The 111,522-nt window shown below is 56.8% G+C and carries 114 protein-coding genes and 1 tRNA gene (1 of these 115 only partly in view); 60 read left to right on the top strand and 55 right to left on the bottom strand.

Annotated features, from left to right (window positions below):
- Positions 1-152 precede the first annotated feature (152 nt).
- From L1065_RS11855 to L1065_RS11870, 4 genes are read right to left on the bottom strand one after another with little or no spacing between them, the layout of a single operon-like run.
- The gene (locus tag L1065_RS11855) at positions 153-1,655 is read right to left on the bottom strand and encodes a phosphomannomutase/phosphoglucomutase (protein ID WP_237095712.1); all 1,503 of its coding nucleotides are present in this window, start codon (positions 1,653-1,655) and stop codon (positions 153-155) included.
- A 12-nt stretch (positions 1,656-1,667) separates the two neighbouring features.
- Positions 1,668-2,501 (bottom strand): 3-deoxy-8-phosphooctulonate synthase, encoded by an 834-nt coding sequence (gene kdsA / locus L1065_RS11860; RefSeq protein WP_237095713.1) that lies wholly within the window; start codon positions 2,499-2,501, stop codon positions 1,668-1,670.
- The gene (locus tag L1065_RS11865) at positions 2,501-4,273 is read right to left on the bottom strand and encodes a capsule biosynthesis protein (RefSeq protein ID WP_237095714.1); all 1,773 of its coding nucleotides are present in this window, start codon (positions 4,271-4,273) and stop codon (positions 2,501-2,503) included. The genes kdsA and L1065_RS11865 overlap by 1 nt, the downstream gene beginning before the upstream one ends.
- Positions 4,242-4,910, bottom strand: coding sequence for an ABC transporter ATP-binding protein (locus L1065_RS11870; RefSeq protein WP_237095715.1), 669 nt, complete (start codon positions 4,908-4,910; stop codon positions 4,242-4,244). Before L1065_RS11870 ends, L1065_RS11865 begins: the two co-directional genes overlap by 32 nt.
- A 322-nt stretch (positions 4,911-5,232) precedes the next feature.
- Here L1065_RS11870 and L1065_RS11875 point away from each other — a divergent pair, with 322 nt between their 5' ends.
- Together L1065_RS11875 and L1065_RS11880 are read left to right on the top strand one after the other, a co-directional pair.
- Entirely contained in the window at positions 5,233-5,826 is a 594-nt protein-coding gene (locus tag L1065_RS11875; protein ID WP_237095716.1) for a uracil-DNA glycosylase family protein, read from the top strand.
- Entirely contained in the window at positions 5,816-6,595 is a 780-nt protein-coding gene (locus L1065_RS11880; protein ID WP_237095717.1) for an SseB family protein, read from the top strand. Before L1065_RS11875 ends, L1065_RS11880 begins: the two co-directional genes overlap by 11 nt.
- On the opposite strand, the gene L1065_RS11885 is transcribed toward L1065_RS11880, so the two are convergent.
- The 4 genes from L1065_RS11885 to L1065_RS11900 form a co-directional block, all read right to left on the bottom strand.
- Positions 6,582-7,313: a YafY family protein gene (locus L1065_RS11885; protein ID WP_237095718.1), complete on the bottom strand. Its 732-nt coding sequence runs from the start codon at positions 7,311-7,313 to the stop codon at positions 6,582-6,584. The two genes, L1065_RS11880 and L1065_RS11885, sit on opposite strands and share 14 nt — an antisense overlap.
- A 9-nt stretch (positions 7,314-7,322) precedes the next feature.
- Complete coding sequence (locus tag L1065_RS11890) at positions 7,323-7,697, bottom strand: VOC family protein (protein ID WP_237095719.1); 375 nt, start codon at positions 7,695-7,697, stop codon at positions 7,323-7,325.
- 88 nt (positions 7,698-7,785) lie between these two features.
- Complete coding sequence (locus tag L1065_RS11895) at positions 7,786-8,556, bottom strand: hydroxypyruvate isomerase family protein (protein ID WP_237095720.1); 771 nt, start codon at positions 8,554-8,556, stop codon at positions 7,786-7,788.
- Positions 8,556-9,128 carry a DUF1285 domain-containing protein gene (locus L1065_RS11900; protein WP_237095721.1) on the bottom strand — a complete coding sequence of 191 codons (573 nt, stop codon included), beginning with the start codon at positions 9,126-9,128 and terminating at the stop codon, positions 8,556-8,558. The genes L1065_RS11895 and L1065_RS11900 overlap by 1 nt, the downstream gene beginning before the upstream one ends.
- A gap of 69 nt (positions 9,129-9,197) precedes the next feature.
- On the opposite strand from L1065_RS11900, the gene L1065_RS11905 reads away from it, so the two are divergent.
- Genes L1065_RS11905 through L1065_RS11920 form a run of 4 tightly spaced genes read left to right on the top strand, consistent with a single transcriptional unit; the run spans position 9,198 to position 15,890 of the window.
- On the top strand, positions 9,198-10,202 hold the full coding sequence (locus L1065_RS11905) for a MoxR family ATPase (RefSeq protein WP_237095722.1): 1,005 nt from the start codon (positions 9,198-9,200) through the stop codon (positions 10,200-10,202).
- Positions 10,199-11,074: a DUF58 domain-containing protein gene (locus L1065_RS11910; RefSeq protein WP_237095723.1), complete on the top strand. Its 876-nt coding sequence runs from the start codon at positions 10,199-10,201 to the stop codon at positions 11,072-11,074. The genes L1065_RS11905 and L1065_RS11910 overlap by 4 nt, the downstream gene beginning before the upstream one ends.
- The gene (locus tag L1065_RS11915) at positions 11,071-13,827 is read left to right on the top strand and encodes a DUF4159 domain-containing protein (protein ID WP_237095724.1); all 2,757 of its coding nucleotides are present in this window, start codon (positions 11,071-11,073) and stop codon (positions 13,825-13,827) included. Before L1065_RS11910 ends, L1065_RS11915 begins: the two co-directional genes overlap by 4 nt.
- Before the next feature lie 2 nt (positions 13,828-13,829).
- Positions 13,830-15,890, top strand: a complete 2,061-nt coding sequence (locus L1065_RS11920) for a hypothetical protein (RefSeq protein WP_237095725.1) — start codon at positions 13,830-13,832, stop codon at positions 15,888-15,890.
- Here L1065_RS11920 and L1065_RS11925 read toward each other — a convergent pair.
- Positions 15,887-16,216: a hypothetical protein gene (locus L1065_RS11925; protein ID WP_237095726.1), complete on the bottom strand. Its 330-nt coding sequence runs from the start codon at positions 16,214-16,216 to the stop codon at positions 15,887-15,889. The genes L1065_RS11920 and L1065_RS11925 overlap by 4 nt on opposite strands.
- A gap of 76 nt (positions 16,217-16,292) precedes the next feature.
- Positions 16,293-16,703 (bottom strand): CopD family protein, encoded by a 411-nt coding sequence (locus tag L1065_RS11930; protein ID WP_237095727.1) that lies wholly within the window; start codon positions 16,701-16,703, stop codon positions 16,293-16,295.
- Positions 16,704-16,818: 115 nt separating this feature from the next.
- Here L1065_RS11930 and L1065_RS11935 point away from each other — a divergent pair, with 115 nt between their 5' ends.
- The 5 genes from L1065_RS11935 to L1065_RS11955 all read left to right on the top strand — a co-directional run bounded on the left by L1065_RS11935 (position 16,819) and on the right by L1065_RS11955 (position 22,147).
- Complete coding sequence (locus tag L1065_RS11935; RefSeq protein ID WP_237095728.1) at positions 16,819-18,267, top strand: FAD-linked oxidase C-terminal domain-containing protein; 1,449 nt, start codon at positions 16,819-16,821, stop codon at positions 18,265-18,267.
- Positions 18,268-18,279: 12 nt separating this feature from the next.
- Complete coding sequence (glcE, locus tag L1065_RS11940; protein ID WP_237095729.1) at positions 18,280-19,386, top strand: glycolate oxidase subunit GlcE; 1,107 nt, start codon at positions 18,280-18,282, stop codon at positions 19,384-19,386.
- The gene (gene glcF, locus L1065_RS11945; protein WP_237095730.1) at positions 19,383-20,702 is read left to right on the top strand and encodes a glycolate oxidase subunit GlcF; all 1,320 of its coding nucleotides are present in this window, start codon (positions 19,383-19,385) and stop codon (positions 20,700-20,702) included. Before glcE ends, glcF begins: the two co-directional genes overlap by 4 nt.
- A 40-nt stretch (positions 20,703-20,742) precedes the next feature.
- Positions 20,743-21,552 carry a serine protease gene (locus tag L1065_RS11950; RefSeq protein WP_237095731.1) on the top strand — a complete coding sequence of 270 codons (810 nt, stop codon included), beginning with the start codon at positions 20,743-20,745 and terminating at the stop codon, positions 21,550-21,552.
- A gap of 127 nt (positions 21,553-21,679) precedes the next feature.
- Positions 21,680-22,147, top strand: coding sequence for an Hsp20 family protein (locus L1065_RS11955; protein ID WP_237095907.1), 468 nt, complete (start codon positions 21,680-21,682; stop codon positions 22,145-22,147).
- 50 nt (positions 22,148-22,197) lie between these two features.
- Here L1065_RS11955 and L1065_RS11960 read toward each other — a convergent pair whose 3' ends face one another.
- The 4 genes from L1065_RS11960 to L1065_RS11975 are packed head-to-tail and all read right to left on the bottom strand — an operon-like array spanning position 22,198 to position 26,498.
- Complete coding sequence (locus L1065_RS11960) at positions 22,198-24,030, bottom strand: VWA domain-containing protein (protein ID WP_237095732.1); 1,833 nt, start codon at positions 24,028-24,030, stop codon at positions 22,198-22,200.
- Positions 24,027-24,557 (bottom strand): RNA polymerase sigma factor, encoded by a 531-nt coding sequence (locus L1065_RS11965; RefSeq protein ID WP_370641182.1) that lies wholly within the window; start codon positions 24,555-24,557, stop codon positions 24,027-24,029. Before L1065_RS11965 ends, L1065_RS11960 begins: the two co-directional genes overlap by 4 nt.
- A 51-nt stretch (positions 24,558-24,608) precedes the next feature.
- Positions 24,609-24,965 carry a DUF3140 domain-containing protein gene (locus tag L1065_RS11970; protein WP_237095734.1) on the bottom strand — a complete coding sequence of 119 codons (357 nt, stop codon included), beginning with the start codon at positions 24,963-24,965 and terminating at the stop codon, positions 24,609-24,611.
- 60 nt (positions 24,966-25,025) lie between these two features.
- Complete coding sequence (locus tag L1065_RS11975; protein WP_237095735.1) at positions 25,026-26,498, bottom strand: NAD-dependent succinate-semialdehyde dehydrogenase; 1,473 nt, start codon at positions 26,496-26,498, stop codon at positions 25,026-25,028.
- 67 nt (positions 26,499-26,565) lie between these two features.
- Here L1065_RS11975 and L1065_RS11980 point away from each other — a divergent pair, with 67 nt between their 5' ends.
- Entirely contained in the window at positions 26,566-27,336 is a 771-nt protein-coding gene (locus L1065_RS11980; RefSeq protein ID WP_237095736.1) for an alpha/beta hydrolase, read from the top strand.
- Here the strand turns inward: L1065_RS11980 and L1065_RS11985 are convergent.
- A complete protein-coding gene (locus L1065_RS11985) occupies positions 27,319-28,272 on the bottom strand; it encodes a P1 family peptidase (RefSeq protein WP_370641183.1) in 954 nt (317 codons plus the stop codon). The genes L1065_RS11980 and L1065_RS11985 overlap by 18 nt on opposite strands.
- Before the next feature lie 126 nt (positions 28,273-28,398).
- On the opposite strand from L1065_RS11985, the gene L1065_RS11990 reads away from it, so the two are divergent.
- The 6 genes from L1065_RS11990 to L1065_RS12015 all read left to right on the top strand — a co-directional run bounded on the left by L1065_RS11990 (position 28,399) and on the right by L1065_RS12015 (position 31,457).
- Entirely contained in the window at positions 28,399-29,607 is a 1,209-nt protein-coding gene (locus L1065_RS11990) for an aminopeptidase P family protein (protein WP_237095738.1), read from the top strand.
- 150 nt (positions 29,608-29,757) lie between these two features.
- Positions 29,758-30,060, top strand: coding sequence for a hypothetical protein (locus L1065_RS11995; protein WP_237095739.1), 303 nt, complete (start codon positions 29,758-29,760; stop codon positions 30,058-30,060).
- On the top strand, positions 30,057-30,359 hold the full coding sequence (locus tag L1065_RS12000) for a hypothetical protein (RefSeq protein ID WP_237095740.1): 303 nt from the start codon (positions 30,057-30,059) through the stop codon (positions 30,357-30,359). Before L1065_RS11995 ends, L1065_RS12000 begins: the two co-directional genes overlap by 4 nt.
- Positions 30,356-30,580 (top strand): hypothetical protein, encoded by a 225-nt coding sequence (locus L1065_RS12005; RefSeq protein WP_237095741.1) that lies wholly within the window; start codon positions 30,356-30,358, stop codon positions 30,578-30,580. Before L1065_RS12000 ends, L1065_RS12005 begins: the two co-directional genes overlap by 4 nt.
- Position 30,581: 1 nt before the next feature.
- A complete protein-coding gene (locus tag L1065_RS12010; RefSeq protein WP_237095742.1) occupies positions 30,582-30,839 on the top strand; it encodes a hypothetical protein in 258 nt (85 codons plus the stop codon).
- Positions 30,840-30,854: 15 nt separating this feature from the next.
- On the top strand, positions 30,855-31,457 hold the full coding sequence (locus L1065_RS12015; RefSeq protein ID WP_237095743.1) for a DUF1523 family protein: 603 nt from the start codon (positions 30,855-30,857) through the stop codon (positions 31,455-31,457).
- Between the two features lie 36 nt (positions 31,458-31,493).
- Here the strand turns inward: L1065_RS12015 and L1065_RS12020 are convergent, their stop codons facing one another.
- Both L1065_RS12020 and deoC read right to left on the bottom strand, forming a co-directional pair.
- Positions 31,494-33,818: an aldehyde dehydrogenase family protein gene (locus L1065_RS12020; protein ID WP_237095744.1), complete on the bottom strand. Its 2,325-nt coding sequence runs from the start codon at positions 33,816-33,818 to the stop codon at positions 31,494-31,496.
- A 4-nt stretch (positions 33,819-33,822) separates the two neighbouring features.
- The gene (gene deoC / locus L1065_RS12025) at positions 33,823-34,800 is read right to left on the bottom strand and encodes a deoxyribose-phosphate aldolase (RefSeq protein WP_237095745.1); all 978 of its coding nucleotides are present in this window, start codon (positions 34,798-34,800) and stop codon (positions 33,823-33,825) included.
- 108 nt (positions 34,801-34,908) lie between these two features.
- Between deoC and rpe the strand changes: the two genes are divergently transcribed.
- A complete protein-coding gene (gene rpe, locus L1065_RS12030; protein WP_237095746.1) occupies positions 34,909-35,586 on the top strand; it encodes a ribulose-phosphate 3-epimerase in 678 nt (225 codons plus the stop codon).
- Here the strand turns inward: rpe and L1065_RS12035 are convergent.
- Together L1065_RS12035 and L1065_RS12040 are read right to left on the bottom strand one after the other, a co-directional pair.
- Positions 35,583-37,820, bottom strand: a complete 2,238-nt coding sequence (locus L1065_RS12035; RefSeq protein WP_237095747.1) for a glycosyltransferase family 2 protein — start codon at positions 37,818-37,820, stop codon at positions 35,583-35,585. The two genes, rpe and L1065_RS12035, sit on opposite strands and share 4 nt — an antisense overlap.
- Entirely contained in the window at positions 37,817-38,827 is a 1,011-nt protein-coding gene (locus L1065_RS12040) for a glycosyltransferase family 2 protein (protein WP_237095748.1), read from the bottom strand. The genes L1065_RS12035 and L1065_RS12040 overlap by 4 nt, the downstream gene beginning before the upstream one ends.
- A gap of 204 nt (positions 38,828-39,031) precedes the next feature.
- Between L1065_RS12040 and L1065_RS12045 the strand changes: the two genes are divergently transcribed.
- The 6 genes from L1065_RS12045 (at position 39,032) to L1065_RS12070 (ending at position 44,899) form a co-directional block, all read left to right on the top strand.
- Positions 39,032-40,042 carry a hypothetical protein gene (locus tag L1065_RS12045; protein ID WP_237095749.1) on the top strand — a complete coding sequence of 337 codons (1,011 nt, stop codon included), beginning with the start codon at positions 39,032-39,034 and terminating at the stop codon, positions 40,040-40,042.
- Between the two features lie 3 nt (positions 40,043-40,045).
- A complete protein-coding gene (locus tag L1065_RS12050; RefSeq protein ID WP_237095750.1) occupies positions 40,046-40,816 on the top strand; it encodes a sulfotransferase family 2 domain-containing protein in 771 nt (256 codons plus the stop codon).
- Positions 40,813-41,733, top strand: a complete 921-nt coding sequence (locus L1065_RS12055) for a phosphoadenosine phosphosulfate reductase (protein ID WP_237095751.1) — start codon at positions 40,813-40,815, stop codon at positions 41,731-41,733. The genes L1065_RS12050 and L1065_RS12055 overlap by 4 nt, the downstream gene beginning before the upstream one ends.
- A 69-nt stretch (positions 41,734-41,802) precedes the next feature.
- On the top strand, positions 41,803-42,816 hold the full coding sequence (locus L1065_RS12060) for a C4-dicarboxylate TRAP transporter substrate-binding protein (RefSeq protein WP_237095752.1): 1,014 nt from the start codon (positions 41,803-41,805) through the stop codon (positions 42,814-42,816).
- Between the two features lie 59 nt (positions 42,817-42,875).
- Entirely contained in the window at positions 42,876-43,499 is a 624-nt protein-coding gene (locus tag L1065_RS12065) for a TRAP transporter small permease subunit (protein WP_237095753.1), read from the top strand.
- Complete coding sequence (locus tag L1065_RS12070; RefSeq protein ID WP_237095754.1) at positions 43,499-44,899, top strand: TRAP transporter large permease; 1,401 nt, start codon at positions 43,499-43,501, stop codon at positions 44,897-44,899. Before L1065_RS12065 ends, L1065_RS12070 begins: the two co-directional genes overlap by 1 nt.
- Before the next feature lie 101 nt (positions 44,900-45,000).
- Here the strand turns inward: L1065_RS12070 and L1065_RS12075 are convergent.
- Both L1065_RS12075 and L1065_RS12080 read right to left on the bottom strand, forming a co-directional pair.
- Positions 45,001-45,076: transfer RNA gene (locus tag L1065_RS12075), tRNA-Ala, on the bottom strand.
- 66 nt (positions 45,077-45,142) lie between these two features.
- Entirely contained in the window at positions 45,143-45,475 is a 333-nt protein-coding gene (locus L1065_RS12080) for a TIGR02300 family protein (protein ID WP_237095755.1), read from the bottom strand.
- A gap of 154 nt (positions 45,476-45,629) precedes the next feature.
- Here L1065_RS12080 and L1065_RS12085 point away from each other — a divergent pair, with 154 nt between their 5' ends.
- From L1065_RS12085 to speB (L1065_RS12095), 3 genes are read left to right on the top strand one after another with little or no spacing between them, the layout of a single operon-like run.
- The gene (locus tag L1065_RS12085; protein ID WP_239030060.1) at positions 45,630-46,325 is read left to right on the top strand and encodes a M48 family metallopeptidase; all 696 of its coding nucleotides are present in this window, start codon (positions 45,630-45,632) and stop codon (positions 46,323-46,325) included.
- Between the two features lie 31 nt (positions 46,326-46,356).
- Positions 46,357-47,007, top strand: a complete 651-nt coding sequence (locus tag L1065_RS12090; protein ID WP_237095756.1) for a GntR family transcriptional regulator — start codon at positions 46,357-46,359, stop codon at positions 47,005-47,007.
- Between the two features lie 11 nt (positions 47,008-47,018).
- The gene (speB, locus tag L1065_RS12095; protein WP_237095757.1) at positions 47,019-47,966 is read left to right on the top strand and encodes an agmatinase; all 948 of its coding nucleotides are present in this window, start codon (positions 47,019-47,021) and stop codon (positions 47,964-47,966) included.
- 76 nt (positions 47,967-48,042) lie between these two features.
- Here the strand turns inward: speB (L1065_RS12095) and lpdA are convergent, their stop codons facing one another.
- The 9 genes from lpdA to mdh form a co-directional block, all read right to left on the bottom strand.
- Complete coding sequence (gene lpdA / locus L1065_RS12100; RefSeq protein ID WP_237095758.1) at positions 48,043-49,431, bottom strand: dihydrolipoyl dehydrogenase; 1,389 nt, start codon at positions 49,429-49,431, stop codon at positions 48,043-48,045.
- Between the two features lie 119 nt (positions 49,432-49,550).
- The gene (locus L1065_RS12105; protein ID WP_237095759.1) at positions 49,551-49,940 is read right to left on the bottom strand and encodes an MAPEG family protein; all 390 of its coding nucleotides are present in this window, start codon (positions 49,938-49,940) and stop codon (positions 49,551-49,553) included.
- A 1-nt stretch (position 49,941) separates the two neighbouring features.
- A complete protein-coding gene (locus L1065_RS12110; RefSeq protein ID WP_237095760.1) occupies positions 49,942-50,634 on the bottom strand; it encodes a hypothetical protein in 693 nt (230 codons plus the stop codon).
- 1 nt (position 50,635) lies between these two features.
- Positions 50,636-52,114 carry a 2-oxoglutarate dehydrogenase complex dihydrolipoyllysine-residue succinyltransferase gene (gene odhB, locus L1065_RS12115; protein WP_237095761.1) on the bottom strand — a complete coding sequence of 493 codons (1,479 nt, stop codon included), beginning with the start codon at positions 52,112-52,114 and terminating at the stop codon, positions 50,636-50,638.
- Entirely contained in the window at positions 52,115-55,081 is a 2,967-nt protein-coding gene (locus tag L1065_RS12120) for a 2-oxoglutarate dehydrogenase E1 component (RefSeq protein WP_237095762.1), read from the bottom strand.
- Positions 55,082-55,157: 76 nt separating this feature from the next.
- Positions 55,158-56,039 carry a succinate--CoA ligase subunit alpha gene (gene sucD, locus L1065_RS12125; RefSeq protein WP_237095763.1) on the bottom strand — a complete coding sequence of 294 codons (882 nt, stop codon included), beginning with the start codon at positions 56,037-56,039 and terminating at the stop codon, positions 55,158-55,160.
- 12 nt (positions 56,040-56,051) lie between these two features.
- On the bottom strand, positions 56,052-56,627 hold the full coding sequence (locus tag L1065_RS12130) for a hypothetical protein (RefSeq protein WP_237095764.1): 576 nt from the start codon (positions 56,625-56,627) through the stop codon (positions 56,052-56,054).
- A 4-nt stretch (positions 56,628-56,631) separates the two neighbouring features.
- Positions 56,632-57,825, bottom strand: a complete 1,194-nt coding sequence (gene sucC, locus L1065_RS12135) for an ADP-forming succinate--CoA ligase subunit beta (RefSeq protein ID WP_237095765.1) — start codon at positions 57,823-57,825, stop codon at positions 56,632-56,634.
- Positions 57,826-58,081: 256 nt separating this feature from the next.
- Entirely contained in the window at positions 58,082-59,044 is a 963-nt protein-coding gene (gene mdh, locus L1065_RS12140) for a malate dehydrogenase (RefSeq protein ID WP_237095766.1), read from the bottom strand.
- A 147-nt stretch (positions 59,045-59,191) separates the two neighbouring features.
- Here mdh and L1065_RS12145 point away from each other — a divergent pair, with 147 nt between their 5' ends.
- A complete protein-coding gene (locus L1065_RS12145; RefSeq protein WP_237095767.1) occupies positions 59,192-59,944 on the top strand; it encodes a sulfite exporter TauE/SafE family protein in 753 nt (250 codons plus the stop codon).
- Here L1065_RS12145 and L1065_RS12150 read toward each other — a convergent pair.
- Entirely contained in the window at positions 59,941-60,255 is a 315-nt protein-coding gene (locus L1065_RS12150) for a hypothetical protein (RefSeq protein ID WP_237095768.1), read from the bottom strand. The genes L1065_RS12145 and L1065_RS12150 overlap by 4 nt on opposite strands.
- A gap of 174 nt (positions 60,256-60,429) precedes the next feature.
- On the opposite strand from L1065_RS12150, the gene L1065_RS12155 reads away from it, so the two are divergent.
- The 13 genes from L1065_RS12155 (at position 60,430) to L1065_RS12215 (ending at position 68,221) form a co-directional block, all read left to right on the top strand.
- Positions 60,430-61,263 (top strand): CoA ester lyase, encoded by an 834-nt coding sequence (locus L1065_RS12155; protein WP_237095769.1) that lies wholly within the window; start codon positions 60,430-60,432, stop codon positions 61,261-61,263.
- Positions 61,264-61,827: an NnrU family protein gene (locus L1065_RS12160; RefSeq protein WP_237095770.1), complete on the top strand. Its 564-nt coding sequence runs from the start codon at positions 61,264-61,266 to the stop codon at positions 61,825-61,827.
- A gap of 4 nt (positions 61,828-61,831) precedes the next feature.
- Complete coding sequence (locus L1065_RS12165) at positions 61,832-62,035, top strand: DUF1737 domain-containing protein (RefSeq protein WP_237095771.1); 204 nt, start codon at positions 61,832-61,834, stop codon at positions 62,033-62,035.
- A 1-nt stretch (position 62,036) separates the two neighbouring features.
- Positions 62,037-63,065 (top strand): MaoC family dehydratase, encoded by a 1,029-nt coding sequence (locus L1065_RS12170; protein ID WP_237095772.1) that lies wholly within the window; start codon positions 62,037-62,039, stop codon positions 63,063-63,065.
- A gap of 276 nt (positions 63,066-63,341) precedes the next feature.
- Positions 63,342-63,725: a succinate dehydrogenase, cytochrome b556 subunit gene (sdhC, locus tag L1065_RS12175; protein WP_237095773.1), complete on the top strand. Its 384-nt coding sequence runs from the start codon at positions 63,342-63,344 to the stop codon at positions 63,723-63,725.
- 12 nt (positions 63,726-63,737) lie between these two features.
- Positions 63,738-64,109 (top strand): succinate dehydrogenase, hydrophobic membrane anchor protein, encoded by a 372-nt coding sequence (sdhD, locus tag L1065_RS12180; protein WP_237095774.1) that lies wholly within the window; start codon positions 63,738-63,740, stop codon positions 64,107-64,109.
- Between the two features lie 16 nt (positions 64,110-64,125).
- On the top strand, positions 64,126-65,931 hold the full coding sequence (sdhA, locus tag L1065_RS12185; protein ID WP_237095775.1) for a succinate dehydrogenase flavoprotein subunit: 1,806 nt from the start codon (positions 64,126-64,128) through the stop codon (positions 65,929-65,931).
- Positions 65,931-66,239, top strand: coding sequence for a hypothetical protein (locus L1065_RS12190; protein WP_237095776.1), 309 nt, complete (start codon positions 65,931-65,933; stop codon positions 66,237-66,239). Before sdhA ends, L1065_RS12190 begins: the two co-directional genes overlap by 1 nt.
- Positions 66,236-66,502 (top strand): hypothetical protein, encoded by a 267-nt coding sequence (locus tag L1065_RS12195; protein WP_237095777.1) that lies wholly within the window; start codon positions 66,236-66,238, stop codon positions 66,500-66,502. Before L1065_RS12190 ends, L1065_RS12195 begins: the two co-directional genes overlap by 4 nt.
- The gene (locus L1065_RS12200) at positions 66,499-66,801 is read left to right on the top strand and encodes a hypothetical protein (RefSeq protein WP_237095778.1); all 303 of its coding nucleotides are present in this window, start codon (positions 66,499-66,501) and stop codon (positions 66,799-66,801) included. Before L1065_RS12195 ends, L1065_RS12200 begins: the two co-directional genes overlap by 4 nt.
- Complete coding sequence (locus tag L1065_RS12205) at positions 66,798-67,124, top strand: hypothetical protein (RefSeq protein WP_237095779.1); 327 nt, start codon at positions 66,798-66,800, stop codon at positions 67,122-67,124. Before L1065_RS12200 ends, L1065_RS12205 begins: the two co-directional genes overlap by 4 nt.
- A gap of 15 nt (positions 67,125-67,139) precedes the next feature.
- Positions 67,140-67,919 carry a succinate dehydrogenase iron-sulfur subunit gene (locus L1065_RS12210; protein WP_237095780.1) on the top strand — a complete coding sequence of 260 codons (780 nt, stop codon included), beginning with the start codon at positions 67,140-67,142 and terminating at the stop codon, positions 67,917-67,919.
- Between the two features lie 143 nt (positions 67,920-68,062).
- Positions 68,063-68,221, top strand: a complete 159-nt coding sequence (locus tag L1065_RS12215; protein ID WP_237095781.1) for a hypothetical protein — start codon at positions 68,063-68,065, stop codon at positions 68,219-68,221.
- A gap of 28 nt (positions 68,222-68,249) precedes the next feature.
- On the opposite strand, the gene L1065_RS12220 is transcribed toward L1065_RS12215, so the two are convergent.
- Positions 68,250-68,408, bottom strand: coding sequence for a hypothetical protein (locus tag L1065_RS12220; protein WP_237095782.1), 159 nt, complete (start codon positions 68,406-68,408; stop codon positions 68,250-68,252).
- A 160-nt stretch (positions 68,409-68,568) separates the two neighbouring features.
- Here L1065_RS12220 and L1065_RS12225 point away from each other — a divergent pair, with 160 nt between their 5' ends.
- Both L1065_RS12225 and L1065_RS12230 read left to right on the top strand, forming a co-directional pair.
- Complete coding sequence (locus L1065_RS12225; protein WP_237095783.1) at positions 68,569-68,787, top strand: hypothetical protein; 219 nt, start codon at positions 68,569-68,571, stop codon at positions 68,785-68,787.
- A gap of 94 nt (positions 68,788-68,881) precedes the next feature.
- On the top strand, positions 68,882-69,736 hold the full coding sequence (locus L1065_RS12230; protein ID WP_237095784.1) for a DUF1989 domain-containing protein: 855 nt from the start codon (positions 68,882-68,884) through the stop codon (positions 69,734-69,736).
- Positions 69,737-69,767: 31 nt separating this feature from the next.
- Here the strand turns inward: L1065_RS12230 and deoD are convergent, their stop codons facing one another.
- Positions 69,768-70,472 carry a purine-nucleoside phosphorylase gene (deoD, locus tag L1065_RS12235; RefSeq protein ID WP_237095785.1) on the bottom strand — a complete coding sequence of 235 codons (705 nt, stop codon included), beginning with the start codon at positions 70,470-70,472 and terminating at the stop codon, positions 69,768-69,770.
- A gap of 115 nt (positions 70,473-70,587) precedes the next feature.
- Between deoD and speB (L1065_RS12240) the strand changes: the two genes are divergently transcribed.
- Positions 70,588-71,550: an agmatinase gene (speB, locus tag L1065_RS12240; protein ID WP_237095786.1), complete on the top strand. Its 963-nt coding sequence runs from the start codon at positions 70,588-70,590 to the stop codon at positions 71,548-71,550.
- 3 nt (positions 71,551-71,553) lie between these two features.
- On the opposite strand, the gene L1065_RS12245 is transcribed toward speB (L1065_RS12240), so the two are convergent.
- Positions 71,554-73,518 carry a protein meaA gene (locus tag L1065_RS12245; protein WP_237095787.1) on the bottom strand — a complete coding sequence of 655 codons (1,965 nt, stop codon included), beginning with the start codon at positions 73,516-73,518 and terminating at the stop codon, positions 71,554-71,556.
- A 138-nt stretch (positions 73,519-73,656) separates the two neighbouring features.
- On the opposite strand from L1065_RS12245, the gene L1065_RS12250 reads away from it, so the two are divergent.
- The 6 genes from L1065_RS12250 to L1065_RS12275 all read left to right on the top strand — a co-directional run bounded on the left by L1065_RS12250 (position 73,657) and on the right by L1065_RS12275 (position 80,558).
- A complete protein-coding gene (locus tag L1065_RS12250) occupies positions 73,657-75,039 on the top strand; it encodes a 1-acyl-sn-glycerol-3-phosphate acyltransferase (protein ID WP_237095788.1) in 1,383 nt (460 codons plus the stop codon).
- 122 nt (positions 75,040-75,161) lie between these two features.
- Positions 75,162-76,448 (top strand): crotonyl-CoA carboxylase/reductase, encoded by a 1,287-nt coding sequence (ccrA, locus tag L1065_RS12255; RefSeq protein WP_237095789.1) that lies wholly within the window; start codon positions 75,162-75,164, stop codon positions 76,446-76,448.
- A 358-nt stretch (positions 76,449-76,806) separates the two neighbouring features.
- Positions 76,807-77,517 (top strand): LuxR family transcriptional regulator, encoded by a 711-nt coding sequence (locus L1065_RS12260; protein ID WP_237095790.1) that lies wholly within the window; start codon positions 76,807-76,809, stop codon positions 77,515-77,517.
- 113 nt (positions 77,518-77,630) lie between these two features.
- Complete coding sequence (locus L1065_RS12265; RefSeq protein ID WP_237095791.1) at positions 77,631-78,338, top strand: acyl-homoserine-lactone synthase; 708 nt, start codon at positions 77,631-77,633, stop codon at positions 78,336-78,338.
- Positions 78,310-79,836: an ATP-dependent RecD-like DNA helicase gene (locus tag L1065_RS12270; RefSeq protein WP_237095792.1), complete on the top strand. Its 1,527-nt coding sequence runs from the start codon at positions 78,310-78,312 to the stop codon at positions 79,834-79,836. The genes L1065_RS12265 and L1065_RS12270 overlap by 29 nt, the downstream gene beginning before the upstream one ends.
- On the top strand, positions 79,833-80,558 hold the full coding sequence (locus tag L1065_RS12275) for an SDR family oxidoreductase (protein ID WP_237095793.1): 726 nt from the start codon (positions 79,833-79,835) through the stop codon (positions 80,556-80,558). The genes L1065_RS12270 and L1065_RS12275 overlap by 4 nt, the downstream gene beginning before the upstream one ends.
- A gap of 16 nt (positions 80,559-80,574) precedes the next feature.
- Here L1065_RS12275 and L1065_RS12280 read toward each other — a convergent pair whose 3' ends face one another.
- From L1065_RS12280 to trpS, 12 genes are all read right to left on the bottom strand, one after another.
- On the bottom strand, positions 80,575-81,330 hold the full coding sequence (locus L1065_RS12280; protein WP_237095794.1) for a TIGR02186 family protein: 756 nt from the start codon (positions 81,328-81,330) through the stop codon (positions 80,575-80,577).
- A complete protein-coding gene (locus L1065_RS12285) occupies positions 81,330-82,247 on the bottom strand; it encodes a sulfite exporter TauE/SafE family protein (protein WP_237095795.1) in 918 nt (305 codons plus the stop codon). Before L1065_RS12285 ends, L1065_RS12280 begins: the two co-directional genes overlap by 1 nt.
- Before the next feature lie 91 nt (positions 82,248-82,338).
- Complete coding sequence (locus L1065_RS12290; protein WP_239030061.1) at positions 82,339-83,316, bottom strand: ABC transporter permease; 978 nt, start codon at positions 83,314-83,316, stop codon at positions 82,339-82,341.
- Entirely contained in the window at positions 83,313-84,413 is a 1,101-nt protein-coding gene (locus L1065_RS12295) for an ABC transporter permease (protein WP_237095796.1), read from the bottom strand. The genes L1065_RS12290 and L1065_RS12295 overlap by 4 nt, the downstream gene beginning before the upstream one ends.
- A 3-nt stretch (positions 84,414-84,416) precedes the next feature.
- Positions 84,417-86,015, bottom strand: a complete 1,599-nt coding sequence (locus L1065_RS12300; RefSeq protein WP_237095797.1) for an ABC transporter ATP-binding protein — start codon at positions 86,013-86,015, stop codon at positions 84,417-84,419.
- A gap of 63 nt (positions 86,016-86,078) precedes the next feature.
- Positions 86,079-87,074 carry a BMP family protein gene (locus tag L1065_RS12305; RefSeq protein ID WP_237095798.1) on the bottom strand — a complete coding sequence of 332 codons (996 nt, stop codon included), beginning with the start codon at positions 87,072-87,074 and terminating at the stop codon, positions 86,079-86,081.
- 180 nt (positions 87,075-87,254) lie between these two features.
- Positions 87,255-87,689: a GNAT family N-acetyltransferase gene (locus L1065_RS12310; protein ID WP_237095799.1), complete on the bottom strand. Its 435-nt coding sequence runs from the start codon at positions 87,687-87,689 to the stop codon at positions 87,255-87,257.
- Positions 87,690-87,692: 3 nt separating this feature from the next.
- Complete coding sequence (gene tsaB, locus L1065_RS12315; protein ID WP_237095800.1) at positions 87,693-88,286, bottom strand: tRNA (adenosine(37)-N6)-threonylcarbamoyltransferase complex dimerization subunit type 1 TsaB; 594 nt, start codon at positions 88,284-88,286, stop codon at positions 87,693-87,695.
- Between the two features lie 84 nt (positions 88,287-88,370).
- Entirely contained in the window at positions 88,371-88,931 is a 561-nt protein-coding gene (locus tag L1065_RS12320) for a NifU family protein (protein ID WP_237095801.1), read from the bottom strand.
- A gap of 78 nt (positions 88,932-89,009) precedes the next feature.
- Positions 89,010-89,465 carry a universal stress protein gene (locus tag L1065_RS12325; RefSeq protein ID WP_237095802.1) on the bottom strand — a complete coding sequence of 152 codons (456 nt, stop codon included), beginning with the start codon at positions 89,463-89,465 and terminating at the stop codon, positions 89,010-89,012.
- A gap of 70 nt (positions 89,466-89,535) precedes the next feature.
- Complete coding sequence (locus L1065_RS12330) at positions 89,536-90,399, bottom strand: branched-chain amino acid aminotransferase (protein ID WP_237095803.1); 864 nt, start codon at positions 90,397-90,399, stop codon at positions 89,536-89,538.
- 186 nt (positions 90,400-90,585) lie between these two features.
- On the bottom strand, positions 90,586-91,605 hold the full coding sequence (gene trpS / locus L1065_RS12335; protein WP_237095804.1) for a tryptophan--tRNA ligase: 1,020 nt from the start codon (positions 91,603-91,605) through the stop codon (positions 90,586-90,588).
- Between the two features lie 79 nt (positions 91,606-91,684).
- Between trpS and L1065_RS12340 the strand changes: the two genes are divergently transcribed.
- Positions 91,685-92,362 (top strand): rhomboid family intramembrane serine protease, encoded by a 678-nt coding sequence (locus tag L1065_RS12340; RefSeq protein WP_237095805.1) that lies wholly within the window; start codon positions 91,685-91,687, stop codon positions 92,360-92,362.
- Positions 92,363-92,420: 58 nt separating this feature from the next.
- Here L1065_RS12340 and murJ read toward each other — a convergent pair whose 3' ends face one another.
- Genes murJ through L1065_RS12355 form a run of 3 tightly spaced genes read right to left on the bottom strand, consistent with a single transcriptional unit; the run spans position 92,421 to position 97,946 of the window.
- Positions 92,421-93,989, bottom strand: coding sequence for a murein biosynthesis integral membrane protein MurJ (gene murJ, locus L1065_RS12345; protein ID WP_237095806.1), 1,569 nt, complete (start codon positions 93,987-93,989; stop codon positions 92,421-92,423).
- Positions 93,986-96,799, bottom strand: a complete 2,814-nt coding sequence (locus L1065_RS12350; protein WP_370641186.1) for a [protein-PII] uridylyltransferase — start codon at positions 96,797-96,799, stop codon at positions 93,986-93,988. Before L1065_RS12350 ends, murJ begins: the two co-directional genes overlap by 4 nt.
- A complete protein-coding gene (locus tag L1065_RS12355) occupies positions 96,759-97,946 on the bottom strand; it encodes a penicillin-binding protein activator (protein ID WP_237095911.1) in 1,188 nt (395 codons plus the stop codon). The genes L1065_RS12350 and L1065_RS12355 overlap by 41 nt, the downstream gene beginning before the upstream one ends.
- Before the next feature lie 98 nt (positions 97,947-98,044).
- Here L1065_RS12355 and rsmI point away from each other — a divergent pair, with 98 nt between their 5' ends.
- The 3 genes from rsmI (at position 98,045) to gshB (ending at position 100,294) form a co-directional block, all read left to right on the top strand.
- Positions 98,045-98,923, top strand: a complete 879-nt coding sequence (rsmI, locus tag L1065_RS12360) for a 16S rRNA (cytidine(1402)-2'-O)-methyltransferase (RefSeq protein ID WP_237095912.1) — start codon at positions 98,045-98,047, stop codon at positions 98,921-98,923.
- On the top strand, positions 98,920-99,279 hold the full coding sequence (locus L1065_RS12365) for a YraN family protein (protein ID WP_237095807.1): 360 nt from the start codon (positions 98,920-98,922) through the stop codon (positions 99,277-99,279). The genes rsmI and L1065_RS12365 overlap by 4 nt, the downstream gene beginning before the upstream one ends.
- Positions 99,280-99,352: 73 nt before the next feature.
- Complete coding sequence (gene gshB / locus L1065_RS12370; protein ID WP_237095808.1) at positions 99,353-100,294, top strand: glutathione synthase; 942 nt, start codon at positions 99,353-99,355, stop codon at positions 100,292-100,294.
- On the opposite strand, the gene L1065_RS12375 is transcribed toward gshB, so the two are convergent.
- Genes L1065_RS12375 through cobU form a run of 4 tightly spaced genes read right to left on the bottom strand, consistent with a single transcriptional unit; the run spans position 100,291 to position 103,667 of the window.
- On the bottom strand, positions 100,291-101,802 hold the full coding sequence (locus L1065_RS12375; protein ID WP_237095913.1) for a YifB family Mg chelatase-like AAA ATPase: 1,512 nt from the start codon (positions 101,800-101,802) through the stop codon (positions 100,291-100,293). The genes gshB and L1065_RS12375 overlap by 4 nt on opposite strands.
- A 59-nt stretch (positions 101,803-101,861) precedes the next feature.
- Positions 101,862-102,545, bottom strand: coding sequence for a glutathione S-transferase (locus L1065_RS12380; RefSeq protein WP_237095809.1), 684 nt, complete (start codon positions 102,543-102,545; stop codon positions 101,862-101,864).
- 58 nt (positions 102,546-102,603) lie between these two features.
- Positions 102,604-103,152 (bottom strand): histidine phosphatase family protein, encoded by a 549-nt coding sequence (locus L1065_RS12385; protein ID WP_237095810.1) that lies wholly within the window; start codon positions 103,150-103,152, stop codon positions 102,604-102,606.
- On the bottom strand, positions 103,149-103,667 hold the full coding sequence (cobU, locus tag L1065_RS12390; RefSeq protein ID WP_237095811.1) for a bifunctional adenosylcobinamide kinase/adenosylcobinamide-phosphate guanylyltransferase: 519 nt from the start codon (positions 103,665-103,667) through the stop codon (positions 103,149-103,151). The genes L1065_RS12385 and cobU overlap by 4 nt, the downstream gene beginning before the upstream one ends.
- Positions 103,668-103,768: 101 nt before the next feature.
- On the opposite strand from cobU, the gene L1065_RS12395 reads away from it, so the two are divergent.
- The 5 genes from L1065_RS12395 to L1065_RS12415 all read left to right on the top strand — a co-directional run bounded on the left by L1065_RS12395 (position 103,769) and on the right by L1065_RS12415 (position 109,541).
- Positions 103,769-104,647, top strand: coding sequence for an RNA polymerase factor sigma-32 (locus tag L1065_RS12395; RefSeq protein ID WP_237095812.1), 879 nt, complete (start codon positions 103,769-103,771; stop codon positions 104,645-104,647).
- A gap of 127 nt (positions 104,648-104,774) precedes the next feature.
- The gene (coaBC, locus tag L1065_RS12400; protein WP_237095813.1) at positions 104,775-105,986 is read left to right on the top strand and encodes a bifunctional phosphopantothenoylcysteine decarboxylase/phosphopantothenate--cysteine ligase CoaBC; all 1,212 of its coding nucleotides are present in this window, start codon (positions 104,775-104,777) and stop codon (positions 105,984-105,986) included.
- Positions 105,987-106,029: 43 nt separating this feature from the next.
- Positions 106,030-106,488 (top strand): dUTP diphosphatase, encoded by a 459-nt coding sequence (gene dut / locus L1065_RS12405; RefSeq protein ID WP_237095814.1) that lies wholly within the window; start codon positions 106,030-106,032, stop codon positions 106,486-106,488.
- The gene (locus L1065_RS12410) at positions 106,488-107,525 is read left to right on the top strand and encodes a HesA/MoeB/ThiF family protein (protein WP_237095815.1); all 1,038 of its coding nucleotides are present in this window, start codon (positions 106,488-106,490) and stop codon (positions 107,523-107,525) included. Before dut ends, L1065_RS12410 begins: the two co-directional genes overlap by 1 nt.
- A complete protein-coding gene (locus tag L1065_RS12415) occupies positions 107,526-109,541 on the top strand; it encodes a M3 family metallopeptidase (protein WP_237095816.1) in 2,016 nt (671 codons plus the stop codon).
- Here L1065_RS12415 and L1065_RS12420 read toward each other — a convergent pair.
- On the bottom strand, positions 109,538-110,224 hold the full coding sequence (locus tag L1065_RS12420; protein ID WP_237095817.1) for a hypothetical protein: 687 nt from the start codon (positions 110,222-110,224) through the stop codon (positions 109,538-109,540). The genes L1065_RS12415 and L1065_RS12420 overlap by 4 nt on opposite strands.
- Position 110,225: 1 nt before the next feature.
- On the bottom strand, positions 110,226-111,522 hold the 3' portion of the coding sequence (locus L1065_RS12425) for an MORN repeat-containing protein (RefSeq protein ID WP_237095818.1). Its footprint extends 173 nt past the window's final position; the window shows 1,297 of its 1,470 coding nt (coding positions 174-1,470); the start codon falls outside the window, past its right edge — the gene reads right to left on this strand; the stop codon is at positions 110,226-110,228.

Here is a 111,522-nt window from a genome sequence, read left to right on the forward strand (position 1 = left end):
GGATGGTAGGATTCGAACCTACGGTACACTGTACCAAAAACAGTTGCCTTACCACTTGGCTACATCCCAACGCTGGCGTGTTATCTACTGCGATGACCCCATCGGTTCAAGGGGGGAAATGCATAAAAAATGAAGGCCATATTTTGCCAAGTTTATATGGTTTGATCGTAATCCCCGACAGAAGGTTCCGATCTGATGATTTGATCCAGTTGCGCAAAAATTGCCCGCATTTCCGCCTCGGATTCGGGGCTTTCGCAAACGACGACAAGGTTGGGGGTATTGGATGATGCTCGGATCAAACCCCAAGCGCCATTATCAAGGATCACGCGCGCGCCGTTTACGGTGACGATTTTCGCAATCTTGCGATTTGCAAAAGAGTGCCCTGCATTGTGCATGTCCACCAGCTTGGCCACCAGCCGTTCCAAAACCGCGTATTTCTGGGTATCTGGACAATACGGCGACATCGTTGGTGTCGCCCAGGTTTGTGGTAGCGCGCGGCGCAGATCCGACATTTTCATATCGGGATTGCGGTCCATCAATTTACAGATCTCGACGGCCACCCGCATCCCGCAGTCATAGCCGCGCCCAATAGGCTCGGCCAAAAAGTAGTGGCCTGATTTTTCAAATCCTGCCAAAGCGCCGATTTCTTTGACGCGGCGTTTCATATGGCTGTGACCTGTTTTCCAATAATCAACACGCACCCCGCGTTTGATCAGTTCGGGGTCCGAGGCGAAAAGGCCTGTGGATTTTACATCTGCAACGAAGGTCGCATTGGGATGAAGTTTACTCAGATCGCGGGCCAGGATAACGCCAACCTTGTCTGCAAAAATCTCCTCGCCTTCGTCATCCACAACACCGCATCGGTCGCCGTCGCCGTCAAAACCAAGCGCAAAATCTGCTCCACTTTCCATCACACTGGTTGCCATATCGTGCAGCATTTCCATTGCTTCGGGGTTGGGGTTGTAGTTGGGAAATGAATAATCGAGCCTGTTGTGACGTTCCACAACCTCCACGCCAAGGCGTTTGAACACCTCCGGCGCAAACGCGCTTGCCGTGCCGTTACCGGTTGCACAAACAACCTTGAGCGGGCGGGTCATTTTGTAGTCGCCAACAAGATCGTCAATATAGGCCTCACGCACGCCTTCGACAAACTCATAAGAGCCACCCGTGCGCTGTTCGCCATCGCCGTTCAGCACGATGTCCCGAAGTTCTGCCATCTCGTCTGGCCCATGGGTCAAAGGGCGCTCAAACCCCATTTTGACACCCGTCCAACCATTCGGGTTGTGGCTGGCCGTGACCATTGCAACGGCGGGCGCATCCAGATGAAACTGCGCAAAGTAAGCCATCGGCGAAAGCGCGGGGCCGATATCTTTGACCTGAATACCGGCTTGGATAAGTCCAAGCATCAACGCATTTTTGATTGAAAGCGCGTATTCGCGGTAGTCGTTGCCCACGGCAATCACAGGCGCGATTCCGCGTCGGTGCATTTGGGTGCCGAGGCCCAATCCCAAAGCCGTCATCCCGGGTAGGTTGATCTGTTCGGGATACTGCCAGCGGGCATCGTATTCACGAAAGCCCGTGGGCGCGATCATCGCATCACGCAAAAAGCCCCATGTGTTTTGGGTAACAGTTGCGGCGGGTTTTTGTCGCGTCATTGTTTGCGGCCTTTACAGCTTGATCGGCTTTGATTTTGCGAGGGCATCAAACTGGGCCAATGTTGCAATCAGATCGGGCATGTCTTTTAGGTAAATCATGTTCGGGCCGTCGCATGGTGCGGTATCTGGGTCTTGATGCGTTTCGGCGAAAACGGCGGCAATCCCAAGCGATACGGCGGCCCGCGCAAGCACTGGTGCCAATTCCCGTTGCCCACCAGAGGCAGATCCCAGTCCGCCAGGCTTGGCAACCGCGTGGGTGGCATCCATCACAACAGGGTATCCCGTTTTGGCCATTTCCGGCAGACCTGTCATATCAACAACAAGGTTGTTGTAGCCAAAAGATGCCCCCCGTTCGGTGAGCAACATCTTGTGATTGCCGGTGCTTTCAACCTTTGCGACCACGTTTGCCATGTCCCAAGGGGCCAAAAACTGGCCTTTCTTGATATTGATTGCAGCACCCGTGCGTCCCGCGGCCAAAAGCAAGGCTGTCTGACGACACAAAAACGCAGGTATTTGGATCACGTCAACAACCTCTGCCACCGGGGCGCAATGGTCTTCGGCGTGAACATCAGTAATCACAGGACAGCCGATGGCGTCGCGCACACCTTGCAAAACCGCCAGCCCTTTTTCCATCCCGAGAGGGGGCGGGGCATTCAGCGATGTGCGGTTGGCTTTGTCGTAGCTGCCTTTGAAAATGTATTGCACGCCTGCTTTGGCACAGGCCTCGGCCAAGGTGCCTGCAATCATCTGCGCGTGATCTGCGCTTTCCAATTGGCATGGACCTGCAATCAAGGTCAGAGGCGCGTCATTGCTGATCGCCAGATCACGCACGTTTACGGTTTTCATCAACTTGATACCTGTTCGCGTAGGATTGAGGCCGTCAGGGATACAAGCAAATAGATGCCTGCGAAGATCAAAAAGGCCAACATGGTGTTTTCGAATTTACGTGGATAGGTCGCCTCATCTGGCGGGACAGGGGCAACCGACAGCGACAGATAGCGCACTTGGCGTTCCGCCTCGACGCGGGCCGCTTCCATTGCTTGCAGTGATTGTTGCAGCAACACGGTACGGGTCTGGTAGTCCTCTTCCGCGGCGCGCAGTTCCGCGTTTTTGCGTGCTTGGTTGTTGGCGTCGCTGCCTGACGACGTCATCTGCGTTTGCACTTCGACGATCTTTTCTTCCAGCCTGCGGATTTCAGCACGCGTGCCATCGACACGCGCTTGGTTCGGACGGCGGTTGTCCAGAAGGCTGGCAAGCTGAAGCTCTTTTTCTAAAAGCAAGGTCTGCAAAGATGACATCTCTTGTTGCAACAGCGCATTCGCGGCTGCGGGATCAAGCACGCCAAGCTCTTCTTGCAGCTGTGTCACGCGGGTCAGTGCCTCAACGCGTTTAAGTTCAGCTTCTTCAAAGCTTCCCCGCGCGCCGCGCATGGCATCTTCACGCACGCGAAGGCTGATGTTGTCGACGCGTTCTTCGGCGTAGCCAACAAGGGCGCGCGCAAACTCCGCACTGGTCTGCGGGTCGGCGGCAATGACTTCCATCCGCACGATCCCTTCGGTGGGATCATAGCCAATTTTTACTTTTTGTTGGTAAAGTTTGTAGGCTTCTTCATCGGTGCTGTTTTCATCCAGCCGCTTGAGCGTATCAATATCGTCACCCGAAAAATGAGACTTGAAGCCCACATCTTCTTCCAGCCGCAACATCGCTTCGCGCGATTGCAGATACCCTTGCACCGCAATGCTGTCTTGCGCCGTTGCCATGGGCGAGCCACCAAAAAGGCCAGAGGCTGCGCCGGCAGCCTGACTTTCGGCCTGCTGGATCAAAAACTCTGACTTGGTCGCATACATAGGGGTGGCGATCACAAAGAAATACCAAGCCGCAATGAATGTCGGCAGGAACACAAATGCGGTCAGGCGCGTGGCCAGCAAGAACAGCTTTTTGCGGCGGCGGTTGGCAATGTCCTTCTGAATGCGGCGGATTTCCTTGGCGCGTTCCTCTGCAGGGGCCAGTTCGGTCGAGGGCAGCTGCGCTTTGCCCACGGGAATGGTCTGCGGCAACTGGACTTTTGCCTGATCCGCATTGGGCGCGTTTGCCACTGCAGTGCCCGTGGCGGCCTGTTGGTCGGGTTGCTGGACAACCAGATCCATCATGTTGGAGCGTTGGAACGGGTCAATGCCCTTTTCTCGCAACAGGCGAACAGCGTCGAAATCCGATGTCGGCGCCAAACCGTTTTTCTGTGCAACGCGCCGCGCCATGCGCAGCTGACGGCCGGTCAGGCCCTCTTTGCGGATTTCGTCGATACTGGTTGCCGTATTACCTTCGCGCGCCGATTGCACATTGCCGCTTGGTGCAGGTTTTGCAGCGTGTTGGGGTGCGGGCGTGTGCCCTGCTTGTTCCATGATCAGGCGGCGTGCGGCTTCCTCTGGGTCGGGGATCATATCGGCCGCATTGGGCGCAGGTTTGCGCGGTGCGGGTTTTGGCACGGCCTTTGGCGCAGGCCTTGGGGCCTGTTGCGCTGCAGCTTGCGGCTGTTGCGGGGCGGTAGAGGATCCAGACGCCTCGGGTGTCAGGCCCGGGCGCCGTATCCTAAACTTCTTGGCCTTGGGTTTGGTAGTCATAGAGCTGTTTCGCTTCTTCCAAGGTTTCAAACATGTGCAGATGGCCATCCACAAGAACGGCTGCCTGCTTTGCAAATTTTTCAAGCGTTTCGGCTTGGTGTGAGACGATGATAACAGTTGTCGTCTTGAACCGCTCTCGAAGAATTTCCCCCGCTTTGCGGTTAAATTCAACGTCCGTCGTAGAGGGCATGCCTTCGTCGATCAGATACATATCGAAATCGAGCGCCAGCATCAGCGCAAATGTGAAACGCGCCTTCATGCCTTGGCTATAGGTGCCAACGGGCATGTCGAAATATTCTTCGATCCCGCACAGCCAACGGCAAAACGCCTCAACGTAATCCGGGTCCAGCCCGTAAAGTCGCGCGATATAGCGACTGTTTTCCATCGCAGAGTGTTTGCTGGTGACGCCGCCCATAAACCCGAGCGGAAACGAGATACGGCAAGACCGGCGAATTTCGCCCTCGTCAGGTTTTTCAAGCCCCGCCATCATGTTGATTAGCGTTGTCTTGCCGGTGCCATTTGGGGCCAGAATGCCAAGCGATTTGCCAAGCTCAACACGAAAGCTGACCCGATCAAGGATCACCTTACGTTGTGTGCCCGTCCAAAACGACTTGCTGACATTCTCGAATTCGAGCATGTGCTCCGCTCTCTGCCCCGGTTGGGGCGGTTTCTGCTCTGCCTTCTTTATCGAAGGATTATTAACACCGTCCTTATTTGGACACTTGGACATTATTATGTCTGAATCCAACAACAGTTGCAAAGCCGCAATGCACGCGATTGCCTCTACCTTAGGCGCGAAACTGCCAAAATCGCGGGTTTTTGAATGTGACGTGTTCCACAATGCCCCGAAATTGTTTCCAAAATGAAAACGGTGCGCACGGTGCATTATCTGCAAATTCATGAATTGGGTGTTTTCTTGTGCCTGTTCATCCCCTCGAATTGGCTTAGGTACATTGCACATGGAAAACCTGATCTGTGATCTTTCGCGCTGTTCACTCTGCGCTGACCGCTTCGCACAAACCGCGACACGCCACAGGCCCAACCCAGTGGTTTGGTTTCAAAAAGGCGCCCGCATTTTGATTGCCAGCCAAGCGCCCGGATTGCGCGTGCACGAAGCCAACACGCCGTTCTGGGACAGATCGGGTGATCGTCTACGCCAGTGGATGGGCGTGGATGATCAGACGTTTTATGACCGTTCGCGCATTGCGATTGTGCCCATGGCGTTTTGTTTCCCTGGCTACAATGCAGCAGGTTCAGACCTGCCGCCGCCCCGTATTTGCGCGGATACGTGGCGCGCCCCTGTTTTAAGCGCGCTTGATGGGATCGAACTGACACTGCTGATCGGGGGCTATGCGCAGCGATGGCATCTTGGCGGCAAAATGAATGTAACGCAGACCGTCAAAGCGTGGCGCGACCATGCACCGCGTGTCTTTCCCTTGCCGCACCCGTCGTGGCGCAATACCGCTTGGCTCAGCAAAAACCCTTGGTTTGAAGCCGAGCTGTTGCCTGCCTTGCAAGATCAAATTCAAAAGGTGCTACGACATGAGCATTGAGCAAACACAACTGGATGCAGCGCATGCGGATATGGACGCGTCAGATGCCGCACGCTTGCGCTTTTACGAGTGTCTGGCGGCATCAGAGTTATTTCTTCTGCTGTCAAAAGAAGCAGATGGCGAGGATATCTCGCCCGATGTGTTTGAGGTGGAGGGCAATCAGTTTGTTCTGGTGTTTGACCGAATTGAACGGCTGACGGCTTTTGCTGAAAAATCAGTGCCTTACGTTGCCGTATCGGGCCGTGTCTTGGCGCAAATGCTGGCAGGACAGGGGATTGGCTTGGGGGTGAACCTGTCTGTCGCGCCTTCCGAAGTCCTGATCCCGTCGGACGCTGTCGACTGGTTGCATCAGACCTTGGGCAATCGACCAACCGAAATGACAGCAACGCCTAAGGAAATTCGACCACCCACAGGTTTGCCCGAACATCTTGTATCCGCGCTTGACGCCAAGCTTGCAACCGCATCGGGTCTGGCCAATCACGCCTTGTTGGTCAGCGTTGTGTATGACGACAACAGCCGCGGAAGCCTTTTGGCGTTCATAGATGCAGCGGCCGGAGCCGAGGGCGCTTTGGCCCAAGCGGTGGGCGAGGTTCTGACGTTTTCAGGCCTGGATGCGGGCGTTTTGGATGTGGGATTTTTGCGCTCAGCTGATCCGATTGTCGGGACGTTGCAGGACAAGGGATTGCGGTTCGATTTGCCACAACTGGTCATGCCCGATCCGCCCAAAGCACCCGGAATGGACCCAGATAAGCCGCCTAGATTGATCTGACAGGTGCTTGGCTGCTGCGTTCAAAATACCCATCATCTCTGCCATAAAAGTCCGACAGTGTTTGCCCTGCGATAGGCGTATAGGCCCCAAGATTTTCAAACGACCGTATCCGATCGCAGCGAAATGTCCGAAAGTCCTGTCGCAGTTCACACCAAGTGACCAGCGTCCAGACATTGCCCCAAAACCAAAGGCCAAGGGGGCGAACGATACGCTGTGTTATGACCCCGTGTTGATCACGGTAGTCCAGTTGCAACCTTTGGGTTTGTTGGGTGGCGGCACCCAGATCGTCCAGTTTAACGGCAAGTTGGTTTTGCGCGGGCCCTGCGGCAATCGAATGGATGACTGTGGCATCCGCCTGCGCGCGGGCGTCATCTGGCAGGACCGTGTTGATCTTGTCGAGCGCGTCTTGCGCGGCCCGTGCCATATCTGCACCGCCAAACGCCTGAAGGATGCGGGCCCCTGCGACCAGAGCTGTGATCTCTGAGGTCGTGAACATCAACGGCGGCAGGTCATAACCGTCGCGCATCATGTAGCCAAGCCCTGCTTCCCCATCAATCGGAACGCCTGACCCGACCAGATCAGCGATGTCACGGTATATGGTGCGCGGGCTGACTTCGAGCGTATCTGCAAGGTCTTGTGCCGTGGTAAGCCGACCGCCGCTTTGGGCATTTGTCCGAAGGTGTTGGACAATCTGGAAGAGGCGATCGGCGCGGCGCATGTCAGCAGATTAGGCTGGCGCTTGGAACAGGGCAATCGAATTGCCATCAAGGTCAAGCGCTTTGATAAACCGTCCCTCTGGAATGTCGACGATCGGCATGGGAATAACGGTGCCGCCTGCCTGTGTGACACGTTCCATCGCGGCTTCCACGCTGTCTGCGACGCGGAAATGCAGTGTCGCACCACCCGAATTCGGCGCATCGCTTTGATAAAGATTTGTTGAGGCAGCGCCGTCACTTACTGGAAAAATCGCCACTTCCTGTGGTCCCATCATGGTGATTTCCAGACCATAGTCGAACACCGCGTTGTAAAAGGCGACAGCGTTTTCAAGGTTCGAGACGGGCAGTTCGCTCCACATCAGCATTTGTTGGTTTGATTGTGTCATTGTCAGGGTCCTTATTCTGAGTTGATAAGAACGCTCTAACACCCCCCTGCTGACAGCGTTGTGTCAGTAGTGTGTCGGGAGGCTGAATTTATTTTGCCGGTTTGATCCAATCGAGCCCATCTTGCGTGCGCCCTTTGGCTGTATATTCACCGCTGACCCATCCCCGATAGCCCACCGCATCCAGCATTTCGAAAAACGCAGGGTAGTCGATATCACATCCGTCTTTGGGGCCGGATGGTTCGTGACGGCCCGGAAACCCCGCAACCTGGATATGTTCGGCCCGCGCGCCATGTGCTTCCCAAGTGGCGGTCAAATCGCCGGTAATGCGGTGCGCGTGATAGGCATCAAATTGCAGGTTAACGTTTGGTGCATCCACCGCGTCCAAAACGTCTGCCGCCAGATCAAAATCGTTCAGAAAGTAGTCGGGCATGTCATAAGGGTTGATCGGCTCAATCGTGAGGGACTGGTTGGGCGCAAGGGCGGCGGCCCATTTTAAATTATCGATGAAGGTTGTTTTTGCGGCAGTGCCAGAGGCGACACCAGACATGATGTGGATATGCTGCGCACCCAAAGCCTGCGCAAATCGCAGGCACCGTTTGAAATCGTAGCGAAACCGCTCTGCCGCTTCGGGAACAGCCGCGAACCCACGTGCGCCGCCCGTGTAGTTGGGCGGCGGCGTGTTGATCAGCACCAGCTCAAGATCATTGGCGACAAGGAGTTTCTTGATTTCCGGCGCGGCGTGATCGTAGGGAAACAAAACCTCAACGGCGTTGAAGCCTGCCGCACTTGCCGATGCGAACCGTTCCAAAAACGGTTCATCGGCAAACATCATCGAAAGGTTGGCAGCAAATTTTGGCATTAGAGCAGGTCAGATGCACGGATGATCGGAAAGAATGAATTGCCCGAGGTCACACCGAACCACTCCTCTTCATTGTGCAAACGGGTCTCGCCCAGATCGACGAGGCGATAGAACGACTTGCGATCTATCAATGCTTCCAGATTGCTTCGGATCAAGACGTAAGGAGAGGGCTCGCCGTCTGCGGCGTAACTGACCCGAATGGGGTGCTGTGGTCCTGCAAGTGCGGTGTCACCTACATTTGTTGTGAACAGCAGGCCATCGTTTGTTGCTTCAAAATCAATAGCAACAAAGGGTGCGTCCTCTACCGTTATGCCTACTTTTTCAACGGGGGTGACCAGAAAATAATCATCGCCTTCGCGCTTGAGGATCGTTGAAAACAATCGCACCAGACCCGCACGGCCAATGGGCGTGCCTTGATAAAACCACGTGCCATCGCGTTTGATCTGCATATCAAGGTCGCCACAGAACGGCGGATCCCACAAATGAACGGGCGGAAGGCCTTTTTTTGAGGCGGCTGTCGCGCTGGCTGCGAGGCTTTCCGCCGACGGGGTCACAATGTTTTGTCCACTCAACTCTTTTGCCCTTTGCCGTTGTCGCCTTAGATGTTTCACTAACGATATATCTGTCTAAGGGAGTTTGTCATGGCCGATACCGAACTTGTGGCGCAAATTGATGCGTTGGGCGAGACTTTGGCCGAAGCAAAGGCCAGCATTACGAAACGGTTTATCGGCCAAGAGCGGGTTGTTGATTTGTCGTTGGCCGCCTTGCTGTGCGGCGGGCACGGCTTGCTGATTGGTCTGCCTGGTTTGGGCAAGACCCGTCTGGTGGATACGCTTGGCACCGTCATGGGCCTTCATTCCAACCGCATTCAGTTTACCCCCGACCTGATGCCCGCTGATATTCTGGGCTCCGAAGTCTTGGAGGAAAAAGCAGATGGTTCGCGCGCTTTTCGCTTCATCGAAGGCCCTGTGTTCTGTCAGCTTCTGATGGCCGACGAGATTAACCGCGCCAGCCCGCGCACGCAGTCGGCGCTGTTGCAGGCGATGCAGGAAAAGGAAGTGACCGTGGCAGGCGAGCATCGCACTCTGGGCATGCCATTTCACGTTCTGGCCACGCAAAACCCGATCGAGCAGGAAGGCACCTATCCGTTGCCCGAGGCCCAGTTGGACCGTTTCCTTGTTCAGATCGAGGTGAAAAACCCTGATCGTGCGACCGAACGGGACATCTTGTTGTCAACGACAGGTGTGGAAGAGGCGCAATCAACCGAAGTTTTCTCAACCCAATCCTTGCTGGATGCGCAAACCCTTGTGCGCCGTATGCCTGTCGGGGACGCGGTTGTGGAAATGATCCTTGATCTGGTCCGTGCGTGTCGGCCCGAAGAAGATGGGGCAAGTGATTTGATCCGTGAAAATGTCGCTTGGGGCCCCGGGCCGCGTGCGGCGCAAGCGCTGATGCTGACCGTGCGTGCGCAAGCTTTGCTTGATGGTCGCCTTGCGCCGTCCCCCGAAGATGTCATGGCTATGGCGCGCCCTGTGATGACGCACAGGATGGCATTGTCGTTCAGCGCACGGGCACGCGGCGTCGATCTGGGTGCCTTGATCGATGAAGTCGCGGCCAGCGTGACCAAGTCGGCCGCCGCTGCATGAGCCAACCCACCGCCCCCTTGAGGTTGCGCGCGGAAGTCGAAGCCGCCAGCCTGCCGCCTTTGTTGGCCGCCGCCGATCACCTTGCCGCAACGGTTATGATGGGGATCCACGGACGCCGCCGCGCAGGTGTGGGCGACGAGTTCTGGCAATATCGCCCCGAACGAACGGGGGACGAGTTGCGGATGATTGACTGGCGCCGCTCTGCCAAATCAATGGGGGGGCGCTTTGTACGCGAGCGCGAGTGGCAGAACGCCCAATCGGTGATCATGTGGATCGACAGTGCTGCGTCCATGCGGTTTTCCAGTGGCACTTATGATAGCAAATCCGATCGGGCGCGCCTTCTGGGTATGGCCCTTGCGGTGCTTTTGTTGCGGGGCGGCGAACGCGTTGGGCTGACCGCCTTTGATGCGCCCCCGCGCACGGGCGAGGCGCAGGTCCAGCGGCTTGCGATGCTTCTGAGTGCAGAAGGCGACACGGCCGACTACGGAGAGCCAGAAGCCCGCGGCATGATCCCGCAGAGTCGCGCTGTGTTCGTCAGTGATTTCATGGGGGACATGGCCCCTGTCGAAGCTGCTTTGACCAAAGCGGCGGATCGTGGGGTGAAAGGCGTGTTGCTACAGGTTCTGGACCCGCAGGAAGAAAGTTTCCCGTTCAAAGGCCGTACTGTTTTTGAAAGTGTTGGCGGTAGCCTGCGTCATGAAACGCTCAAGGCGAATGATTTGCAGGCGCGTTATCTTGACCGGCTGGCAGAACGCAAAGATCTGCTGCGTGGAATGGCGCGGGCCAGCGGCTGGCAGTTTTCAACGCATCACACAGGCGATGCCGCGCAATCTGCATTGATGTGGATGTATCAAGCGATGCAACGGGTATGATGACGCTTTTTGGCATAGGTTTTGCAGCCCCTTGGTTGTTGTTGGGCTTGGTTGCCCTGCCGATCTTGTGGCTTCTTTTGCGTGCTGTTCCACCAGCGCCCGTAAAACGGATGTTTCCTGGCGTTGCCCTGTTGTTGGGGTTGAATGATGACGAGCAGCAAACCGACACAACGCCATGGTGGTTGTTGCTGTTGCGGACTTTGGCGGTGGCTGCGCTGATCACGGGATTTGCAGGTCCTGTTTTGAACCCGAACCAAGACACAGGCGGTGACGGACCACTGTTGATTGTAGCGGATGGATCATGGGCGAGTGCGCGTGACTGGACCCGCCGCGAGGACCGCATCCAGACGCTGCTGACTGAAGCCGCCCGCGAGGGTCGCGAAGTGGCTTTGGTGTCTTTGACGGACCCTGATGTAGAACCGCAGTTTCTGAGTGCAGATGTTTGGCTTACACGCCTTGCTGGCCTGAGCCCGCAGCCTTGGGCCCCCGTAGCCGACCAAGGCTGGATCGAGGATTTGCCAGATCGATACGAAACCTATTGGCTGAGTGACGGGATTGCGCGAATGGACCGCGCCGAGGTTCTGGCGCGGTTTCAGTCGGCTGGCACGCTCACTGTTTTCGAAAACCCATCCCCCGTTTTGGCGCTGGCGCCAGCGCGGTTTGAGGATGGTGCCATTGTTGTGCGCGCCGTTCGCAATCGGACGGATGTGGCGCAGGGGATTTCGGTGAATGCGGTGGGTCTGGATCCTGCGGGCATTGAGCGCGTTCTGGCTGCGGTCGATCTTGAATTTGACGGGGATGCATCTGAGGCCGAAACGGCGTTGTCGCTTCCTGCGGAGTTGCGTAACCGCATTACCCGCTTTGAAATTGCAGGCCAGCGTTCGGCAGGCGCCGTCAGCCTGACCGATGATACACTGAAGCGGCGTGAAATCGCTTTGATTGCAGGCGGCACAGACCGTGAAGGGCTCGAGCTTTTGTCTCCGCTTCATTATCTTGAACGGGCATTGATCCCAACCGCTGACATGATTGACGGCACGTTGGAAGACATTTTGCTAGCCAATCCTGACGTAATTGTGCTTGCGGATGTGGCCACCCTATCTGGCCTTGAGGCCGAGCAAATGGAAACCTGGGTTGAGGACGGTGGATTGCTGTTGCGGTTTGCGGGTCCAAGGGTTGCCGCAAGTGACGTCAGCCGCGGCGTTGAAGACCCCTTGATGCCTGTGCGCCTGCGTGCAGGTGGGCGCAGTGTGGGTGGTGCGATGTCATGGGGCGAACCCAAGGGACTTGCGCCCTTTGCTGCTGATACACCCTTTGCGGGCCTGCCTGTTCCAAGTGATGTGACGGTGAGCAGTCAGGTCATGGCCGAACCAGACCCGACCTTGTCAGACCGTGTGATTGCAGAGCTGGCAGACGGCACACCGCTGGTCACACGCAAGCAAGTGGGCGCAGGGCAGGTGGTCTTGTTTCATGTCACCGCCAATGCCGAATGGTCGACATTGCCATTGTCGGGGTTGTTTGTGCAAATGCTTGAACGCCTTGCCGTTAGCACACAATCTGCTCGCCCAGAGGCAGAAGATCTTGCTGGAACCATCTGGGCGCCTGATGTTGTGCTGTCTGCCTTCGGGGTGCCGGAGGATGCGGGCACGCGTGCAGGGGTGGCTGGCGAGATCATTGCGCAAGGGCAGGTCGGCCCCGAATTGCCAGCGGGGCTTTACGCAGGCGAGGACCGCCGCCTTGCTGTAAATGTCGTTGATGATGACACTGTGCTTGAACGGACGGCTTGGCCAGAAGGGGTGGCGGTTGAGGGGCTTGGCGTCACAGCTGAACAGCCCCTAAAGGGACTTTTGCTGAGTGCTGCGATGGGAATGCTTATGATCGATATTCTTGCCTCTATCTGGTTGTCGGGCCGGTTGTTTGGCCCGCGCGCCACAGCGGGTCTTGCGATTGTCGGGTTGGCCTTGGCCCTGACGGGCGAGGTGCAGGCACAAAGCGAAGCAGACATGCGCGCCATCGATGCAACATCCGAAGCCGTCTTGGCGCATGTAGTCACCGGTGACAGCACGGTGGACGAGCTTGCCTATGCGGGCCTGCGCGGGTTGTCCGATACATTATTTCAACGAACATCGATTGAACCGTCAGAGCCGATTTCTGTAAACTTGGAAACCGATGAATTGGCGTTTTATCCGTTCCTCTATTGGCCTGTGACCCCCAACCAGCCGACCCCGTCTGCCGAAGCCTATGCAAAACTAAACCGCTATCTGCGAACGGGCGGCATGATCTTGTTTGATACACGGGATGCAGACACGGCGCGTTTTGGTGCCTCAAGCCCAAACGGGCGCAAGTTGCAATCCTTGGCATCCCCTTTGGATATTCCCGCGATTGAGCCGATCCCGTCAGACCATGTTCTGACGCGTGCGTTTTATCTGTTGCAGGACTTTCCGGGCCGTCATGCAAGCCGTGATGTCTGGGTCGAAGCCGCACCACCCGACGCGGAACAGATCGAAGGTATGCCGTTTCGCAATCTGAACGACGGGGTAACACCCGTGGTTATCGGGGGCAACGATTGGGCTGCCGCTTGGGCCGTTGATCGATTTGGCGCGCCTATGGTGCCCATTGGACGTGGCTTTGCAGGCGAACGGCAACGCGAGATTGCCAAGCGGTTCGGCGTCAATCTGATTATGCATGTGCTGACGGGGAACTATAAATCCGATCAGGTGCATGTGCCTGCGCTTCTGGATCGGTTGGGACAATAGGTATGGGTGATGTTCTTTTTGATCCGCTGATAGCGCTGCCGCTGATATATGTCATCGCTGCATTTGCGTTGGGTCTGACACTTCTGTCGCTCTGGCGCGGTTTGGGGGGATGGTGGCTTCGCGGACTTGCGGCCGTGGTGCTGTTGGCAGCCCTTTTGAACCCGTCTTTGCAAACAGAGGACCGCGAAACCCTGTCTGACATTGTGATCGTGGTGGTGGATGAAACGGCCAGCCAACGCATTGCGGATCGCAGTGATCAAACGGCGGATGCCTTTGAGCAGATCAGCGCCGCGGTTGCTGCACGGCCAAACACGGATTTGCGCGTTGTGCAGGTCACAGATGCAGAAGGGGATGCAGGGACAACTCTGATGACCACGGTTGCGCAGGTGCTGTCCGAAGAACCCCGCGCACGTGTGGCTGGCATTATCACCATCACGGATGGACAGGTGCATGACACCGACCTTGCCCCCGATTTGCCCGCACCCTTGCATGTTTTGTTGACGGGGCGCGAAGGGGATTGGGATCGCAGGCTGCAGGTCAATAATGCTCCCGCCTTTGCAATTTTGGGTGAAGAGGTTCTGCTTGGCTTGCGTCTGGATGATCAAGGCGCGGCCCCTGTTGCTGGCACGGCAGAGCTTTTGATTTCTGTGGATGGCGAAGAGCCACTGCGCTTTGAGGTGCCCGTTGGGGAAGATCTGGAGCTGCCCATTACGCTGCCCCACGGCGGCATGAACGTTATTCAGTTTGAGACACCAAGCATGGACGGCGAATTGACAGACCGCAATAATGTGGCTGTCGTCCAGATCAACGGCGTGCGTGACCGCCTGCGTGTGTTGCTGGTGAGCGGAGAACCGCACGCGGGTGAACGCACGTGGCGCAACCTGTTGAAATCAGACAGTAGTGTTGATCTGGTCCACTTCACAATTCTACGCCCCCCAAACAAGCAAGATGGTGTTCCGGTTGATGAATTGTCCCTTATCGCCTTTCCGACACGCGAGCTGTTTTTGGAAAAAGTCGATGAATTCGATCTGATTATTTTTGATCGTTACAAACGCCGCGGGATTTTGCCATCGATCTACATCGACAGTATCCGTGACTACGTCACCAATGGTGGTGCGGTGCTGATTGCTGCGGGGCCGGATTTTGCAAGCGCGGATAGTCTCTATCGATCCCCGCTTGCTGATATTTTGCCAGCCTCACCAACCGCACGTGTCATCGAAGATGGCTTTCGCCCGACAATCTCTGAACTGGGCGCCAAACATCCCGTCACGAAAGGGTTGGATACTTTTGCGCCTGCCGGTCCAGACGGGCCGGAATGGGGCCGGTGGTTCCGCCAGATCGAGCTTTCGCCGAAAGGTGGCCAGACCGTTATGGAAGGTATTGAGGGCAAACCGCTGTTGGTGCTGGACCGTGTTGGGGAAGGCCGTGTGGCCCTTCTGGCATCGGATCATGCATGGCTCTGGAACCGTGGGTTCGAGGGGGGTGGACCGCAACTAGAGCTACTGCGCCGCCTTGCGCATTGGATGATGAAAGAGCCAGAACTGGAAGAAGAGACCTTGTTTGCTCAAGCGGATGGTCAACAAATCACGATCATCCGTCGCAGCCTTCTGGACGAGATTGGTGAGGTAACCGTCACAGGGCCAGATGGCACCGAAATCACCTTGTCCCTCGAAGAGGTTTCGCCAGGGCGATTTGAGGCTGTCTATGATGCGCCAGAGATTGGATTATACCGTTTGGCAGAGGGTGACCAGGAGGCCGTGATTGCCCTTGGACCGACCGCCCCACGCGAGTTTATCAATACGATCGCAACCCAAGATGTGCTGAGCCCCACAGTTGCTACATGGCGCGGTGGGATTGTGCCGATTGAAGATGGCATTCCAAGCTTGCGGAATGTATCGGCGGGGCGGGTTGCGGCAGGGCGTGGCTGGATCGGTCTTACGCCGCGCGATGCCTATCTGACGGCAGATGTGCGCGTCACGTCGCTTGTGCCTGCATGGTTGCTTTTGCTGATCGCGGCGATGCTGTCCGTTGGGGCGTGGCTGCGCGAAGGGCGCCGCAGCTAGTCCAGATCAACGATTGTTGTTGTTTCGGACCACCCATCAACACTGCATTTTGCACGAACCTGAATTTGGTTATGCCCTTCGGGGATCACGACACCTGTAAGAGAGCGGGTAAAGGGCTGTTCTTCGACATGGGGGTGAAACAACGTCCGCACCCCCAATGATGTGCCATCCATTGTCAGAACTTCAAATCCATCGGCGTAGTGGTCCCATCCGGTGTCGGGATGCTGGATTGTTACAGCCACAACGGTGTTGTCGCGTTGCAGCTCAACATTGGTGATTATGGGTGCATCGGCCAAGCTGACAGTTGGCGTAAGAACAAGGGACATAAGAAATCGCATAACCCTATGATACCGAAGTTTGAGCAGATGTGTTGTCACAAGTGCGAGATACGTGCCACGGCGTTCAAAAAGGCTTGACCACCACAAGCCAAAGAATGCCGATGGCGCCAAAGACGCTGATTTCGTTAAACACGCGCAACCAGCGGTCAGAGTGGGGGAAATGACCTGTTTTGGCCCATGATACCATCCGCCCCGTATAGGTGTAGTGCGCCGCAAGTGCGATGACCGTTGCCAGTTTTATCCAGACCCAAAGTGGGAATTGCCAGTCATAGGCCAACCAGAGCCCAGTGCCGGCAGCAATCACAGCAAGCCCTGCCGAAAAGCGGTAGAGCCGATAGGTCAGATCACCAAGGTCGCCATTTTGCCCAGTCTTTTCAAAGTCACGCTTCCAATAGATCAGAGCGCGGGGCACCGCAAAAATAGAGGTCATCCACCCCATCACGCAAAGAATATGTATAATTTTCACCCATTCCATAGCCTCAGATGCCCTTCAATGCCCAGACGATGCAAGCGGGATTTGACAAAAACTGCTTGCTTTTGAAATTGGTTATATTATTTTACCAATCAAGCGAATAAAGGGAAGCCCCGCCATGGAAATGCCAACGCCTGATCCATTTGTCTTAGCCAAGAAGGCCCGTGTCGTCGCGCGTCTGCGCAGCGTGTTGCCTGCGGATGCCGTTATTTCCGACGATCGCGAGGTGAAAGCCTATGAATGTGACGCGCTGACCGCCTATAAATGCCCGCCCATGGTTGCTGTTTTGCCATCCACCACACAAGAGGTGTCAGATGTGCTGCGCGTTTGTCATGAGGAAGGTGTGCCTGTCGTGCCCCGTGGATCCGGGACATCTTTGGCGGGTGGCGCGCTGCCAACCGCCGACTGTGTGATCCTTGGTGTTGCGCGTATGAATGACGTGCTCGAGACGAACTATCCAGATCGCTACATTCGGGTTCAGACAGGTCGCACAAACCTAAGCGTAACAGGCGCGGTTGAAGAAAATGATTTCTTCTATGCCCCCGACCCGTCAAGCCAACTTGCTTGCGCCATCGCTGGCAATATCGCCATGAATTCGGGGGGCGCCCATTGCCTTAAATATGGCGTGACCACCAACAACCTTATGGGCGTGACCATGGTCATGATGGATGGCGAAATCGTTGAAATCGGCGGGGCGCATCTGGATGCGGGTGGCCTTGATCTGCTTGGGCTTATATGTGGCTCTGAAGGGCAACTTGGCGTTGTCACCGAAGCGACGCTGCGCATTTTGCACAAGCCCGAGGGCGCACGCCCCGTGCTGATGGCGTTCAATGACAACGAGGTCGCGGGCGCCTGTGTGGCCGATATCATCAAGGCGGGTGTTTTGCCCGTGGCGATCGAATTTATGGATCGGCTCTGCATCGAAACGACCGAAGCCTATGCACAAGCAGGCTATCCTGATTGCCACGCGCTGCTGATCGTCGAGGTTGAAGGATCGGATGCCGAGATTGACGAACAGCTTTCAAAAATCACCGCCATCGCCCGCAAACATGATCCGGTAGAGCTGCGTGAAAGCAAAAGCGCGCAAGAAAGTGCCGCCATCTGGCTTGGACGCAAATCGGCCTTTGGCGCCATCGGTCAGATTAGTGATTATATGTGCCTTGATGGCACAATTCCCGTTTCGTCTTTACCGATGGTTCTTAAACGCATTGGCGAACTTTCGGACGAATATGGCCTGAAGGTTGGCAACGTATTTCACGCAGGTGACGGAAATATGCACCCGCTGATTTTGTATGATGCCAACAAGGATGGGGATCTTGAGCTGTGTGAAAAGATGGGCGCTGATATTTTGCGGCTTTGTGTCGAAGCAGGCGGCTGCCTGACAGGCGAGCACGGTGTCGGTATCGAAAAACGCGATCTGATGTTTGATCAGTTTACGCCCCAAGACCTTGAAGCGCAGATGGCCGTGAAAGATGTGTTCGATCCGCAGTGGCTTCTTAACCCCTCCAAGGTGTTTCCACTGTCTGCATCACAAAGCCGACGCGCACCTGCAATCGCTGCCGAATAAGGGCCATTCCTGATGACACCTACCACTGAAACGGATGTGGCTGAGGCCATTGCCTCTGCAACTGGCCCTGTGCGGATTGAAGGTGGCGGAACGCGCCCCATCGGCAAGCAAGTCGCAAGCGATACACTGTCGGTGGCTGCGCTTTCGGGCATTTCGCTGTACGAGCCGGGGGCCCTGACGGTTGTCGCCAAGGCTGGAACACCAGTTGCCGAGATTGAAGAGACCTTGGCAAAGGAAAACCAACGGCTTGCTTTTGAACCGATGGACCACCGCGATCTTTTGGGAACGGCAGGGGTGCCCACCATCGGCGGCGTCGTCGCTGGTAACGTCAGCGGCCCGCGCCGTATTGCCGTTGGGGCCTGCCGTGATTTTATGCTTGGGGTGCGCTTTGTGGACGGCACAGGGACCATCTTGAAAAACGGTGGGCGCGTCATGAAAAACGTAACAGGCTATGACCTTGTCAAACTTCTAACGGGTGCGCATGGCACTTTGGGCGTTTTGACCGAAGTGTCGCTAAAGGTTTTGCCAATGCCCGAAACCTCTGCAACCTTGCATGTCCATGATCTAAGCCCCTTGGATGCTGTCGCGGCAATGTCGGGTGCGCTTGGCTCTCCATTTGAGGTCACTGGCGCGGCTTACAACGGTGACGTGCTTTTGCGCGTTGAGGGTTTTGAAGCCTCGGTCAGTTATCGTTTATCTGAGCTTACCAAAAAGCTCGGGCACTATGGCCAGATCAGCCAGACAAATGATCCCGAAGCGTCTGCTGAAATATGGCAGTCCATCCGCGATGTGCAGTCACTTCAGGCGCACGGAAGCGATGTGTGGAAGCTGTCTGTAAAACCATCGAGCGCGCCCGCGGTTTTGGAAATGATCCAAGCCGAGCAAACGCTTTTGGATTGGGGGGGCGGTTTAATTTGGGCCGCGCTGCCAGCAGGTCGTGACCTTCGGGCACAGATCAAGGACGTCAACGGCCATGCAACTTTGGTGCGTGCAAGCGCCGAAACTCTGGCGGCGATCCCTGCCTTTCACCCTGAAACCCCAGTGGTCGCGAAAATCGGGGCAGAGCTGCGCCGCAAGTTCGACCCCCGCGATATTTTGAACAGAGGCCTGATGGCATGAGGACTGAATTCACCGAAGACCAGTTGCAAGACCCGTCCACTGCGCGTTCCAATAAAATCCTGCGCACCTGTGTCCATTGCGGATTTTGCACCGCAACTTGTCCGACGTATCAGGTGCTTGGCGATGAACTGGATAGCCCCCGCGGGCGTATCTATCTGATCAAGGACATGCTGGAAAACGAGCGCGTGCCAGATGAAAAGACAGTAAAGCATATTGACCGATGCCTGTCGTGTCTGGCTTGCATGACCACCTGTCCAAGTGGGGTGCATTACATGCATCTTGTGGATCACGCACGCGAATACATTGAACAAAACTACAAACGGTCTTGGCATGATCGTGCGTTGCGGTGGGTGTTGTCCAAGATTTTGCCCTATCCTATGCGCTTTCGACTGGCGCTCGCTGGCGCGAAATTGGGCCGTCCTTTCGCGCGGCTGATGCCAGACGCCCGTTTGCGCGCCATGCTTGAGATGGCGCCGAAAACTATTCCGCCCGTCAGCCGCAATGATGATCCACAAACGTTTCAGCCCACCGCCCCCAAGAAGATGCGCGTAGCCTTGATGACAGGATGTGCGCAAAGGGCTTTGAACACCGATATCAATGACGCCACCATTCGCCTTTTGACCCGTTTGGGCTCTGAAGTCGTGGTGGCCGAAGGCGCGGGCTGCTGTGGTGCGCTTACCCACCACATGGGCAAAACATCCCAAAGCCATGCGGCGGCGGCGAAAAACATCCGGGCATGGATGAGCCATGTAAATAGCGACGGGCTTGATGCGGTTGTGATCAACACAAGTGGCTGCGGCACAACGGTCAAAGACTATGGCCATATGTTCGAAGGGACAGAACTGGCTGACGACGCGGCTAAAATTGCAGGTCTTGCCAAAGATGTGTCCGAGGTCTTGATGCAACTGGAATTGCCAGAATTGGGACCACAAGACATCACCGTGGCGTACCATGCGGCGTGTTCGCTGCAACACGGTCAACAGATCAAAACCTATCCCAAGGACCTGTTGCGACGTGCGGGGTTCACCGTGGTTGAACCTGCAGACAGCCATCTGTGTTGCGGATCGGCAGGGACCTATAATCTGATGCAACCTGAAATCTCCAAACAGCTCAAAGACCGCAAGGTGCGCACCTTGGAGGCCAAGAACCCTGATGTGATCGCGGCTGGAAACATCGGCTGTATGATGCAAATCGGATCGGCAAGCAAAGTGCCGATTGTGCACACGGTTGAGCTTCTGGATTGGGCGACGGGTGGGCCACTGCCGCCAGCGTTTGAACGTGATGCGACTGCACCTGCTGTGCCGATCTTACGCTAGTTGCCACATTTTTGCCCCAGTTGGGCCGTAGCAGAATTGCATGAGGATTTTTGCCGCCCTTTTGTTATGCATTGCCCATTCTGCACAGGCAGATGACACGCGTCTCAGTCTTATGCAGACGGGTGACGACAGCCGTGGTTGGGAAGCTGTGGGGCAGTTGGATATCAACGGGTCGGGCTTTTGCACAGGGGCTCTGATCGCGCCGCAGGTCGTGCTGACCGCAGCGCATTGCCTCTATGACAAAATGACGGGACAGCAAATCGACCACCGCACCGTGCGTTTTCTGGCGGGGCTGCGAAATGGCCGTGCGCAAAGTTACCGTGATGTGCGACGTGCGGTGATCCCTTCGGACTATGTGTTTGACAGCGAAGACACCAGTGAACGGATCCGCGCTGATATTGCGCTGCTCGAGTTGGAGCGGCCTATCCGCGACACGCGTATCCAGCCATTTGAGACCGATGTGCGCCCAACGACAGGCGACGAAGTTGGCGTTGTGTCCTATGCTCATGACCGTTCTGCGGCCCCGTCCATTCAAGAGGTTTGCAAGGTTCTTGGCCGACAAAGCGGGGCATTGGTTCTTTCGTGCGATGTTGATTTCGGCAGTTCTGGCGCACCGATTTTCATGATGGATGGGGACCTGCCCAAGATCGTATCGGTCGTTTCGGCCAAGGCTGAAATGGACGGCACACGGGTGTCTCTAGGGACCTCACTTGAAGTGCCGCTTGCTGAGTTGCGCGCACGTTTGCAAGCAGGCGAAGGGTATTGGCAGGGCGCCGCATCAGGCGGCCGCAAGGTTCTTCTCAGCGGTCAACGGTCGGATACAGGTGCCAAGTTCCTCTCGCCCAACTGACCCCTTGAAGCGTAAAATCGAAGTTCCTACATCCTCTATGCGGACGCCAATGATGGGTTCGTAGACTGGAGATCGCCATGCCCATATCGGGATGGCACCGCAGATATCGCTCATAGGAGGATTGATGATGCGAAGCTTTGATATGACACCGCTTTACCGTGCGACAGTTGGGTTTGATCAGATTGCTGATCTTATGGACCGCGTTTTGACCAACGATACCAGCACGCAAAGCTACCCCCCATACAACATCGAAAAAACCAGCGACGATGCTTATCGCATTTCCATCGCGGTGGCCGGGTTTTCCGACAATGACCTAAGCGTTGAAGTCAAGGAAAACACCTTGCACATCACCGCGCGGAAGGCCGAAGAAGATGGGGATCGTACGTACTTGCACCGCGGCATTGCGACCCGTGCGTTTGACCGGCGCTTCCACCTGGCCGATCATGTGCGCGTGACAGGCGCGACCCATGAAAACGGAATGCTGCATATTGATTTGATGCGTGAAGTGCCCGAAGCGCTCAAACCCCGCCGCATCGCGATTGAAAGTGCGAAATCCGTTGAAACCGATGTTGTTGAGGCGAAAGCCGTTAACTAGTTTGGTCTAGGATTGAGAAGGCGCGCCCCAAAAGTGGGCGCGCCGTTTTGTTATTTGCTCAGACTGTCGGCAAGGCGCATCATCTGGATAGCTTGCGCACGGTAGCCGAACGGATCGCCACCTTTGGCATCAGTTGCCATTCGGGAGGCCAGGGCAAAGCTCCACCCACCCAGATCATGCCCGCGCAACATCTGTCCAAACCCGGCAATGGCAACTGCGAATTTGGCTTCGTTTGTCAAATCGTTCGGTTCAGGCAATGGCGTTTCGATCAGCGCACTTTGGGATGCACCAGGGGTTTTGTAGCGCAGCTTCAGATATCCTAATTCGTCAGAACTTGGCGTTTCTGCACTGCTATACCGAAGCGGATCACTTAGTTGAGCAGGACTGCCAACAGGGGTGATTTCATAGATAGCCGTAACAGAATGGCCTGCGCCAATCTCGCCTGCGTCCACACGATCATTGTTGAAATCTTCACGGTTCAATGCGCGCGTCTCATATCCGATCAACCTGTATTCGGCCACGCGGGCAGGGTTGAATTCCACCTGTACTTTGACGTCTTCTGCGATAGTGAAAAGCGCGCCTGACAATTGATCGACCAAGACTTTTTGCGCCTCGGGAAGTGTGTCGATATAGGCAGCCGTCCCATTGCCATTCTGGGCGAGCGACTGCATGGTCGCGTCATTCAAATTACCGCGTCCAAAGCCCAGAACCGATAGATATGTCCCGCTTTGGCGTTTTTCGGCGATGAAATCCTTAAGGCTTAGTGGATCGCTAAGCCCGACATTAAAATCCCCGTCGGTTGCTAAAATGACGCGGCTGACATCTCCGTCCTGCGCCATGTCTTGGGCCAGCGCGTAGGCTTGGGTCAGACCGGCTTGGCCCGCTGTGCTGCCGCCCGCTGAAAGGTTTGCAAGTGCTGCTTCGATCGTCTCGCGTTCGCTTGCTTTGGTGGGGGCCAGAACCTGCCCCGCGCTTCCAGCGTAGGTGACAATCGCCACTTCATCATTCGGCTGCAATTGGCCAAGCATCAAGCGGAAGCTTTGGATCAAAAGTGGCAGCTTATTTGGCTGATTCATGGAGCCAGATGTGTCGATCAGAAACACCAGGTTCAGCGGTGGCCGTTCGGTAATCTGGGCCCCTTGTAAGGCGATATGGACCAGTTGTGTATCGGGGTTCCACGGGGTCTGCCCGACTTGGATGGTCGGCTGAAACGGGGCGTCGCCTGTGGGTGTTGGGTACTCATACGGGAAATAATTGATCATTTCCTCGACCCGAACAGCATTGGCTGGTGGCAGCTGACCGTTCATCAGTGCGTTACGCACAACCGCATAGCTGGCGGTATCCACATCAATCGAAAACGTACTCACAGGATTTTCAGCTGTGATTTGCAAAGGATTGCTTGGGGCATTGGCAAAGCGTTCGGTGTTTGCAGGTGTCGCCAATACAGGTTCGGGCCGTGCGATGGTTTGCACGGAAACACTGCTGCGTTTTTGCGCCATCGGTGCGTTCGTCACCAACTGATCAGCCATAGGGGCAGGAGCGGCAACCTCTGCTTCAATAGCAGGTGTTGCAGAGGTCGCATCCATCACAGCAGGCTCAACAATCGTCGGGGGCTGCCACAGGTTTTGCCCTTGCGGAGAAAGCGTCAGGAAACCGACGGCAACACAGGCGGTTGTCAGCGTCAAAGCGGCGGGGGTTGTCAGTTTGGCAATCATGGTGTGTCCTTTCGTCCAGATAGACTTGGGACGTGTAGGCACTGCCAATCCTTGGAGGGTATCAAAATTTTCCTGGGCCAGCGCCAGGTTCTTGGCACGCTTTTGGGCATCAGGCGCAGGCGTTGCGGCATGGATGGCGGTTTTCAGATCATCGAGATCATCTGTCATTGATCTTGCTCCTTTAAGGCGCGCAGATGCTTTTTTGCCTCGGACACGCGCCAAGAAATTGTGCCTTCCGAAACGCCCAGAACGTCTGCCGCCTCGGTATGGGTCATATCATCAAGGATCAGTGCCAGCGTGTCGCGCAACGTATCGGGCAGGGACGCCATCGCCGAGGTCAGCCACGCCGTGGCATCTTGTGCTTCGCTTATGGTCGCGTGTCGGCTCAATTCCCAATCCCCCCAACCTGTTGCGGCTTGGGCGCGGGTGGTTGCACGACGTCTGCGGTCATGGGCAGCATTTACGGTCACACGGTAAAGCCACGTGGTGAACTTCGCCTCGCCGCCAAAAGACTGAAGTTTGGCAGGCAATGCTGCGCAGATATCCTGCGTTAAGTCTTCGGCGTCGTGTTGTGTGCCCGTCAGCCGAAAACACAGACCAAAGATTTTGTCGTAGTGGCGTTCGATTAACACACCAAAGGCGGCCGCGTCCCCTTGGGTTGCAGCCTTTGCCAGGTGGTTATCTTCAGTCATCATGCGCATCACTAGTCTATGACGCGCGGGCTTGGTCAATCCTTGGAAAAAACTTTATGAATTTGCGCAGCCGTCCTGAGCAAGCGGATCATGCCCCCAATTCATCAATGAATAGCGCCATTTTGACGTTTCTACATCTCTGTCCGGACCACCTTGGGAGCAGTGACGTTTGATGTAGCCCACGACGGTCGCCATGTGATCCCATTGATCATCGCCGAGATCATCTTTGTTCGTGCGGCAAATTTTGACAATACTGCGCCCCGACTTGTGGCCCGTGCTTTCGCCGTCGTCAGTGTCACCCACCGATCTGCTTTCTTCTGTCTCAAGCCAGTCTTCCAGGTCCGAGGGCGCCATATTCACGAGATCACGCCATTCGGACCAGATTTCATCATGAGATTTTGAAGAAGACATAAGGGCCACCCCGCTTTTGTTGCACTTGCCAACACAACGCGCAGCGGGGGCGTGGGGTTCCTAAACCGACATGCAAAGGTATTTCATTTCAAGATACTCTTCGATCCCGTGGTGGCTGCCTTCACGACCAAGCCCTGATTGCTTCACGCCACCGAAAGGGGCCATTGCCGTGCTGATGATGCCAGTGTTGATGCCAACAATTCCGTATTCCAACGCTTCTGCCACTTTGTAAACGCGGCTCAAATCCTTGGCGTAGAAATAGGCAGCCAGACCGAAAATCGTATCATTTGCCATTTCGATCACCTCGTCTGAGCTGTCAAATTTGAACAAGGGCGCCATCGGACCAAAGGTTTCTTCTTGGCTGACCTTCATGTCTTGTGTCACGCCTGTCAGGATTGTCGGCTGATAATACAGCGGACCCAGATCATGTGGCGCGCCGCCGATCATCACTTCCGCCCCTTTGGATGTTGCATCGGCAATATGGTTGGTGACTTTTTCGACGGCATTTTGAGAGATCAGCGGACCAAGGTCAGCCCCCTCCAGTCCGTCACCGACCTTGAGCGCTTTGACGGCGGCCGCAAATTTCTGTGCAAACGCATCGTAAACACCGGCTTGCACATAGATACGGTTGGCACATACGCAGGTCTGTCCATTGTTGCGGAACTTGCAGGCAATTGCCCCTTCCACGGCGGCGTCCAGATCGGCATCATCAAACACGATAAAGGGCGCGTTCCCGCCCAATTCCATCGAGCATTTCATCACTTGGTCAGCCGCCTGTTTCAGCAAAATGCGCCCGACTTGGGTGGAGCCTGTGAAGGTCAATTTGCGCACGGTCGGGTTTTCACAAAATTCCTTGCCCGTGGCCGATGCATCCGACGTGGTGACAACCTGAAACACGCCTGCGGGAATGCCGGCACGGGTTGCCAGCACACCAAGTGCGGTCGCTGACAGCGGTGTCAATTCTGCAGGTCGCGCTATGAAAGCGCACCCTGCAGCCAATGCTGGCGCGGCTTTGCGGGTGATCATGGCGTTGGGGAAATTCCACGGCGTGATGGAAGCCGCAACACCGATGGGCTGTTTGATCACGGTGATACGTTTGTCAGGTTGGTGCCCCGGGATCGTTTCGCCATAAATGCGTTTGGCTTGTTCGGCAAAAAATTCGACAAAGGATGCGCCATAGGCAATCTCGCCCTTGGCTTCGGCCAGTGGCTTGCCCATTTCCGCGGTCAGGATCGTGGCAAGATCGTCTTGATGTTCCATCATCAGATCAAACCATTTACGCAGGATTGTGCTGCGCTCTCCTGCGGTTTTGGCGGCCCAGTCTTTTTGGGCGACGCGGGCGTGTTCAATCGCTTTTGCGATATCACCACGATCAAGGTCCGCCACTTGGGCAATGATATCGCCGCGGGCAGGGTTTGATACATCGAAGGTGCCTGCTGACCCGTCCACCCATGTTCCATTCACATAGCTTTGCGTCGCAAGAAGCTCTGGGTCTTGTAGCAAGGATTTCAAATCGGTGGTCATATCAGGCATCTTATCTCTCCCTCTTTCGCTTTTGGGTGGCATGGGCCAATGTGATTGTCCAGAGAAGGGGTGTGCAATGGACTATGATGAAGCCTATGAGAACGGTCGCTTTATTCCGAATGGCGCTGCCTACTTTGACATTTGGGGCCAAAAGGCCGCCGTGTTCAGGGATCAACATCGTGGCGAATTGAAAGTTCCCTACGGCGATGGAGCGCGTCAATGGTTCGATGTGTTCGTGCCAGACAGGCCAAAGGGCCTGTTGGCTTTTGTTCATGGCGGCTACTGGCACAAAACGGACCCGCATGTTTGGTCTCACCTGGCGGCAGGCGCGGTATCGTGTGGATGGGCCGTTGCGATGATCGGCTATACATTGGCACCACAGGCACGTATCGCGCAGATGACACAGGAGGTTGCAAAAGGCATTGATTTGGCCGCCGTGCGTTTTGACGGCCCCGTGGTGATTGCAGGCCATTCGGCAGGCGGGCATCTGGCGGCGCGCATGGCGTGTGACGATATCGCATTGCAATGCGCGGACAGGCTGCAGCGGGTCATGCCGATCTCGCCGCTCACAGATTTGCGTGAGTTGGCAAAAACGTCAATGCCACTTGGACTGGACGCAGAAGAGGCCGCCGCGGAAAGCCCCATTCTCTGCCGTCCGCGTGATGTGAAGGTCCATGTCTGGGTCGGCGCGTCGGAACGCCCGGTTTTTCTGGATCACGCAGGTTGGCTGCAAGATACGTGGGACTGCACACTTACGGTTGAGCCTGACAAACACCATTTCGATGTCATCGAAGGGCTGGAAGACGCAAGAAGCCCTATGATCCGCGCGCTAATCGGGCAGGTCTGACCAACAGGGCAATTCATCGTTTGGGTCGGGGCTTGCATGGAAAACGCCGCGCGCGATTGCGCGACTTAGCGTTGTGGCGGCTGCATTGCATAGCCGCATCAGCACGGCATCGTCCACCGCGCCCGATGCGGTTGAAAGGCCAAAGACCAGATCCCCGTCAAAGGGCGTGTGAGAGGGGACAATAGCACGCGCAAGACCCGCATGCGCCGCCGTTGCCAGCCTTGTGCATTGGGCTTGGTTCAATGGCGCATCCGTTGCAATCACCGCAAGCGTTGTGTTGAGTGTATCGAGTTTAGTGGGGTGCATTTGCGAATACGTTTGCACGGCCCCAAGTCCCCCGAATTCATGATCACGTTCAAAAGGCGCCGCCCAGAAATGTTGCCCCACGGTCGCTGAGCCCAATGCATTTACAGCCACCAGCGCACCAACGCGGTAGTCGCCAACGATGTCAGAGGCGCTGCCCAATCCGCCCTTCAGCGTTGCAGTGGTGCAGCCTGATCCTGCACCATGTGTTCCAAGCCCGAAATCGACAGAGGCTGCATCAAAGGCCTGCTGACCCAGAGCATTATAAGGGTTTGCGTCCCATGATTTATCGCCGCCGTTGGCCAGGTCAAAAAGGATCGCAGAAGGCACAATCGGAACAGTGTGGCCCGCAACTGCAAACCCGCGTCCTTTGCGTGCGAGCGCACCCGCAACGCCAGATGCGGCCTCCAGCCCGAAGGCCGAGCCACCTGAAAGCACCAGCGCATCAACCTGTTGAACTGTGCGATGGGGCGCAAGTAAGTCTGTCTCGCGGGTGCCGGGGGCACCTCCCATCACGTGCACCCCACAGGTAAATGGCTGATCGGCGGTCACAACCGTACAGCCTGATTTAAGTGCCGTATCAGACGCGTTTCCAACCCGCAAACCTGCAATATCCGTGATAAGGTTTTTCATCCCGTCATCTTGCCAGATAAGCCAGAATAGGCAACATGACACCATTGCGCGGGCGATGGCGTCGTCCGAATTTCAGCGCTTTTTTGTCCTGAACGCCGGGACCTCTTTTTGGTTAAGGAGGTCGCTATGACCAATCGTCCCGAGTTTTACCGCTATCACAATGGCCAACCTGCAAAACTGCCGTTTGCGCCAGAGGAATATGAGGCGCGCCTGAAACGGCTGCGCCAGATCATGGCCGACAGAAATGTCGAGGCGATGGTGCTGACGTCGATGCACTGCATCGCGTATTACAGTGGCTTTCTATACTGCTCTTTCGGTCGGCCCTATGGGTTGGTCGTGACTGAAACTGACAGCGTGACCATCTCGGCGGGGATTGATGCGGGCCAGCCATGGCGGTGGAGCCACGGAGATAGCATCACCTACACCGATTGGCAGCGTGACAATTATTGGCGTGCCATCGTGCATGTCACGGGCAAAGGGCAGGTGATCGGGTATGAGGGGGATCACCTCACGCTGGTGCAGCGCGACAAGCTGGAAGAGTTTATGGAACCGTCGGTTATGGTTGATCTGGCTGTGCCGTGTATGCAGCAACGGATGATGAAATCCGCCGCCGAGATTGAGCTTATTCGCCACGGAGCTGCAGTGGCCGACGTCGGTGGCTATGCGATCCGCGACGCGATCAAGGTCGGCACACGCGAGATTGACGTGGCGATGGCGGGTCGCGACGCCATGGAGCTGGAAATCGCAAAGCGGTTTCCCGAGGCCGAATACCGCGACACATGGGTTTGGTTTCAGTCCGGTGTGAATACTGATGGTGCGCATAATCCTGTCACCGGGCGCAAACTGGAACACGGCGATATCCTGAGCCTGAACACCTTCCCGATGATTTCAGGATATTACACTGCGCTTGAACGGACCTTGTTTGTGGGGGACTGCGATGCGGCATCGCGCAAAATCTGGGAGGCCAATGTGGGAGCGCATGTATTGGGGATGTCTTTGCTCAGACCCGGGGTGAGTTGTGCGCAAGTTACCCATGCTGTGAACCAGTATTTCGAAGAGCTGGACTTGTTGCAGTATCGCACCTTTGGATATGGCCATTCTTTTGGTGTTCTAAGTCACTACTATGGACGCGAAGCAGGGTTGGAGTTGCGCGAAGATATCGACACAGTGCTGGAACCCGGCATGGTGATTTCCATGGAACCTATGTTGACCATTGCCGACGGAGAAGCTGGTGCAGGGGGCTACCGTGAACATGATATTTTGATCATCACGGAAGATGGAAACGAGAATATCACGGGGTTCCCGTATGGTCCGGCACATAACATCATCGGCTAAAACTTCGGTTGGAACCGCCTTGCATTTTTGTAAGCGGGCGGGGGCCAGCCCCCGCACCCCCGAGGTATTTAGACAACAATGAAGGGATCATTGGTGGACAAATCCGGCGTGTCGGGTGACCTTGGGGTCTGATGATGCAGGTGGTGTTTGATGGCAGGTGAGACAGCCTTTTTTTGGACCGTTGCGATGCCCGTGGTCGGGCTTATGGCGGCAGCGTGGCTTGTGCCGCGCGCACTGGCGCTCTTTTTTCCTGAAGGGGCGCGATGGCTGATTTTGTTGGCAGGCGTTGCGGCTGCTTTGCTGTGGCTCGCTTCAGGACTGTATCTGACGGGTGGGGTCGTTGTGCCGACGTTGATCGTGTCCAAAGGGGCGTTGGCCGCGCTGATCTGGGCGCCCGTAATGGTACTCTCGGTTGCGGGTTTGCCCGCCAAATGGAAAGAGGCCGTGTGGTGAGTATTCATACGCTGTATTGGGGGCTTGTCGGTATGCTCGGGATATGGATGGGGTGGCGTCGTCAGGCCGATGATGCGTATTCCGTCGGATCCGTGGCACGCGCCTCGGGGATCGCCTTGGCGTGGTGTGCCGCCGCACAGATTATCTTGGCTTTGGCTTATATGGGGGTGGTGACCAACGGGGGTGTTCTGGATGCACCGCTGTTTGTGCTGCGCTTGGCAATGATTGCCAGCTTCATATGGGCCCCGCTTGTGGTGATTGGTGTGTTGTCGCGCAATGCAAAGGAGCGCATGAGATGAGAGGTGTGATTGCCGCTGTCATTTTGGGGCCGTTTGCTTTGGCTTGGGCCCTCACGGGTAATTTGTGCGGACAGTGGTGGCCGCGTGATTATACCTGCAGCCATGCCTCTGATATGTTCATGGAAGTGTTCTTAGCGTTTTCGATCATGTTTTGTATCGCGATATGGATTGGCGCGTTGATGTGCTATTTATTGATCCGCGCACGTAGGGAGGGGCAATGAGATGTGGCGATTGGTGATTATCCTGTTGGTGGTCCTGACCATTATTTACGTCAGTTTATCGCTCTATTCGCGCGCAGCACGACGTGAAAAGTTGCGTGCCCAGTGGCGCGAGAACCTGATGGTGGGGGACCGCGATGCGTGGGTGCAAGAGGGGCTTGAGGCCTATGACAAGTCGCTGCGCCGCAAGTTGATCCTTGGCGTTTATGTCGTGCCCATTGTGGGCATTGCAGCGATGATTTATGTGCAGAATTTCATGTAACGAAGGACGAATGCGATGGCTGTGGTGAAATGGACGTTTTGGGCCATCTTTTGGGGCAGCATTGCGCTGGTCCTTTATTATGCGCTACCGCAAAAGGATATCGTTCAGGTGAAGGGCACGGAAATCATCCGACAGGATTTTTCGGGCTGGAACAGTTTTTTCTATGCGCAAGGGGATAGTGGCACAGGGGCCAGTACGGTTCGCGATTTGCGCCTGATCAACACGCGCACAGACGCAGGCCGCCCTTATGTTTACCGCAACGAGGATACGGGCTTTGGCTGGCCATTTTATTTCAAGTTGGACAGCTCGAACCTGCAGGCCGAGGCGCAATCGGCTGAGGGGGACGAGTGGTATGCGGTCACACACTATGGCATCCGCAGCGAGTTCCTGACGATCTATCCCAACGCGATTTCGATGAAGCTGGTCGAGGGGCCAGAGGTGCGGCTGATCCCGTGGTTCAACATTATTTTCCTGACGGTTTTCTTTGCCGTCGTCTGGGCGATATGGGTGCGGCTGCGCAGGTTCCGTGAAGCGCGGATTGATCCGCTGCTCGAAGATATTGACGAAAGCCTGGATAGCACGCGCGACCGCGTTGGCGGATGGTTTTCAAAAAAATAGGGTGGATTGAAATCCACCTTACTGCCTACTGCGCGTTTATTCGCCGTAGGGCACCCAGATATTTTTGACTTCGGTGGCGTGCAGCAACACCTGCTTGGTCAGATCCTGTGTCCAGTCTGTTGCCATGCCGTTGTTTACCCATGTGCGTTTGAGATTGCTTGCGCTGGCGCGTTCGACTGTCGTCGCCGTTGCGGCGTCGCGAAACGACCAGACGGCATCGATATCCATATGCCCGCCCATAGGTTTGGCTATATCTGCGGCGTGGCCTGTCAAAAGGTTCACGGTGCCTGCGGGAATGTCAGATGTTTCGAGCACCTGGATCAAGTCTGTCGTGGCCAGCGGAAAGGGTGAAGAGGCCAGCGCAATCACGCGGTTGCCCATCGCAAGCGCAGGCGCGATCAGGCTGATGAGGCTCAAAAGAGGTGCCTCGTCAGGAGCCAGAATGCCGATGGTGCCTATGGGTTCTTTCATCGCCATGGCAACGCCGCGCATTGGGACATTGTGCACTTGGCCATCGTATTTGTCGGCCCATGCAGCGGCAGTGAACAGGCGTTTGAGACTTGCCTCAACCTCGGCTTTGCCCGATTTGCCGCCCTGCATCGCGTCCAGTCGGGCGGCGAATTCGGGCGCGCGGGCTGCGAGGTTTTCTGCAAGGTAATAGAGGATTTGCGCGCGCAGATGCCCCGTGGTTTTGGACCATCCTTTTGCGGCGTTTGCGGCCTCAACCGCGTTGCGCAGGTCTTTGCGGTTGGCAAGGCTGACGTGACCCAGAAGATCGCCATTTTTGGCAAACACAGGCGTGCTGTAGCCGCCATCGGGGCGGGTCTGTTTGCCGCCGATGTAGAGTTTTGCGGTGCGGTCGATTGCATCGGTGGGCGTGCTGTCGCCCTTCATTGCGACGGTTGGTTTCAGCGCCTTGGGGGTGCTGCGCGGTTTGGTGTAGCCGCTTAGCCCTTCCCATCCGCCTTCGCGCCCAAAGCCGCTTTCGCGCACGCCGCCAAAGCCTGCGGCGGCGTCCATCATGTTGGTGCCATTGACCCAGACGATCCCGCTGGCCAGTTGCGGCGCCATATCAAGCGCGAGGTTGATGTTTTCGGTCCACACAGACGCGGCCAATCCGTAGCGCGTGTTGTTGGCGATCTGCACGGCCTCGGATGGGGTACGGAAGGTTGTAGCGACCAGAACAGGGCCAAAGATTTCTTCCTGCATCAGCGTGTCTGCGGGGTGCAATCCGGTGATCAGGGTTGGCGGGAAAAAGCAGCCGTCGGGGGCCGTGGTCTGGAAAAGGTCGCCGTCGGTGTTGGCATCGACCATCGCTTTGATAGCCGCTAATTGTGCAGGGTCCACAATTGCGCCCACGTCGATGCATTTGTCCAGCGGGTCGCCGACGCGCAGGTTTTGCATGCGGGTTTTGAGGCGTGCATAGACGTCTTCGGCCATCGCTTCGTGCACCAAAAGGCGCGAGCCTGCGCAGCACACCTGACCCTGATTGAACCAGATTGCATCGACCAGCCCTTCGACGGCGCTGTCGATGTCGGCGTCGTCAAAGATGATGTAAGGGGATTTGCCGCCCAGTTCGAGCGTCAGGGCCTTGCCACTGCCAGCGGTGGCTTCGCGGATCATACGACCCACGGATGTGGAGCCTGTGAAAGCGATTTTATCAACGTCAGATCCCACAATCATTTCACCCACCGCGCCATCGCCTGTCACGATGTTAACGACCCCCTTGGGCACACCAGCTTCTTGGCAGATCTGCGCAAATAGAAGGGCGGTCAGCGGCGTGTATTCGGCGGGCTTTAACACCACCGTGTTGCCCATCGCCAATGCTGGGGCGATCTTCCATGCAAGCATCAGCAGCGGGAAGTTCCACGGGATGATTTGGCCGCACACACCAAGGGGGGCGGCGTCGGGCAGTTCGCTTTCCATCAGCTGCGCCATGCCCGCATGGTAATAGAAGTGGCGCAGCGCCAAGGGCACATCGATATCACGGGTCTCGCGGATCGGTTTGCCGTTATCGAGCGTTTCGAGGACCGCAAACAGGCGGCTGTGTTTTTGCAAAAGCCGCGCGATTGCATAGAGAACCTTGGCGCGGGCATGCCCGTCTTTGGCCCATTTGGGTTGGGCGGCGCGGGCGGCTTTTACGGCGGCTGTGACCTCGGCTTCGGTCGCTTGCGTGACGGTCGCCAGCACATTGCCGTTTGCAGGGTTCTTGGTTTCGAAATCTGCGCGGCCTTCGGTAAACTGACCATTGATGAAATGGCCAAAAGCTGCGCCCTGATCCACGATCCAAGCCAGTGCCTCTGATGCGTCTTCGGGCGCAGGGCCGTAGTCCATGGTTTCAAAAATCTCTTTGACGGTCATGGGCTTATCCAATCGGGTGGCGGTATTGGGCAGAGTAGTGGCCGGTGAGGTGATGTTCCAGCTGGCGTTCGATATCCCCCAAAAGGGATGACGCGCCAAAGCGGAACAGATCGGGTTGGAGCCAGCGGTCGCCAAGCTCGTCCTTGATCATCGAAAGATAGACCAGCGCGTCTTTGGCTTTGCTGATCCCGCCCGCAGGTTTGTAGCCGACCATCAGCCCCGTGCGCGCGTGATAGGCGCGGATGGCGCGGATCATTGTCAGCGTGACAGGCAGGGTGGCGTTGACGGGTTCTTTGCCTGTTGAGGTTTTGATGAAGTCACTGCCCGCCATCATGCAGACCAGCGACGCGCGGGCGACATTGCGTAGGGTTCCAAGCTCACCCGTTGCAAGAATGGCCTTCATATGGGCGGGGCCACATGCGTCGCGCATGGCGCGCGTTTCGTCATAAAGGGCCTGCCAGTTGCCTGATAGCGCATGACGGCGCGAGATCACGATGTCGATCTCAGTTGCACCCGCTTTGACGCTTTCGCGGATTTCCTCAAGACGCAGGTGTAGCGGTGACAGGCCAGCTGGAAAGCCAGTGGACACGGCCGCGACAGGGATGCCTGTTCCATCAAGTCCATCGACAGCAGTTGCGACCATATCGTGGTAAACGCAAACGGCACCCGTGGTTAATTCGGGCAAGTCGAGCTGGTCCAGAAGGTCGGCCCGCACGGGTTGTTTGGCCTTCGCGCACAGGCGGCGCACGCGCATCGCGGTGTCGTCGCCAGACAAGGTTGTCAGATCAATGCAAGACACAGCTTTGCACAGCCACGCGGCCTGATAGTCCTTTTTGACACTTCGACGCCCTGGCAGTGTTTTGGCACGCCGTTCGATGGCCGAGGTATTGGCCTGGACGCTTGCCACCCAATCCAGATCAAGGGGCATTCCGTCATTGCGGGGCAAGGTCACGGATGGCAGGTGGGTCAAAGTGGTATTCATACGCGTCAGTTTGTCAGAGCGTTGAAAGAGGAGCAAGGCAATCGGGGCTTTGCCTTGGCGTCATGAGCGCGGTAAAGGAAAGCAACTTTGCAAAAGGATTCCCCCTCTATGTCATTTGATCGTTCGCTAAAAATCGCCCCGTCCATTCTTTCGGCGGATTTTGCCAACTTCGGTGCCGAGTGTGAGGCGATTGAGGCGCAAGGGGCTGATTGGGTGCATGTGGATGTGATGGACGGCCATTTTGTGCCCAACATCACCTTTGGTCCGACGACCTGTGCCGCTATTCGCCCGCATATCAAAGGGGTGATGGATGTGCATCTGATGATCGCGCCCGTTGATCCCTATATCGAAGCCTTTGCGCAGGCAGGCGCGGATTTCATCACTGCACATGTCGAAGCGGGCCCGCATATCCACCGCACGTTGCAAGCCATTCGCGGGGCAGGGGCAAAGGCAGGTGTTGCGCTGAACCCCGGCACGCCCGCGTCTGCTGTGGCTGAGCTGATGGATATGGTTGATCTGGTCTGTGTGATGACAGTGAACCCTGGGTTTGGCGGGCAGAAGTTTATCGACATGACAGCCAAGGTGGCCGAGTTGCGCGCAATGATCGGTGACCGTGATGTGCATATCGAGATTGACGGCGGCGTCACGCCAGACACCGCACCCTTGGTCCGCAATGCAGGCGCGGACGTGCTGGTGGCGGGATCGGCCGTGTTCAAAGGCGGCAGCGTTAGCAACCCTGCACCTTATGGCGACAACATCCGCGCGATCCGCAACGCTTGCGCTTAGTGGACGGTTTCCTGTTTCTCGACGGTGAAGAAAAAGTCGTCGTCGTGATCTTCAAAGACGACCTCATCAGGCACAGTTTGCGGGCCACCTAGGAACACATTGGCCCCGAAATGTTTGTGCATGCGGCACAGGCGTTGCATGCGGTCGCCTGTGATTTCGGCGTAAAATTCCTGGAAGTTCTCGGTCTTCAGCAGCGCGTCGATCTTGGCGCGGTGGGCGGCTACGCAGGCCTCGTGCTGCGCTTTGATGTCGGGGTCCGATAGCAGACGGGCCATCTCTTCTTTGAGGCGCGGGACCATGCGGGTGATCGAGGTGTTCTCTTCCTCATTGTTGTTCATGCGGAACCAGTAGGCCAGCCCTTGGTCGCGGTCGACGTGGTTCACGCGGCCACGGTCACGTTTGACAAGGAAACTTTCTGCACTGCGCACCGCATAGTGATTGAGGCTGACAAGACCATAGCCATAGGTATCCGAGGTTGAGCGCCATGCATTGCGGAAGGTGCTTTGCGGCATCGGTTCGCCCGATCCATTGACCCAACGCAGGCTGTCTTTGAGCTGTGGGCGCAGACCTTTGGGGCGGTGCACGCCGAGCTTTTTGAAAATCCCGTTTTGGCGGAAGAGCGTCTTGAACCCCCACGCTTGGTGCGGTTTGTTGGCAAACTCACGGGCGCAGCGCAGATAATTCTCTGTCAGCAGTTCGTCACGGTATTCGTGGATTTCCGAGTTGCCAAAGAGCCGCCATGTCAGGCTGATCATATTGGCATCAGGCACGGCTTTGAACAGCGCATCCAACGTGCCGTCGCCTGTGTGGATGCAGATAAACTCATCGACGTCCATGGAAATGCACCACGCGGCGTCTTTCACCACATCCTCTTTTTCGGCGGCGGCCAATGCGGCGTGCTGCGGCTTGAGTTTGGTGCCTTTGAACGGGTTGTCGCGGTGTTGCAGATAGCCTTTTTCCTGCAACAGATCGAGGAATGTATCGGTCCCGTCGTCGCAATCATTGGTATAAACGATGTAGTTTTCCACCCCGATCATGCGGTGATAAGCCAGCCATTCAAGAATGAACGGCCCTTCGTTTTTCATACAGGTCACGATCACGGCAGAGTTGTCATCGGCCGCTTTTTTCTTGATCTTCTCTTCAGGCACGCGCACGGGATTTCCGCGCCAGATGTCTTGTGACATCGCCAAAAGATACTCGTCTTCGATCAAAGAAGTTTTGGGCACAATGGCGCTCACGTTGTCTTGTCGGTGGCGCAAGTTCATGAACGAATAGAACATCTGTGTGTCTTCAACCTTGGCATCCGCTCCGACCACGCGGATCAACCGCCAAACGGTATCATCGCCCGTAACGGACGGCGCAACGCACCACCGTTTTTTGGCTTTTTTGTTGTCAAACTGCACGCAGATATGATCGCTGAAATGCGCAGTATCTTTTTTGCGCACCCGCCAAGGATAGCATCGCCGCCCTGCCAGCATAATCGCGCCACTTTGCGATGTGACTGCTCGGTCAAAAACATTCGGTCCGAGGTTGGGTGCCATCAGGTCACACACCTCAATATTCGCAACGGCACGTGCGCTGGCCAAAAAGCGTGTTTTTGCAATTTCGAAAACCAGAAGTTCGCCTAATGGGCTGGTCCAAGGTGCAGGCTTGGGCACTTCCATTCTGTCTTTGCCGGGGGCCGCGGGCGCGCAATAGGGGTGGTTTTCGGGCGGCAGGCCCGCATCTCCTAGCGCGATTGGCGCATGTAAAACAATGACACGGACAAGCCCACCTAAGCCCTTTGTTTTTTGGGTCAGCTTGCGGGCGAATTTTTCGCTGTCCTTGGGCGGGCTGCGGTCAATAATCAAAGCCGCTTGAAGGCCATGATGGGTGACGTGATGCTCCAGCCAGTCCGCAACTATTCCCGGGCTTTCACCGTTGCGCACAGCAAGCATTGTGTTCAGACCCTCAAAAAGGTCCGTCTCTATGGGCGACGGGGCATGTTCTTGGGTATTCCCAAATGGAATGTCCGCGCCGCCTTCGGTTTCGACCAACAGCCCCTCACCAACACTGCGGATATACCGTAGCGCAGTGCGGTCACTGGCTTTTATCGCGTTAGGATCCGTCCCCTTGGTAAAATAGCTGCGGGTTACAATTGTGTCGCCCTCCAGCCATGACAGGTGGTCCAATAGATGCGTGTCGCCAAGCGACAAACCAATCAGGCTGCGTGTCTGAATATCTGGTGCGCTCATGATTTGGGTGCCGATCGTAGTCTGGACAGGTGCGCCTTTGTCATCGGTAGGGTCGGCTCATACGAGCCGCCTGCAAGTTGAAGGCGCCAAAAAAACTGTATCATTTCGGGACGTTGCATCAAGGCATCAAACGTGGCGCGATGATGTTTAACGCTCTTGGCATGCCGCGCTAGCATAGCGTCGCTGATCCAAGAGCGATCAGGCGTGTGGCGCGTGATCAAATCATCCTCGACGGTATTCCAGTTTCTGGCGGCCCAGTAGCTGATGTCGATGGGGATATCTGTTTTGTTCGGCAAGCCGCGCTGCGTTTTGAGCACAAATTCCTCGGTCGAGCGGAGGGAGTAGTGATTTAACTGCACCAACGGCTCTTCTGGCAGATGGCCGAAAAGATTGATGCGGTTGGCCTGTGTTGCGAAGCTGTCGGGCAACGGAGCACCGCCCGCGTCAGCCCACCGCGCAATGTGGTCTTTGAGCGGCTTGGGGCGATGAACGCCAGCTTCACGAAAAGCTGTGCGTTTGAAAAGCGTCTTGAAGAAATGCGCCAGTGGCAAGGGAATAGCGCGGCTTGCCGCACAGGTGAAACGCGTCGTCACGGCTGCGTCTGACGCATGATGTTGATCGGCATTTCCAAAAAGGCGCCACGGCAAGGTGATCGCCTCGGCCGCGCCGCAAGCCGCAATCAGATCGGGCAAGGCATTCAGGGGCGGTGCAAGGCATATGTATTCATCAACATCAATGAACATGATCCAATCTGCGCGCTCATATGCGGCCTGTTTGCGCGCCGCTTTAAGGGCTTGAAATTGGATCGTCTTATCGCCCGTTCTGACGTGGCGCACATGGGTCAGCCAGCCGTCTTTGGCGATCTCGTCAAGCAGAATATCGGTGCCATCATCGCAGTCATTTGAAAACACAAGAAATTCGGACACGCCAAGCGCGCGGGCATGGGCCAGCCAATCCAGCAGGTATGGCCCTTCGTTCTTGACGCATGTAATGGCCAGAATGTGCATTGATCGCCTTTTTGTTCGGCCTGCCCGTTTTGCAGTAATGTGCCAAATGCAGCGGGTGCGAACAACCACCAGACCGATCAAATGCCGCGTAATTTCCCCTTTTTGGCAACAAACTGTTCACGATAATGGCCTAATCCGTTGAAAGAGTTTGATGAAACGCGCATAGTCGCGGTCAAGAAAAGGCCAAAGAGGGGCAAGAGCGAAATGGCAAATCTTCCAAAGATTGCAAGCCTTTGGATCGGTGGGCGACTGTCGTGGCTTGAGCAGTTGTGCCTAAAAAGCTTCGCAGATGCGGGCCACCACACAACGCTGTATAGCTACAGTCCGATTGAAAATGTCCCAGATGGCGTGCGCGAGGCGAATGCGGAAGATATTTTCCCTGCGGATCCGATGTACAAACATGCGCGCACAGGCTCGCCTGCGATCCATGCAGATTTGTGGCGTTTGAACATGCTGGCCAAAACGGGTGAAGTTTGGGTGGATGCAGATATGTATTGCTATCGCCCCTTCGCCTTTGACACCCCTCATATCTTTGGGTGGGAAAAGCCCGGATTGGTATGCAATGCTGTGCTTGGACTGCCCAAGGACTCGCCTGCGCTTGCTGCGATGCTCGAATTTTTCAAAGATGAATATGCGATCGGACCGTGGTTGAAGCCTTGGCAACAACGCGAATTACAAGCCGAAAAAGACGCGGGCCGTCCAGTCCACATGACCGAACAGAACTGGGGTTTTACGGGCCCTGCGGCAGTGACATATTTCTTGCAACAATCTGGCGAGATCGAACACGCGCAGCCTGAAACCGGCTTTTACCCGATCAGCTTTCCAGACCGAAACCATATGATCATGTCGAAATTCGATATCGAGGGGGATCGCCTGACAGATGGCACTTACGGCGTGCATTTTTGGGCGCGTCGGATGAAGCCCCGGCTTGAGGAAAAAGAAGGTGGCGTGCCGCGCCGTGGGTCTTTCATGGAAGGTCTGATTGAAAAGCACGGCATCAAACCCGAAGACGCACCGATTCCAGCGAAAATCGTCAAGCCACCAAAAGCAGCCCAAGACCCTGATACCTGCGCGGAAATTGCGATAGCAGCACTGCGCAAAGACGCGTCGATTGATATGATCAGCCGTAAATACAAAGTGGAAAAATCGTTCATTAAGGAATGTGCGGCCAAGCTGGAAAAAGCGGCGCCTGATATCTTTCGGGGGAGGGCCTAAGCCATGGCATTTAAAGACGACTTGCTTAGTAACTATTTGCACCCACGGCATTTTCTACAGACCGTTTACATGCCTGCGTTCAAGCCGAAGGGCAGTGATTTTGTGTACATGAAAAATCACAAGGCGGCCTGTACGACTGTGATCGCAACACTCATGGCCCATCTGCTGCACGAGATGAAAGACGACCGCGATATCAGCATGGAAAACGTCCACCAACCACCGCGCGATGTGATCCATGCGGGCAAACGGGCACTTGGCATGCCTCGCGTTCTGGACGCGCTGCAGTCCAAAGATGTGTTCCGTTTTACCGCTGTGCGCGACCCTATCGCGCGCACAGTGTCGGCCTATGCAGACAAGATCGCACGGGGCGACAAGCAAAAGCGCAAGCTGATGAACCACTTGGGCCGCGACAAGGAGGACGATCTGAGCCTGTCTCAATTTCTGGATGTGATGGCCCAAGATGAAGGGGCACAAGACGTTGATCGCCATTGGCGCCCGCAAGTTAAGGAAATCAGCTACGGTTTGATCAAATACGACGTAATTGGCACGACCGATGATCTGACCCCCGCTTTGAAGGAAATCGTTTACGCCTGCTTCAAACTCAAGCGCCCCAAGATGCAAGACACGCGGTCATCCATGGGCCATCAAACCGCCAGCAAAGATCTGATCGCCTCTATGACAAAAGAGGACATGCGCAATCTGGAACGCGCGTTTGAAGCGGATCTGCAGATGTATGAAGAGGTCAAAGCAGCACAGGCCAAGGCCGCCGCATGAGCGATCTTTCGCAGCAGGATTGGGCCACAGAGCTTGAAAAGGTCGGGGCCGAGCGCGGTTTTTTCGAACGTGTCGGCGCGGATCATTCGGCGCTTTTCGTAAGGGGCGATCAAACGGGCGGCGGCACATTGATCGTGACCTTCGAAAACCTTGATCACGTCTATGAAAACGCAGGCGACCGTATGCCATGGGGGTATGACTTTGTCACCTCGCGCGGCTGGTCCATGCTTGGGATGATGGCCCATGACTGGACATGGTATCGCGACGAGGCGGTCTTTGATTTTTTTGACCGGCTTCGGGATGACGGCTTTTTTGATCAATTTGATCAGGTGGTGTTCTATGGGGCGTCCATGGGGGGCTACGCTGCTTCGGTTTTTTGCAGTGCCGCACCGGGCGCAACTGTTATTTTGCTGAGTCCACAAGCAACGCTTTCGCGTGACATTGCACCTTGGGAAACCCGCTATCGCAAGGTTTGGCACCGTGATTTCACAGGACGCTATGGCTATGGACCCGAAGAAGTTGAGGTCGCAGGCCCTGTTTATCTCTTTTACGATCCACGCGAGCCGTTGGATGCCATGCACGCCACCTTGTTTCAGGCCGACAATGTTACCAAGCTACGGTGCCGTTTCATGGGGCACCGGATCGCGTCGCTTTGGCTGAAAATGGGTGTGCTCAAGAAAGTCGTCATGGGCTGTGTCGACGATACGCTGACGCCGGAAGTTTTTTATAAACTGATGCGCACGCGGTTGCATGTGCCGCGGTATCAAAAGGAAATGTTGGACCGTCTTTTGCAAATGGATCGTCCACGGCTTGTGATCCGCTACACCAAAGCGGTGCTGAACACGCGCGGCGGCCCGGCTTTCCGCAAAGCGATGCGCGCCGCCGAACAGCGGATTGCCAAATTCGAGCAGCGCTAGATTATTCCCCCTGTGGCGCTTTGCGCATTTGTCTGCTTCACTACTGCGACAAAATGGGAGGAATCACTTATGAAAAAACTACTGAGTGGAACGGTGCTTGCAACAATGTCGCTGGCGTTTGCGTCTGAAGCACTGGCAACGGAATGGAATGTCTCGCTTTGGGGCAAGCGTCGTGCATTTACCGAACACGTTGAGAAGTTGGCTGAGCTGGTCGCGGAAAAAACGGGCGGCGAATTCACAATGAACATCAGCTATGGTGGCCTGTCGAAAAACCGCGAAAACCTTGACGGTATCAGCATTGGCGCATTCGAAATGGCGCAGTTTTGTGCTGGCTATCACGCCGACAAAAACCCGTCGATCACAGTGCTGGAACTGCCTTTCCTTGGCGTGTCGTCGCTGGAAGAAGAGCGCAAGATCAGCCAAGCGCTCTATGAACATCCCGCTGTTGCGGCGGATTTGGCGCGCTGGAATGCCACGCTTTTGATGCCCTCGCCGCTGCCGCAATACAACATCGTTGGCGTGGGCGACGGCCCCAAGACGCTTGATGATTTTGCGGGTCTAAGCGTGCGTGCAACGGGCGGTATTGGTAAAGCCATGGAAGCGGTTGATGCCGTGCCAACCTCGATGTCGGCCACCGAAGTGCGCCAAGCGATGGACAGTGGCGTTGTAAAAGCGGTTAGTTTTGCCCCACATGCGCACATGTCCTTCGGCACAGTTGAATCGGCCACATGGTGGACGACAAACCTGAACCCGGGGACCGTGAACTGCCCTGTTGTCGCCAATACCGATGCTTTGGAGGCGCTATCCGATGATCACCGCGAAGCCCTTTTGGGATCGATTGATGAGGCGTTGGATCACTACATCTCGTTTTATAACAACAACACGATGACAGCTTGGGGCCCATTGCTGGAGGAAAAAGGGATCGAACAGATCAGCTATTCCGATGATGAGCTTGCCGCCTTCCGCGCGAAGGTCGCGGGTCCTGCTGCTGCATCGTGGGTCGAGGAAAACAGTGCCAAAGGCTTGCCGGCACAAGAGCTGCTGGACTTTGTGACTGGCATGATCGGACAAGACGCGAGCTAAAAAGCATTGCCGCTGCGGGGGTCTGCCCCGCAGCGGTGTTGCGCGGGAGAGGGGCTGCAATGGCAGGGGCTGCACAAATTCACGAAGACGACTCTGTCCTAAGCAGGGCTGACCGCGCGCTTTATCGGCTTGAAAAGCTATTGGGTTTGGTCAGTGGCTTGGCCGTGTTCGGCTTGATGGTGCTGGCGGTCTTTTCGGTGACAGGGCGCAACTTCTTTGCCGCGCCTCTGCCTGGCTATGTGGATTACATCGAGCAGGCGATGCCACTTATTGCCTTTATGGGTGTGTCATACACCCAACGCGACGGTGGGCATATCCGTATGGATATGCTGGTTGGCACCTTGAAAGGGCGAATGCTCTATCTGGTCGAATTGATCACGACCCTTCTTGTTCTGGCACTTATGGTGCTTTTGGTGTGGGGTACTTGGGCCCATTTCCAACGTAGTTTCGATTTTGCCGCCCCGATGTGGAGCCGTGATAGCAGCATGGATATTGGACTGCCAATTTGGCCTGCCAAATTGCTCGCCCCTGTTGCGTTCAGCGTTTTGACGGTGCGATTGGCCCTGCAAACATGGGGGTTTGCCCGCGCGGTGGTGACGGGTGTGGCAATCGCTGTTCCATTGCCCATTGATGCGGCGACCGCAGCACAGCTTGAAGCGCGTGCGTTGGAAGGGGACCGCTGATGGAACCCATCGAAATCGGCCTTTGGGTCACAGGCGGATTGCTGATTGTTGTTTTGCTTGGCATGCGTGTTGCCTTTGCAGCAGCCATGGCTGGAATGATTGGACTGATCTGGATTTTCTGGGCCAAACGCGGGATGGACCCCGAGCAGTTTGGTTGGGCCCTCACAGTCGCCGTGAAAACCGCAGGGCAGGTGCCGCATTCCAAAGTCTCGTCCCAAGCGCTGTCACTGATCCCCACATTTATCATGATTGGATATCTGGCCTACTACGCTGGCCTGACGCGTGCATTGTTTGAGGCCGCTAAAAAGTGGATCGCATGGGTGCCGGGTGGGTTGGCGGTGTCCACCGTTTTTGCCACCGCAGGATTTGCAGCTGTTTCAGGGGCTTCGGTGGCCACTGCCGCCGTGTTTGCGCGTATTGCGATCCCGGAGATGCTCAAGATCGGATATGACAAGCGCTTTGCCGCAGGTGTGGTGGCCGCAGGGGGTACGCTTGCCTCTCTCATTCCGCCATCTGCCATCCTTGTGATCTATGCGATTATTGTCGAACAGGATGTCGGAAAGCTGTTGTTGGCGGGCTTTATTCCGGGCGTGTTCAGCGCCTTTGTTTATGCCGCGCTTATCATTGGGATGGCCCTGACGATCAAAGGATTTGGCCCCCCTGTCAGCGGCTTTACGTGGAAAGAACGCTTCACCGCCCTGCCGCCCGCACTGCCCATCGTCGCGGTCGTCGTGATCATCATCATGTTTGTCTACAACCCCTTTGGCGGTGACGCTTGGGGCACCCCAACCGAAGGCGGCGCAATCGGGGCGTTCATCGTCTTTTTGATGGCCGTTTACCGCGGAATGCGTTGGCCCGAATTGAAATCAGCCTTGCTGGAAACGGCTAAACTTAGCGTGATGATCTTTACCATCATTTGGGGGGTGCTGATCTATGTGCGCTTTCTGGGATTTGCGGATTTGCCAGGCGCTTTTGCCGATTGGATCACGTCTTTGCCCTATGAGCCGATGATGATCCTTGTGTGTATTCTGTTGGCCTATGCGGTCCTTGGCATGTTCATGGATGCGATCGGGATGCTGTTGCTGACCCTACCCGTCGTCTACCCCGCGGTGATGGCGCTGAATGGCGGCGAGGCGGTCTCGGCCACAGATAGCGCCTTTGGCATGTCAGGTCCGATGTGTGCGATCTGGTTCGGCATCCTTGTGGTGAAAATGGCGGAATTCTGTTTGATCACACCGCCCATCGGTTTGAACTGTTTTGTGGTGGCAGGGGTGCGTGATGACATCAGCGTGCAGGATGTTTTCAAAGGGGTGACACCGTTTTTCATCGCTGACGGGATCACAATCGCGCTGTTGGTCAGCTTCCCATCGATTGTTTTGTGGCTTCCGTCACTGGTCTGATGGGGGAATAGGAAAAGGTAAAAGGTAGGTGGGTGGTGCCGCACGCGATCCTGAGGATCGCTTTCGCGCACTCATTCTAAAATTTTCAATTTTAAGAATGTTGGTGGACCCTAGCGGGATCGAACCGCTGACCTCCTGCATGCCATGCAGGCGCTCTCCCAGCTGAGCTAAGGGCCCTTGAAGCGGCTGATTAGCCGCGTGCGCAGGGGAGTTCAAGTGCAAAAACACCCCCGCGTTTAATTCTTAGGTGTCGTCGTCGCCTTCGGCTGCAACATCCGCAATTTCGTCAAGCGACACGTTATCGTCGTCGTCATCGTCTTCCAGAACGTCGTCGCCCAGATCCACATCGACATCATCATCGTCCAAAACGATGTCTTCATCTGTTTCAACCTGATCGCCATCTGCCTTTGCAGTCGCTGGATCGGCCTTATCAGCCACCATTGTGCTATTTTTGTTGGCGTCAACAGTTACTTCTTCGCCCGTGTAGGGGCTGACGATTGGTGTGCGGCCCAAATCGTAAAAACGCTTGCCAGTTGTGGGGCACAGGCGTTTGACGCCCCATTCTTCTTTCGACATGTCGGGTCCTCTGGGTTGAGGGTGAAATACAAGTACATAAGAGCGCGATAGGCGCAGCCCTTTGGCTATCGAAGGCAGGTGCCATAACTGGCAAGGTCTGTCAAAGTGATTCCGCGGGTTTGCGAAAACTAAGAGCGTTTTGGGGCATGACAAGATGAGTGTGACAGAAATTGTGCTGCAAGGTGAGCCGACTGTGACGGTGCAGATGCGTCGCTCTGCGGCGGCGCGGCGGATGTCGCTTCGGGTTTCCAGTTTGGACGGGCGGGTCAGCCTGACCGTGCCCAAACGCGGATCGGAACGCGAAGCGCTTGCCTTCCTGCACAGCAAAGAGATGTGGCTGCGCAAACATCTGGCCCGACAAGCCCCCATGATCAATGTAGATCATGGCGTTGAAGTCCCGATTGGCGGCCAGATGTACGAAGTGGTCCAAGCCACCAAGCGCGGCGTTCATATCGAAGATAGGCAGCTTCGTGTCGGGGGCGCTGCAAACGCAGGAGCCAAGGTGCAGGCCTATCTCAAGGCGCAAGCGCGGCTGATCCTGCACCGGGAGGCTGATCAGTTTTCGCAGAAACTGGGAAAACCCTATGGCAAGTTAACACTGCGCGACACGCGATCTCGTTGGGGGTCATGTTCCAGCAGCGGCAATCTGAATTTTTCGTGGCGATTGATCATGGCCCCGCCCAAGGTGCTGTCCTATGTCGCGGCCCACGAAGTGGCGCATCTGGCCCAGATGAACCATTCGGATCGGTTTTGGGGCGTCTGCCGCGATCTGTTTGGCGCCTATGAAGAGGAACGGACATGGCTCCGCGTGCATGGGGCCTCGCTTCATCAGTATCGTTTCAAGGATTGACCCGAATTGCGGTTGTGATCACACTTGGCCCATGTTGATCCAATCTCGAAACGATCCGTCCCCGTCTGCCGCGCATGAACGTGTTTACCGCACCCTGCGGTTGCGCATCATGCATGGTGATCTGTTGCCAGGCCAATCCTTGACGCTTCGGGGCATCGGGAAAGAATACGATGTGTCGATGACACCTGTGCGCGAAGCAATGCGCAGGTTGGTGGCAGAAGGGGCTTTGTCGCTTTCATCGTCCGGGCGGGTCAGCACGCCCGAATTGTCCAACGAACGGATCGAAGAACTGGCCGCCATCCGTGCTTTGCTGGAACCCGAGTTGAGCAGCCGTGCGCTGCCGCGGGCCCATATCGCGCTGATTGAACGGCTGGAAAGCATCAATGAACAGATAGATCAGGTCATCGCGCGGTCTGATGCGGTGGGCTATATTCGGACCAATCTGGAATTCCACCGCACGCTTTACCTCAGGGCTCAGGCGCCTGCGATGTTGGCCTTGGCGGAAACCGTCTGGCTACAATTAGGCCCGACCATGCGCAAACTTTATGGACGGTTGCGCCGCACTGAAAGCCCCCGAAATCATCGCCTGATTTTATCAGCGCTCAAGGCAGGGGATGAGCCGGGCTTGCGTCTCGCTGTCCGCTCTGATGTGACAAGCGGTTTGCGGATGCTCAAACAGTAGGAGAGCAAGATATGGGGGAGTATGAAACGGGTCGATTGAATTTGCCGTTCGTGGGCATATCCACCTTCGGGAAATATCCCTATGTGCAAGACTGGGATGCCATCGACGCGGATGTCGCTGTGATGGGTGCGCCTTTTGATTTTGGCACGCAATGGCGTGCCGGTGCACGCTTTGGCCCGCGCGGTGTGCGCGAGGCGTCCACGCTCTTTTCCTTTGGCCACGCGGGGGCCTATGACCATGAAGATGACGTGACCTATCTGGATCCCGCTAAGGTGCGCATTGTTGATATCGGTGATGCAGACATCGTCCATACAGATACTGTGACCAGCCATGCCAACATCCGATATGGCGTTGAAAAGATGCTGGCGGCAGGGGCATTGCCGGTCGTGATCGGTGGCGATCACTCGGTCAATATTCCTTGTATCGAAGCCTTTGAAGGGCAAGAGCCCTTCCATCTGGTGCAGATTGATGCCCATCTTGATTTCGTAGATGAACGCCACGGGGTGACACGTGGGCATGGCAATCCGATGCGGCGGGCAGCGGACAAGCCCTTTGTCACTGGCTTAACGCAAATCGGCATTCGAAATGTATCCAGCACTGCCAAAGAGGGCTATGCGACGGCCCGTGCAATGGGGTCTGATATCTTGAGCGTCAGGCAGGCCCGTGCTTTGGGGGCGCAGGCGCTGGCTGATCGAATACCCAAAGGGCGGGTGTATCTGACAATCGATATTGACGGGTTCGATCCCAGTATCGCGCCTGGTACTGGCACACCAAGCCACGGTGGTTTTGGATATTATGATGTGCTGGAGTTTATCAACGCGCTGGTGCAACGCTGCGATATTGTGGGGATTGATTTGGTTGAGGTCTCGCCCGACCATGATCAGACTGGCATCACCAGTGTTTTGGCCGCACAGGTGCTGCTGAACACCATCGGTCGTATCTTGCATCACCGTTCGTAAGCTGAGCACATGCTCAGCTTACGGTGGGGGCGCTGCCCCCACACCCCCGAGGTATTTTGCCAACAATGAAGGGGGATCAGCTATGGATTGGGCCGTCCCCGCAGGCAAGTGCGGCCTCGCGCACGGCTTCTGAGTAAGTCGGGTGTGCGTGGCATGTGCGCGCGAGGTCTTCGGCGGCAGCGCCGAACTCCATTGCAACGCAGATTTCATGCAGCAAATCACCCGCCATGGGGCCGATGATATGTGCGCCAAGGATACGGTCGGTGTCTTTGTCGGCGAGGATTTTGACAAAACCGTCTGCTGCAAAATTGGCCTTTGCGCGGCCGTTGCCCATAAAGCTGAACTTGCCTGCTTTGTAGGCACGGCCCTGTTTTTTCAAAGTTTCTTCGGTTTCGCCAACGCTTGCGACTTCGGGATGCGTATAGATGACGCCCGGGATCACGTTGTAATTTACGTGGGGGTGCTGTCCTGCGATCAGCTCGGCCAAGGCCATGCCTTCGTCTTCGGCTTTGTGGGCCAGCATCGGACCGTCGATGGCGTCACCGATGGCATAGATGCCCTCTACGCTGGTTTTGTAGCCTGCGTCGGTTTTGATCTGACCGCGGTCCGACATGGCGACACCAAGCGCTTCGAGACCAAGCCCGTCGGTGAAGGGTTTGCGGCCCGTGGCGACCAGAACAGTGTCGGCATCGATGGTATGTTCGCTGTCGTCCTTGCGCAGTTTATAGGTGACTTTCGCCTTTGTTTTAGAAGCGTCGACGGATTGGACGGCGGCGCCTAGGGTGAAGTTAATGCCCTGTTTTGTCAGGAGCTTTTGGAAGGTGCGCTGGACTTCTGCGTCCATGCCCGGGGTGATCGCATCAAGAAATTCGATCACATGCACCTCTGATCCCAGACGCGCGTAGACGCTGCCAAGCTCAAGCCCGATGACGCCTGCGCCGATCACGACCAGTTTCTTGGGGATTTTGGGCAGTTCCAGGGCGCCTGTGCTGTCGACCACTACTTTTTGGTCAACCTCGATGCCCGGCAGTGCCGTGGGCACAGAGCCTGATGCGACGATGATACTTTTGGCTTCATGCACGTCATCGCCCACTTTGACCTGACCTGCAGAGGGGATGCTGCCCCATCCTTTGAGCCAGTCTATCTTGTTCTTTTTAAACAGAAATTCGATGCCTTTGGTGTTGGCATCAATGGTGTCCTGTTTGTAGGTTTGCATCTGTTTCCAGTCGACGGACGGTGACTTGCCCTTCAGGCCCATGGCAGCGAAATTATGTTCGGCTTCGTGCAGCATATGGCTGGCGTGCAGCAGGGCTTTGGACGGGATGCAGCCCACGTTCAGACAGGTGCCACCGAGGGTGTCGCGGCCTTCGACAACAGCGGTTTTCAGGCCCAATTGGGCGCAGCGGATGGCGCAGACATAGCCGCCTGGGCCGCTGCCGATTACGATGACGTCATAGCTGGACATGGGTTTCTCCTTGGTTCGAACGCGGGTCGATTTTGGCGCTTTTCGGGCTGTCATTCGATGTATGGCCTAGCGTCTGCTGGGCGTCTGCTACGCGTATGACAACAAAAAGAGTCAGGTATTCAAAAAAGCGCTGCGATAAGCATGGTTAATGTGGCAAGAAATCCCACCATCCAGATGACGCTGCGCCACGGGGCGAGGCCTTGGACATAGGCGGGGATGTAGAGGATGCGCGCGATCAGATAGGTGTGCGCGGCGGCTTGGGTGATGGTGTTGGATTTGTCGCTCAGCGTGACGACCAGCACGGCGATCGTGAAGAGGATCAACCCTTCAAAATGGTTGTTCATGGCCCGTTGCAAACGGCCTGCGGTACCCGTCAGCTCGACCTTTTTGTCGCGTGGTCCCATTGCGGCCTTGGAGCCGACTTGCAGATTGGCCGCGACCGAGTAGAGCACGAATTGCACGACTTGGAGAAGGGCGGCGAGGGTGAGGACGTGGAGTTCGGGGGTCACTTCATGTCTCCGTAGGGGCTACGAGCAGCTTGGGAGGTGCTGGAAGTTGAGGCACTGGTGGGTTGTTAAAGCCTTCAATTAAAGATTGGTGCTTTTCGCTCGCTTCCTGTTGTAAACCGATAACTTGCATAATTGTGGCGATGGCGTCTGGTGCATCAGCAAGAAATGCTGTTGTTCCTCCAAGTCCCATTGCCACAAACGCAAGAGTCTTCATGAGATCGGAATACGCAATGGATTTTTTGGCAAGATCGGCTATCAGTTCGTCGAGCTTGTTGAGTGCCATTTCTTTTTTTTCGGCTTCGAGATCAGAGTCTCGAATTGCCTTTTTCAACCGTTCGATTTCAACTTCGATACGTTCTTTGACGGGCTCCGAAACTACCAAAATACCGTTATATGGGGCATTTCGGGCTCTAATATTCCAACGAGCAGCCGTAGCCGCTACTTGCGCTTTTATGGACGGAAAATCTTCATCTATATTCCCGTAGGAACTGTCAATGATGACCCCTAAGCCAAGCTCTGTAGAAAGTGCATTTAGCGTTTCTGTGTATTCAACTTTTGCGTCAAATACAAAGTCTGCAGTCTGTTGGTCGTAGTAATTAGCAAGCCTCTTCTCTATGGTATCTCTTAACTGAAGCCATTTTTCAATCGGTTCGGTCGGGAGGTTGTCATAGTCTTTGGCTTCGAGCAGTGCCATCTCACAAATCCATCAGCAGGCGGCGCGGATCTTCCAGTGCTTCTTTCACGCGCACGAGGAAGGTCACGGCGCCTTTGCCGTCGACGATGCGGTGGTCATAGCTCAGCGCCAGATACATCATCGGGCGGATTACAACCTGACCGTTGATCGCCATCGGGCGGTCTTGGATTTTGTGCATGCCGAGGATGCCCGACTGCGGTGGGTTCAGGATGGGCGAGGACATGAGCGAGCCGTAGACGCCACCGTTCGAGATGGTGAAGGTGCCGCCTTGCATTTCGGCCATGCTCAGCTTGCCGTCGCGGGCACGGGCGCCTTTTTCGGCAATCGCTTGTTCAATGGCGTGAAAGCTCATCGCGTCGGCGTCGCGGATCACCGGCACCACAAGGCCCGTGGGCGTGCCAGCGGCGATGCCCATGTGGACGAAGTTCTTGTAGACGATGTCTGTGCCGTCGATCTCTGCGTTGACCTCTGGCACCTCTTTGAGCGCATGACAGCAGGCTTTGGTGAAGAAGGACATAAAGCCCAGTTTCACGCCGTGCTTTTTCAGGAACAGGTCTTTGTATTCGTTGCGCAGGGCCATCACCTCGGTCATGTCGACCTCGTTGTAGGTGGTCAGCATTGCGGCGGTGTTCTGGCTGTCTTTCAGACGCTTGGCGATGGTCTGGCGCAGGCGGGTCATTTTCACGCGTTCTTCGCGCGAGGCGTCATCGCTGCTGACAGGGGCGCGCGGGGCTGCGGCGGCGGCAGGGGCTGCGGGAACCACGGCTTTCATCACGTCTTCTTTCATGATGCGGCCATCGCGGCCTGTGCCTGTGACCTGATCGGGCGAAAGCCCCTTTTCGGCCATCAGTTTCTTGGCTGATGGCGCGTCTTCGACGTCTCTGCCGCCTGTGGGGGCCGCTGCGGGCGCGGGGGCCGCGGCCGGGGCGGATGCGGCAGCGCTGGCCGAGCCGCCGATGACAGCCAGCTTGGCGGTGGCGTCAACGGTTGTGCCTTCTGGGGCTGTGATTTCCGACAGCACGCCTGCGGCGGGTGCGGGCACTTCGACGCTGACTTTGTCGGTCTCAAGCTCGCACAGCATTTCGTCTTGGGCCACGGTGTCGCCCACGGCTTTGAACCATGTGGAAACGGTGGCCTCTGTCACGCTTTCGCCCAAGGTGGGGACCATGACGTCGACCGACGCGCCGCTGTCGTCTGACTTTGCCGGGGCGGCTTCTTTTTTGGCGGGCGCGGCTGTGGCTTCGCCGCCTTCGCTGATTTGCGCCAGAAGCGCATCAACGCCAACGGTGTCTCCTTCGGCGGCGACGATTTCCGACAGGGTGCCTGCGACGGGCGAGGGGACTTCGACGGTGACTTTGTCGGTTTCCAGCTCGCACAGCATTTCATCGACAGCGACCGCATCGCCGGGCTTTTTGAACCATGTGGCGACAGTGGCTTCGGTGACGGATTCACCAAGGGTGGGGACGCGAACTTCGGTCATTTACTTGTTTCCTTCGATGGTCAGGGCTTCGTCCACAAGGGCGGCCTGTTGGGCTTTGTGGGCGCTTGCAAGGCCCGTTGCAGGAGAGGCGGAGGTGGCGCGACCCACATATTTGGGGCGCGTGTGCTTGGCTTTGATGCGGCCAAGCACCCATTCGATATTGGGTTCGATGAAGGTCCACGCGCCTTGGTTCTTGGGCTCTTCCTGACACCAGACCATTTCGGCGTTGGGGAAGCGTTCCAATTCGCGCACAAGCGCCATGGCGGGGAAGGGGTAGAACTGTTCGACGCGCAGAAGATAGACATCATCGATGCCACGGGCGTCGCGTTCTTCCAGCAGGTCGAAATAGACTTTGCCCGAACACATGACCACGCGTTTGATGTCCTTGTCGGCTGCCAGTTTGGTGTCCGAGTTGCCTTTTTGGGCGTCATCCCAGAGCACGCGGTGGAAGCTGGAGCCTGTGGTGAAATCTTCGGTCGCAGAGATAGCCAGTTTGTGGCGCAGCAGCGATTTGGGCGTCATCATCACCAGCGGTTTGCGGAAATCGCGGTGCAGCTGGCGGCGCAGGATGTGGAAGTAGTTGGCAGGCGTGGTGCAGTTTGCCACGATCCAGTTGTCCTGACCGCACATTTGCAAAAAGCGTTCAAGGCGGGCCGAGGAGTGTTCAGGCCCTTGGCCTTCAAACCCGTGGGGCAGCAGCATCACAAGGCCCGACATGCGCAACCACTTGCTTTCGCCCGAGCTGATGAACTGATCGAACATGATCTGTGCGCCGTTTGCGAAATCGCCAAATTGCGCTTCCCAAAGGACCAGCGCGTTTGGTTCGGCAAGGCTGTAGCCATATTCAAAGCCAAGCACCGCATATTCCGACAGCATCGAGTCGATCACTTCGTAGTGCGATTGACCTTTGCGGATATTGTTGAGCGGGTAGTGGCGTTCTTCGGTATCCTGATTGACCAGCCCCGAGTGGCGATGGCTGAAGGTGCCGCGTGTGGAATCCTGCCCGGCAAGGCGCACAGGGTAGCCTTCGGTCAGAAGCGAGCCAAAAGCCAAAGCCTCGCCCGTGGCCCAATCAATGTTGTTGCCCGATTCAAGGTTGTTTTTCTTGGTTTCCAGCATCCGTGCGACTGTTTTGTGCAAAGGGAAGCCCTCTGGCACGGTGGTCAGCGCGGTTGCCACTTCTTTGAACGTCTCTGGTTTGATGGCGGTCTTGCCACGCTCGTATTTGTCGGATTTGCCGCGTTCGACGTGCTTCCAACGCCCATCTAGCCAATCGGCTTTGTTGGGTTTGAAGTCTTTGCCGGCCTCGAACTCTTCGTTCAGCTGCGCTTGGAACGCGGCTTTCATATCCTCGATCTCGCCTTCGGGGATCAAGCCGTCTTTGACAAGCCGTTCGGTGTAAAGCGTCAGCGTGGTTTTCTGCTTTTTGATCTTTTTATACATGACGGGGTTTGTGAACATCGGTTCATCCCCTTCATTGTGGCCAAAGCGGCGATAGCAGATGATGTCCAGCACGACGTCTTTGTGGAATTTCTGGCGGAATTCGGTGGCAACCTTGGCGGCATGCACCACGGCTTCGGGATCATCGCCGTTCACGTGGAAAATCGGCGCCTCAACCATCAGCGCGATGTCTGTGGGATAGGGCGACGAGCGGCTGAAGTGCGGTGCGGTCGTAAAGCCGATCTGGTTGTTGACAACGATGTGCATGGTGCCGCCCGTGCGGTGGCCACGCAGGCCCGACAGGCCAAAGCCTTCGGCGACAACGCCTTGCCCTGCAAAGGCCGCATCACCATGCAGCAAGATACCCATGACCTTGGTGCGGTCGGCATCGCCCTTTTGGTCCTGCTTGGCGCGCACCTTGCCCAGAACCACGGGGTTCACCGCCTCAAGGTGGCTAGGGTTGGCTGTCAGCGACAGGTGGACCGAGTTGCCATCAAATTCGCGGTCGCTGGACGCGCCGAGGTGGTATTTCACATCGCCCGAGCCATCGACATCTTCGGGCTTGAAGCTGCCGCCCTGAAATTCGTTGAAAATGGCGCGGTAGGGTTTGCCCATCACATTGGCCAGCACCGAAAGGCGCCCACGGTGGGGCATGCCGACGACGATTTCTTCCAGACCAAGCTGTCCGCCGCGTTTGATGATCTGTTCCATCGCAGGGATCAGGCTTTCGCCGCCATCAAGGCCAAACCGTTTGGTGCCCATGTATTTGACGTGCAGGAATTTTTCAAAGCCTTCGGCTTCGACCAGCTTGTTTAGGATGGCCTTGCGCCCTTCACGGGTGAAAGCGATCTCTTTGCCGTAACCTTCGATCCGCTCTTTCAGCCAGCTGGCTTCTTCGGGGTTTGAAATATGCATGTATTGCAGCGCAAAGGTGCCGCAGTAGGTGCGTTTCACGATCTCGACGATCTGGCGCATGGAGGCAATTTGCAGCCCCAATACGTTATCAATGAAGATCGGGCGGTCCATGTCGGCTTCGGTGAAGCCGTAGGATTTTGGGTCAAGTTCGGGATGCGGTGTGTGTTCTGTCAGGCCAAGCGGATCAAGGTCTGCATCAAGGTGCCCACGGATGCGGTAGGCGCGGATCAGCATGAGCGCGCGGATACTGTCCAGCACAGCGCGTTTGATGGCGTCATCGCTGACTTCGGCGCCGGTTTCTTTGGCTTTGGCGGCAATTTTCTTGCCTGCGTCTTTTGCTTCGGCGGGGGCGGGATATTCGCCCGTAAGCGCATGGGTCAGATCATCGTTTGGCACAGGCGGCCAATCGGTGCGTGCCCACGAGGGGCCTTCGGCTTCGCGTTTGACCGACACTTCATCGTCGCCAAGGGCGTTGAAGAAGTTTTGCCACGCCTGATCAACCGCATTGGGATCATTGGCGTATTGGGCATAAAGCTGTTCGAGGTATTCCGCGTTATGCCCTTGCATGAATGAGGACGCATGGAATTGGTCGTTCTTGGGATGGTCAGTCATGGGAGCACCTGCAGCGAAAGAAATGCGGGGAAAGCCAAGCCGCGTGCTGTTGCGGCTTGGCGGTGTGTTTGCGGGGTTAACCGATCGCTTCTTTGACGGCTTCGCCCAAGGTGGCGGGGCTGTCTGCGACGATGATGCCAGCGGATTTCATCGCTTCGATCTTGCTTTCGGCGTCGCCTTTGCCGCCTGCAACAATCGCGCCCGCGTGGCCCATACGGCGGCCGGGAGGGGCCGTGCGCCCTGCGATAAAGCCAGCGGTGGGTTTCCAGCGGCCTTTTTTGCGTTGCTCGGCCAGAAACTCGGCGGCTTCTTCTTCGGCGGTGCCGCCGATTTCGCCGATCATGATCATCGAATGGGTTTCATCATCGTCCAGGAACATGTCCAAAACGTCGATATGTTCGGTGCCTTTGATGGGGTCGCCGCCGATACCAACGGCTGTCGACTGGCCAAGACCCATGTCGGTCGTCTGCTTGACGGCTTCATATGTCAAAGTGCCCGAACGCGAGACAACGCCCACGCTGCCGCGGCGGTGGATGTGGCCCGGCATGATGCCGATCTTGCACGCATCAGGCGTGATGACGCCCGGACAGTTCGGGCCGATCAAACGGCTGGCGGACCCTTCCAAAGCGCGTTGCACTTTCATCATGTCCAGCACAGGGATGCCTTCGGTGATGCACACGATCAGTTCCATCTCGGCGTCAATCGCTTCGAGGATCGAATCCGCGGCAAAGGGGGGCGGCACATAGATCACCGATGCGTTGGCTTCGGTCACATGCTTGGCTTCGTGCACGCTGTTGAACACGGGCAGATCAAGGTGGGTGGTTCCGCCCTTGCCCGGTGTCACGCCGCCGACCATCTTGGTGCCGTAAGCAATCGCTTGTTCGGAGTGAAAGGTGCCTTGCGAGCCTGTCAGACCCTGACAGATCACCTTGGTGTTTTCGTCAATCAATACAGCCATGGTTCAGGCTCCTTATTCTTTGCCAACGGCGAAGCCATACAGCTCGCCCAGTGTTGCGTCTTGCTCACGAATTGTGAGGTAAATGAGAGGGGGGTTGTCCGCGGTCACCCAGATGTTTTCCGCGGTTTCCGTGCCCAGATTGATATCTTGCAAGCGTTGCACGCTGTTGCCGTGGCGGCTTTTGACATAGCGGTCAAGCGCGGTGCCGTAATCGCCACCCGCTTGGGTGATGGTCATGCACAGAGCAGGGCCACCCGCTTCGCGGCCAACGCCGATCATCGGACGGCTGTCTTTGGTGACAAACATCTTGATACCGTCACCCGACATTGTGCCAAGCAGGATAAACCCGTTTGCCCGCAAGGCCCGTTCGGTCGCTGCAGGGTTGCCAATGTTCTTGCCGCAATACTGCTGGAACGCACTGGTCAGTTGCGACGCCGAAAGACGTGGCACCATTTGGGCGGGGGTGGCATCGCGAAGCTCTTCCATCGCCGACGCAGGAATGACGAAATCGCCATTTCCATTTACCGGCTCACAGGCTGCAAGCGCACCAACGGCGGCCAGCACCGAGAGAGATTTGAGAATGTTCATTCCCTTACCCTTTAACCGCTTTTACGATTTTCTGGGCGCCGTCCTTGAGATCGTCAGCCGCAATCACATCAACGTCCGAGTTGTTGATGATCGCTTTGCCTTGCTCGACGTTTGTGCCTTCAAGGCGCACAACCAGCGGCACTTTCAGGCCAACCTGTTTAACAGCCGCAACCACACCTTCAGCGATGACGTCACAGCGCATGATGCCGCCAAAGATGTTCACAAGGATGCCTTTGACGTTTGGATCCGATGTGATGATCTTGAAGGCTTCGGTCACTTTTTCTTCGGTGGCACCGCCACCAACGTCCAAGAAGTTGGCAGGCTCTGCGCCGTAAAGTTTGATGATGTCCATGGTGGCCATCGCCAGACCTGCGCCGTTGACCATACACCCAATCTCGCCGTCCAGCGCGATGTAGTTCAGATCGAATTTTGAGGCGGCCAGCTCTTTTGGGTCTTCTTCGGTTTCGTCGCGCAGGGCGGCGATATCGGCGTGGCGGTAGATCGCGTTGCCATCAAACGCCACTTTGGCGTCCAGCACTTTCAGATCACCACTGTCGGTGACGATCAGCGGGTTGATTTCCAGCATCTCCATGTCTTTTTCCATGAAGGCTTTGTAAAGGTTTGCCATCAGTGCAACACATTGCTTGACCTGCGGACCTTTCAGTCCGAGCGAGAACGCAATGCGGCGACCGTGAAAGCCCTGATAGCCCGTGGCAGGATCAACGCTGAACGACAGGATTTTTTCAGGGGTCGCGGCGGCAACCTCTTCGATGTCCATGCCGCCTTCTGTTGAGCAGACAAACGAGACGCGGCTTGTGGCGCGGTCGACCAGAAGGGCCAGGTACAGCTCGGTCTCGATGCCCGATCCGTCTTCGATATAGATGCGGTTGACTTGCTTGCCTGCCGGACCTGTCTGGTGCGTGACCAATGTGCGGCCCAACATCTTTTTGGCTTCTTGTGCGGCTTCTTCGACCGATTTGGTCAGGCGCACGCCCCCTTTGTCACCTGCGTCAGCTTCTTTGAAGCTACCTTTGCCGCGGCCACCTGCGTGGATCTGGGCCTTGACCACCCAAAGGGGGCCGTCCAACTCACCCGCGGCTGTTTTGGCGTCTTCGGCCTTGAGAACGGCGCGGCCGTCGCTAACTGGAGCGCCATAGCTGCGCAAAAGGGCCTTGGCCTGATATTCGTGGATGTTCATTGGAAAACTGTCCCCATGTGACTTCGTTGGCTTCGATTTAGGTCAGCTAAAACACGGGTTATTGTGAACATTAAACGTCTTTTCGTCGCAGGGGGCGAAAAAGCGACATTTGTGATCACAGTTTGAAAAAGTGTGATCACAAAATAAACGGATATGCTGTTTGTTGTCGGTTTTTGCGGGCCTGAACGAATCTGGACAACAAAAAAGGCGCCCTGCAATTGTGCAAAGCGCCTTTGATAATATTGAGGAAACGGGCTTATGCCAGTGTTTCGTCGATCTCTTTACAGGCTTTTACGAGGCCTTTGACCGCGTTCACCGAATTGTCGAACATCGCTTGTTCGTCTTTGTTCATCTTGATTTCGATGACTTTTTCGATGCCGCCCGCGCCGATCACTGTGGGCACACCCACGTAAAAGCCGTCCAGACCGTAGCCGTTGTCGACGTAGGCCGCACAGGGCAGAACGCGCTTTTGGTCTTTCAGATAGGCTTCGGCCATTTCGATTGCAGATGTCGCAGGCGCATAGAAGGCCGACCCGTTGCCAAGCAGGCCAACGATTTCGGCGCCGCCATCACGGGTGCGTTGAACGATTGCGTCCATTTTTTCCTGCGTCGTCCAGCCCATGTCCACCAGATCTGGCAGCGGGATGCCTGCAACGGTCGAATAGCGCACAAGCGGCACCATCGTATCGCCGTGACCGCCCAGAACGAAGGCGGTGACGTCTTTCATCGACACGTTGAATTCATCTGCGAGGAAGTGACGGAAGCGTGCGGAATCCAGAACGCCAGCCATGCCGCAGACTTTTTCATGCGGCAGGCCGGAAAATTCGCGCAAGGCCCAAACCATCGCATCCAGCGGGTTGGTGATGCAGATCACAAACGCATCAGGCGCGTTGGCCGCGATTCCTTCGCCAACGGATTTCATGACTTTCAGGTTGATGCCCAACAGATCATCACGCGACATGCCGGGCTTGCGTGGCACACCCGCGGTGACGATGCACACATCGGCGCCTGCGATATCGGCGTAATCGGTGGTGCCTTTCATGGTGGCGTCAAAGCCTTCCGAGGGGCCAGCCTCGGCAATATCGAGGGCCTTACCTTGCGGTGTGCCGTCTGCGATGTCGAACAAAACAACGTCGCCAAGCTCTTTGAGCGCTGCGAGGTGGGCAAGGGTGCCACCGATTTGTCCCGCGCCGATCAGGGCGATTTTGGGTCTGGCCATGGGAAGTCTCCACTGATGTAATTTCGCGCGGTGCCTAGACCGTCTGAGGCCATCACGCAAGGTTTGACGCGCCTTGTATTGCGCGGCAAATGCGCCACTTGGGCGCTAACCCTTTGCAGGTGCAGCATTATTCACTAGGAAAGGTTTATGGAGTTCGACCTTACATTCTTTGCGCTGGCGATCCCTGCTGTCATGTTTGCGGGCATCTCCAAAGCGGGGTTCGGCTCTGGCGCGGCCTTTGCCGCCGCATCGATTCTGGCCTTGGTCGTAGAACCTGCCTTGGCCTTGGGCATCATGTTGCCCTTGCTCATGCTGATCGATGTCTCGTCGCTCAAACCCTATTGGGGCAAATGGTCGGGGCGGGACGCAAAACGCCTGATCCTTGGCAGCATCCCCGGCGTTGGGCTTGCGATCTGGCTCTACCAGATTGCCGACGCAGATGTGTTCCGGCTTTTGATCGGGGGGATATCGCTGGCGTTTGTCGCCTATGAGATTGCACGCAAACGCGGGCTTTTGCCCAAACGTGAGGCCCCGTTTTCGTCGCCTGTTGGGCTGTTCGCAGGGGTCACGGCGGGATTTACCAGTTTTGTCAGCCACGCAGGTGGGCCGCCCGTTGCGGTGTATTTGCTCAGCCAAGGGCTGCAAAAGACCACCTATCAGGCCACAACAGTGCTGGTGTTCTGGGCGATCAACGGCTTCAAGGCCCTGCCTTACGCCATCTTGGGTGTTTTCACATGGCAAACGTTGCTCATCGATCTGCTTTTGGCGCCCTTTGCAATTTTGGGCGCATGGTTGGGCGTGCGCGCGCATTTTTGGATACCCGAGAAGGCGTTTTTCACTGTCACCTATATTTTGCTGACGATCACAGGCACCAAATTGATCTGGGACGCCCTGAGCTAGGCATCTTCTTCGCTTGGGTCCGGCAATTTTGCGGCGATGGTTTCAAAGGCCTGACCACTGGCCACAAGGCAGGTGGGCCCGCCCGGGGTGGTCACGGTGATGGTCCATGATCCTGTGGTGTCAGAGGCAAAGACCTCCACCATCGCGTTATTGGCACCCAGTCCCACAGATTTGCGGGTTTCGCCGAAACGATCCTGCAATCGGTCCACAATGGCGGCGCGTTGCCCGCAGTTGCGTGGATCGGCGTGCAGCAAAGTCGGGATGATAAACGCGACAAGGCTGGTGATCAGAACGGTCTTGAAAAGCTTCATGGCATTATCCTTTCGAACTGTGCTGATAGAATGGCCGCGAAATTCTGGAGATTTGGTTAACGCACCGTGCGCAGCCCGTTGCGCAGCTTTTTTGCTGCGATGCGGCAGAGAGTGCTTGTAATCATCGGTAAAAAATTGTGTTTTCCACGCAAGAATATTGCGGAGACTAGAATCATGCGCCCAACACGGTCCGTCCTTTACATCCCCGGCTCAAAAGAACGTGCCTTGGAAAAAGCCAAAACACTGCCCTGCGATGCGATCATCTTTGATCTCGAAGATGCGGTTGCGGTCAGCGAAAAAGAAACGGCCCGCGACCTGCTGGCCCAAACCCTTCCCACCGCCGATTATGGCGGGCGGATGCGCATTGTTCGGATCAACGCGCTCGATACGGAGTGGGGCAAGGCCGATGCCGCGTCGGTCAAAGACGCCGACGCCGTGCTGTTGCCCAAAGTAGACAGCGCCGCCCATGTCGAGGCGCTGGCCCAACTGACCGACCTGCCGATCTGGGCGATGATGGAAAGCCCTTTGGGGATGCTGAACGCGGCCGAAATTGCGGCCCACCCGCGCCTGAGCGGTATGGTGATGGGCACCAACGATCTGGCCAAAGACCTGAACACGCGGTTTGTGGCCGATCGCACGCCGCTGCTGACCTCGCTTGGGCTCTGCCTGCTGGCGGCCAAGGCGCATGGCGTCACAATCGTGGATGGCGTCTATAACGCCTTCAAGGATGACGACGGCCTGCGCGTGGAATGCGAGCAAGGCCGCGACATGGGCTTTGACGGCAAAACCCTGATCCACCCTGCACAGCTTGAGATTGCCAACGCCAGTTTTGCGCCGACGGAAGCCGAGATCGACCTGTCGCGCCGCCAGATTGCCGCCTTTGAAGAGGCCGAAGCCGCAGGGCAGGGCGTGGCCGTTGTAGATGGCAAGATCGTTGAGAACTTGCATATCGTCACCGCCCGCGCGACCCTTGCCAAGGCAGGCGCCATTGCAAAGCTGGAGGGTTAAATGGGCTACATCGTTCTGATCATCGGGGTCCTTTTGTGGATTGCCGCGCATTATTTCAAACGCCTGATGCCAGACGTGCGGGCCAATATGGGCGACAAAGGCAAAGGGGTGGTGACCGCTCTTATCGTCGTCAGCCTGCTGGCCATGATCTTTGGCTACCGTTGGGCCCCGTTCGATCCTGTTTGGGAGCCACAGCCGTGGCTGCGCACCATCAACAACGCGCTTATGGTCGTGGCGTTTTATGTCTACGGCGCCTCTGCCGCGAAAGGCGCAAAGGTGTGGTTGGGCACAAAGCTGCGCCACCCGCAGCTGACGGGCTTTGGCATCTGGGCCGTGGCGCATTTGCTGGTCAACGGGGATCTGGCCTCACTCATCCTGTTCGGCGGCTTGCTGGCATGGGCCATCGGATCGGCCCGTTTGATCAATGCGGCCGAAGGTGCATGGGTTGTGCCTGATCAAGCGCCGTTCAAAAAAGAGATCGTCCTGCTGGTCATCACAGTTGTTCTTTTCACCATCGTCTCGCTGCTCCACACTTGGGCAGGCGTCTACCCGTTCGGAGGATAAGTCCATGAAATTGTATCGTTTTCTGTCCGAAGATGACACGTCCGATTTTTGCCACAAGGTGACTGACGCGCTGAACAAAGGTTGGGAGCTTTATGGCGGGCCGACCCAGGCCTGGGACGCCGCCAACGGCGTGATGCGCTGCGGCCAAGCTGTCATCAAAGAAGTTGAAGGCACCTATACACGCGACACAAAACTGGGCGAACACTGAGATGAGCAAGACAAACACAGGCCGCTTTTTTGAAGATTACCACGTTGGCGACACGCTGACCCACGCGGTGCCGCGCACCGTATCGGGGGGCGAACGCGCGCTCTATCATGCGATGTATCCCGCACGGCACGCCCTCTATTCGTCGGATGAATTTGCGCGCGCCTGCGGTTTGCCCGCGTCCCCACTCGAAGACCTTGCGGCCTTCCACGTGGTTTTCGGCAAAACGGTTCCCGATGTTTCGCTGAACGCGGTCGCCAATTTGGGCTATGCCGAAGGGCGGTTTTTGCGCCCTGTCTATGCAGGTGACACGCTGCGGTCGGTCTCCGAGGTGATCGGCGTCAAACAGAACTCCAACGGCAAATCGGGCGTCGTCTATGTGCGCACGCGCGGGCTGAACCAGCGCGACGAAACGGTGATGGAGTATGTGCGATGGGTGATGGTGCGCAAAGGCGATCTGGACGCGCCCGCGCCCCAGACGGTGATCCCCGAGCTGAAAAAGGCATTGAGCGTCGAAGACCTCGCCCTTCCTGATGGTCTTGATTTCACGAGCTATAATTTCGATCTGGCGGGCGAGCCGCACCGGTGGGGCGATTACGCCGTGGGCGAGGTGATCGACCACGTCGATGGCGTCACCATTGAGGAAGCCGAACATATGATGGCCACGCGCCTGTGGCAAAATACAGCCAAGGTGCATTTTGATGCCACCAACCGCCCCGACGGAAAGCGGCTGATCTATGGTGGTCACGTGATTTCGATGGCGCGCGCGCTGTCGTTCAACGGTTTGGCCAATGCACAGATGATCGCGGGGATCAACGCGGGGGCGCATGCGAACCCCTGTTTTGCGGGCGATACGGTGCGTGCGTGGACCGAAGTGTTGGACAAGGCCGAAACCAGCGCCCCCGGTGTGGGCGCATTGCGTTTGCGTCTGGTTGCTACTAAAGGGGCGGCGGGGGATCTGAGGGGCGAGGACGGCAAATACCTGCCCGATGTCTTGCTGGATCTGGATTACTGGGTGTTGATACCCACCTGAGGGCCGAATTGTGCGGCCCGAGGCCGCCCATCCTTTGGACAATTGGGGCGCTGCCCCAAACCCCGAGGTATTTGGACAACAATGAATGGAAAAATGTGATCACGCTTTTGATGGCTGTGATCACAAAGTGGGAAAAATATACAAACCGCGCCAATTCACCGCGCATTTTAGCGCTCACGGCCCGTGACTCACATTCAGAAATCGCTAGAACATATACAAAGCCAACCCGCGGCGCAGTTTGCCTTGCGCCTTTGGCAGCCAACGAAGGGAACCACTATGGCCGACGTGAACAGGGGCAATCGCCCGCTTTCTCCGCATCTGGAGATTTATCGCCCGCAGATGACCTCCATTTCCTCGATCCTTGTGCGGATCACGGGCAATGCGCTTTTGGTCGGCAGTTTGATGATCGTCTGGTGGTTTCTGGCCGCAGCCACATCGCCCGAATATTTTGCTGTTGCGAACGGCGTGCTGACATCATGGTTTGGTGACATCGTTCTGGGCCTGTCTGTTCTTGGGCTGTGGTATCACACCCTTGGCGGCTTGCGTCACCTGATCTGGGATATGGGGTATGGCCTTGATCTGGACTCGGCGGAAAAAATGGGATGGGGCTGCATCATCGGCTCGGTTTTGTTGACCGTTTTCACCATCGCAGTGATTTAAGGAGCGTTCCGCATGGCATATTTAACCGACCGCAAACGCGCCCAAGGGCTTGGCAGTGCCAAATCAGGCACAGAACATCATTGGTCGATGATGGTTTCGTCCGCAGCCCTGTTGCTGCTTGTTCCGCTGTTTGTCTTTACTTTTGGCGCCACCCTGGGGGGCAGCTACGAAGAGGTGGTGGCCACCTTCAGCCGTCCGTTCCCTGCGATCATTGCGGCGTTGACGCTGGTTGTGGGCTTTATGCATTTCAAAAACGGCGTGCAGACCCTGATCGAAGATTACGTCCATGGCCCCACCAAAAAACTGCTGATCATTGCGATGATCTGCCTGAGCTACGGTGCCGCTGGCACCGCCCTTTTCGCAATCGCGCGCATCGCGCTGTAAGATCGGAGCAAGTAAAATGGCTGCATACGATTATGAAACACATGAATATGACGTTGTCGTCGTTGGCGCAGGCGGCGCTGGTCTGCGTGCAACGCTTGGTATGGCCGAACAGGGGCTGCGCACCGCTTGTGTAACCAAGGTCTTTCCAACGCGGTCGCACACAGTTGCGGCCCAAGGTGGCATCGCCGCGTCGCTGTCCAATATGGGCCCCGACAGCTGGCAATGGCACATGTATGACACGGTCAAAGGCTCTGATTGGTTGGGTGATACGGATGCGATGGAATATCTTGCCCGTGAAGCGCCCAAGGCGGTTTACGAGTTGGAGCACTACGGCGTGCCGTTTTCGCGCACCGAAGAGGGCAAGATTTACCAACGTCCCTTTGGTGGCCACACCACCGAATACGGCGAAGGCCCCCCCGTGCAGCGCACATGTGCCGCCGCCGACCGCACAGGCCACGCCATTTTGCACACGCTCTATGGCCAAAGCCTCAAGAACAATGCGGAATTCTACATCGAATATTTCGCCATTGATCTGATCATGTCCGACGATGGCGTATGTCAGGGCGTTTTGTGCTGGAAACTGGATGACGGCACGCTGCACCTGTTCAGCGCCAAGATGGTCGTGCTGGCAACAGGCGGCTATGGCCGCGCTTATTTCAGCGCGACATCAGCCCACACTTGCACAGGCGACGGCGGCGGCATGGTCGCGCGCGCAGGTCTGCCCCTGCAGGATATGGAGTTTGTGCAATTCCACCCAACTGGGATTTACGGCGCAGGCTGTCTAATCACCGAAGGCGCACGCGGCGAAGGTGGCTATCTGACCAACTCCGAAGGCGAGCGTTTCATGGAACGCTACGCGCCCACCTACAAAGATCTTGCATCGCGTGACGTGGTCAGCCGCTGCATGACGATGGAAATCCGCGAAGGGCGCGGCGTGGGCGAGCAGGGGGATCATATCCATCTGCACCTCAACCACCTGCCCAAGGAAACGCTTGACCTGCGCTTGCCCGGTATTTCGGAAAGTGCGCGTGTCTTTGCAGGCGTCGATCTGACGAAAGAGCCGATCCCCGTTTTGCCAACCGTGCACTACAACATGGGCGGTATCCCGACGAACTATTGGGGCGAAGTGCTGGCACCCACCAAAGACAACCCCGACAATGTCTCGCCCGGTTTGATGGCTGTGGGCGAAGCGGGCTGTGCATCGGTGCATGGGGCCAACCGTCTGGGCTCGAACTCGCTGATTGATCTGGTGGTCTTTGGCCGTGCAGCCGCAATCCGCGCCGCCGAGGTCGTTGATCCCAAAACAGCCGTGCCAACCCCGAACCGCCGTTCGGTTGAGGCCGCGATCAGCCGCTTTGACGGTCTGCGCTATGCCAAGGGCCACGTCCCAACGGCCGAACTGCGCCTTGAGATGCAAAAAACCATGCAGGCCGATGCAGCGGTGTTCCGCACCGACAAGACGCTGGCCGAAGGCGTTGAGAAAATGGACAGCGTTGCTGGCAAAATGTCGGATGTTCAGGTCACGGACACATCGCTGGTGTGGAACTCTGACCTCATGGAAACGCTGGAACTGGGCAATCTGTTGCCAAACGCTGTTGCCACCGTTGTTGCCGCAGAGGCGCGCAAGGAAAGCCGCGGGGCCCACGCCCACGAGGATTATCCCGACCGCGACGACGAAAACTGGCGCAAGCACAGCCTTGTGTGGTTCAAGGGCATGAAAGCGGGCCTTGGCTACCGCGGCGTGCATCTGCAACCGTTGACCAGCCACAACGATGGCGGCATTGATCTTAAGAAGATCGCGCCAAAGGCCCGGGTCTACTAATGCGGGCATGGCTCCCCATTCTGGCCCTTGGGCTATCAGGCTGTATGACGCAGGCCCCAGTTGTATCAGACAACGAAAGGCTGGCCGCCGAGGCGCTGACGCGCGCTTTCTTTGGGCGCAGCAACAGCTACAGCGATGCTGCGTTAGATGCGCTGACGGGCTGCGTGATCACCAATGCCAGCCCTGATGAAATCCGCAATATCGTTGCGGCGAAAACGCCAGGCACAGTGGCCATTGCCGTCAACGGCGCGGCCAACAAACCCGAAACACGGCGCTGTATCGGCGACATCAAGGTGCCCTTGTCATGAGACGTGTTCTTCTGTGCTGCATTGGCGTTTTCGGGCTGGCCGCGTGTCAGGTTTCGACGGTGTCAAATCAGGCACCTGCGCAACCTGTCCCGCAGCCCGAAACCATCACCTCAGGGCCGTCCGATGCACGCCGCGCGCAGATCAATCGTTGTCTCGCCGAGGCTGGAAAACCGCCCGTTCCAGACACGATCGACGGATTGCGCAGCCCTATGAACGCGCAGGAAACCGAAATCTTCACCGCCTGTATGCGGCGCACCGCATGACCCGCGTTGGCCTTTATATGTTGGCAGGTTGTGCCCTGACCGCCTGTGCGCCCAAGCCTATGTCGCCCCAAGCCGCGCGTGATCTGTGTCTGGTCGATATCGCGGATGATGGTGTCTCGGGCACCGTCGGCATCGGCGTCGGCTCATCTGGCACCCGTGCAGGCGCAGCCATCACGGTTACTGACAAAGCCCTGCGCAAACGCAACCTTGAAGCCGAATTGGCCGATTGCATCGCACGTCGTGTCGAAGGCCGCGGCCCAAAACCCACCTTCGGCATCACCATCGGAGCCACCACATGATCCGCATCCTTCCTCTTGTTGCGCTTCTGGCGCTGGCCGCATGCGATGAAGCGTCAGAGGCGGCAGACAAAGCCGCACGCACCACCGCCAAAGCGGCGATTGACGAAATCCTAGTGACCAAATTCCCCTTTGTCCCCAAGGACCAGATCACACCCTATTCCGATTGCGTCATCGACGCGGCATCCAGCAAAGAGATCTTTGAACTCAGCAAAGCCGCCGTCGTTGGTGTCACCGAATCCACAACGATCCTCGTTGGAAACATCCTCAAACGTCCCGAAGCGATCCAATGTATCGCGCAGGCGGGCCTCAAAACGGCCCTCTAAGAAAGGAAAACCCCCATGGTTCAACTTCGCCTTCCCAAAAACAGCCGCATGACCGCTGGCAAAACATGGCCCAAACCCGAAGGGGCCACCAACCTGCGTAAGGTTCAGGTCTATCGCTGGACACCAGACGATGACAAAAACCCCGCCCTTGATACCTATTGGGTTGATATGGACACCTGCGGTCCGATGGTTCTGGATGTGCTGATCAAGATCAAGAACGAGATTGATCCCACGCTGGCCTTCCGCCGCTCGTGCCGCGAAGGCATCTGTGGCTCCTGCGCGATGAACATTGATGGCATCAACACGCTGGCCTGTATCTATGGCGCCGATGAAGTCAAAGGCGACATCAAGATTTATCCGCTGCCGCATATGCCCGTCATCCGTGACCTGATCCCCGATCTGACGCATTTCTATGCGCAGCACGCCTCCATCATGCCGTGGCTGGAAACCAAAACAAATCGCCCCGCCAAGGAATGGAAACAAAGCATCGAGGACCGCAAAAAACTCGATGGCCTTTATGAATGTGTGATGTGCGCGTCCTGCTCGACATCCTGCCCAAGCTACTGGTGGAACGGCGACAAATACCTCGGGCCAGCAGCCTTGCTGCACGCTTACCGCTGGATCATCGACAGCCGCGATGAAGCCACGGGGGAGCGTCTGGATGATCTGGAAGATCCGTTCAAACTCTACCGCTGCCACACCATCATGAACTGCGCCAAAACCTGCCCCAAGGGTCTGAACCCCGCCAAGGCAATCGCGTCGATCAAGAAGATGATGGTCGAACGGACCGTCTAAAACTTGCTATATTTTGTGGCAAAACATCAAAACCCCGCTGTGTCATGTGGCACAGCGGGTTTTTTATGGTCCAAAGGGATGATCTGTTAGCGATATCTGCTAGCTCTTGGGTTGGGAGGGGAACCAAACAACAGGTGACCCAAATGACCGGAACGATTCTACCCTTTTGTCGCAAAACCAAGGCGCAAACCGCGCGTGCGGCCCTCGACCAATTGTATGAATACTACACGCCCGCCGCGGCCAAGGCCGATCAAATGGCCAATCTGGGCAAGATCAGCGCGGACAGAAAAAAGCCCCGCTGATATGCGGGGCTTTTGAAATAATTGGGTCCTAGCGTTCGCCTGTCGCGGTATCGACAAGGCCGTCGCCATCAAGGTCTTGGTCCAGGGTCGCCTCGGCGCCGTCAACCGATGTGACGGTGTTTTGCCCGTTGCCCATACAGGCGGCCAGCAGCAGAACAAGTGGCAGTGTCAAAGCAATCTTTTTCATTTTCATATCCCTTTCGTGTTGTGCCTGCCCAACGACACGCGCCGCCCAAAGGTTCCGAAAAAAACGCAAGCATGTGAACGCGCTGTGGCGGTCTGGTGTTCTATATGGCTGCGGGTGGCCCTATCATCGCAGCAGATGTGACAAACGGGCGGACGGGATCATGATGGCGTTTCTGGCGTATCTTGCGGTGGTGTATGTGCCATTTGCGCTCTTCTCGGGCTTGGGCATCTTTGTGATCGTTCTGGCGTTGCGGCGATTTTCAGGACAGCGGTGGTCCGAAGCCCTGCGCAGCGCGGCACAGCAGGCGGGCATCTTTGCGGTCATTGTGCTTTTTGCGCTCTTTGCGTTGGGCGGGGCTGGCATGATGTCAGGGGTGTAATGCGCGGTCTGCGTGCTATTCGTTAACAACTTATGAATTGACCGAACGTCTGACGCATTGCCATACCTATAGCAGACGCTAGGCCATACATCGGATGACACCCATGCAACACCCCACGCAACACCCGCCAGATGCCGAAGATCGCCGCGCCGTCTCGCCCGTCATTTGCTATCCGACACAGTCCTTGCCCACCCCCGATATGGCCCTCAGATCCGCGCGCCGTGCCGCCGCGCAGAAGGTCTCTCAAGTCACCGTGCCGCCCCGTCAGGGCCGCACGTTTGAGGTGCCGGCAGGCGGCTTTTTCCGCATCACATCCATCGACGGCCCGCAGGTGGGCGATTTGAACCTGTGGAACCTGCACGACCATTCCGAGCGGTTTTATTCAGGAAAAACAAGGGCTTTGCATGGCACCCATATTACGACAGGCCAACAGATGTGGTCCAGCTTTCCGACCTTGCGGCCCATGGCGACGGTGCTTGAGGACACGTTGAACTGGTATGGCATCGACCCCTTTGGCGGCTCTGTCCATGACGTAATCGGCACGCGTTGCGACCCCTACACCCACGCGCTTTTATCGGGGGGTGATCAGTATCACCACTGCTGTCATTCCAACCTCAGCCGCGCCTATGCCGATCATGCAGGTGTTGCGCCCCAAGACGCCGAAAAATATGTCCACGACGTCCTAAACGTCTTCATGTGCACCGGCTTCACCCGCGACACGGGCCAGTATTTTATGAAGCAATCGCCCGTGCGACCGGGCGACTACATTGAATTTGTTGCAGAAATCCCGTTGCTCGGTGCGCTGTCCGCATGCCCTGGCGGGGACTGTGGATCAGAACATTCATCGGATAAAACACCGTGTTTTCCACTTCTGGTCGAGGTGTTTTCAAGCGACGATCCATGGCAAGAACCCGCTAAAAACGGATATAATCGCAGCCACGGCCGCTGATTAACGCGATGTTAGGAGTTCGGTGTTAGTTTTAGGGAAACGCCGCCTCTAACGCAACTTCAACCATATCCGCAAAACTCGTCTGACGCTCCTCAGCAGGCAACGCATCTTTGGTTAACAAATGATCGGAGACTGTCATAACCGCCAAGGCACGGCACCCGTGTCGCGCCGCCAGATTGTAAAGCTCTGCCGCTTCCATCTCCACGGCCAAAACACCGTGGCGGGTCATCATTTCGGTCAAATCGGGGCGCTCGTCATAAAAGACATCGGATGAATAGATGTTGCCCACATGGACGTCAGACCCTTTTGACCGCGCCGATGTTACCGCGGCTTCCAGCAGGTCGTAATCGGCACAGGGTGCAAAGTTCACTTCCTTGAAAATCCCGCGCGACGGCGTGCTAATGGATGTCGCGGTCATCGCAATCACCACATCGCGCACCTTCACATGATGCTGCATCGACCCTGTTGATCCGATGCGGATCAGTGTTCTGGCGCCATATGTGGTGATCAGTTCATTGGCGTAAATCGACAGCGACGGCATCCCCATGCCTGACCCATGAATGGTCACGCGGTTGCCCTTCCACATCCCCGTAAACCCAAGCATCCCTCTGATTTCATTGATACATTTTACATCCGTCAGAAATGTCTCGGCCGCCCATTTCGCGCGCAACGGGTCACCTGGCATCAAAACGGTTTCAGCAATGTCACCTTTTGCGGCTCCAATATGGGGGGTCATGGCGGGTTCCTTACTCTTGTGCTCTTCACTACCCTAGAACACCGCGTTCGGGCCGAAAACCTTGAAAGCGTCCCGCAATCCCCGCAAGCTGACCCCAATCCAACGGAGGTTGCCCATGTCTGATCCCTTTTTCACGCCTGTCTCTGGTTTTGATCTGCCACGTTTTGCAGGTGTGCCGACCTTCATGCGCCTGCCGCATGTGCCCCTTGATGACCCAAAACTAAGCGAGGTGCAGATCGGCTTGATCGGCACCCCGTGGGACGGAGGCACCACCAACAGGCCTGGTCCACGCCACGGGCCGCGTCAGCTGCGCGATATGTCGACGATGATCCGCGCCCAAAACGGGGCCACAGGTGTGCGCCCGTTCGAGATGGTCAACTGCGCCGATCTGGGGGATGTGGCCCCGAACCCTGCGGACCTTCAGGACAGTATGGATCGGATTACAGCCTTTTATTCAAAGGTTTACACAGCAGGTATCGTGCCTTTGACGGCAGGGGGCGATCACCTGTGCAGCCTGCCCATCTTGCGTGCATTGGCCAAGGACGGCCCGCTTGGGATGATCCATTTTGACAGCCACACAGATCTCTTTCACAGCTACTTTGACGGTACGATGTATACCCACGGCACCCCGTTTCGCCGCGCGATCGAAGAGGGGCTTTTGGACCCGAAGCGCGTTATCCAGATCGGCATTCGCGGCACCGCATATGATTTCGAGGACCGTGATTTTGCCAAATCCGTGGGCATCACGATCATCCCGATAGAAGAGTTTCACGCCCGTGGTGCCGATGACGTCATGGCGCAGGCTAAGGATATTGTGGGCACGCACCCCACCTATGTGTCCTATGATATCGACTTTGTGGACCCTGCCTTTGCCCCCGGGACAGGCACACCCGAAGTGGGCGGCCCGAATTCCTTCACGGCGCTACAGGTCGCACGATTGCTGGAAGGTGTGAACATCGCAGGCGCTGATCTGGTCGAGGTGTCACCGCCTTTTGATGCAAGCGGAAACACCGCCTATCTTGGGGCGTCTCTCATGTTCGAAATGCTCTGCAATATGGCGCAAAGCATTGTGAGGTAACGCTTATTCAGCCGCCACGTCAGCGGGATCCACCAGCGCAACAAGGTCGGTCATGATGCGGTTCAGCTCAAAATCCTTAGGCGTATAGACCTTGGCCACACCCATCGCAGTTAGCCGCGCGGCGTCATCGTCGGGGATAATGCCGCCGACCACCACGGGGATATGTCCCAAACCCGCAGCCCGCAGCTTGTCCATCAGATCGCCCATCAAGGGGATGTGGGAGCCCGACAGAATGGACAGGCCGATCACATGCGCCTCATCATTCTTTGCGGCGTCTACAATTTCGTCAGGGGTCAGGCGGATGCCCTCATAGCTGATGTCCATGCCACAATCACGGGCACGCGCTGCGATTTGTTCGGCCCCGTTCGAGTGCCCGTCCAGCCCGGGTTTGCCCACCAAAAACTTGAGACGGCGGCCCAGTTTATCGCTGACTGCGTCGACCTGTGCGCGGATGTCATCCAGCCCTTCGGTGCGGTTTGACGGGTTCTTCGACACCCCTGTGGGACCGCGGTATTGGCCAAAGGCGCTGCGCACCACATTGCCCCATTCGCCTGTTGTGGCGCCGGCTTTGGCCGCTTTGATGGAGGCGGGCATGATGTTCACACCACTTCGGGCCGCTGCGCGTAGCTCTTCCAACGCGGCTTCAACCGCGCTGTCATCGCGGCTGTCTTTCCACGCGTTCAACCGTTCGATCTGGTCGCGTTCCGCATCGGCGTCAGCGACCATGATCGCCTCATCACCCGCTGTCAGCGGGCTATCCTCGCCCGTCGTGTATTTGTTGACACCTACAACTGTTGTGTCACCAACTTCGATGCCGCCGATCCGTTCGGCGTTGGCCTCAACCAATCGGGACTTCATATATTCGATGGCCTCGACGGCGCCGCCCATACCGTCGATATTGGCAAGCTCTGCACGCGCACCATCCTTGAGCGCTTCAACCTTACGATCCACGGCAGGGTTGCCATCAAACAGATCGTCGTATTCCAAAAGGTCTGTTTCAAAGGCCATGATCTGTTGCATCCGCAGGGACCACTGCTGATCCCACGGGCGGGGCAGGCCAAGGGCTTCGTTCCATGCGGGCAGTTGCACCGCGCGGGCACGCGCTTTCTTGGACAGTGTGACGGCCAGCATCTCGATCAAAATACGGTAGACGTTATTTTCAGGCTGTTGTTCGGTCAGCCCAAGCGAGTTGACCTGAACACCGTAACGGAAGCGGCGGAATTTTTCGTCCTCAACGCCATACCGTTCGCGGCAGATTTCGTCCCATAGATCGACGAAGGCACGCATCTTGCACATCTCGGTCACGAAACGAATGCCCGCGTTAACGAAGAATGAAATACGACCCACCATCGCGGGGAAGTGTTCGGCGGGAACTTTGCCTTTCAGATCATCCAGCACGGCGGTGGCTGTGGCCAGCGCAAAGGCAAGCTCTTGTTCGGGCGTCGCACCGGCCTCTTGCAGGTGGTACGAACAGATGTTCATCGGGTTCCATTTGGGCAGGTGTTCGCGGGTGTAGGCCGCCACATCCGTGATCATGCGCATCGAAGGTTTGGGCGGGCAGACATAAGTGCCGCGCGACAGGTATTCCTTGATAATATCGTTTTGCACGGTGCCTTGCAGCTTGCTGACGTCCGCGCCTTGTTCTTCGGCCACCGCGATATAAAGCGCCAGTAGCCAAGGGGCCGTCGCGTTGATCGTCATGGAGGTGTTCATCTGATCGAGCGGGATGTCGTTGAACAGTGTGCGCATATCACCAAGGTGCGCCACGGGCACGCCGACCTTGCCAACCTCGCCGCGTGACAGCTCGTGATCGCTGTCATAACCCGTTTGCGTGGGCAGATCGAAGGCAACGGACAGCCCTGTTTGGCCCTTTGCAAGGTTGCCACGATAAAGCGCGTTTGAGGCTTTGGCCGTGGAATGGCCCGCATATGTCCGAAACAACCATGGGCGGTCTTTTTGCTGTGTCATGGCGAGAACTCCGAATCCAAAATGCGCAACAATGTTGCTTTGAGATTGTTGTATCGGAAATAAAATGGCGCTGTCAATCCGCTGCGCTGCGGCATGAGGGCATTTACCAATCTGCGGAACCCTGCCACGGTGCGCGTCATGTTTGAAACCGTCGCTATTCCTTATTGGGGTCTCCTGCTCATCGGCCTTTTCGCGGCGATTTCCATTGGGGAGCGGTTGCTGTTCCCGTCGGTGCGTTGGTTTTTTCGCAAACGGGCAGAGCGGGTGGTGGCGCGGGTGAACCAGCGCCTCAGCCGCCCGATCGAGCCGTTCAAGCTGGCCCGGCGCTATGATATGATCCAGCGGCTGACCTATGACAGTGAGGTGCTGCGCGCCGTTGCAGAACACGCAGCCGCACACGGTGAACCTGATGAGGTCGCGCTGGAACGCGCACGCCGCTACGCGCGAGAGATCGTGCCATCCTTCAGCGCCACGGCCTATTTCGGGATCGGAACGCGCGCGGCCCGCTGGCTTGGCAATGCGCTGTATCGCGTGCGACTTGGGCATGTAGAGCAAGCCTCTATCGATGGGGATGCCACGGTTGTGTTTGTGATGAACCATCGCAGCAATATGGACTATGTTTTGGTTACCTATCTGGCGGCGCGCGCGTCTGCCCTGTCTTATGCCGTGGGAGAGTGGGCGCGGGTCTGGCCCTTGTCGCGGCTGATCAAGGCGATGGGTGCTTACTTCATTCGGCGCAAATCGCGGGGCGAGCTTTATCGCACGGTGTTGCGCCGTTACGTCCATATGGCGACGACAGGGGGCGTGACCCAAGCGGTGTTTCCCGAAGGTGGCCTGAGCCTGGATGGCAAGATTGCGCCGCCAAAACTGGGGCTTTTGACGTATATGGTGGAAGCCTGGGCGCCCGATGCACGCGATATCGTGTTCGTTCCCGTTGCGATTAACTATGACCGTGTGCTGGAAGACCGCATTTTGATCGCGGCCAACGAGGCAGGGTCACGCAGGTTCAAGGCGCGGATGGGTGTCGTTACGCGATTTGCGCTCAAGCATCTTTGGCTGCGTCTGACGGGCCGATTTTACAAATTCGGCTATGCCAGTGTCAGCTTCGGCGCGCCTGTCTCGCTCAAAGACTGGCACGCACGTGGCGCTGAGGATCTTACTAAATCACTTGCCGCCGAGGTCGTGCGACGCATCGAGGCTGTCATGCCCGTTCTGCCTGTTCCTGCCGTTGCACGTGTGATGCTGGCGGCCAAAGACGGGCTGACCGAAGAAGAACTGGCCGCGCGGGTCAGCGCCCTGCTTGAGGGGGTAGAGGATGGCCACCTGCATCTGCCGCGCGGTGATCTGGCCTATGCATCCACCTTCGGGCTGCGCAATATGATGTCGCGCGGGATGCTCGAAAAACGGGACGGGCGCATCTATGTGGCCGAAGGTCAGCGCAGCGCAGTGGCCTACTACGCCAACTCTATTGCGCATGTGCAGCGTAATTCTGATGATGAAACGGCACTCGCAGAGTTATAAAATTACCCAAAATGCTCTTTTTGGGTTGATATGTTACCCAAACCTTCATATCCAAGGGTTCAAGCGTCGCGATTCTGCATTGCGGCACGGCACGATGATAACTCGGGATTTAGGAGGCCCTAATGGCTTTGGATACGAACGGTGATGTGATCGCATATGATGCGCCTCAAAAGGACCTCTATGAAATGGGTGAAATGCCCCCGATGGGGCATGTCCCAAAGCAGATGTATGCTTGGGCGATCCGGCGCGAACGCCATGGCGATCCCGATACCGCCATGCAGCAAGAAGTTGTTGATGTGCCAACGCTTGATAGCAACGAGGTTCTGATCCTCGTCATGGCCGCTGGCGTGAATTATAACGGGGTCTGGGCTGCGCTTGGCCAACCGATTTCGCCGTTTGACGGGCACAAACAGCCCTACCACATCGCTGGTTCTGATGCAGCGGGCATCGTCTGGGCCGTTGGTGACAAGGTAAAGCGCTGGAAGGTCGGCGACGAGGTTGTTGTGCACTGCAACCAAGATGACGGGGACGACGAACACTGCAACGGTGGTGACCCGATGTATTCGCCAACACAACGCATCTGGGGTTATGAAACGCCAGACGGATCGTTCGGCCAGTTTACACGCGTCCAGTCGCAGCAACTGATGCCGCGGCCCAAACACCTGACATGGGAAGAAAGTGCGTGCTACACGCTGACGCTGGCCACCGCATACAGGATGCTTTTTGGGCACGAACCCCATGATCTTAAGCCCGGTCAAAACGTTCTGGTCTGGGGGGCGTCGGGTGGTCTGGGCAGCTATGCGATCCAGCTGATCAATACCGCGGGTGCCAATGCGATCGCGGTGATCTCGGATGAGGACAAACGCGACTTTGTGATGGGTCTTGGCGCCAAAGGCGCGATCAATCGCAAAGACTTCAACTGTTGGGGGCAGCTGCCCACCGTCAACACGCCCGAATACAAAGACTGGTTCACTGAAGCCCGTAAGTTTGGCAAGGCGATCTGGGACATCACCGGCAAAGGCAACAATGTTGATATGGTGTTTGAACACCCCGGCGAAAGCACATTCCCTGTCTCGACGCTGGTATGCAAAAAAGGTGGTATGGTCGTGATTTGTGCGGGCACCACGGGCTTCAATTGTACCTTTGACGTGCGTTACATGTGGATGCACCAAAAGCGTTTGCAGGGCTCACACTTTGCACATCTGGCCCAAGCCTCTGCTGCGAACAACCTGATGCTTGAGCGCCGTTTGGACCCATGCATGTCCGAGGTTTTCACTTGGGACGATCTGCCAGAGGCCCACATGAAGATGCTGCGCAACGAACACAAACCCGGCAACATGTCGGTTCTGGTTCAAGCGCCAAAGACAGGTTTGCGGACCTTCGAGGACACGCTGGAAGCCAGTAAATAAAGATCGAATCATCTCGGTGGAAACGGGCGTTGCACATCGCAGCGCCCGTTTTTGCATGCAATGCACCCCACAATCCCCCTTTGTTTCGAATAAATGACTTAGATTTTGCGGCCTCGCTATTTTTGGGGAGTAAAAAAGAGGGAATTTGGGCAGAAATACTATCGTGCTAGGGTTGTATTCACTTTTCGTTAACCCTTTCTACAGGAAGCTGTCATGAAGAATGAATGGATTTTGGACGTATTGACTGACCTGCGTGCCTTTGCCCAATCTAATGAGCTTCCCAATCTGGCGGATCATTTAGAGCGGACACAGGCCCTCGCGTTGAGTGAATTGTCCCAAGGTGGAGACGTCGCGCGAAATGGCATCGGGGTTAGAAAAGCAGCTGCATCTGCTCGAGCAGGCAACAACGCTTGAGCATCTGCAGCAGGCCACCCTGCATTTGCGGGACCATTTCGGTCTCGCGCATTTTATCTATCATTGGGTTAACAGTGTAGGTGAACGCTTCGGCGCGGGCACCTACAGCAGTGATTGGGTCGACCGCTACCTTGAAAAAGACTACCTGCGGATGGATCCCGTTATTCTGGGCTGCATCACGCGGTTTCACCCCACCAACTGGAAGGATCTTGACTGGTCCAGCAAGGCCGCAAAAGCCTTTCTGCGCGAGGCGATCGACTATGGTGTGGGCAACCAGGGCCTAACCATCCCTGTGCGTGGTCCCAGTGGTCAGTTTGCCCTTTTGACGTGCAATCAAACCTGCGACGATCCAGCTTGGGAACACTTCATCGCCAACCACCAGCAGGACCTGATCTTGATAGCCCATCAGTTCAACCGCAAAGCGTTGGAATTTGATACGGGTTTTGAGGCGCAAGCCCCAAGCCTGTCGCCGCGCGAGCTGTCCGCGATTGCATTGCTGGCCAAAGGGTTCAGCCGCGCCCAAGCAGCGCAAGACCTGTCAATTTCCGAACATACTTTGCGGGTCTATGTTGAAGGGGCGCGCCATAAACTGGGCGCGATCAACACCACCCATGCGGTTGCCCGCGCGCTCAGCAATGGGTTGATTGTCGTCTGACGCAACACCCTGCGTGCGGTCGTGTTCCAGATTGTTAACCTAAACCCCCTAAAACCTGTCCTGACGTTTTTTGGCGCGGTTTCCATCGCGCTTTTCAATCTCAGGAGCCCTTCATGCTGCGCTATATTTATGCCGATCACCTTTCCGATTTTCCCGCCTTGTCGCACTCCATGTTTCGCGACCGCGCCACGCAATTTGTAGATCGTTTGGGGTGGGACATCGGCGTTGATGCGAACGGCGAAGAGCGCGATGAATATGATGCGCTCAACCCGCTCTATGTGATCTGGGAATTGCCCGACGGCCGCCATGGCGGATCTATGCGGTTTTTGCCAAGCACTGGGCCCATTATGGTGAATGATCATTTCGGGCATATTCTGGATGGCACGACCATCCAGTCGCCCCTGATTTGGGAATGCACCCGTTTTTGCCTGTCGCCGAACGCGGACCGGCGTGCGGCGGCCGCCCTTGTTCTGGGCGCGGGCGAGGTGATGAAACGGTTTTCCCTGAACCATTATGTCGGCGTGTTTGATCCGCGCATGGAACGGATATACCGCCTTTATGGTGTGACGCCCGATGTGATCGGCTGCCAAGGCGAAGGGGCAGACCGGATTGCCGTGGGCCTGTGGGAAATGCAGCAAGATGCCTGGCCCAAAACCTTTGCGCGTCTGGGGATCACGGCTGCGCAATCGGATGCGTGGTTCAAAGCCAGCCGCGATACTTTACGTGCAAAAATCCCGCCACAACCTGACGCGCCATCTGGCCCCTCGTGCCGCGCACCTGTAGGGTCGCGCCATGACACTGCCAGCCATCCAATTTTCTGACGATCAAGCCGAAGCCTTCGACGCCATTGCCGAGATGTTGCGCGGCGCTGGCGTCGATATTGAGAATGAAACACTGCTGCCACCACAGGATGCCAAATCCACGGTGATGGCGGTTGTCGGCAAGGCGGGATCGGGCAAAACACTTCTTTTGGCGGCGATGTATCAGGCGCTGGAAGGCGCAGGTGTGGAAGTTGTCAGCGGTGACTATGAAAGTCGTAAATCGCGCGACAAACGCACCTTGGCCATCCTTGCGCCCACCAACAAAGCGGCAAGTGTCCTGCGCAATCGCGGTGTGCCTGCCACCACGATCCACCGCATTCTGTATACCCCGATGTATGATCCCGAATACGAAAAGATCGCGGAATGGCTGGCTGGCAACGGCCCACGCCCCGAAGACGTAGAAGGGCTTACCGAAGTCGCACTTGATCGGGCTTATGCCTATTATCAAACCAATAAATCCATTCCCGGCGCGTTGGCCGCGGCCGGTCTGCGTGGATCGGATTTTATCACTGGTTGGAAGCGCCGTGAAAGCCCGCTGGACATCGGCTTTATCGATGAATCGTCGATGCTGGACGCCAAGCAATATGAAGACCTGCAAGAGATTTTTCCGACGCTTGTCCTGTTTGGCGACCCTGCGCAGCTGGCTCCTGTGAACCAATCTGGCGGGATGGTGTTTGACGGGCTGAAGGGCAAGCGTAAGCTCGAGCTGAGCCGTGTGCACCGTCAAACCCAAGACAACCCGATCCTTGATTTGGCCCATGCGCTTGCGGACCCGCACCTGCAATTTCAGGATTTCGAGGACATGATCCGCGACAAGGCGCGTAGCGATGATCGCGTTCAATGGGCCGAACGTGTAAATTGTGATTTGATGGCACGCAGCCCCTGTCTGGTGTGGCGCAACGCGACACGCATCCGCCTGATCAATGCGTTTCGCAGTGTTTATGGCGCGCCAGAGGACGAGTTGCTGGAGGGCGAGCCGCTGATTTGTGACGGGATTGAACTGCCGCTGAAGCACCGCAAGAAACGCCTTGATCTGGAAGCGCGTGGCCTGATCAAGGGGGCGCAGGTGATCTATCTGGGACTTGGTCGCAAACCTGGGTTTTCGCGCTTGCATGTGATGGGGGCCGAAGATCCGCAGGTCAGTGCAGCGTCCATCATGAAGTTGGAAAAACCAGACGAAGAAGAGCCGATCATCCCTTTTGCGGCGCGCATGGGGGCCACGTTTTTACACGGGGCGGCGGTGACAATCCACAAGGCGCAGGGATCGCAGTGGGAAGAGGTGCAGGTCTTTGCACCTGATATTTTTGTAGCGGCAAAGGTTGGCAGGTCAGAGGCGGGCCAACCCCTTTGGAAGCGTCTGGCATATGTTGCCATCACGCGGGCAGAGACGCGTTTGCATTGGGTGGTCCGATCCGCCTTGGCCAAGCCAAGCCATCCGTTGCAAGTAGATGATCTGCCTGCCAAACCCGCTGCGCTAAGCCTGGAGGCCGAGACATGAAATCCATCATCATCACGGGTGCAAGCAACGGCATTGGCGCAGTCACGGCGCAACATTTTTTGGCGCAAGGCTGGCGCGTCGGGTTGATTGCACGCAGCGCGGACAAGTTGCATCAGGTGGCAGATCGCAATCTGGCGGCTGTTGTCTTGCCCTGCGATGTCACCGATGAGGCGCAGGTGCAAAAGGCGTTTGCCGCCTTTGCCGAAAACCACCGCCTAGACGTTCTGTTCAACAATGCAGGCATGTTCGGTCCCCAAGCCAGTATCGATGAAATCCCTTTGTCGGGGTGGCAAGAGACGGTGAACGTCAATCTGACGGGCATGTTTCTATGCGCGCGCGAAGCCTTCCGCATCATGCGCCACCAGACCCCGATGGGTGGGCGCATCATCAACAATGGCTCGATCAGCGCGCATTCTCCGCGTGAAGGATCAACCTGCTACACGACCACAAAACACGGGGTCAGCGGTCTGACCAAAACCATCACGCTGGATGGCCGCCCGTTTGATATTGCCTGCGGTCAGATCGACATTGGCAATGCGCGCACCGATTTGGTGAAAGGGCTGGAAGAAACGCGCGCGGCCCAAGGCCTTGCGCCTTTGCCCACCATGGCCGTTGAGGATGTGGCGCGTGCGGTGATGCATATGGCCGACTTGCCGGCCGAGGCGAATGTGCAAAGCATGATGATCATGGCAAGCAAGATGCCCCATATCGGGCGCGGCTAACGACGATCTGGCGCCCCTAAGACTGGAACAATCTGAACACGGCAGATGCGCCCCAACCCGCGGCGATTGCAATCGCCAAGGCAACGATCCCGTAAAGGTAGGGTTGATCGTGGGCAAGGTTGTAAAGCAGACGTTCCAGCCCCGCTTTGCGCACATCGATGCTGGAACTGAACGAGGAAATCACGGCCTTGTCCTGGGTCAGATAGACGCTGACTTTGTAGGCCCCCTCAACAAGGTTCGCGGGCAGGGAGACCTCGGTGTTGAACAATGTGTTGTCGATCAATGTCGCGTTGCCTTCGCGCAATTGATACAGTCCTTCGTTCTGGCGAATGCGCATCAATGCTGCGGTGAAAGCTGCGGGGTCTTGCACGGTTTCGGGCGCCCCGACCGATCTGATGGCACGGGACAGCGTGATCTGGTTGCGCTGGTCGTCCGTGGCGCTGAGGATATCCCAGATGGGACGCGTGGTTGAAATCGCATAGAAGGACGGCGCTTCGTCCACCTCAACCTCAGCTGCGTTCACCCAGATGCCCAATCGGCGGGCTTTTTGATAAACGGTAACGGGTTGTTTGGGCCCTTCGACCGTCACGATGATATCCAGATCGGCCTGCGCCCCTTCGATACTTTCGTGTTTGATAGCACCAAATACCAGAATATCTGACCCATCGAAGGTGGTTGTAATGGCCACTTCGCTTTCCGACAGGCCAAGCACAAGATCCTGCGCTTTGGCAGGCAAAGCGAGCGCGAGGCACAAGATCATCAATCGCCACATCAGTGCCCGCCTCCCGTGCCGATGCTATAAAGCTCGGAGGGCATGATCAGCAGATCAAGCGCCAGTTTGCCGCAAACCGCCAGCACCATAATGGCCAGCAGAATGCGCAGCTGCTCGGCCTTCATCTTGGCGCCGATGCGCGTTCCAATCTGGGCACCGATCACACCGCCCACCAAAAGCAGAACCGCCAAAACCATATCAACCGTTTGGTTCGTCACCGCATGTAGCATGGTGGTAAACGCGGTCACAAAAATGATCTGGAACAGCGATGTGCCAACAACCACTTTGGTGGGCATCCCAAGCAAATAGATCATCGCAGGCACCATGATAAACCCGCCACCGACCCCCATGATCGCCGCCAGAACCCCCACGGTAACCCCGACAATCAGTGGGGGGATCACACTTATATAAAGCCCCGATACACGGAACTTCATTTTGAAAGGCAGGGCATGTATCCATGTGTGGTTTTTGCGCTTGGGCGGGGCGCCCGCGCGTTTGGTTCGGCGGATTGCGTTCAGGCTTTCGACAAACATCAAACTGCCGATGACGCCTAGGAAAACAACGTAGCACAGCTTGACCAGCAGATCGACTTGGCCAAGCGATTTGAGGTAGTTGAACAAAACAACACCCATGCCCGCACCCACAAGGCCGCCGATCAGCAAAACGGTGCCCATCCTCAAATCAACCGATTTGCGCCGAAGATGCGCCAGCACGCCCGAGAAGCTGGATGCAACGATTTGATTGGCTTCGGTTGCGACAGCAACAGCAGGGGGAATGCCGATGAAAAACAGCAGTGGCGTCATCAGAAAACCGCCACCCACGCCGAACATACCCGACAGGATCCCGACGATACCGCCAAGACCCAGAAGCAAAAAGGCGTTCACAGACACCTCGGCTATGGGCAGGTAAATTTGCATGACCTTATCTGACGCGGAATGGGCCGATCTTCAACGGCCAATTCTGCACTGCAGATAAGTCCAGTCCGCGACAAATCGGAGCGAATTGGCCCTAGCGTTCTTTCACATAGGGCTCGCCGCCTGCGCGTGGCGGAATGGCCTTCCCCACAAAGCCTGCCAGAATGACAACGGTCAGAACATAGGGCAGGGCATCCAGCAGTTGGACCTGCACCTTGAACCCGAACGCAGCCTCAAGCAGATCAGGGCGCAGGGCAATTGCCTGCAGATACCCAAAGAGCAGACACGCCCCAAGCGCATACCACGGCCGCCATTTGGCAAAGATCAGCGCAGCCAGTGCGATATAGCCCCGTCCTGCGGTCATATCCTTAACGAACCCTGCCTGCAGCGCGGTGGCCAGATAGGTGCCAGCGATCCCGCACAACACACCGCAGATCAGCACCGCCATGTAGCGCAGGAACACAACATTGATGCCAGCGGTATCAACGGCGGCAGGGTTTTCCCCCACGGCGCGAAGGCGCAGGCCGAAGCGGGTTGAAAAGAGGATCCACCATGTCAGCGGCACGGCTGCAAAGGCCACATAGACCAACAGGTCATGGCCAAGGATCAGGTTTGCCAAGACCGGCCCGACGACAGGCATCGCGGCGATTGTATCCAGTCCGGGAAATTCCAATGCGTTGAAGCGGGCCTCTTCGGGCAGCGACGGGGTGCGCCCGCCTTGTTTGAACCATGTCTGCGCAATAAGAACGGTCAGGCCAGCGGCAAGGAAGTTGATAGCCACACCGCTGATTAACTGGTTGCCGCGAAATGTGATGGATGCCAGCCCGTGAATGACTGCCAAAACCATCGAGGCGCCAATCCCCGCCAATAGGCCAAGCCAGACCGACTCGGTGCTATAGGCGATCGCCGCCGAGAAAAACGCGGCGACAAGCATCTTGCCCTCAAGCCCGATATCAAAAATGCCGGCGCGTTCGCTAAAAAGCCCGGCAAGACAGGCCAGCAACAAAGGCGTGCCAAGCCGCAGAGAGCTTTCCAGCACGGGCAGCGAAAAAAGGTTCAGAAACTCAATCATGCCGTGGCCCCTTTCTTGCGCAGGGCAAGGAATAGTTTTTCCAGCGGCATGCGGATCATATTATCCAGCGCGCCTGTGAAGAGGATCACAAGCGCTTGGATCACCGTGACCAGCTCACGCGGGATCGAGGTCCAAAGCCCAAGCTCGGCCCCGCCTTGATACAAAAACCCGAACAGAAGGGCGGCCACGAAAATGCCAAACGGATGATTGCGGCCCATCAGGGCAACAGCAATCCCGATGAACCCTGCGCCTTCTACACTATTCAGCACCAGTCGCTCGGCCTCGCCCATGACGTTATTGATGGCCATGCAGCCTGCCAGTGCGCCGCTGATGATCATCGCGATCATGATGATTTTCGTGGGGCTGATGCCTGCGTATTTGGCGGCGCTTTCGCTTTCGCCATATGCGCGGATTTCATAGCCCAGACGCGTGCGCCAGATCAGAAACCACACAGCAAAGCAGGCAGCCACGGCGACAAAGAAGGTCACATTTGCAGGTGCGCCGCGGAACAGCGGATTATCGGCTGTGCTGAACATATCCTGAAACGTGGGCAAATGGACGGCTTCGGGGAAGCGGGCGGTTGCAGGGTCCATCGCGCCTGCGGGTTTCAGCGCACCGACCAGCAAGTAGTTCAGCAAGGCCGCCGCGATAAAGTTGAACATGATGGTGGTGATGACGATATGACTGCCGCGCTTGGCCTGCAAATAGGCAGGGATCGCGGCCCAGATTGCACCAAACAAACCCGCGCCGATGATCGCAACGACCAACGCAATCGTCCAGTGCGGCAAGGGCAGGTAGAGACAGCATAGCGCCACCCCAAGACCGCCAAGCATGGCCTGACCTTCACCGCCGATGTTGAACATCCGCGCATGGAACGCCACAGCGACAGCCAGCCCCGTGAACATGAAATTGGTGGCGTAATACAGCGTGTAGCCCCATCCGTTCGTGCTGCCCAATGCGCCTTGGACCATCAGCTTGATGGCTTCGCCAGCGTCTTGGCCGCTGGCGATAATCATCAATGCAGACAGCACCGCCGCAAGGATCAGCCCGATCAGGGGGATCAGCACAATATCGGCCCAACGTGGTAGAACGTCCATCGCTTACACCTCCTTGCTGGCGTCGCCTGAGGCGTAGGCCAGTTGGTCCTGGATCGCTTGCACGGTTGATCCTTCGGGCTCGCGGGTCATGCCTGCCATCATCAATCCCAATTCTTTTTCGTCTGTTTGTGCGGGGTCGCGCTCGCCCATCATCTGGCCGTCGAACATCACTGCGATGCGGTCGGACAGCGCGAGGATTTCTTCCAGTTCGACAGAGACCAGCAAGATCGCTTTGCCCTGATCGCGCAAGGCGACGATCTGTTGGTGAATGAATTCAATCGCGCCAATGTCCACGCCGCGTGTGGGTTGACCGATGAGCAGCAGGTCAGGGTTGCGTTCGATCTCGCGGGCCAGAACGATCTTTTGCTGGTTTCCGCCGCTGAACGATTTGGCCTCTAGTTTGGGATTGGGGGGGCGCACGTCAAAGCGCCCCATTTTTTCTTCGGTGTCACTGCGCAGGGCGGCGTTGTCCATCATCAGGCGACTGCGGTTGTAGCGCGCATCATGGTGGTATCCGAAGCCGGTATTTTCCCACGCCGCGAAATTCATGATCAGACCTTCGCGTTGGCGGTCTTCGGGGACATGCGCGATGCCGCGCGCGCGGCGCGATTGCCCGTCACTGTATTTTCCGGTCAGGTCAATCTCTTGCCCGTTCAGTGTGACGCGTCCCGTGGCGCGTTCGATGCCGCCCAGAACCTCCAGTAACTCCGACTGCCCATTGCCTGCCACACCCGCAATCCCAAGGATTTCGCCAGCGCGGACCTGAAGGTTAACCCCCTTAAGACGGTGAACACCCTTGTCGTCGGTCACATTCAGGTCTTGCACATCCAGCACCACTGCGCCCGGTTGGGCGGGCGCTTTGTCAACGCGCAGCAGGACTTTGCGGCCCACCATCAACTCGGCCAGATGCTCGGGGTTTGTTTCGGATGTTTTGACCGTGGCTGTCATCTCGCCGCGGCGCATGACGCTGACGGTGTCGGTGGCTTCCATGATCTCGCGCAACTTGTGGGTGATCAGGATGATCGTTTTGCCCTCGTCCTTGAGGCGGTGAAGGATGCGGAAAAGCTGATCAGCCTCGGCAGGGGTCAGCACGCCCGTCGGCTCGTCCAAAATCAGGATATCGGCCTGACGGTAGAGCGCCTTGAGGATTTCAACGCGTTGCTGCATGCCCACGCCGATGTCTTCGATCTTGGCATCGGGGTCCACGTTCAACTCATATTCACTGGCCAACTCGGTCAGCAGTTTGCGGGCTTTGCGCAGCGACGGGCGCAACAGGCCACCGTCCTCGGCGCCCAGAACAACGTTTTCAAGCACAGTGAAGTTTTCGACCAGTTTGAAGTGCTGGAACACCATACCGATGCCTGCCGAAATGGCGGCCTGGCTATCGGGAATTTTCGTTTCGCGCCCGTTGATAAAAATCTCGCCTTTGTCGGCTTTGTAGAACCCGTAAAGAATGCTCATCAGGGTCGATTTGCCCGCGCCGTTTTCACCGATGATCCCGTGGATCGTGCCCGGCATCACGCGGATCGAAATGTCTTTGTTGGCTTGAACGGGACCAAAGGCTTTGGAAATGCCTTTCAGCTCAATCGCGGGATGTGTCATGGGGCGGCCTTTGAAAAGAGAAGGGCCGCGCAACCCGTGTCGCGCGGCCCTTTGTATCAGATCTTAGAAGTCCAGTGCAGGGCAGGATTCGTCTGACATGTAGTCATGGACAGTGATCTCGCCCGAGACGATTTGATCAGCCGCCCCGAAGGTTTTCGACAGCATAGCATAGCTGACGATGCCTTCGTTGTTGGCGTCCAGCGCCACGCCGACACCGCGGTTTGCAAGGCCCATCACGTTAAAGCCTGTTTCAAGGTCTTCGCCCTGTGACAGCGCATCATAAACCGCGTTGTCCACACGCTTGAGCATGGAGGTCAGAACCTGGCCCGGGTGCAGATAGTTCTGGTTGGCGTCCACACCGATCGACAGGATGCCTTCGTCAGCGGCAGTTTGCAGAACACCAACGCCTGTGCCACCAGCCGCAGCATAGACCACGTCAGAGCCCTGGCTGATCTGCGCTTTTGTCAGCTCCGATCCTTTCACGGGATCGTTCCAAGCGGCGGGCGTTGTGCCTGTCATATTGGCGATCACTGTGACATCTGGGTTTGCGGCTTTGGCCCCTTGGGCGTAGCCGCAGGCGAACTTGCGGATCAGCGGGATGTCCATGCCACCGATGAACGATACTGTGCCAGTCTCAGAGGCTTCAGCAGCCATGATACCCGCCAGATACGAGCCTTCGTGTTCGTTAAACACAACCGAACGGACGTTTGGCGCATCCACGACCATATCGATGATGGCGAATTTTGTGTCAGGATAGTCGGCCGCCACTTCCTCAAGGGCAGAGCCAAAGGCAAAGCCGGCCATCACAATCGGGTTTGCGCCTGCTTCAGCAAAACGGCGCAGGGCCTGTTCGCGCTGCGCATCGGATTGCAATTCGATCTCGCGGAAGGTGCCGCCTGTTTCCTCGGCCCAACGTGTCGCGCCGTTGAACGCGCTTTCGTTGAAGGATTTGTCGAACTTGCCACCAAGGTCAAAGATGATTGCAGGCTCGGCCCACGCAGCACCTGCGGTCAGGGCAAGGCCCGTAGCAGCACTCATCAGTTTGGTCATCACGGTCATGGATGTCTCCCGAAGGTTTGTTGTTATGTCGTTCAAAGGGGTTTCGCAGCAGATGCTTGGCCCCCCAGTCAAGCAGGCGATCCTGCTTGGATCACGCGTCCGAGTAGGCCGCAGCCACGCGGGAGGGTCAATAGGATTCTGCCAAATTGACGCAGCGCCAAACGGGAATCGCATGGTTTTTCATCGGCTTTTGACGGGCAAAGCCCGCGTCATTACGATAGCGTCGATCCATTGGCGCTCGGGCGTTTGATAATACCGTGGCCGCATCCCCACCGTCGAGAATCCTATGGCGTGATAAAGCCCGATAGCAGGCGCGTTAGTAGAGGCGACTTCCAAAAAGATTTGTCTGCTTCCTGAACGATGCGCCAGTTCAAAAAGCCTGTGCAGCACGCGGCGCGCGTGGCCTTGTTTTTGGTGGTCAGGGTGGGTTGCGATGGTCAGCAACTCGGTCTCATCCACCACGGTGCGCGCAATGGCAAAACACGTGGCGTCGCCCACAAGATGCATCCCCGACTGCGCCAACAGGTCATCTATTTCCTTGGCCGTCCATGGGCGAGGGACGTCAAATGCGGCTGAATGGGTTGCGGCAAGCTGAGTGGAAATCGGCGTCCGCATGGGTCAATCAAGAATGACGGGCGGGGCATCCCGTGGCGGCGCAGCGTCTGCCGCACGCACGTAAAGCGGCTTGGGGGGCGCGGTGTCACTGCGGGTCGCTGCGATGCGGGCGATGCTTTCGGCAAATCCGTATGGGGCGATCTCGTTTCCCATGGCCCCGATGCGGGGGAAATCATCTGGCACATTGTCTTGTGGCCCGAAATGGATGCCGGTGTCGGGTGTGCCAAACCCTTGCCAGTAGACATGCGATAGGTTCGCCGACACGGTGCTATAGACGGGCGCGGTCTGGCCAAAGGCCGCAGCCTCAAGCGCGCTGACGCCGATTGCTGGAACGCCAAGCGATAGCGCCAGACCGCGGGCAGAGGCCACAGAGATGCGGATACCCGTGAAATTGCCAGGGCCCACGCCAACCCCAATGCGGGTCAGGTCCGCCCATGTTGCGCCGCCTTTGGCCAGGGTATCCTCAAGGATCGGGAACAGCCGTTCGACATGGCCTTTGACCATGGGCTGATAGATTGCCGACAAGGCAGCAACGCCATCAGGGTCCATCAGGCAAGTGGCGCAGGCCGCACCAGAGGTATCAAAAGCAAGGATCATGGCAGGTCTTTTGACGGGAATGGTCCCAAAAGAAAAGGGTGCAGCCGACGCCGCACCCTGATCAAGGGTCGTTTGGTGATGCGATCAGGCGGCGACGGGGCGCACTTCGATCACTTCGGGGATGTAATGGCGCAGCAGGTTTTCGATGCCCATCTTTAGCGTCAAAGTCGACGACGGGCAGCCCGCACAGGCGCCTTGCATATGCAGATAAACGATGCCGCGATCAAAGCCGTGAAAGGTGATATCGCCACCGTCTTGCGCCACGGCAGGGCGCACGCGCGTGTCCAGCAGCTCTTTGATCTGGCCCACGATCTCGCCGTCCTCGCCCGTGTGTTCGGCATGGCCCGAATTGCTATTTTCGCCTTCCATAACAGGCTGGCCCGACTGGTAGTGCTCCATGATGCCGCCCAAAAGGGCAGGTTTCAGGTGGTCCCACTCCTGATCGTCGGCTTTGGTCACAGTGATGAAATCCAGCCCAAAGAATACACCCGTTACACCCTCAACAGCGAACAGGCGCTTGGCCAAGGGCGATTTATCGGCGGTATCTGGCGATGGGAAATCGGCGGTGCCCATATCAAGGACGGCCTGACCCGGCAAAAACTTGAGCGTGGCAGGGTTTGGCGTGGATTCTGTCTGGATGAACATGTGCAATTCTCCTTTGACTAAGGATATGCGTGTCAGGCTCTTGATAGTCAAGGTTTAGAACGGTTCTAAGGTTGCGATTTATGTGATCGCCATCAACTGCTCTTTGCTCAGATCACCCGGCACAATGGTGATCGGCACAGGTAAGCCGCCTGCGTTTTTGGTCAGTTGGGTGACAAGCGGACCTGGCCCCTTTTTGTCGGTGCCCGCCCCCAGAACCAGCACGCCAATCTCGGGGTCGGCTTTGATCTGGGCGATGATCTCGGGCACAGGCTCGCCTTCGCGGATCACCAACTCGGGGTCGACGCCTTGCTTGTCGCGCATCCATTTGGCGAAAACTTCGAAATGCACCTCGATACGTTCACGCGCCTCGGCACGCATCACCTCACCCACGCCGATCCAGTGGTTGAACTCGTCGGGGGGAATGACAGACAGCACCTCAACGCCGCCACCCGTATTGGCCGCGCGCATGGCGGCAAAGCGCATGGCGTTCAGGCATTCGCGGCTGTCATCCAGCACCACTAGGAACTTGCGCATGTGTTGGCCTTTCGTCTCTTTGGCGCGATCATGCCTGCGGGGCATATCCTTTGGCAATGAAATTCGCGGCTTAGGCCTGTGATGCGGCCCAATCCCAATACAGATCACGGGTGCGGCGGGTGATGGGACCGATTTGATACTGTGTGTCGTCAAAGGCGGTCACGGGCGTGACCTTCATCATATTGCCAGACAGGAACACTTCGTCGGCGTCGTGAAAATCGGCAAAACTCAGCACCTCTTCGCGCACCTCAACACCGTCCGCACGCAGGTTCGCCATATGCCGCGCGCGGGTGATACCCGCCAAAAACGTGCCGTTGGGAATGGGGGTTTTGACCACGCCGTCTTTGACCATAAAGACATTTGCCGTGGCGGTTTCAGCCACATTGCCCATCGCATCGCACACAAGCGCATTCCCGAACCCTTTGGCGCGGGCTTCGGCCAGCATGCGGGCGTTGTTGGGATACAGGCACCCTGCTTTGGCGTTCACCACATTGTCCTCCATCACGGGGCGGCGAAAGCGGGTGGTGGTCAGGGTGGTCGATGTTTCGGGCGCCGCCATTGGGATTTCTTCGAGGCTGATGGCAAAGCCTGTTGCCCCTTCCTTGGGCACGATCCCCAGATCGCCACCATCCAGCGCCCAATACATCGGACGAATGTAGACAGCCGTATCTGAGCCGTAGGGCTTCAGACCGTCATGGATGATCGCGACCATGTCACTGGCGCTGACGGTGGGGGTAATCATCAAGGCTTCGGCGCTGTGGTTCACCCGCGTGCAATGGGCGGCCAGATCGGGGACGACCCCATCGAAATACCGTGCGCCATCGAACACTGTTGTGCCAAGCCAACTGCCATGATCGGCAGCACGCATCACCGCCAGATCTTCGTCGTGCCATGTGCCGTTGTAATAAGTGCGGATGTTTTTGCCTGTTGCCATTCGGTTTGCCCTCCCCCGTTTTGCTGTGCTGCGGTGGAATGTGGGTCAGACGGGCAGGGGCGTCCAGTCTAAAAAGCGAGGTCTGGTCTGGCAGCAGCAGCAAAGCCGATTGCGCCGCCTATTGTGACCAATAGCTTTTCGCCAGCACGCGGGGACAGTTCGGGCTGAAAGACACGGTTTTGCTGTTTAGCGGACCATTCCGACGATGTCGTAGGTCTTGGCAAGGATCGGCTCGGTGATCTCGCGGGCGCGTTCTGCGCCGCGTGCCAAGATGCGGTCGATCTCGGGTTGATCGGCCATCAGACGCGACATCTCGCTGCCAATCGGGGCCAGCTTTTCCACGGCCAGTTCTGCCAGAATTGGCTTGAAGGTGCCAAACTGCTGGCCCGCGTGATCATCCAACACGGCTTGGGGCGACACCTCGGCCAGTGCGGCATAGATGTTGACCAGATTACGCGCGTCGGGGCGGTCATCGAGGCCTTTTAGTTCGGACGGCAATGGCTCTGGGTCGGTCTTGGCCTTGCGGATCTTCTTGGCGATGGCGTCGGCGTCATCGGTCATGTTGATGCGGCTCAGATCGGATGGATCGGACTTGGACATCTTCTTGGTTCCGTCCCGCAGGCTCATGACGCGGGTGGCGGCCCCTTCGATCACGGGTTCGGTGATCGGGAAGAAATCAACGCCGAAGTCATGGTTGAACTTGGCCGCAATATCGCGCGTCAATTCAAGGTGCTGTTTTTGGTCTTCGCCCACAGGCACATGCGTGGCGTGGTAGATCAGGATGTCGGCGGCCATCAGCGCGGGATAGGCGAACAGACCAAGAGAGGCCTGTTCGGCATTCTTGCCCGCCTTGTCTTTCCACTGGGTCATCCGGCCCATCCAGCCCATACGGGCTACGCAGTTAAACACCCAAGCCAGTTGTGCATGTTCCGGCACACGCGATTGGTTGAACAGGATCGACTTTTCAGGATCGATCCCGCTGGCGATAAACCCCGCTGCCAGTTCGCGCGTATTTTTCTGCAAATCGGCGGGGTCCTGCCAGACGGTGATCGCATGCAAATCGACCATGCAATAAACCGTTTCATGGGCGCCTGCGTCTTGCATATCGACAAAGCGTTTCATGGCACCAAGGTAGTTGCCAAGGGTCAGGCCGCCCGAAGGTTGGATGCCTGAAAATACGCGCGGCGTGAAAGATGCTTCGGTCATTGGAACTACCATCTGGTCTAAGGGTCGCGCAGGGCTTACCTAGGGGGGACGGTCTGGTCAAGGCAAGGGAAGCTGCGCGATGAATACACCTGTTGTGAACCCACTGCCCAAGGCGGTCATCGGTCTGGTTTTGTTGATGGTTCTGGCGGAGGCCTATTTCGCGTTCGGTGCCTCTGGCTTTTCCAGTGATCCGCGTGGTGCCGCATGGCGCGCGACTGCGGTGCAAGACTATGGTTTTTACGGGCAAGTGGTGGATGATGCCCTGCGACTGGGGCGATTTGATTTTGACCGAATGGTCCGTTTTGTCAGCTATCCGTTCATTCACTATACTTTCACCTCGATGCTATTTGCTGCCGTCTTTGTGCTGGCGATGGGCAAATTTGTGGGTGAACAGATGCGCGGAGCGGCTGTTTTGGTGATTTTCTTTGGCGGCTCGATCATGGGGGCGCTGGCGTATGGGCTGATACTGGATGATACCGCGCCGTTGATCGGAGGATTTCCCGGCGCCTATGCGTTGATCGGCGGGTTTACATACCTTCTGGCCGCCCGACTGACCGCTGAGGGGGAAAACAGCGCGCGGGCCTTTACACTGATCGGGTTCTTGATGGGCATTCAGCTGCTTTTTGCGCTGATGTTTGGAACCGACAACACATGGGTTGCGGATCTGACAGGGTTTGTCGCGGGTTTCTTGCTGAGTTCGATCGTTCGCCCCGGTGGGTGGAGCCAGATCGTGCGCCGACTGCGTCGCCGCGCATGATGTAAACGGGTGGGGGCCAGCCCCCACACCCCCGAGGTATTTGGGACAACAATGAAGATCAGCGGCGCAGTGCCGCTTTGAAGTCTTGCAGGCGAAATGCGCCGATGCTTTGGCCGATACCGCCATAGCTGAGGATGCCAAAGACACACAGCCCTGCGAGGGCAAGAATACGCCACGCACTATCGTAAAGGGCTGCATTGAGCAAAACGGACCCGCCGTAAAGTGCGGCGCCCATCAACAGCGCTGCGGTGATGATACGTGGCAGGCGCGTTCTGGTTTGTGCGTTGAACTGGGTTGCCATGCCCATGTTGCGCGTGCCCCACCACAAAAGCGCGGCCATGCCCCACCCTGCAAGTGTGGTTCCCCAAGCCGCGGCGGTGAAACCGATGAGCGGGGCCAGACCAATGGCGATGACTGTGTTGATCGCCAGAGAGGCCAGCGCGAAATAAAACGGTGTTTTGGTATCGCCGCGCGCGAAATAGAGCGGTTGGAGTGTTTTTTGGAGCACAAAGGCTGGTAGACCTGCGCCATAGATTGCCACAGCCCAAGCGGTGGCCTGGGCATCGGTGAAGGTGAACGCGCCGCGTTGGAACAGCACACTGATCAAGGGCAGTGGAATGGCGATGAGGGCGACGGATGCGGGGATTGTGAGTGCAAGGCTAAGCTCGGTTGCGCGGTTGAAGGCGTCCTGGCCGCCTGCGGTGTCGCCTGCTTGCAGTTTGCGGCTGAGGTCAGGCAAGAGCACAACGCCGATTGCAATCGCAACGACGCCGAGAGGCAATTGATAGAGGCGATCGGCATAGTTGAGCCAGGCAACAGCACCATCGAAATAGCTGGCGACCTGCCGGCCGATGAGCAGGTTGATCTGCACCACACCACCAGCAAGGGCGGCTGGTCCTGCGATGATCAGTAATTTCTTGAGATCGGGTGTCATGCGCGGGCGGCGAAGGGCCATTGAAAAGCCCGCGCGCCGTGCAGCGATCCACACCAGTGCGAGCTGTGCCAGCCCTGCGATGGGCACCGCCCAAGCCAGTGTTAGGCCGATCACGTTTTCCTGACTTGTCTGAGCAAAAAATCTGGGCGCCAACGCTGCGGTGCTCAGCATTGCGGCGACAAAAATGATATTGAGCAAAACGGGTGCAGCCGCGGCAGCCACAAAGCGGCCCGTGGCGTTCAGCACGCCTGATAGCAGGGCCGCAAGTGAGATGAAGAGGATATAGGGGAACGCCAGATTGCCATAGGTCACGGCCAGATCGAAACGCGCGTCGCCGCGAAATCCCGAGGCCATGGCCGTCACAAGAAGCGGCATTGCGATAATGCCCAGAACGGTGAACCCAGTGAGCAGGAAGGCCATGCCGGCAAAAGCATCCTGCGCGAAGGTTTCGGGATCATCGCCGCCTTCCAGCTTTTTGGAAAACATCGGCACGAAGGCCATGTTGAACGCCCCTTCGGCGAAAAAGCGGCGGAACATATTGGGCAGGGAAAAGGCGATCAGAAACGCCTGCGCCACAGGACCTGCCCCAAGATACCCGGCGATCAGGATGTCGCGAACAAAGCCCATAACGCGGCTGAGCAGCGTCCAGACCCCGACTGTGAGCATACCTGAAATCAGTTTGATCGGTTTCACGCGTCTTCCGCCCGTTCGACGCCTTTTTCGATGGCGTCGCGTAGTTTGGCTTCGAGTGCCTTTTGTTTGGGGTCTGAGTGGAATTTTAGGCCGAACATGTCCTTGACGTAGAAGCTGTCGACCACCTGTTCGCCGTAAGTTGCGATAATGGCCGAGCCGATGTTGATGTTTGCATTGGCCAGCGCGCGGGTCAGATCATGCAAAAGACCCGGACGGTCACGGGTATCGACTTCGATGATGGTGTAGATTTCAGAGCCATCGTTGTCGAAAGTGATCGTGGTGGGCACGCGGAAGGCTTTTTCACGCTTCTTGATCTTGTCTTTGGGGGCCAGTGCGTCTCGAGTGATCACCTCTCCGTGCAGGGTTTTGCGGATCATCTGTTCAAGGCGGGGCAGACGGCTGGCCTCGAACGGGCTTTCGTCGTTATCCTGACACCAGAAGGCAGCTGTGACATAGCCATCTTTGCTGGTATAGGTGCGCGCATCCACGATATTGGCGCCCACAAGGGCCAATGCGCCGGCGATACGGCTGAAGATGCCCGGGTGATCGGCCATCACAAAGGTACAGCGCGTGGCGTCGCGGTCCTCGTCCATGGTCAGTTTGATACGGATTTCATCATCGGCAATCCCGCGCAAAAGACTCGCAAATTCGACATGCGCAGTGACATGAAGTCCTTGCCAATAAGGGTCGTAGTGGCGTGCGGTTTCGCGGCGCAGGTCCTTGGCATCCCAATCTGACAGGGCAGCGCGGAGTGTTTTCTTGGCTTCTGTGCCGCGCACTTCGCGGCTGAGTGCCTCCCAACCGTCCTCAAGACCGCGTTTGGTCTGTCGGTAGAGCGCGCGCAAAAGCGACGCTTTCCAGTTGTTCCAAGTATCAGGCCCAACGCCGCGGATGTCACAGACCGTGACCAGCAACAACAGATCCAGCCGTTCAACCGATTTCACGGCCTTGGCAAAATCGCGCACAGTGCGCGGATCGGCGATATCGCGTTTTTGGGCGGTGTCGGACATCAGCAGATGATAGCGCACCAGCCATTCGACCGTTTCGCATTCTGCTTTGGAAAGGCCCAAACGGGGGCATACCTTGCGCGCGATCTTTGCGCCAAGGATCGAGTGATCTTCGGGGCGGCCTTTGCCGATGTCGTGCAAGAGCAAGGCAATATAGAGGACGCGGCGGTTTACACCCTTTTCGACAATCTCGGACGCGACTGGCAGGTCTTCGATCAACGCGCCTTTTTCGATGCGGTGCAGGTGGCTGATGGTTTGGATCGTATGCTCGTCGACGGTGTAGCTGTGATACATATTGAACTGCATCATTGCGACGATCGGTTCAAATTCCGGGATGAAGGCGGCCAGGATGCCAAGCTCGTTCATGCGGCGCAGGGCGCGTTCGGGGTTGTCGTGTTTGAGCAGCAGATCAAGGAAGATGCGCCGTGCTTCGGGTGTGTTGCGCACATCGTCGTTGATCAGGGTGAGGCTGGCGGCCAACATGCGCATCGCGTCGGGGTGCAACAAGGTGCCAGTGCGCAACCCTTCTTCAAAAATACGCAAGATGTTGAGCGGGTCGGACGCAAAAACCGCGCCGTCATCTGCCGTGATGCGGTTTTGTTTGATGCTGAAGGGGGCGCGCACCTTTGGTTTGCGTTTGAACATCCGCATCAGCATGGGTTCGGACTTGATGTGGGTTTCTTCCAGGGCTGTCAGGAAGATGCGTGTCAGCTCGCCCACCGATGTGGCGTGCCGAAAATAGTCTTGCATGAAGTGTTCAACACCGCGGCGTCCGCCCGTATCGTGGTAGCCCATGGCCGCGGCCACTTCGACTTGCATATCAAAGGTCAGCTGTTCGATGGCGCGTCCTGCCAGCAGGTGAAGATGCGTGCGCACGGCCCAGAGAAAATCCTCGGCGGCGATCAGTGTTTGCCATTCGTCTTCCGTAAAGACGCCGATTTCCACCAGATTGCGGGCGTCATCAATGCCGTGGATATATTTGTTGATCCAAAAGAGCGATTGCAGGTCGCGCAGACCACCCTTGCCCTCCTTCACATTGGGCTCAACCATATAGCGTTGCCCGCCTTGTTTGCGGTGACGCTCGGCGCGTTCTTCCAGTTTGGCATCAATGAAGTCGGCAGCCGTGGATTTGAACAGATCGGTCCACAAGGTGTTGCGCAATTCTTCGGCCAGATCGTAAGCGCCGCCGATGTAGCGTTGTTCCACCAATGAGGTGCGGATGGTGTAGTCTTCACGTCCAAGGCGCACACAGTCGGCGATGGTGCGGCTGGCGTGACCTACCTTTAGTTTGAGATCCCAAAGCATGTAGAGCATGGATTCGATCACGCTTTCAGCCCAAGGCGTGATCTTTGTCGGGGTCAAAAACAGCAGGTCGACATCTGAAAACGGGGCCATCTCGCCGCGCCCGTAGCCGCCCACGGCGATGATGGTAAGCTGTTCGCCCTTGGTGGGGTTTGTGTTGCGGTGCAGATGCCGTTCGGCCACCCATTGCACCGTGCGCACCAGACTGTCTGTCACAAATGTGTAAGCCGATGTTGCCGCGCGGGCCTCAAGCGGATCCGCCAGAAACGCGTCGCGGATTTCTGCGCGCGCTTCGATATTGAGCTTTTTGAGATACTGAACCGTTGCTGCGCGAATGGCTTTTGCATCCGCGCAGGTCTCAAATTCGGCGGTCAGATCCGCCTGAACCGTGTTGGCGTCAAACAAAACGGGGGCAGGTGCTGCAAGCGGGTCTGGACCTTCGTGTTGGTCGGTGTCGGCTTCAGAAACCAGCGCCGCTGAAGTTTTTGGGGGCAGGGTCAATGATGCTCACCTGATTGTTGCGAATTTGGGCCACGGCCAGTCCCCGTTCATTAGTGCCATTGGACAGCAAACGAAAGATGCCTTGGGTTCCGACAAACCCAGAACCGCGCGTCAGGCCACGGCTGGTGAGTGCATTTGCGTTACCTTGGGCAATCAGGGCACTAATTGCGGCGATGCCGTCATATGACAGACCTGCAAGTGGGTGTGGACGATCTGTGTAGGCCGCTTGGTAGCGTGCCGAGAAATTACGTTCGAGGTTTTGATCGGGCAGGGTAAAGACGCCGCCTTGCAATCCGGGTAGTGCCAAGGCTTGGGGCACAGCGCTCCAACGTGTCAAACCGACAAGCTGTGTGGCGGATGTATTCAGGCCGTTTTCTGGCAGTGCGGTCGCAAGAAATGGCAAATCCGCTTCAGGTCCCGCCGTCAAAAAGAGGCTGTCTGCACCGTTGGCTTTAGCCTGTGAGGCAATGCGGCTTGAGGCATCAACGATCCCTTGTTGGCTGAACGGGTAGCTTTCCACGCCTGCGATCGTGATACCGTGGCGGTTGGCGGCAGAAAGGATGGCATCGCGACCGACTTCACCGGCAAGCCCTTGGGCGTGGGCAACCATGATGCTGGATTTTCCTGTTTTCTTTGAATGAAGGACCAACCGGTTGGCCGTGTTCTCGAATGTAGCGCCCAAGATGAAGACGTTGCCACCTGCGATCGATGCATTGTTCGAGAAGGCCAGCACGTTAACGCCTGCGTCCCTGACGGCCACGCCGACTGCGTTGGCGGCTTCAGCGTAGAGCGGTCCCAAAATGATCTTGGCACCGTCTTCGACAGCGGCGCGGGCAACGGCGGCGGCTGTCGTTGGATTGCCGGCCGTGTTGTAGACTTTTAGGTTGATCTGGGCGCCCGTTTGATCGGCAATCGCCATACGCGCGGCGTTCTCGAAATTCTTGGCCAACAGATTGTCAGTTGCTTGCCCCGATCCGCCTGGCACCAACAACGCAACTGTTACCGGGGCTTTGGGATCAATGCGCTGACCGGTGTTGTCACCAGACGTTGGCACAGGCAGCGCATCACAAGCGGCTAGAACCAATATTGAAAGGAATGCGACGATACGGCCAATACGGCCCTGACTGGCCTTTGCAAGAACACCCATGATAAGAACAAACTCCCTGTTACGCGTCATTAGGGGGTCATTCATCTGTGGCCCCTCGGTATTGCGCATCATAGATATATCAAAAGGCGGGTCTAGGTCTGAATCAGTCCACGAACTTTCGAATTGAGCGGCTGGCCGCTGGTCTCTATTTCGTTGCAACGCCGATTGGCAGCGCGCGCGACATCACGCTGCGTGCGTTGGACGTTTTGGCCAGCGCCGATGTGATCGCCTCCGAAGACACGCGAAACACCCGCAAGCTGATGGATATTCACGGCATTCCCCTTGGGGACCGCCCGCTGATTGCCTATCACGATCACAACGGCGATCGCGTGCGTCCACGTCTGCTTGGGTTCATGGCTGCAGGACAGTCTGTGGCCTATGCATCGGATGCGGGCACACCTTTGGTGGCCGATCCCGGCTACGGGTTGATGCGCGGCGCGATTGACGCGGGCCATGTCGTGACATCGGCGCCTGGCCCCTCGGCGGCACTGGCGGCTCTGACGGTGGCGGGATTGCCCAACGATCGCTTCACATTTGCAGGATTTGCCCCACAGGCAAAAGGCGCACGGCGCACATTTCTGGAAAGCCTGAAAGACTACAAATCGACGGTTATTTTGTTCGAAAGCCCCAAACGCATTAAGGGATTGTTAGGTGATTTATGCGACACCTTCGGACAGGCGCGGCAAATCGCCGTGTGCCGGGAATTAACGAAAAAATTCGAAGAGGTTTTGCGCGGATCGGTTTCTGAAATACAGTCCCAACTGGAAGACAGGACGTTGAAAGGCGAAATTGTGGTTGTGATTGATCGTCCTGCGCCAAAGGTGGCTCGGACCGAAGATATTGACGCTGCCTTGCAAGATGCGCTGATCGAAATGCGTGTGAAAGATGCGGCCAATCACGTGGCCGACCAGTTCGGATTGCCCAAGCGCGACACCTATCAGCGTGCGCTTAAACTGAAGGAGGAACGCCAGATATGACGGCCCTGACAAATTATTTCAGCGGCGTTGCAGCCGAAAGCGCCGTTGCCAAGACTTATCTGGAGGCGGGATACGTATTTGAAGAAGCCCGTTGGCGTGGCCGATCCGGAGAGATCGACCTGATACTGCGACAAGGCGATACGTTTATCTTTGTTGAGGTCAAAAAAAGCGCAAACCATGAACAGGCAGCTGCGAGAATAACGCCGCGCCAGACACGCCGTATTATGCAAGCCGCTCTTGAGTTCGTCGCCGATCATCCGAAAGGGCAAGACACATCTATGCGATTTGATGCGGCTCTGGTCGATCAATTTGGGCAGGTGAGCATTCTGGAAAGCGCTTTGTGCGGCTTGGTATAGCATTCCGTTTTTGAGCCATTGAATAAAGTCCACCGCTGTTCCATGTATCAGGTCACCCCAGAAGGAGACCGATATGCCCTTGAACGTTGCTATTCAGATGGACCCGATCGGCCCTATTGATATTGAGGCCGACAGCAGCTTTCGCATCGCAGAAGAAGCGCAACTGCGCGGGCATAAGCTGTTTTACTACACGCCAGACAAACTCAGCTACCAAGAAGGAAAGGTGACCGCCAAAGGGTGGCCTTTGACTGTGCGGCGCGTCCAGGGTGATCATTTCACCTTGGGTGAAGAAAAAGAGGTGGATTTGGCCGATTTCGATGTGGTCTGGCTGCGTCAGGATCCGCCGTTCGATATGGGGTATATCACCACAACGCATATCCTCGATCGTATCCATCCCGATACGATGGTGGTGAACGATCCGTTTTGGGTGCGAAACTACCCTGAAAAACTGCTTGTCCTTGACTTCCCTGATCTGACACCGCCCACAACGATCGCGCGTGATCTGGAAACGCTTAAGGCGTTTAAGGACAAGCACGGCACCGTCATTCTTAAGCCGCTTTACGGCAATGGTGGCGCTGGCGTGTTCCGTCTGGGCCCCGATGATCGCAACATCACGTCGCTGCATGAATTGTTTTCCGGCATCAATCGCGAGCCGCTGATCGTGCAAAAATTCCTGCCCGATGTCAGCAATGGGGACAAACGCATTATCTTGGTTGACGGTGTGCCCGTGGGTGCGATCAATCGTGTTCCTGCCGCTGGCGAGACGCGCAGCAACATGCATGTGGGCGGACGTCCCGAAAAAGTCGGCATGACCACGCGAGACCTGGAAATTTGTGAACGCATTGGCCCGCTTTTGCGAGAAAAGGGCCAGATATTTGTCGGGATCGACGTGATCGGCGATTATCTGACCGAGATCAATGTCACGTCGCCCACGGGTATTCAGGAGCTTGAGCGGTTTGACGGCACCAATATTGCCGAAAAAATCTGGGAAGCGATTGAGGCAAAACGCGCCTAGGTGTCAAGCGGGCCAAGCCGGAAGCTCAACGCTTCGGCGACATGGGGCTTTTCGACGGTCGGACTTGCGGCCAGATCGGCAATGGTGCGCGAGACCCGCAAAACGCGGTGATAGCCGCGGGCCGACAGCCCAAACCGATCTGCCGCCTTCACCAGAAGGTCTTTGCCTTCAGCGGATGGCGCGGCGATGTCTTCAAGTATTTGCCCTTCGGCGTCGGCATTGACGGTCATGTTCTCTGTGTCCTCGAAGCGTGCGGCTTGCACGGCGCGTGCGCCTGCCACCCGCTCGGCCACTTGCGCAGAGGTGTCTCCAGATGCGGGCAGGTCGAGGTCCAGAAAACTGACAGGTGGCAGGTCAACCCGCAGATCAAAGCGATCCATAAGGGGCCCCGAAATCCGTCCCAAATAGTCCTCGCCGCACAGGGGCACGCGGGCGCAGGCGCGGGATGCGTCAGTTAAATAGCCGCATTTGCAGGGGTTGGCGGCTGCAACCAGCATGAATTTGCAAGGATAGCGCACATGTGCATTGGCACGCGCGACCACAACCTCGCCTGTTTCAAGTGGTTGGCGAAGGGTTTCCAGCACGGTGCGGGGGTATTCGGGGAACTCATCCATGAAAAGCACACCGTTGTGGGCCAGGCTAATTTCGCCCGGTTTGGCCCCGCGACCGCCCCCCACAATGGCCGCCACAGATGCGGTGTGGTGAGGCTCGCGGAAAGGGCGATCGCGCGAGATGCCGCCTTCGTCGATCAAGCCCGATAATGAATGGATCATAGAGGTTTCCAGCGCTTCCATCGGGGAAAGTGGCGGCAAGATCGAAGCAAGCCGCGCCGCGAGCATGGATTTGCCCGAACCGGGGGTGCCCACCATCAAAAGGTGATGGCGTCCTGCGGCAGCGATTTCCAAGGCGCGTTTCGCGGTTTCCTGGCCTTTGACATCGCGCAGATCGCGGCTGCCTGCCGTTTGGTGCACCTCGCCGGGGCGGGCCGGTTCGATGATGCTGCGGCCAGAGATATGTCCGATTGCGGCGTTCAGATTTGCAGGCGCAATCACGCGGGTGGCGTCGACCCATGCAGCCTCGGCCCCGCACAGAGAGGGGCAGATCAGGTCACGTTCTTCTTGCGCGGCTGTCATGGCGGCGGGCAGTGCGCCGATGACGGGCACCAGATTTCCGTCAAGCGACAGTTCTCCCAAGGAAACGGTGCTTTCGACGCTGTCTTCGGGCAGAATGTCTATGGCTGCCAGCAAGGCCAGCGCGATAGGCAAATCGAAATGAGAGCCCTCTTTGGGCAGATCGGCGGGCGACAGATTGACCGTGATCCGCTTGGATGGCAGCGCAATCGAGAGCGATGACAGCGCCGAGCGCACACGGTCCTTGGCCTCTGACACAGCTTTGTCGGGCAATCCAACGATGGAGAAAGACGGCAAGCCAGGCGAAACTGCGCATTGCACTTCGACCAATCGTGCATCGACCCCTTCGAAAGCCACCGTGTAGGCGCGTGCCACCATCCCATCAAACCCTTCATCCGCGTCTGACAAAGGTTAACTGTGTAATGGTTTACAGGCCGTTAACTTTTGGCGGCGATTGGAAGGTCCAATACAAAGCGCGGCATCGCCGGGTCTTTTTGCGCCAAATCATGCCATTTGCGGTAGGCAGGATCGCTCAGGTGCGCCGCGACATAAGCGCGGCTGGTGGGGCGGGTGTGAAAGCCGTAGGTCGCCAGACGGCTGGCCATTGGCGCGAAAATCGCATCGACCAAGGAATACGCGCCACACAGCCAGGGACCGTCCGCAGAAGTTGTCTGACGCGCGTGGGACCAAAGCTGTTCAAGGCGATCCAGTTCCAAGGCGATTTCTTTTGGTGGTGTGACAGGCTGGTAGGTGGTGTGAAGATTGACAGGCCAATGTCCGCGCAAACCACCAAAACTTGAGTGCATTTCGTTGGCCAATGCGCGCGCTGTGCCACGGGCAAGCGGATCGCGCGGCCAAAACGGAATGTCGGGGTGGCGGCTGGCCAGTTCTTCGGCGATGGCCATGCTGTCGTTGAGCACTGCGCCTTCGGGTGTAATCACTGTGGGCAAGGTACGGGCGGGGGCAACGTCTGATAAATGACGCCGCACATCTGCTTCGGTGTTGGGGTAGATCACAGTTGTTTCAACCTGATCCGACAGACCAAAGCGTTCAAACATGAGATAGGCCGCGATGGACCAGCTAAAATAGGCGCGATTGCCGATGTATAGAGTATAAGTCATTTTTGTAGGCTAGGACGCCTGAGCTTGCGGGTCCAATCGCAAATTGTGGGGCGGGTCGTCACGGTTTGTAATTGATGAAGGACGCGCCGTGTTCGTCGATTTTTGTGACCGAAAGGTTATCGATTTTATGGGCGAAAGCGTCATAGGCGGGAATGGAAAGCGCCCGTTGCACCTGCGTCAGGATCACACCGAAGTGACACACGATGATCAGTTCCGAATGCTCGGCCCGAAGCGCATCGATGGTGTCGCTGACGCGCCTGTAAACCGCATTCCAGCTTTCGCCATTGGGTGGAGCGATGTTGCCGGGCTCCTCCCAGTATTTGCGGATGTGGGCTTGGTCTTGAATTTCGTCAAAGCGTTTGAGATCCCAGTCGCCAAAGTCGATTTCCCGCAAATCGGAATGATGGGGCAGGCGGGTGCGGTGGGCTTGGATGGCGTCGGCGGTTGCAGTGGCGCGGATCAGATCGGACGAGACAACGGGCGCATCTGGCAAGAAAGCCGACAGGCGCCCAAGCGCATTTGTATCTGACAGGTCGGCGGGGATATCGGCGTGGCCAACCATCGTTTTGGCATGGGTCGGGCCGTGACGGACCATCCAAAGCGTCATGGCAACTGTCCCTTCAAAATCTGCGGCAGCCCCGCGATGACATTGACCACCAGATCAGATTGCGCCGCAACACGTTGGTTCAGCTTTCCCTGCGCATCCCGAAATTGCCGTGCCAATGCGTTGTCTGGCACAATCCCCTGGCCAACGTCATTGCTGACCATGACAAGGCGGGCAGGGCACGCGGCGATATGATCGGCGTCGCTGTCCCACGCGGCCCAGATATCGCGGTCGGCCATCATTTGATTGTTCAACCACATCGTCAGACAATCCAACAACACCACGCAATCGGGATCCATATCGCGCAGAATTTCAAGGCTGCTGTGGGCTTCAAATGTTGTCCAATCATTGCCGCGCATGTCTTTGTGGCGATCAACTTTGGTTTTCATTTCATCGTCCCAGATTTGCGCAGTTGCGATGTAGGCGCGCGTCAAGCCGCTCGAAACACACAGATTTTCGGCATAGGCCGATTTGCCAGAGCTTGCCCCGCCTAAAACTAATACACGCTTTGGCAACATTTTTTCACCGATCCTGTGATCCAAACCCCAAGCCCCCGCGTAACACCTTCATAGAACGTGAACCAACCCAATACTTAAACGGTCATATCGGGGGGTAAGACATGGCATTTGACGGATACGCAGATCAATCTTTTTCTCGGCGCGCTATGAAGGCCGAGTTGCTGGACGCAGAAACCGAACTTCGTCTGGCCTACGCTTGGCGCGATGAACGGTGCGAAAAATCACTGCACCGCCTGATCACGGCTTACATGCGGTTGGCCATTTCAATGGCATCCAAGTTCAAACGCTACGGCGCACCGATGAATGACCTGATCCAGGAAGCATCGCTTGGCCTGATGAAGGCCGCTGATAAATTTGACCCAGATCGTGGTGTGCGGTTTTCGACATACGCGGTCTGGTGGATCAAAGCGTCGATCCAAGATCACGTGATGCGCAACTGGTCGATGGTCCGGACGGGGTCGACCAGCAGTCAAAAATCCCTGTTTTTCAACATGCGCCGCGTGCAAGCCCGTCTGGAGCGCGAAGCGGCCAAAGTGGGCGAAACGCTTGAGCGGCACAAATTGCGCGAAATGATTGCGCTGGAAGTTGGTGTGCCGTTGCACGACGTGGAAATGATGGAAGGACGCCTGTCGGGGTCTGACTATTCGCTCAACGCGACGCAATCGACCGAGGATGAAGGACGCGAGTGGATTGACGCGCTTGAGGACGACAGCCCGCAAGCTGCGGAACGTGTTGAGTACGAGCATGACATGGACCAACTGAAAACTTGGCTCATGGACGCAATGTCTCAGCTAAACGACCGAGAACAGTTTATCGTTCGCGAACGCAAACTACGTGAAGACCCCCGCACGCTGGAAAGCTTGGGGAATGAGTTAAGCCTGTCCAAAGAGCGGGTGCGCCAACTGGAGGCTGCGGCCTTTGGCAAGATGCGTAAAGCGCTTGAAGCACAGTCTTCGGAGGTCGCGGCCTTTCTCGTGTGATGTCAGGGTCCCACTGAGAAACGACGCCGTGTATGGCGCTCGGATGCTAACGCATTCGGGCGCCTTTCATTTTCTGGTTTGAGGATCTGTGCCTAAAGTCCTACACCTTGGGGCACAGGTTTTAAAAATGGTGGTCGCTTTGGCGCAACTGGCTGGAAAACATATCCTTTTGATCATCGGTGGTGGCATTGCGGCCTATAAATCGCTTGAGCTGATCAGACGGATGCAGGATGCAGGCGCAGCGGTGACACCTGTTTTGACAAAAGCAGGCGCCCAGTTTGTAACCCCTTTGTCGGTCTCTGCACTGGCGGGCACGGGCGTGCATCAAGATTTGTTTGATCTGACAGCAGAAGCCGAGATGGGGCATATAGAGCTGTCGCGTGCTGCGGAATTGGTTGTTGTTGCCCCCGCGACCGCTGATTTAATGGCGAAAATGGCGCATGGTCACGCCAATGATCTGGCCTCAACCCTTCTGATGGCAACGGACAAGCAGGTGTTGATCGCGCCTGCCATGAACGTGCGCATGTGGGAGCATCCTGCCACCCAACGCAATCTGGCAACATTGCAAGAGGATGGCATCTTGGTGGTAGGGCCAGAGGACGGCGGTATGGCCTGCGGTGAATTCGGCGCAGGACGCATGTCAGAGGTGCCCCAGATCATTGATGCGGCAGCGGCCGCCTTTGGCGGGTGTCCGCTGCGCGGTAAACATATCCTTGTGACATCTGGCCCAACGCATGAACCGATTGATCCCGTGCGCTACATCGCCAATCGCTCGAGCGGGGCGCAAGGCCTTGCGATCGCGCAGGCGCTGCTGTCACTGGGGGCATCCGTGACCTTCGTGACCGGGCCAACGGATAAACCTGCACCCAAGGGTGCGCAGGTTGTCCATGTGCAGACTGCGCGCGACATGCAAGACGCTGTGCGCGCTGCATTGCCGGCAGATGCAGCCGTTTTTGCCGCGGCTGTTGCGGATTGGCGCGTCGTGGGCGAAAGCCAAAGCAAGATCAAAAAAACCAAAGACGGGATGCCCGCGCTGGAATTTGCCGAAAACCCCGACATTCTGGCGGAGGTCAGTCAGTTGGAAAAAGGCCGTCCGAATTTGGTTGTAGGGTTTGCCGCTGAAACCGATGACGTGATTGCCAACGCCACGGCAAAACGCAAACGAAAGGGCTGTGATTGGATTGTTGCCAACGATGTATCGCCTGCCACGGGTATTATGGGGGGCGCTGAAAATGACGTTACCTTGATCGATCAGAACGGGTCCGAAGACTGGCCACGGATGAGCAAAGACGCCGTTGCAGCCAAACTGGCCAAACGAATTGCCGAGGCACTGCTTTGAGCCTTCGGGATTTGGATATTTATAAACAAAAGAAGGTGGGCTGATGCGCCCTGTCATTCAGGTCGCCTGGACAGAGCAGGCAGACACAAGCCTTGGATTTCCGCGGTATGAGACAGATCAGGCCGCTGGCGCAGATTTGCGGGCCAATCTGGCCGACCGCGGCACGATGGTTTTACGCAGTGGCGCGATTGTTTTGGTCCCAACGGGCCTGCGCATGGCTGTTCCGGACGGGTATGAAGTGCAGATCAGGCCGCGATCGGGCCTTGCGTTAAAACACGCAATAACCTTGCCCAATAGCCCCGGCACAATAGATGCAGACTATCGCGGCGAGGTTGGGGTGATCATGCAGAATTTGGGACCGGATGAATTTGTGATCCGCCACGGCGACCGCATCGCGCAGATGGTGGTGGCGCCTGTGCTGCAGGCCGCATTTTCGCATGTCGAAGAGCTTGATCAGACAGCGCGCGGCGCGGGCGGCTATGGCTCAACAGGGCGCCGCTGATGTTGGTTGTGTTTTCGATGGCAGCTTTTTTATGGGGGTTTGGTATGTTGACCAAAACACCCCATCAGGCGCGCTGGATCATGATTGGGCTGTTGTTCGTCGGGGTACTGGCGATCCATATTGTACTGCCCGATGGTCATCCGCTGCGCGAAGGCACTGGCGGGGATGAACGGTTTTGGTTGCTGCTGGCAGCCCTTGCGGGGCTTGTTCTGCTGTATCGGCGGGGATTGATGTGGATCCGCGCGCGCACCAACCCGGTCAGTTTTGATCCACCGCCGTCAGACAAACTATTTGCCGATGTGGAATTAGAACGCGCCGCCCGCCAGATCGTTCTGCGTGAAATCGGGGGCGTGGGGCAAAAGACGCTGAAAGAAGCCAAAGTGCTGGTCATCGGGGCGGGTGGGCTTGGAGCGCCTGCCTTGATGTATCTGGGTGCGGCGGGTGTTGGAACGATTGGCATTATCGATGGTGATGTGGTCGAAAACTCCAACCTTCAGCGGCAGATTATCCATGATGATGCAGCGATCGGAACGCCGAAGGTTTTTTCGGCCGAGACACGGCTAAAGGCGCAGAACCCGTTTGTGAGCGTGCGCCCCTATCATCGGGAATTGAGCGACGAGATCGCCCATGATCTGTTTGCAGAATATGACCTAATCCTTGATGGCACAGACAACTACGCGACCCGTGCATTGGTTAATCGCACCTGTGTGGCGCTTGGCAAACCCCTGATCGCCGCTGCGTTGACCCAATGGGAAGGGCAGATCAGCACTTATCACCCGCCTGACGCCCCCTGTTATGCATGTGTTTTCCCTAAGCCGGCTGACCCGTCACTGGTGCCAAGCTGCGCAGAGGCCGGTGTTGTCGGCCCCTTGCCCGGTGTTTTGGGCGCCATGATGGCGGTGGAAGCGATCAAGGAATTAACCCAAGCAGGGGTTGGGCTGCGCGGTCAGATGCTTATCTATGATGGGCTCTACGGTGAAAGCCGCAAAATCGCCTTGAAACGCGACCCCGACTGCCCTGTCTGTAAGGAGGCCTGAATGAACGCCCTGATCCACTGGAATAATGCCTACGACACGCCTGCCTTTTCGCAGATTACCGATGATATGTTTGAGGCGGCATTCACCGATGCTATGGAACGGGCGCTTAAGGAAGTCGATGACATTGCCACGCAGACCGCGGCGCCGACCTTCGAGAACACAGTCGAAGCCTTGGAAAAAGCGGGGCACGACCTTGGGCAGATCCTTTCGGTGTTTTACACGTTGAACGGCTCTGTCAGCAATGATGCGCGCGAAGAACTGAGCCGCGCGTTTTCCCCTAAACTTGCCGAGTATTCCAGCAAGATCAGCCTGAATGCGGATCTGTTTTCCCGGATCGATGATCTGTGGACACGGCGCGATGCGCTTGGGCTGACGGCCGAGCAGTTGCGCGTGCTGACGCTGAAACATCGCAATTTCATCCGTGCAGGCGCTGCGTTGGAAGGCGCTTCGCGTGAACGCTTTGCGCAGATCAACCAGCGGCTTGCAACGCTTGGCACACAGTTTGGGCAAAACCTTTTGGCGGATGAACGGGAATGGTTCATGGCGCTGTCGGAGGCCGATTTGGATGGATTGCCGCAGTTTGTGATTGATGCAATGCGTTCGGCTGGTGAGGAAAAAGGGGCGGGTGGCCCTGTGGTGACCCTGTCGCGTTCGATCATCACGCCGTTTTTGCAATTCAGCCCGCGCCGTGATTTGCGCGAAAAGGCCTATGGCGCTTGGGTGTCGCGTGGGGCGTTGGGCGGAAAGACGGACAACCGCGCGATGACCACCGAAATGCTGACGCTTCGTCACGAAATGGCGCAGCTTTTGGGCTATGCCGATTTCGCGGCCTACAAGCTGGAAGTTGAAATGGCAGGGAATGCCGATGCGGTCCGTGGTCTTTTGATGGATGTCTGGCAACCTGCGAAACAAGCGGCCGACGCGGATGCCCAAGTGTTGCAAACCATGCTGCACGCAGATGGGATTCAGGATGATTTGCGCGCGTGGGATTGGCACTATTACGCTGAGAAACGCCGCAAGGCCGAACATGATCTGGATGAGGCAGAGTTGAAGCCCTATCTGCAGCTTGACCGAATGATCGAGGCGTCCTTTGCCTGTGCCAGCCGCCTGTTCAAGCTGGAGTTTGCACCCATCGAACTGGATCTTTACCACCCTGATTGTCGGGCGTGGTTGGTCACGCGCGACGGGCAAGAGATTGCCGTCTTTATCGGTGACTATTTTGCGCGTGGATCAAAGCGGTCAGGTGCGTGGTGTTCTGCCATGCGTTCGCAGCAAAAGCTGGAAGGCGATATTAAACCGATCGTGCTGAATGTGTGTAATTTTGCCAAACCGTCGGCAGGGCAGCCTGCGCTATTGTCTTATGATGATGCGCGGACGCTGTTTCACGAGTTTGGTCATGCCTTGCACCAGATGCTGTCGGATGTGACCTATGAATCAATCAGCGGGACATCTGTGCCACGTGATTTTGTAGAGCTGCCAAGCCAGCTTTATGAACACTGGCTGGACGTGCCTGAGGTGCTTGGAGAGTTTGCCACCCATGCTGAAACGGGCAAGCCGATGCCACGTGATATGCTGGACCGTTTGATCGGGGCCAACACCTTCAACATGGGGTTTCAAACCGTTGAATATGTGGCCAGTGCGCTTGTAGATCTGGATTTTCACGACGGGCCGCCACCCGCAGATACGATGCAGGCGCAGGCCGAAACGCTTGATCGCATCGGGATGCCTGCTGCGATTTCTATGCGTCATGCCACGCCGCATTTCGCGCATGTGTTTTCGGGCGGGTATTACGCGTCGAGCTACTACAGCTATATGTGGTCTGAAGTTATGGATGCCGATGCGTTTGAAGCATTTGAAGATGCAGGCGATGCCTTTGATGCAGACACCGCTGCCAAGCTAGAGCAGCATATCCTGTCCAAAGGCGGCAGCGTTGATCCCAAAGAGCTGTATGAGGCGTTCCGCGGTCGACTGCCGGGTGTGGATGCTTTGCTGAAAGGACGTGGGCTGGCGGCTTAGGGTTTGTAGATTTTCAGGCAGTTTTGCGGGCGATAGACGGTCATGAAGAACATACAGCCAAGCCAGACCTCGTTCAGCTCTCCCCGTTTGGAGGATGCGACTGACGTGATAATCAAGCCCGCGGCCAGAGTTGTCAGGCCGTGGTGGACCTTGGGCACAGGCACGTAGAGCCGGTCAAAAAACGCGGCAAAGCGGGGCTTGCGCATATAAAGCTGCGGTAGAACAAGGTAATACAGGATCAGAAACAGCGTCAGGCCTTGGCCAAAGATCACTTTGTTGATGTTCACGCCATTGATTTCAAGGTTATGCAGATTGGTTTCACCTTGGCGGTTCATCTGCTGAAATGTCTCTCCAGTTTCCCACCCAAAGACGCGCTGGCCCCACGAAATCTCTTCGCCCGCGCCAAAAAACATCAGGAATGCAATCAGCCCCGTCGTCGCCAGAAACCACCCGCTGCGGCTTGCACGCAGTTTGACCATGCGCGTGACACACAGCGCAAAGGTCACAAACAACATGAACGACGTGAAGCTTTCAAGAACGCCGTCTTCTGTGGTGATGTAGGTTTGGAACACCTCCACATCGGCAACGATGGCCATCCACAGGCCCAACAGGATTGTCACGGCCAGTCCGCCGTAAAAGAACGCCTCTAGGCGGGTGATTTGGTTCGTCGTTTCGGGTGTCATATCAGTTTGCCTGTGTTTCGGTGGCCGCGTCTTCTGCCGGCTCTGCATTTGCTTCGGCCTGTAGCGCACCGTTTTCCCAATCACCAGAGGCCGTTTCGCCTGTGGCATAGGTCATGGTGCCTGCGCCTTGGCGTTTGCCTTGCACAAACAAGCCCTCGTAGACGTCACCGTTGGCGTATGTTGCACGCCCTTGGCCACTGATTTCGCCGCGCGTCCATTCGCCTTCATAGACGAAACCATCAGCCATTGTGATCTGTCCTGTGCCGTGGCGCTGTCCGTTTTCGAACAGGCCCACATAGACCGTGCCATCGGCATAGGTCGCGGTGCCTTGGCCGTGGCGCTGGCCATTCAGCCATTGTCCTTCGTAGCGGTAGCCGTCGGCATAGGTCATAACGCCAAAGCCGTGGTTGCGGGCACTTTTGAACTCACCTTCATAGACCAGGCCGTTTGTGTAGGTGGCGATGCCTTTGCCTTCGATCACGCCCGCTTCCCATTGGCCTTCATAGGTGCTGCCATCAGCATAGACGATTTTGCCAGTGCCTTCGGCCAAGCCGCTTGCAAACGCGCCTGTATAGACGCTGCCATCCGGGTAGGTCACCTGACCTTGGCCATCAATTTCGCCGCGGGTCCAGTTGCCGACATAGGTGTAGCCATCTGCGCCCTTGAATGTGCCGGTGCCGTGGCGCGTGTCGTTGTCGAACGCGCCTTCATAGATGTCTCCGTTGGCGTAGGTCACTGTTCCAGTGCCTTGGCGTTTGCCTGCAACAAAGCTTCCCTCATAGATATCGCCATTGACCTGGGTCAGCGTGCCTTGGCCTTCCATTTGGTTGTCGGACCACGTGCCTTTGAAGATCAACCCGTCTGCTGTGGTCAGCGTTCCATCACCGACGCGCTGGCCTGCGACCATGCCACCTTCAAACACCGATCCGTCGGGATAGGTAATTTTTGCGGCCCCCTGTTTTTGTCCGTCCACCCACTCCCCTTGATAAACATAGCCCGAAGGGTCCTGCATCGTGCCGATCCCGTGGTGCTGGCCGTTCAGCACACCGCCTTCGTAAACCACACCACCGTTATAGAGGATCAGGCCGTTGCCTGTCATTGCGCCTTCCGACCAGTCCCCTTCATACGTCCCGCCATCTGCAAATGTGATTTTGCCGAAGCCATGGGGCTGTCCGCGTTCAAATGCGCCAGTGTAAAGCGATCCGTTGGGAAAACGCGCGGTGCCTTGGCCTTGGATTTGCCCGTCTACCCATTCGCCGTCGTATTCGTAGCCATTGGGCAGTGTATAGCGGCCCGCG

The organism is Nereida sp. MMG025 (genome assembly GCF_021654165.1).
Lineage (GTDB): Bacteria > Pseudomonadota > Alphaproteobacteria > Rhodobacterales > Rhodobacteraceae > Nereida.

What these genes read in the sequence shown, in the direction of transcription:
- L1065_RS12120 (WP_237095762.1), bottom strand. Translation starts at nt 55,081, where the DNA reads ATGACTGACCATCCCAAGAACGACCAATTCCATGCGTCCTCATTCATG.
- ccrA (WP_237095789.1), top strand. Translation starts at nt 75,162, where the DNA reads ATGGCTTTGGATACGAACGGTGATGTGATCGCATATGATGCGCCTCAA.
- L1065_RS11915 (WP_237095724.1), top strand. Translation starts at nt 11,071, where the DNA reads ATGATGACGCTTTTTGGCATAGGTTTTGCAGCCCCTTGGTTGTTGTTG.
- deoD (WP_237095785.1), bottom strand. Translation starts at nt 70,472, where the DNA reads ATGACCCCCCATATTGGAGCCGCAAAAGGTGACATTGCTGAAACCGTT.
- L1065_RS12280 (WP_237095794.1), bottom strand. Translation starts at nt 81,330, where the DNA reads ATGTGGCGATTGATGATCTTGTGCCTCGCGCTCGCTTTGCCTGCCAAA.
- L1065_RS12020 (WP_237095744.1), bottom strand. Translation starts at nt 33,818, where the DNA reads ATGACCGTCAAAGAGATTTTTGAAACCATGGACTACGGCCCTGCGCCC.
- L1065_RS12410 (WP_237095815.1), top strand. Translation starts at nt 106,488, where the DNA reads ATGTTGGTTGTGTTTTCGATGGCAGCTTTTTTATGGGGGTTTGGTATG.
- L1065_RS12215 (WP_237095781.1), top strand. Translation starts at nt 68,063, where the DNA reads ATGACCGGAACGATTCTACCCTTTTGTCGCAAAACCAAGGCGCAAACC.
- L1065_RS12080 (WP_237095755.1), bottom strand. Translation starts at nt 45,475, where the DNA reads ATGTCGAAAGAAGAATGGGGCGTCAAACGCCTGTGCCCCACAACTGGC.
- L1065_RS12365 (WP_237095807.1), top strand. Translation starts at nt 98,920, where the DNA reads ATGACGGCCCTGACAAATTATTTCAGCGGCGTTGCAGCCGAAAGCGCC.
- L1065_RS12110 (WP_237095760.1), bottom strand. Translation starts at nt 50,634, where the DNA reads ATGGCACTGCTCGAAGCCAAAGACTATGACAACCTCCCGACCGAACCG.
- L1065_RS12275 (WP_237095793.1), top strand. Translation starts at nt 79,833, where the DNA reads ATGAAATCCATCATCATCACGGGTGCAAGCAACGGCATTGGCGCAGTC.
- L1065_RS11950 (WP_237095731.1), top strand. Translation starts at nt 20,743, where the DNA reads ATGAGGATTTTTGCCGCCCTTTTGTTATGCATTGCCCATTCTGCACAG.
- L1065_RS12070 (WP_237095754.1), top strand. Translation starts at nt 43,499, where the DNA reads ATGGAACCCATCGAAATCGGCCTTTGGGTCACAGGCGGATTGCTGATT.
- L1065_RS11980 (WP_237095736.1), top strand. Translation starts at nt 26,566, where the DNA reads ATGGACTATGATGAAGCCTATGAGAACGGTCGCTTTATTCCGAATGGC.
- sucD (WP_237095763.1), bottom strand. Translation starts at nt 56,039, where the DNA reads ATGGCTGTATTGATTGACGAAAACACCAAGGTGATCTGTCAGGGTCTG.
- L1065_RS12045 (WP_237095749.1), top strand. Translation starts at nt 39,032, where the DNA reads ATGGCAAATCTTCCAAAGATTGCAAGCCTTTGGATCGGTGGGCGACTG.
- gshB (WP_237095808.1), top strand. Translation starts at nt 99,353, where the DNA reads ATGCCCTTGAACGTTGCTATTCAGATGGACCCGATCGGCCCTATTGAT.
- L1065_RS12340 (WP_237095805.1), top strand. Translation starts at nt 91,685, where the DNA reads ATGAATACACCTGTTGTGAACCCACTGCCCAAGGCGGTCATCGGTCTG.
- L1065_RS12250 (WP_237095788.1), top strand. Translation starts at nt 73,657, where the DNA reads ATGTTTGAAACCGTCGCTATTCCTTATTGGGGTCTCCTGCTCATCGGC.
- L1065_RS12300 (WP_237095797.1), bottom strand. Translation starts at nt 86,015, where the DNA reads ATGACACATCCCGCGATTGAGCTGAAAGGCATTTCCAAAGCCTTTGGT.
- L1065_RS12090 (WP_237095756.1), top strand. Translation starts at nt 46,357, where the DNA reads ATGTTGATCCAATCTCGAAACGATCCGTCCCCGTCTGCCGCGCATGAA.
- L1065_RS12415 (WP_237095816.1), top strand. Translation starts at nt 107,526, where the DNA reads ATGAACGCCCTGATCCACTGGAATAATGCCTACGACACGCCTGCCTTT.
- L1065_RS12035 (WP_237095747.1), bottom strand. Translation starts at nt 37,820, where the DNA reads ATGAGCGCACCAGATATTCAGACACGCAGCCTGATTGGTTTGTCGCTT.
- L1065_RS12355 (WP_237095911.1), bottom strand. Translation starts at nt 97,946, where the DNA reads ATGGGTGTTCTTGCAAAGGCCAGTCAGGGCCGTATTGGCCGTATCGTC.
- L1065_RS12325 (WP_237095802.1), bottom strand. Translation starts at nt 89,465, where the DNA reads ATGCGCAAGTTCCTAGTGGTGCTGGATGACAGCCGCGAATGCCTGAAC.
- L1065_RS12285 (WP_237095795.1), bottom strand. Translation starts at nt 82,247, where the DNA reads ATGCAAATTTACCTGCCCATAGCCGAGGTGTCTGTGAACGCCTTTTTG.
- L1065_RS11925 (WP_237095726.1), bottom strand. Translation starts at nt 16,216, where the DNA reads ATGTCCCTTGTTCTTACGCCAACTGTCAGCTTGGCCGATGCACCCATA.
- L1065_RS11955 (WP_237095907.1), top strand. Translation starts at nt 21,680, where the DNA reads ATGCGAAGCTTTGATATGACACCGCTTTACCGTGCGACAGTTGGGTTT.
- L1065_RS12190 (WP_237095776.1), top strand. Translation starts at nt 65,931, where the DNA reads ATGCGGGCATGGCTCCCCATTCTGGCCCTTGGGCTATCAGGCTGTATG.
- deoC (WP_237095745.1), bottom strand. Translation starts at nt 34,800, where the DNA reads ATGAATACCACTTTGACCCACCTGCCATCCGTGACCTTGCCCCGCAAT.
- L1065_RS12055 (WP_237095751.1), top strand. Translation starts at nt 40,813, where the DNA reads ATGAGCGATCTTTCGCAGCAGGATTGGGCCACAGAGCTTGAAAAGGTC.
- L1065_RS12230 (WP_237095784.1), top strand. Translation starts at nt 68,882, where the DNA reads ATGACACCCATGCAACACCCCACGCAACACCCGCCAGATGCCGAAGAT.
- L1065_RS11990 (WP_237095738.1), top strand. Translation starts at nt 28,399, where the DNA reads ATGACCAATCGTCCCGAGTTTTACCGCTATCACAATGGCCAACCTGCA.
- L1065_RS12165 (WP_237095771.1), top strand. Translation starts at nt 61,832, where the DNA reads ATGAAATTGTATCGTTTTCTGTCCGAAGATGACACGTCCGATTTTTGC.
- L1065_RS12380 (WP_237095809.1), bottom strand. Translation starts at nt 102,545, where the DNA reads ATGACTTATACTCTATACATCGGCAATCGCGCCTATTTTAGCTGGTCC.
- L1065_RS11975 (WP_237095735.1), bottom strand. Translation starts at nt 26,498, where the DNA reads ATGCCTGATATGACCACCGATTTGAAATCCTTGCTACAAGACCCAGAG.
- L1065_RS11920 (WP_237095725.1), top strand. Translation starts at nt 13,830, where the DNA reads ATGGGTGATGTTCTTTTTGATCCGCTGATAGCGCTGCCGCTGATATAT.
- speB (WP_237095786.1), top strand. Translation starts at nt 70,588, where the DNA reads ATGTCTGATCCCTTTTTCACGCCTGTCTCTGGTTTTGATCTGCCACGT.
- L1065_RS12330 (WP_237095803.1), bottom strand. Translation starts at nt 90,399, where the DNA reads ATGGCAACAGGCAAAAACATCCGCACTTATTACAACGGCACATGGCAC.
- L1065_RS11960 (WP_237095732.1), bottom strand. Translation starts at nt 24,030, where the DNA reads ATGACAGATGATCTCGATGATCTGAAAACCGCCATCCATGCCGCAACG.
- sdhA (WP_237095775.1), top strand. Translation starts at nt 64,126, where the DNA reads ATGGCTGCATACGATTATGAAACACATGAATATGACGTTGTCGTCGTT.
- L1065_RS12170 (WP_237095772.1), top strand. Translation starts at nt 62,037, where the DNA reads ATGAGCAAGACAAACACAGGCCGCTTTTTTGAAGATTACCACGTTGGC.
- glcE (WP_237095729.1), top strand. Translation starts at nt 18,280, where the DNA reads ATGACACCTACCACTGAAACGGATGTGGCTGAGGCCATTGCCTCTGCA.
- L1065_RS11965 (WP_370641182.1), bottom strand. Translation starts at nt 24,557, where the DNA reads ATGATGACTGAAGATAACCACCTGGCAAAGGCTGCAACCCAAGGGGAC.
- sdhD (WP_237095774.1), top strand. Translation starts at nt 63,738, where the DNA reads ATGGCATATTTAACCGACCGCAAACGCGCCCAAGGGCTTGGCAGTGCC.
- L1065_RS12050 (WP_237095750.1), top strand. Translation starts at nt 40,046, where the DNA reads ATGGCATTTAAAGACGACTTGCTTAGTAACTATTTGCACCCACGGCAT.
- L1065_RS11910 (WP_237095723.1), top strand. Translation starts at nt 10,199, where the DNA reads ATGAGCCAACCCACCGCCCCCTTGAGGTTGCGCGCGGAAGTCGAAGCC.
- L1065_RS12320 (WP_237095801.1), bottom strand. Translation starts at nt 88,931, where the DNA reads ATGTTCATCCAGACAGAATCCACGCCAAACCCTGCCACGCTCAAGTTT.
- L1065_RS12385 (WP_237095810.1), bottom strand. Translation starts at nt 103,152, where the DNA reads ATGACGCTTTGGATGGTCCGTCACGGCCCGACCCATGCCAAAACGATG.
- L1065_RS11970 (WP_237095734.1), bottom strand. Translation starts at nt 24,965, where the DNA reads ATGTCTTCTTCAAAATCTCATGATGAAATCTGGTCCGAATGGCGTGAT.
- L1065_RS12005 (WP_237095741.1), top strand. Translation starts at nt 30,356, where the DNA reads ATGAGAGGTGTGATTGCCGCTGTCATTTTGGGGCCGTTTGCTTTGGCT.
- L1065_RS12310 (WP_237095799.1), bottom strand. Translation starts at nt 87,689, where the DNA reads ATGCGGACGCCGATTTCCACTCAGCTTGCCGCAACCCATTCAGCCGCA.
- L1065_RS12290 (WP_239030061.1), bottom strand. Translation starts at nt 83,316, where the DNA reads ATGATTGAGTTTCTGAACCTTTTTTCGCTGCCCGTGCTGGAAAGCTCT.
- L1065_RS12305 (WP_237095798.1), bottom strand. Translation starts at nt 87,074, where the DNA reads ATGACCGTGATGACCAAACTGATGAGTGCTGCTACGGGCCTTGCCCTG.
- L1065_RS12155 (WP_237095769.1), top strand. Translation starts at nt 60,430, where the DNA reads ATGCGCCCAACACGGTCCGTCCTTTACATCCCCGGCTCAAAAGAACGT.
- glcF (WP_237095730.1), top strand. Translation starts at nt 19,383, where the DNA reads ATGAGGACTGAATTCACCGAAGACCAGTTGCAAGACCCGTCCACTGCG.
- kdsA (WP_237095713.1), bottom strand. Translation starts at nt 2,501, where the DNA reads ATGAAAACCGTAAACGTGCGTGATCTGGCGATCAGCAATGACGCGCCT.
- L1065_RS11905 (WP_237095722.1), top strand. Translation starts at nt 9,198, where the DNA reads ATGGCCGATACCGAACTTGTGGCGCAAATTGATGCGTTGGGCGAGACT.
- L1065_RS12375 (WP_237095913.1), bottom strand. Translation starts at nt 101,802, where the DNA reads ATGGTGGCACGCGCCTACACGGTGGCTTTCGAAGGGGTCGATGCACGA.
- L1065_RS12150 (WP_237095768.1), bottom strand. Translation starts at nt 60,255, where the DNA reads ATGAAGCTTTTCAAGACCGTTCTGATCACCAGCCTTGTCGCGTTTATC.
- L1065_RS12065 (WP_237095753.1), top strand. Translation starts at nt 42,876, where the DNA reads ATGGCAGGGGCTGCACAAATTCACGAAGACGACTCTGTCCTAAGCAGG.
- trpS (WP_237095804.1), bottom strand. Translation starts at nt 91,605, where the DNA reads ATGACCGAAGCATCTTTCACGCCGCGCGTATTTTCAGGCATCCAACCT.
- L1065_RS11870 (WP_237095715.1), bottom strand. Translation starts at nt 4,910, where the DNA reads ATGCTCGAATTCGAGAATGTCAGCAAGTCGTTTTGGACGGGCACACAA.
- L1065_RS11935 (WP_237095728.1), top strand. Translation starts at nt 16,819, where the DNA reads ATGGAAATGCCAACGCCTGATCCATTTGTCTTAGCCAAGAAGGCCCGT.
- L1065_RS12060 (WP_237095752.1), top strand. Translation starts at nt 41,803, where the DNA reads ATGAAAAAACTACTGAGTGGAACGGTGCTTGCAACAATGTCGCTGGCG.
- L1065_RS12260 (WP_237095790.1), top strand. Translation starts at nt 76,807, where the DNA reads ATGGCATCGGGGTTAGAAAAGCAGCTGCATCTGCTCGAGCAGGCAACA.
- L1065_RS11995 (WP_237095739.1), top strand. Translation starts at nt 29,758, where the DNA reads ATGGCAGGTGAGACAGCCTTTTTTTGGACCGTTGCGATGCCCGTGGTC.
- L1065_RS12420 (WP_237095817.1), bottom strand. Translation starts at nt 110,224, where the DNA reads ATGACACCCGAAACGACGAACCAAATCACCCGCCTAGAGGCGTTCTTT.
- L1065_RS11875 (WP_237095716.1), top strand. Translation starts at nt 5,233, where the DNA reads ATGGAAAACCTGATCTGTGATCTTTCGCGCTGTTCACTCTGCGCTGAC.
- L1065_RS12195 (WP_237095777.1), top strand. Translation starts at nt 66,236, where the DNA reads ATGAGACGTGTTCTTCTGTGCTGCATTGGCGTTTTCGGGCTGGCCGCG.
- L1065_RS12160 (WP_237095770.1), top strand. Translation starts at nt 61,264, where the DNA reads ATGGGCTACATCGTTCTGATCATCGGGGTCCTTTTGTGGATTGCCGCG.
- L1065_RS12130 (WP_237095764.1), bottom strand. Translation starts at nt 56,627, where the DNA reads ATGAACATTCTCAAATCTCTCTCGGTGCTGGCCGCCGTTGGTGCGCTT.
- L1065_RS12295 (WP_237095796.1), bottom strand. Translation starts at nt 84,413, where the DNA reads ATGGACGTTCTACCACGTTGGGCCGATATTGTGCTGATCCCCCTGATC.
- L1065_RS12040 (WP_237095748.1), bottom strand. Translation starts at nt 38,827, where the DNA reads ATGCACATTCTGGCCATTACATGCGTCAAGAACGAAGGGCCATACCTG.
- L1065_RS12205 (WP_237095779.1), top strand. Translation starts at nt 66,798, where the DNA reads ATGATCCGCATCCTTCCTCTTGTTGCGCTTCTGGCGCTGGCCGCATGC.
- mdh (WP_237095766.1), bottom strand. Translation starts at nt 59,044, where the DNA reads ATGGCCAGACCCAAAATCGCCCTGATCGGCGCGGGACAAATCGGTGGC.
- L1065_RS11930 (WP_237095727.1), bottom strand. Translation starts at nt 16,703, where the DNA reads ATGGAATGGGTGAAAATTATACATATTCTTTGCGTGATGGGGTGGATG.
- L1065_RS12145 (WP_237095767.1), top strand. Translation starts at nt 59,192, where the DNA reads ATGGAGTTCGACCTTACATTCTTTGCGCTGGCGATCCCTGCTGTCATG.
- speB (WP_237095757.1), top strand. Translation starts at nt 47,019, where the DNA reads ATGGGGGAGTATGAAACGGGTCGATTGAATTTGCCGTTCGTGGGCATA.
- L1065_RS11855 (WP_237095712.1), bottom strand. Translation starts at nt 1,655, where the DNA reads ATGACGCGACAAAAACCCGCCGCAACTGTTACCCAAAACACATGGGGC.
- L1065_RS12395 (WP_237095812.1), top strand. Translation starts at nt 103,769, where the DNA reads ATGGCATTTGACGGATACGCAGATCAATCTTTTTCTCGGCGCGCTATG.
- cobU (WP_237095811.1), bottom strand. Translation starts at nt 103,667, where the DNA reads ATGTTGCCAAAGCGTGTATTAGTTTTAGGCGGGGCAAGCTCTGGCAAA.
- L1065_RS12085 (WP_239030060.1), top strand. Translation starts at nt 45,630, where the DNA reads ATGAGTGTGACAGAAATTGTGCTGCAAGGTGAGCCGACTGTGACGGTG.
- L1065_RS11895 (WP_237095720.1), bottom strand. Translation starts at nt 8,556, where the DNA reads ATGCCAAAATTTGCTGCCAACCTTTCGATGATGTTTGCCGATGAACCG.
- L1065_RS11890 (WP_237095719.1), bottom strand. Translation starts at nt 7,697, where the DNA reads ATGACACAATCAAACCAACAAATGCTGATGTGGAGCGAACTGCCCGTC.
- L1065_RS12245 (WP_237095787.1), bottom strand. Translation starts at nt 73,518, where the DNA reads ATGACACAGCAAAAAGACCGCCCATGGTTGTTTCGGACATATGCGGGC.
- coaBC (WP_237095813.1), top strand. Translation starts at nt 104,775, where the DNA reads ATGGTGGTCGCTTTGGCGCAACTGGCTGGAAAACATATCCTTTTGATC.
- L1065_RS12210 (WP_237095780.1), top strand. Translation starts at nt 67,140, where the DNA reads ATGGTTCAACTTCGCCTTCCCAAAAACAGCCGCATGACCGCTGGCAAA.
- tsaB (WP_237095800.1), bottom strand. Translation starts at nt 88,286, where the DNA reads ATGATCCTTGCTTTTGATACCTCTGGTGCGGCCTGCGCCACTTGCCTG.
- rpe (WP_237095746.1), top strand. Translation starts at nt 34,909, where the DNA reads ATGTCATTTGATCGTTCGCTAAAAATCGCCCCGTCCATTCTTTCGGCG.
- L1065_RS12010 (WP_237095742.1), top strand. Translation starts at nt 30,582, where the DNA reads ATGTGGCGATTGGTGATTATCCTGTTGGTGGTCCTGACCATTATTTAC.
- sucC (WP_237095765.1), bottom strand. Translation starts at nt 57,825, where the DNA reads ATGAACATCCACGAATATCAGGCCAAGGCCCTTTTGCGCAGCTATGGC.
- lpdA (WP_237095758.1), bottom strand. Translation starts at nt 49,431, where the DNA reads ATGTCCAGCTATGACGTCATCGTAATCGGCAGCGGCCCAGGCGGCTAT.
- L1065_RS12270 (WP_237095792.1), top strand. Translation starts at nt 78,310, where the DNA reads ATGACACTGCCAGCCATCCAATTTTCTGACGATCAAGCCGAAGCCTTC.
- L1065_RS12265 (WP_237095791.1), top strand. Translation starts at nt 77,631, where the DNA reads ATGCTGCGCTATATTTATGCCGATCACCTTTCCGATTTTCCCGCCTTG.
- L1065_RS12015 (WP_237095743.1), top strand. Translation starts at nt 30,855, where the DNA reads ATGGCTGTGGTGAAATGGACGTTTTGGGCCATCTTTTGGGGCAGCATT.
- L1065_RS11985 (WP_370641183.1), bottom strand. Translation starts at nt 28,272, where the DNA reads ATGAAAAACCTTATCACGGATATTGCAGGTTTGCGGGTTGGAAACGCG.
- L1065_RS12200 (WP_237095778.1), top strand. Translation starts at nt 66,499, where the DNA reads ATGACCCGCGTTGGCCTTTATATGTTGGCAGGTTGTGCCCTGACCGCC.
- L1065_RS11880 (WP_237095717.1), top strand. Translation starts at nt 5,816, where the DNA reads ATGAGCATTGAGCAAACACAACTGGATGCAGCGCATGCGGATATGGAC.
- L1065_RS11865 (WP_237095714.1), bottom strand. Translation starts at nt 4,273, where the DNA reads ATGACTACCAAACCCAAGGCCAAGAAGTTTAGGATACGGCGCCCGGGC.
- L1065_RS12220 (WP_237095782.1), bottom strand. Translation starts at nt 68,408, where the DNA reads ATGAAAAAGATTGCTTTGACACTGCCACTTGTTCTGCTGCTGGCCGCC.
- L1065_RS12225 (WP_237095783.1), top strand. Translation starts at nt 68,569, where the DNA reads ATGATGGCGTTTCTGGCGTATCTTGCGGTGGTGTATGTGCCATTTGCG.
- L1065_RS11885 (WP_237095718.1), bottom strand. Translation starts at nt 7,313, where the DNA reads ATGCGCCGCGCCGATCGCCTCTTCCAGATTGTCCAACACCTTCGGACA.
- sdhC (WP_237095773.1), top strand. Translation starts at nt 63,342, where the DNA reads ATGGCCGACGTGAACAGGGGCAATCGCCCGCTTTCTCCGCATCTGGAG.
- dut (WP_237095814.1), top strand. Translation starts at nt 106,030, where the DNA reads ATGCGCCCTGTCATTCAGGTCGCCTGGACAGAGCAGGCAGACACAAGC.
- odhB (WP_237095761.1), bottom strand. Translation starts at nt 52,114, where the DNA reads ATGACCGAAGTTCGCGTCCCCACCCTTGGTGAATCCGTCACCGAAGCC.